General features: G+C 36.3%; 98 protein-coding genes, 10 pseudogenes and 1 other annotated feature (2 of these 109 running past the window's edge). Of the genes and pseudogenes, 92 read left to right on the top strand and 16 right to left on the bottom strand.

Features of this window, described 5'->3' with window-relative positions:
- The 5 genes in view from HBN42_RS00570 to HBN42_RS00590 are tightly spaced (at most 20 nt apart) and all read left to right on the top strand, a layout consistent with a single transcriptional unit that may run on beyond the window.
- Positions 1-443, top strand: the 3' portion of a protein-coding gene (locus HBN42_RS00570; protein ID WP_165992712.1) for a CPBP family intramembrane glutamic endopeptidase. 229 nt of this gene lie to the left of the window's left edge; 443 of the gene's 672 nt are visible here — the last part of the coding sequence; its start codon lies beyond the left edge, outside the window; its stop codon occupies positions 441-443.
- Positions 443-1,129 carry a SagF family protein gene (locus HBN42_RS00575; protein ID WP_165992714.1) on the top strand — a complete coding sequence of 229 codons (687 nt, stop codon included), beginning with the start codon at positions 443-445 and terminating at the stop codon, positions 1,127-1,129. Before HBN42_RS00570 ends, HBN42_RS00575 begins: the two co-directional genes overlap by 1 nt.
- 20 nt (positions 1,130-1,149) lie before the next feature.
- Positions 1,150-2,073: an ABC transporter ATP-binding protein gene (locus tag HBN42_RS00580; protein ID WP_165992716.1), complete on the top strand. Its 924-nt coding sequence runs from the start codon at positions 1,150-1,152 to the stop codon at positions 2,071-2,073.
- An 8-nt stretch (positions 2,074-2,081) separates the two neighbouring features.
- Positions 2,082-3,209, top strand: a complete 1,128-nt coding sequence (locus HBN42_RS00585) for a SagG family ABC transporter permease subunit (protein WP_165992718.1) — start codon at positions 2,082-2,084, stop codon at positions 3,207-3,209.
- The gene (locus HBN42_RS00590; RefSeq protein ID WP_165992719.1) at positions 3,206-4,324 is read left to right on the top strand and encodes an ABC transporter permease; all 1,119 of its coding nucleotides are present in this window, start codon (positions 3,206-3,208) and stop codon (positions 4,322-4,324) included. Before HBN42_RS00585 ends, HBN42_RS00590 begins: the two co-directional genes overlap by 4 nt.
- Positions 4,325-4,455: 131 nt before the next feature.
- On the opposite strand, the gene HBN42_RS00595 is transcribed toward HBN42_RS00590, so the two are convergent.
- Positions 4,456-5,712: an ISL3 family transposase gene (locus HBN42_RS00595; protein ID WP_165992721.1), complete on the bottom strand. Its 1,257-nt coding sequence runs from the start codon at positions 5,710-5,712 to the stop codon at positions 4,456-4,458.
- 406 nt (positions 5,713-6,118) lie between these two features.
- Between HBN42_RS00595 and pyrR the strand changes: the two genes are divergently transcribed.
- From pyrR to HBN42_RS00760, 34 genes and pseudogenes are all read left to right on the top strand, one after another.
- Positions 6,119-6,640 (top strand): bifunctional pyr operon transcriptional regulator/uracil phosphoribosyltransferase PyrR, encoded by a 522-nt coding sequence (pyrR, locus tag HBN42_RS00600; RefSeq protein ID WP_165992723.1) that lies wholly within the window; start codon positions 6,119-6,121, stop codon positions 6,638-6,640.
- A 17-nt stretch (positions 6,641-6,657) separates the two neighbouring features.
- The gene (locus HBN42_RS00605; RefSeq protein WP_165992725.1) at positions 6,658-7,920 is read left to right on the top strand and encodes a uracil-xanthine permease family protein; all 1,263 of its coding nucleotides are present in this window, start codon (positions 6,658-6,660) and stop codon (positions 7,918-7,920) included.
- 38 nt (positions 7,921-7,958) lie between these two features.
- Positions 7,959-8,081, top strand: a pseudogene (locus HBN42_RS10180) (aspartate carbamoyltransferase); the annotation flags it as partial.
- A 268-nt stretch (positions 8,082-8,349) separates the two neighbouring features.
- Positions 8,350-9,564, top strand: coding sequence for an efflux RND transporter periplasmic adaptor subunit (locus tag HBN42_RS00615; RefSeq protein WP_165992727.1), 1,215 nt, complete (start codon positions 8,350-8,352; stop codon positions 9,562-9,564).
- Positions 9,564-10,274: an ABC transporter ATP-binding protein gene (locus HBN42_RS00620; RefSeq protein WP_165992729.1), complete on the top strand. Its 711-nt coding sequence runs from the start codon at positions 9,564-9,566 to the stop codon at positions 10,272-10,274. The genes HBN42_RS00615 and HBN42_RS00620 overlap by 1 nt, the downstream gene beginning before the upstream one ends.
- A 12-nt stretch (positions 10,275-10,286) precedes the next feature.
- Positions 10,287-11,513: an ABC transporter permease gene (locus HBN42_RS00625; RefSeq protein ID WP_165992731.1), complete on the top strand. Its 1,227-nt coding sequence runs from the start codon at positions 10,287-10,289 to the stop codon at positions 11,511-11,513.
- Positions 11,506-12,123, top strand: coding sequence for a TVP38/TMEM64 family protein (locus tag HBN42_RS00630; RefSeq protein WP_165992733.1), 618 nt, complete (start codon positions 11,506-11,508; stop codon positions 12,121-12,123). The genes HBN42_RS00625 and HBN42_RS00630 overlap by 8 nt, the downstream gene beginning before the upstream one ends.
- 61 nt (positions 12,124-12,184) lie before the next feature.
- The gene (locus tag HBN42_RS00635) at positions 12,185-13,927 is read left to right on the top strand and encodes a glycerophosphoryl diester phosphodiesterase membrane domain-containing protein (RefSeq protein WP_165992735.1); all 1,743 of its coding nucleotides are present in this window, start codon (positions 12,185-12,187) and stop codon (positions 13,925-13,927) included.
- 109 nt (positions 13,928-14,036) lie between these two features.
- Positions 14,037-14,309, top strand: coding sequence for a 30S ribosomal protein S16 (rpsP, locus tag HBN42_RS00640; RefSeq protein ID WP_165992736.1), 273 nt, complete (start codon positions 14,037-14,039; stop codon positions 14,307-14,309).
- A 12-nt stretch (positions 14,310-14,321) separates the two neighbouring features.
- On the top strand, positions 14,322-14,561 hold the full coding sequence (locus HBN42_RS00645) for a KH domain-containing protein (RefSeq protein ID WP_165992738.1): 240 nt from the start codon (positions 14,322-14,324) through the stop codon (positions 14,559-14,561).
- 184 nt (positions 14,562-14,745) lie between these two features.
- Positions 14,746-14,919, top strand: a complete 174-nt coding sequence (locus tag HBN42_RS00650) for a hypothetical protein (protein ID WP_165992740.1) — start codon at positions 14,746-14,748, stop codon at positions 14,917-14,919.
- Between the two features lie 26 nt (positions 14,920-14,945).
- A complete protein-coding gene (locus tag HBN42_RS00655) occupies positions 14,946-15,098 on the top strand; it encodes a hypothetical protein (RefSeq protein ID WP_165992742.1) in 153 nt (50 codons plus the stop codon).
- 39 nt (positions 15,099-15,137) lie between these two features.
- Entirely contained in the window at positions 15,138-15,344 is a 207-nt protein-coding gene (locus tag HBN42_RS00660; RefSeq protein ID WP_165992744.1) for a hypothetical protein, read from the top strand.
- Between the two features lie 104 nt (positions 15,345-15,448).
- The gene (locus HBN42_RS00665; protein WP_165992746.1) at positions 15,449-15,619 is read left to right on the top strand and encodes a hypothetical protein; all 171 of its coding nucleotides are present in this window, start codon (positions 15,449-15,451) and stop codon (positions 15,617-15,619) included.
- Between the two features lie 431 nt (positions 15,620-16,050).
- Positions 16,051-16,569, top strand: coding sequence for a ribosome maturation factor RimM (rimM, locus tag HBN42_RS00670; RefSeq protein ID WP_165992748.1), 519 nt, complete (start codon positions 16,051-16,053; stop codon positions 16,567-16,569).
- The gene (gene trmD / locus HBN42_RS00675; RefSeq protein WP_165993747.1) at positions 16,559-17,302 is read left to right on the top strand and encodes a tRNA (guanosine(37)-N1)-methyltransferase TrmD; all 744 of its coding nucleotides are present in this window, start codon (positions 16,559-16,561) and stop codon (positions 17,300-17,302) included. The genes rimM and trmD overlap by 11 nt, the downstream gene beginning before the upstream one ends.
- The gene (locus HBN42_RS00680; protein ID WP_165992750.1) at positions 17,295-18,287 is read left to right on the top strand and encodes an NAD(P)/FAD-dependent oxidoreductase; all 993 of its coding nucleotides are present in this window, start codon (positions 17,295-17,297) and stop codon (positions 18,285-18,287) included. The genes trmD and HBN42_RS00680 overlap by 8 nt, the downstream gene beginning before the upstream one ends.
- A 234-nt stretch (positions 18,288-18,521) precedes the next feature.
- A complete protein-coding gene (locus HBN42_RS00685) occupies positions 18,522-19,583 on the top strand; it encodes a PTS sugar transporter subunit IIC (RefSeq protein ID WP_165992752.1) in 1,062 nt (353 codons plus the stop codon).
- 14 nt (positions 19,584-19,597) lie between these two features.
- Entirely contained in the window at positions 19,598-20,521 is a 924-nt protein-coding gene (locus HBN42_RS00690) for a 2-dehydropantoate 2-reductase (RefSeq protein WP_165992755.1), read from the top strand.
- Between the two features lie 164 nt (positions 20,522-20,685).
- Positions 20,686-21,402 (top strand): DeoR/GlpR family DNA-binding transcription regulator, encoded by a 717-nt coding sequence (locus HBN42_RS00695; RefSeq protein WP_328804284.1) that lies wholly within the window; start codon positions 20,686-20,688, stop codon positions 21,400-21,402.
- Positions 21,399-22,310 carry a 1-phosphofructokinase gene (gene pfkB / locus HBN42_RS00700; RefSeq protein WP_165992761.1) on the top strand — a complete coding sequence of 304 codons (912 nt, stop codon included), beginning with the start codon at positions 21,399-21,401 and terminating at the stop codon, positions 22,308-22,310. The genes HBN42_RS00695 and pfkB overlap by 4 nt, the downstream gene beginning before the upstream one ends.
- The gene (locus tag HBN42_RS00705) at positions 22,307-24,268 is read left to right on the top strand and encodes a PTS fructose transporter subunit IIABC (RefSeq protein ID WP_165992762.1); all 1,962 of its coding nucleotides are present in this window, start codon (positions 22,307-22,309) and stop codon (positions 24,266-24,268) included. The genes pfkB and HBN42_RS00705 overlap by 4 nt, the downstream gene beginning before the upstream one ends.
- An 88-nt stretch (positions 24,269-24,356) precedes the next feature.
- Positions 24,357-24,968: a glycoside hydrolase family 73 protein gene (locus tag HBN42_RS00710; RefSeq protein WP_165992764.1), complete on the top strand. Its 612-nt coding sequence runs from the start codon at positions 24,357-24,359 to the stop codon at positions 24,966-24,968.
- A 132-nt stretch (positions 24,969-25,100) separates the two neighbouring features.
- On the top strand, positions 25,101-25,847 hold the full coding sequence (locus HBN42_RS00715) for a glycoside hydrolase family 73 protein (RefSeq protein WP_165992766.1): 747 nt from the start codon (positions 25,101-25,103) through the stop codon (positions 25,845-25,847).
- A gap of 70 nt (positions 25,848-25,917) precedes the next feature.
- A complete protein-coding gene (locus HBN42_RS00720) occupies positions 25,918-26,439 on the top strand; it encodes a hypothetical protein (RefSeq protein WP_165992768.1) in 522 nt (173 codons plus the stop codon).
- A gap of 70 nt (positions 26,440-26,509) precedes the next feature.
- A complete protein-coding gene (locus HBN42_RS00725) occupies positions 26,510-26,890 on the top strand; it encodes a DUF1149 family protein (RefSeq protein ID WP_165992770.1) in 381 nt (126 codons plus the stop codon).
- Positions 26,890-27,741, top strand: coding sequence for a DegV family protein (locus HBN42_RS00730; protein ID WP_165992772.1), 852 nt, complete (start codon positions 26,890-26,892; stop codon positions 27,739-27,741). The genes HBN42_RS00725 and HBN42_RS00730 overlap by 1 nt, the downstream gene beginning before the upstream one ends.
- A 69-nt stretch (positions 27,742-27,810) precedes the next feature.
- Complete coding sequence (locus HBN42_RS00735; RefSeq protein WP_165992774.1) at positions 27,811-29,022, top strand: CCA tRNA nucleotidyltransferase; 1,212 nt, start codon at positions 27,811-27,813, stop codon at positions 29,020-29,022.
- A pseudogene (locus tag HBN42_RS00740) lies at positions 29,015-30,602 on the top strand (ABC-F family ATP-binding cassette domain-containing protein); the annotation flags it as partial. The gene HBN42_RS00735 and the pseudogene HBN42_RS00740, both read left to right, overlap by 8 nt.
- 77 nt (positions 30,603-30,679) lie before the next feature.
- Positions 30,680-30,895 (top strand): annotated as a pseudogene (locus HBN42_RS10265) (ABC transporter C-terminal domain-containing protein); the annotation flags it as partial.
- Between the two features lie 181 nt (positions 30,896-31,076).
- Positions 31,077-32,819, top strand: coding sequence for an ABC transporter ATP-binding protein (locus HBN42_RS00745; RefSeq protein WP_165992778.1), 1,743 nt, complete (start codon positions 31,077-31,079; stop codon positions 32,817-32,819).
- Entirely contained in the window at positions 32,819-34,588 is a 1,770-nt protein-coding gene (locus HBN42_RS00750; RefSeq protein ID WP_165992780.1) for an ABC transporter ATP-binding protein, read from the top strand. The genes HBN42_RS00745 and HBN42_RS00750 overlap by 1 nt, the downstream gene beginning before the upstream one ends.
- A 166-nt stretch (positions 34,589-34,754) precedes the next feature.
- On the top strand, positions 34,755-36,101 hold the full coding sequence (gdhA, locus tag HBN42_RS00755) for an NADP-specific glutamate dehydrogenase (protein WP_165992782.1): 1,347 nt from the start codon (positions 34,755-34,757) through the stop codon (positions 36,099-36,101).
- A gap of 132 nt (positions 36,102-36,233) precedes the next feature.
- On the top strand, positions 36,234-36,644 hold the full coding sequence (locus HBN42_RS00760) for a peptide deformylase (RefSeq protein WP_165992784.1): 411 nt from the start codon (positions 36,234-36,236) through the stop codon (positions 36,642-36,644).
- A gap of 87 nt (positions 36,645-36,731) precedes the next feature.
- On the opposite strand, the gene HBN42_RS00765 is transcribed toward HBN42_RS00760, so the two are convergent.
- Entirely contained in the window at positions 36,732-38,774 is a 2,043-nt protein-coding gene (locus HBN42_RS00765; RefSeq protein ID WP_165992786.1) for a surface-anchored 5'-nucleotidase, read from the bottom strand.
- Positions 38,775-39,285: 511 nt separating this feature from the next.
- On the opposite strand from HBN42_RS00765, the gene HBN42_RS00770 reads away from it, so the two are divergent.
- From HBN42_RS00770 to hupY, 7 genes are all read left to right on the top strand, one after another.
- Entirely contained in the window at positions 39,286-41,007 is a 1,722-nt protein-coding gene (locus HBN42_RS00770; protein ID WP_165992788.1) for an ABC transporter ATP-binding protein, read from the top strand.
- 1 nt (position 41,008) lies between these two features.
- Positions 41,009-42,751, top strand: coding sequence for an ABC transporter ATP-binding protein (locus tag HBN42_RS00775; RefSeq protein WP_165992790.1), 1,743 nt, complete (start codon positions 41,009-41,011; stop codon positions 42,749-42,751).
- A 170-nt stretch (positions 42,752-42,921) separates the two neighbouring features.
- Entirely contained in the window at positions 42,922-43,800 is an 879-nt protein-coding gene (gene mvk, locus HBN42_RS00780; RefSeq protein WP_165992792.1) for a mevalonate kinase, read from the top strand.
- Complete coding sequence (gene mvaD / locus HBN42_RS00785; RefSeq protein WP_165992796.1) at positions 43,782-44,726, top strand: diphosphomevalonate decarboxylase; 945 nt, start codon at positions 43,782-43,784, stop codon at positions 44,724-44,726. The genes mvk and mvaD overlap by 19 nt, the downstream gene beginning before the upstream one ends.
- Positions 44,719-45,717, top strand: a complete 999-nt coding sequence (locus HBN42_RS00790; protein ID WP_165992798.1) for a phosphomevalonate kinase — start codon at positions 44,719-44,721, stop codon at positions 45,715-45,717. Before mvaD ends, HBN42_RS00790 begins: the two co-directional genes overlap by 8 nt.
- A 2-nt stretch (positions 45,718-45,719) precedes the next feature.
- Positions 45,720-46,712: a type 2 isopentenyl-diphosphate Delta-isomerase gene (gene fni / locus HBN42_RS00795; protein ID WP_165992800.1), complete on the top strand. Its 993-nt coding sequence runs from the start codon at positions 45,720-45,722 to the stop codon at positions 46,710-46,712.
- A 237-nt stretch (positions 46,713-46,949) separates the two neighbouring features.
- Positions 46,950-50,120, top strand: coding sequence for a leucine-rich repeat adhesin HupY/LrrG (hupY, locus tag HBN42_RS00800; RefSeq protein ID WP_165992802.1), 3,171 nt, complete (start codon positions 46,950-46,952; stop codon positions 50,118-50,120).
- Positions 50,121-50,155: 35 nt separating this feature from the next.
- On the opposite strand, the gene HBN42_RS00805 is transcribed toward hupY, so the two are convergent.
- Positions 50,156-51,436 (bottom strand): hydroxymethylglutaryl-CoA reductase, degradative, encoded by a 1,281-nt coding sequence (locus HBN42_RS00805; protein ID WP_235925325.1) that lies wholly within the window; start codon positions 51,434-51,436, stop codon positions 50,156-50,158.
- The gene (locus HBN42_RS00810; RefSeq protein WP_165992806.1) at positions 51,426-52,598 is read right to left on the bottom strand and encodes a hydroxymethylglutaryl-CoA synthase; all 1,173 of its coding nucleotides are present in this window, start codon (positions 52,596-52,598) and stop codon (positions 51,426-51,428) included. Before HBN42_RS00810 ends, HBN42_RS00805 begins: the two co-directional genes overlap by 11 nt.
- A 195-nt stretch (positions 52,599-52,793) precedes the next feature.
- Here HBN42_RS00810 and HBN42_RS00815 point away from each other — a divergent pair, with 195 nt between their 5' ends.
- The 5 genes from HBN42_RS00815 (at position 52,794) to HBN42_RS00835 (ending at position 57,152) form a co-directional block, all read left to right on the top strand.
- A complete protein-coding gene (locus HBN42_RS00815; protein WP_165992808.1) occupies positions 52,794-53,633 on the top strand; it encodes a thymidylate synthase in 840 nt (279 codons plus the stop codon).
- Between the two features lie 79 nt (positions 53,634-53,712).
- Entirely contained in the window at positions 53,713-54,210 is a 498-nt protein-coding gene (locus HBN42_RS00820; protein ID WP_165992812.1) for a dihydrofolate reductase, read from the top strand.
- A 222-nt stretch (positions 54,211-54,432) separates the two neighbouring features.
- Positions 54,433-55,662: an ATP-dependent Clp protease ATP-binding subunit ClpX gene (gene clpX, locus HBN42_RS00825; RefSeq protein WP_165992814.1), complete on the top strand. Its 1,230-nt coding sequence runs from the start codon at positions 54,433-54,435 to the stop codon at positions 55,660-55,662.
- A gap of 10 nt (positions 55,663-55,672) precedes the next feature.
- The gene (yihA, locus tag HBN42_RS00830) at positions 55,673-56,272 is read left to right on the top strand and encodes a ribosome biogenesis GTP-binding protein YihA/YsxC (protein WP_165992816.1); all 600 of its coding nucleotides are present in this window, start codon (positions 55,673-55,675) and stop codon (positions 56,270-56,272) included.
- A 163-nt stretch (positions 56,273-56,435) separates the two neighbouring features.
- Positions 56,436-57,152 carry a hypothetical protein gene (locus tag HBN42_RS00835; protein ID WP_165992818.1) on the top strand — a complete coding sequence of 239 codons (717 nt, stop codon included), beginning with the start codon at positions 56,436-56,438 and terminating at the stop codon, positions 57,150-57,152.
- 117 nt (positions 57,153-57,269) lie between these two features.
- Here the strand turns inward: HBN42_RS00835 and HBN42_RS00840 are convergent, their stop codons facing one another.
- Positions 57,270-59,369, bottom strand: coding sequence for an AAA family ATPase (locus tag HBN42_RS00840; RefSeq protein ID WP_165992820.1), 2,100 nt, complete (start codon positions 59,367-59,369; stop codon positions 57,270-57,272).
- Between the two features lie 268 nt (positions 59,370-59,637).
- Positions 59,638-59,772, top strand: a sequence feature (ribosomal protein L10 leader region).
- 28 nt (positions 59,773-59,800) lie between these two features.
- On the opposite strand from HBN42_RS00840, the gene rplJ reads away from it, so the two are divergent.
- Together rplJ and rplL are read left to right on the top strand one after the other, a co-directional pair.
- Positions 59,801-60,301, top strand: coding sequence for a 50S ribosomal protein L10 (rplJ, locus tag HBN42_RS00845; protein ID WP_165992823.1), 501 nt, complete (start codon positions 59,801-59,803; stop codon positions 60,299-60,301).
- Positions 60,302-60,365: 64 nt separating this feature from the next.
- The gene (gene rplL, locus HBN42_RS00850) at positions 60,366-60,731 is read left to right on the top strand and encodes a 50S ribosomal protein L7/L12 (RefSeq protein WP_018365894.1); all 366 of its coding nucleotides are present in this window, start codon (positions 60,366-60,368) and stop codon (positions 60,729-60,731) included.
- Positions 60,732-61,058: 327 nt separating this feature from the next.
- Here rplL and HBN42_RS00855 read toward each other — a convergent pair.
- A protein-coding gene (locus HBN42_RS00855; RefSeq protein WP_165992825.1) for an IS3 family transposase occupies positions 61,059-62,203 on the bottom strand; the annotation gives its coding sequence in 2 pieces (ribosomal slippage) (positions 61,059-61,972 and positions 61,972-62,203; 1,146 coding nt in all).
- Between the two features lie 154 nt (positions 62,204-62,357).
- Here HBN42_RS00855 and HBN42_RS00860 point away from each other — a divergent pair.
- Positions 62,358-63,480 (top strand): annotated as a pseudogene (locus tag HBN42_RS00860) (IS3 family transposase).
- 105 nt (positions 63,481-63,585) lie between these two features.
- Here HBN42_RS00860 and HBN42_RS00865 read toward each other — a convergent pair.
- The 5 genes from HBN42_RS00865 to HBN42_RS00885 form a co-directional block, all read right to left on the bottom strand.
- Positions 63,586-64,212, bottom strand: coding sequence for an ABC transporter ATP-binding protein (locus HBN42_RS00865; protein WP_165992827.1), 627 nt, complete (start codon positions 64,210-64,212; stop codon positions 63,586-63,588).
- Positions 64,196-64,999 carry an ATP-binding cassette domain-containing protein gene (locus tag HBN42_RS00870; RefSeq protein ID WP_165992829.1) on the bottom strand — a complete coding sequence of 268 codons (804 nt, stop codon included), beginning with the start codon at positions 64,997-64,999 and terminating at the stop codon, positions 64,196-64,198. Before HBN42_RS00870 ends, HBN42_RS00865 begins: the two co-directional genes overlap by 17 nt.
- A gap of 11 nt (positions 65,000-65,010) precedes the next feature.
- The gene (locus HBN42_RS00875) at positions 65,011-65,832 is read right to left on the bottom strand and encodes an ABC transporter permease (RefSeq protein WP_165992831.1); all 822 of its coding nucleotides are present in this window, start codon (positions 65,830-65,832) and stop codon (positions 65,011-65,013) included.
- Entirely contained in the window at positions 65,829-66,806 is a 978-nt protein-coding gene (locus HBN42_RS00880; RefSeq protein ID WP_165992833.1) for an ABC transporter permease, read from the bottom strand. Before HBN42_RS00880 ends, HBN42_RS00875 begins: the two co-directional genes overlap by 4 nt.
- 112 nt (positions 66,807-66,918) lie before the next feature.
- Positions 66,919-68,547 (bottom strand): ABC transporter substrate-binding protein, encoded by a 1,629-nt coding sequence (locus tag HBN42_RS00885; protein ID WP_165992835.1) that lies wholly within the window; start codon positions 68,545-68,547, stop codon positions 66,919-66,921.
- 960 nt (positions 68,548-69,507) lie between these two features.
- Here HBN42_RS00885 and HBN42_RS00890 point away from each other — a divergent pair.
- From HBN42_RS00890 to HBN42_RS10020, 3 genes and pseudogenes are all read left to right on the top strand, one after another.
- On the top strand, positions 69,508-69,726 hold the full coding sequence (locus HBN42_RS00890; RefSeq protein WP_165992836.1) for a helix-turn-helix domain-containing protein: 219 nt from the start codon (positions 69,508-69,510) through the stop codon (positions 69,724-69,726).
- Between the two features lie 266 nt (positions 69,727-69,992).
- Positions 69,993-70,241, top strand: coding sequence for a DUF3173 family protein (locus HBN42_RS00895; RefSeq protein WP_165992838.1), 249 nt, complete (start codon positions 69,993-69,995; stop codon positions 70,239-70,241).
- Between the two features lie 2 nt (positions 70,242-70,243).
- Positions 70,244-70,387, top strand: a pseudogene (locus tag HBN42_RS10020) (tyrosine-type recombinase/integrase); the annotation flags it as partial.
- A gap of 182 nt (positions 70,388-70,569) precedes the next feature.
- On the opposite strand, the pseudogene HBN42_RS00905 reads toward HBN42_RS10020, so the two are convergent.
- Positions 70,570-70,920, bottom strand: a pseudogene (locus tag HBN42_RS00905) (transposase); the annotation flags it as partial.
- Between HBN42_RS00905 and HBN42_RS00910 the strand changes: the two are divergent.
- The 13 genes and pseudogenes from HBN42_RS00910 to HBN42_RS00970 all read left to right on the top strand — a co-directional run.
- A pseudogene (locus HBN42_RS00910) lies at positions 70,910-71,644 on the top strand (SspB-related isopeptide-forming adhesin); the annotation flags it as partial. The pseudogenes HBN42_RS00905 and HBN42_RS00910 sit on opposite strands and share 11 nt — an antisense overlap.
- Before the next feature lie 11 nt (positions 71,645-71,655).
- Positions 71,656-71,835 (top strand): annotated as a pseudogene (locus HBN42_RS00915) (hypothetical protein); the annotation flags it as partial.
- A 374-nt stretch (positions 71,836-72,209) separates the two neighbouring features.
- Positions 72,210-73,343 carry a lactate oxidase gene (locus tag HBN42_RS00920; RefSeq protein ID WP_165992840.1) on the top strand — a complete coding sequence of 378 codons (1,134 nt, stop codon included), beginning with the start codon at positions 72,210-72,212 and terminating at the stop codon, positions 73,341-73,343.
- 206 nt (positions 73,344-73,549) lie between these two features.
- Positions 73,550-74,164, top strand: coding sequence for a glutathione S-transferase family protein (locus tag HBN42_RS00925; RefSeq protein WP_207927381.1), 615 nt, complete (start codon positions 73,550-73,552; stop codon positions 74,162-74,164).
- Between the two features lie 1,368 nt (positions 74,165-75,532).
- Positions 75,533-76,411 (top strand): CPBP family intramembrane glutamic endopeptidase, encoded by an 879-nt coding sequence (locus tag HBN42_RS00930; RefSeq protein ID WP_165992842.1) that lies wholly within the window; start codon positions 75,533-75,535, stop codon positions 76,409-76,411.
- Between the two features lie 40 nt (positions 76,412-76,451).
- On the top strand, positions 76,452-77,117 hold the full coding sequence (locus HBN42_RS00935; protein WP_165992844.1) for a CPBP family intramembrane glutamic endopeptidase: 666 nt from the start codon (positions 76,452-76,454) through the stop codon (positions 77,115-77,117).
- A gap of 1,125 nt (positions 77,118-78,242) precedes the next feature.
- The gene (locus HBN42_RS00940) at positions 78,243-78,650 is read left to right on the top strand and encodes a hypothetical protein (RefSeq protein WP_165992846.1); all 408 of its coding nucleotides are present in this window, start codon (positions 78,243-78,245) and stop codon (positions 78,648-78,650) included.
- A gap of 575 nt (positions 78,651-79,225) precedes the next feature.
- Entirely contained in the window at positions 79,226-81,814 is a 2,589-nt protein-coding gene (locus HBN42_RS00945; protein ID WP_207927380.1) for a pneumococcal-type histidine triad protein, read from the top strand.
- Positions 81,815-82,445: 631 nt separating this feature from the next.
- Positions 82,446-83,969, top strand: coding sequence for an MSCRAMM family protein (locus HBN42_RS00950; RefSeq protein WP_165992848.1), 1,524 nt, complete (start codon positions 82,446-82,448; stop codon positions 83,967-83,969).
- 853 nt (positions 83,970-84,822) lie between these two features.
- Positions 84,823-85,557, top strand: coding sequence for a CPBP family intramembrane glutamic endopeptidase (locus HBN42_RS00955; RefSeq protein WP_165992850.1), 735 nt, complete (start codon positions 84,823-84,825; stop codon positions 85,555-85,557).
- A 147-nt stretch (positions 85,558-85,704) separates the two neighbouring features.
- Positions 85,705-86,340 carry a CPBP family intramembrane glutamic endopeptidase gene (locus tag HBN42_RS00960; RefSeq protein WP_165992852.1) on the top strand — a complete coding sequence of 212 codons (636 nt, stop codon included), beginning with the start codon at positions 85,705-85,707 and terminating at the stop codon, positions 86,338-86,340.
- Entirely contained in the window at positions 86,318-87,055 is a 738-nt protein-coding gene (locus HBN42_RS00965) for a CPBP family glutamic-type intramembrane protease (RefSeq protein ID WP_165992854.1), read from the top strand. Before HBN42_RS00960 ends, HBN42_RS00965 begins: the two co-directional genes overlap by 23 nt.
- Before the next feature lie 32 nt (positions 87,056-87,087).
- Positions 87,088-87,993, top strand: coding sequence for a CPBP family intramembrane glutamic endopeptidase (locus HBN42_RS00970; protein WP_165992855.1), 906 nt, complete (start codon positions 87,088-87,090; stop codon positions 87,991-87,993).
- Between the two features lie 1,130 nt (positions 87,994-89,123).
- On the opposite strand, the gene HBN42_RS00975 is transcribed toward HBN42_RS00970, so the two are convergent.
- Positions 89,124-90,434 (bottom strand): hypothetical protein, encoded by a 1,311-nt coding sequence (locus tag HBN42_RS00975; RefSeq protein ID WP_165992857.1) that lies wholly within the window; start codon positions 90,432-90,434, stop codon positions 89,124-89,126.
- Between the two features lie 366 nt (positions 90,435-90,800).
- Here HBN42_RS00975 and asnA point away from each other — a divergent pair, with 366 nt between their 5' ends.
- From asnA to HBN42_RS01010, 7 genes and pseudogenes are all read left to right on the top strand, one after another.
- Positions 90,801-91,793 (top strand): aspartate--ammonia ligase, encoded by a 993-nt coding sequence (asnA, locus tag HBN42_RS00980; RefSeq protein ID WP_165992859.1) that lies wholly within the window; start codon positions 90,801-90,803, stop codon positions 91,791-91,793.
- Positions 91,794-92,667: 874 nt separating this feature from the next.
- On the top strand, positions 92,668-93,069 hold the full coding sequence (locus tag HBN42_RS00985; RefSeq protein ID WP_165992860.1) for a NisI/SpaI family lantibiotic immunity lipoprotein: 402 nt from the start codon (positions 92,668-92,670) through the stop codon (positions 93,067-93,069).
- Between the two features lie 76 nt (positions 93,070-93,145).
- Positions 93,146-93,268, top strand: a pseudogene (locus HBN42_RS10270) (hypothetical protein); the annotation flags it as partial.
- Positions 93,269-93,510: 242 nt separating this feature from the next.
- The gene (locus HBN42_RS00995; protein ID WP_165992862.1) at positions 93,511-93,984 is read left to right on the top strand and encodes a ferrous iron transport protein A; all 474 of its coding nucleotides are present in this window, start codon (positions 93,511-93,513) and stop codon (positions 93,982-93,984) included.
- On the top strand, positions 93,981-96,122 hold the full coding sequence (gene feoB, locus HBN42_RS01000) for a ferrous iron transport protein B (RefSeq protein WP_165992864.1): 2,142 nt from the start codon (positions 93,981-93,983) through the stop codon (positions 96,120-96,122). Before HBN42_RS00995 ends, feoB begins: the two co-directional genes overlap by 4 nt.
- Before the next feature lie 8 nt (positions 96,123-96,130).
- Positions 96,131-96,307 carry a FeoB-associated Cys-rich membrane protein gene (locus tag HBN42_RS01005; RefSeq protein WP_165992865.1) on the top strand — a complete coding sequence of 59 codons (177 nt, stop codon included), beginning with the start codon at positions 96,131-96,133 and terminating at the stop codon, positions 96,305-96,307.
- A gap of 133 nt (positions 96,308-96,440) precedes the next feature.
- The gene (locus tag HBN42_RS01010) at positions 96,441-97,289 is read left to right on the top strand and encodes a glycosyltransferase family 8 protein (protein WP_165992867.1); all 849 of its coding nucleotides are present in this window, start codon (positions 96,441-96,443) and stop codon (positions 97,287-97,289) included.
- A gap of 13 nt (positions 97,290-97,302) precedes the next feature.
- Here the strand turns inward: HBN42_RS01010 and HBN42_RS01015 are convergent, their stop codons facing one another.
- Complete coding sequence (locus HBN42_RS01015; protein WP_235925324.1) at positions 97,303-98,250, bottom strand: polysaccharide deacetylase family protein; 948 nt, start codon at positions 98,248-98,250, stop codon at positions 97,303-97,305.
- A gap of 156 nt (positions 98,251-98,406) precedes the next feature.
- Between HBN42_RS01015 and HBN42_RS01020 the strand changes: the two are divergent.
- From HBN42_RS01020 to HBN42_RS01075, 12 genes and pseudogenes are all read left to right on the top strand, one after another.
- A pseudogene (locus HBN42_RS01020) lies at positions 98,407-99,678 on the top strand (homoserine dehydrogenase).
- Position 99,679: 1 nt separating this feature from the next.
- Entirely contained in the window at positions 99,680-100,543 is an 864-nt protein-coding gene (gene thrB, locus HBN42_RS01025) for a homoserine kinase (protein ID WP_165992869.1), read from the top strand.
- Positions 100,544-100,643: 100 nt separating this feature from the next.
- On the top strand, positions 100,644-101,906 hold the full coding sequence (locus tag HBN42_RS01030) for a bifunctional folylpolyglutamate synthase/dihydrofolate synthase (RefSeq protein WP_165992871.1): 1,263 nt from the start codon (positions 100,644-100,646) through the stop codon (positions 101,904-101,906).
- 41 nt (positions 101,907-101,947) lie between these two features.
- Positions 101,948-102,511, top strand: coding sequence for a GTP cyclohydrolase I FolE (folE, locus tag HBN42_RS01035; protein WP_235925323.1), 564 nt, complete (start codon positions 101,948-101,950; stop codon positions 102,509-102,511).
- Between the two features lie 8 nt (positions 102,512-102,519).
- The gene (folP, locus tag HBN42_RS01040) at positions 102,520-103,320 is read left to right on the top strand and encodes a dihydropteroate synthase (RefSeq protein WP_165992874.1); all 801 of its coding nucleotides are present in this window, start codon (positions 102,520-102,522) and stop codon (positions 103,318-103,320) included.
- 10 nt (positions 103,321-103,330) lie between these two features.
- Positions 103,331-103,690 carry a dihydroneopterin aldolase gene (gene folB, locus HBN42_RS01045; RefSeq protein ID WP_165992876.1) on the top strand — a complete coding sequence of 120 codons (360 nt, stop codon included), beginning with the start codon at positions 103,331-103,333 and terminating at the stop codon, positions 103,688-103,690.
- Complete coding sequence (gene folK / locus HBN42_RS01050; RefSeq protein ID WP_165992878.1) at positions 103,687-104,172, top strand: 2-amino-4-hydroxy-6-hydroxymethyldihydropteridine diphosphokinase; 486 nt, start codon at positions 103,687-103,689, stop codon at positions 104,170-104,172. The genes folB and folK overlap by 4 nt, the downstream gene beginning before the upstream one ends.
- A 115-nt stretch (positions 104,173-104,287) precedes the next feature.
- Positions 104,288-105,181, top strand: a complete 894-nt coding sequence (gene murB, locus HBN42_RS01055; protein WP_165992880.1) for a UDP-N-acetylmuramate dehydrogenase — start codon at positions 104,288-104,290, stop codon at positions 105,179-105,181.
- Between the two features lie 27 nt (positions 105,182-105,208).
- Positions 105,209-106,363, top strand: a complete 1,155-nt coding sequence (locus HBN42_RS01060; RefSeq protein WP_165992882.1) for an ABC transporter ATP-binding protein — start codon at positions 105,209-105,211, stop codon at positions 106,361-106,363.
- On the top strand, positions 106,347-107,141 hold the full coding sequence (locus HBN42_RS01065) for an ABC transporter permease (protein ID WP_165992884.1): 795 nt from the start codon (positions 106,347-106,349) through the stop codon (positions 107,139-107,141). Before HBN42_RS01060 ends, HBN42_RS01065 begins: the two co-directional genes overlap by 17 nt.
- Entirely contained in the window at positions 107,138-107,914 is a 777-nt protein-coding gene (locus tag HBN42_RS01070; RefSeq protein ID WP_165992886.1) for an ABC transporter permease, read from the top strand. The genes HBN42_RS01065 and HBN42_RS01070 overlap by 4 nt, the downstream gene beginning before the upstream one ends.
- A complete protein-coding gene (locus HBN42_RS01075) occupies positions 107,907-108,980 on the top strand; it encodes an ABC transporter substrate-binding protein (RefSeq protein WP_165992887.1) in 1,074 nt (357 codons plus the stop codon). Before HBN42_RS01070 ends, HBN42_RS01075 begins: the two co-directional genes overlap by 8 nt.
- Before the next feature lie 35 nt (positions 108,981-109,015).
- Here HBN42_RS01075 and HBN42_RS01080 read toward each other — a convergent pair whose 3' ends face one another.
- A complete protein-coding gene (locus tag HBN42_RS01080; protein WP_165992889.1) occupies positions 109,016-109,687 on the bottom strand; it encodes a response regulator in 672 nt (223 codons plus the stop codon).
- Positions 109,688-109,689: 2 nt separating this feature from the next.
- Complete coding sequence (locus HBN42_RS01085) at positions 109,690-111,207, bottom strand: Spo0B domain-containing protein (RefSeq protein WP_165992891.1); 1,518 nt, start codon at positions 111,205-111,207, stop codon at positions 109,690-109,692.
- 159 nt (positions 111,208-111,366) lie between these two features.
- Between HBN42_RS01085 and HBN42_RS01090 the strand changes: the two genes are divergently transcribed.
- The 3 genes from HBN42_RS01090 to HBN42_RS10185 form a co-directional block, all read left to right on the top strand.
- Positions 111,367-112,704 (top strand): 2-hydroxycarboxylate transporter family protein, encoded by a 1,338-nt coding sequence (locus HBN42_RS01090; protein ID WP_207927379.1) that lies wholly within the window; start codon positions 111,367-111,369, stop codon positions 112,702-112,704.
- A 22-nt stretch (positions 112,705-112,726) separates the two neighbouring features.
- A complete protein-coding gene (locus HBN42_RS01095) occupies positions 112,727-113,893 on the top strand; it encodes an NAD(P)-dependent malic enzyme (protein ID WP_165992893.1) in 1,167 nt (388 codons plus the stop codon).
- A 230-nt stretch (positions 113,894-114,123) separates the two neighbouring features.
- Positions 114,124-115,343: the 5' end (the start) of a S8 family serine peptidase gene (locus HBN42_RS10185; protein ID WP_328804274.1), read on the top strand. It continues 3,337 nt past the right edge of the window; the window shows 1,220 of its 4,557 coding nt (coding positions 1-1,220); its start codon is at positions 114,124-114,126; the stop codon falls past the right edge of the window.

Genomic DNA, 115,343 nt, shown 5'->3' on the forward strand with positions numbered 1-115,343 from the left:
TGGGGTTAGGATTGAGCATCATCGTGTTGGTGGTTGAAGTGGCTTTCCTACATGGGCTTCGCTGCTGGCAAAAGCAGCAATGGCTTCCATTGCATTTGTCCTTTGTTGGTACAACGCAAGACTGGAATAAATTGGGTTATCCCTTGCTCTTAGCTGTCTGTGAAGAGATTACTTATCGATTGTTATGGTTTCAGGTCTTGTTAGTTCAGTGGCAATTGCCTGTCATCGTGGTATTAGCTATCACTAGTTGTTGTTATGCCTTGAATCATTTATTGATGGGGAAATCTATTTTCTACGCCAAGTTGATCACGGGGGTTATTTACGGTAGTCTTTATTATCTTAGTGGAAGCCTATGGCTAGTTATAATCATCCATGTGACTAGCAATTTGTTGGTTGAATGCCTTAGTCATCTTCAAGCAGGACATAAGAAAGTGGTGGATTAATGATGGTAGTAGTCTGGCTAGTGATTTTAAGTCTCATCACTCTTTGGTTGACTAGTCATCGGAGACGTCGTTTGATGAGATGGCACTTTAAACAGATAAGGACCTTGTCCTATCAAGACTGGTTAGATGTCTTGCTGAGTATGATTCAGTTGGGGCTTGTTCTCCTAGTTTTGCAATGGCATGCTACTGAGTTTACTCTAAAGGAGTTATTGTCCTTTTTAGGAGATTTTAACTGGCAGTGGCAGTTTATATGTTACATGGTTTTATACTTGTTAGCAGTTATTGAAATGACCCTTTTAGTCTTGGTTCTCCTCTTTGATTGTGTGTTCCAAAAGGATAGTCGTTTGCTCTTTAAAAAGCTAACTTGGCTGACTTTTAAAAACGATAGACCGATGATCAGCTTACTAGTGATTGGTTGGGTCACAGTAGTAGACAGTATTTTTTACTTTGGCTTACTAGTCTTTTTAGGAAGTTATACACCAATCAGTGTCCTAGTGCTTGTCTTGGGTTATGCTTTGGTCAAGGCTTGTCGCTATTCGGGTTGGTTGAATTGGCTAATGGCTTTCTGTCTTTTCGCTGTTATTGGCTTATGGGGAGTGACTGCTACGCTATTATATGGCTGGTTAGCTAGTGTGCTGCTATTGACCTTGACTTATCTGATGATTAGTTTAAAAGAGCAACAGTAATGTTGAAAAAGGAGTAATATATGAGTTTTGTGCAATTAACAGATGTTGTCAAAGTCTATAAAGGTGGCAAAAAAGCTGTCGATAATGTCTCATTGACAATTGGAGAAGGTAATATTTATGGCTTGCTAGGACCAAATGGTGCTGGTAAATCAACCTTGATTAATCTTATTTTGGGATTGATTCCTTTGAGTTCTGGAGAGGTGACGGTTTTACAAGAGTCACAAAAATCCATCCGAAAAGTTAGTTCACAGATTGGTTATGTCCCTCAGGACATTGCTGTCTATCCTGACTTAACGGCTTATGAAAACGTAGAATTATTTGGATCCCTTTATGGTTTGAAAGGAACTCGATTAAAAGAACAAGTCCTAAAAAGTCTAGAGTTTGTCGGCTTGCAGGCTCAAGCTAAACGATTCCCAAGTCAGTTTTCAGGAGGAATGAAGCGACGTCTTAATATTGCTTGTGCACTGGTTCATTCTCCGAAGTTAATTATTTTTGATGAACCAACTGTCGGCATTGACCCGCAGTCTCGTAATCATATTCTGGAATCTATTCGCCTCTTGAATGAGGAAGGTGCTACGGTGATCTACACCACACATTATATGGAAGAAGTCGAAGCCCTCTGTGACTATATTTTTATTATGGATCACGGTCAGATTATTGAAGAAGGCAACAAGGTTGAACTTGAAAAACGCTATGCTGCGAACTTGACTAATCAGATTATGGTAACCTTGACAGACGCTCAAGATTTGGATGTGTCTGATAAACCGGGTTGGAGTTTGACAACTGTTGATGATGACCTTATTCTAGTGATTGAAAATGGTGACATTGCTACGGTGGTCCGTCAATTGACAGAGGCTAATATTGGATTTAGTGAGATTAAACATAACCACTTGAATTTAGAAGAAATCTTCTTACACTTAACGGGTAAGAAGTTAAGAGATTAGAGGTTATCATGGTTTTATTACATTTAATCAAAAAAGAGAGTTTGCAGATTTTTCGAAATCGAACTGCCTTGTTGATGATGGTGATTTTTCCAATTGTAATGATTGTGATTTTAAGCTTTGCCTTTAAATCAAGTTTCAATGCAGCAACAACCGTTCCTAAGTTAACGGTGCGTTACCATCTAGAAGGTCAAAAAACCGATTATCAGAAGAATTTTCTTGCCTTTTTAAAGGTCTTAAATAAAGAATTGAAATTAGAAGCTGAACCTAGCAAGTCACTTGAAGCGGATAAAAAGAAAGTTAGCGAAGGGGCTTTGACAGCTACTTTGGAGGTCAAGAAAAACCAAACCATTAAGGTAACCACCAATGCGATTAACCAGCAGAATGCTGATTTGATTAACATGTTGGTAACCAATTATGTTGATAATGCAAAAACTTATGACTCCATAGCCGATTTGTATCCTCAACGCTTAGGTGAGATTAAGAAGCGAAAAGTAGACTTTGTCAAGGTGAGCTCGGTTCAAACCAGTAAAGGCATGACCTCAGCTGATTACTATGCTATTTCTATGTTCACCATGATTACTTTTTATAGCATCATGTCAGCGATGAACCTTGTCTTATCCGACCGACAACAGCGCACCACCAATCGTATTCACCTCACAGGTGTCTCTCCTAGCCTTCTTGTTTTTGGCAAATTGATAGGAGCAATGTTGGTGACAACAGTCCAGCTAGGCATTCTGTATGTCTTTACCAGATTTGTACTGCGAGTTAATTGGGGAACCAATGATTGGCAAATTATTGGGGTAACGGCTTCTTTGATTTACCTATCTGTGGCTATCGGCATCGGAATGGCTACTAGTATTAGCAATGAAGCTTTCTTGATGGTGGCTTCAAATGCAGTTATTCCTATCTTTGCCTTTTTGGGAGGTAGTTATGTCCCTTTGGCAACTTTAAATAGTCCCTTTATTAATCAATTGTCCAATATTTCTCCAATCAAATGGGTTAATGATAGTTTGTTTTATCTGATTTTTGGTGGGCAATTTAATCCAATCCCTGTGACGTTGATGGTTAACATTGGCCTTGGCACAGCCTTTATCCTAATTGCTTTGATAGGGATGAGAAAGCAGGTGACCGCATGATTCGTTTTATAAAAACTTTATTTGTTAAAATCCGACGGAAAAAAACCAGTTATGTGACCTTCTTATTATTGCCTATTTTAACAACACTTTTGGCCTTATCAATGAGTTTCTCTGGAAATAATCAGGCTAAAATCGGTATTTTAGATAAGGATCAGAGTAAGATTTCGAAGCAATTTGTTGCCCAGTTGAAACTCACGAAAAAGTATGATGTTTTTACTAAAATAGAGGAAAAACATATTGACAATTACCTTCAAGATAAGTCTTTAGAGGCTGTTTTAACCATTGATAAAGGTTTTTCCAAGAAAGTATTAACAGGTGAAGCGCAAGAACTCAGCCTTCGCTCTATTGCTAAGAGCGAGATTATTGAATGGGTAAAAGCGCAAGCCAATTACCTTCTAGAGAATTACAATATCATGGGTGATGTAGCTGCCGGAAATCAAGCTATTTTTGACAAGCTTTGGCAAAAAAATAAAGGGTTAAACTATCAGGTTCAACAAGAAACTTTGGCAGACCGTTCACGCAGTAAATCCGTGTCCTCCACTACCACAGGTTTCTTGCTTATCCTTATGTTAGGTAGTACCAGTGTGATTTATGGAGGGATTTTGACTGATAAATCTAGTCAAATCTATAACCGATTAGTCTTGTCACGTTTGTCACGCTTCCAGTACATGTTAAGTTATGTCTGTGTTGGACTTGTCGCCTTTACTCTCCAAATTGTCATAATGTTTAGCCTGTTGAAGATCTTTAATGTCAGTTTTTATATTCCGACTCCAATCTTGTTGCTAATTTTCTTACTATTTAGTTTGTTGGCGATAGGTTTTGGTTTAATGATTGGTGCCGTAACGCAAAATACCCAACAAAGTAGCCAGTTGGCTAACCTAATCGTGATGCCAACTTCCATGTTAGCTGGTTGTTTATGGCCCTTGTCTATTACACCATCTTACATGCAAGCTATTGGGAAATTATTGCCACAAAACTGGGTTCTTTCAGCCATAGCTACTTTCCAAAGCGGCGGAGGAATTGCTCAGGCTTGGCCCTATCTCTTAGCTTTATTATTAACGGCAACAGTCTTTATAACCCTTTCAAGTTTCTTATTAAAACCTGTCCGTCTATAAAGGATATAAAGAATACAAGAGAGCATACTAAATAGAAAATATCATCATGAAGATAGCATTGGTTTTATTGATTCACGTTAAATGAATTGGTAAAATCAGGCTCTTTGTCAAGTGAAGTGGGTAGACAAAACCTAACATCTGGAGAGAACAACTTTTGTTCTCTCTTTTTGTATGTTTAAAGCGATGAGTAGTCTGGTTTTAAAATTTTTAAACTTTCTAAAGCCAAAAGCATTGCGCTTTATGACTTTAATAATGTTGTTAGTAGCTTCTAGTTTGGCATTAGAATAGGGTTGTTCAAGGGCATTGATAATTTTATCTTTGTCTTTTTTGAAAGTTTTGAATACCATCGTGAAGATAGGATTAACTTGCTTGATATGGTCTTCGATAATGGCAAAGAAATGTGTACTGTTCTTCTCTTGAAAGTGGTAGAGAAGTAATTGATAAAGCTCATAATAATACTTTAGTTCGTTAGAGTAACCAAGCATTCTAGTGAGTATCTCACGATTGGTTAGGTGTTCTCTAAAAGTTGGTCTGTAAAAGAGCTTTTCCTTAAGTTTTCGGCTATCTTGTTGGATTAACTTCCAAAACTGTTTGATAGTTCGGTACTCTATTGATGATCTGTTAAAAGTGTTCATAATCTTAATCCTAGTCCTGTTCATAGCATGGTTCAAGTGTTGAATGATATGAAAGCGATCAAGAACAATCTGGGCATTAGGAAAAAGCCTTCTGACTAAGTCGTAGTAAGGGGAAAACATATCCATGGTGATCCATTTGACAGTTTCTCTGATTCTTCTAGTGTGGCGGAGAAAATGATTTCGAATAATAGTTTGTGTTCTGCCATTTAAAATGGCAATGATTTTCTTAATTTCATAGTCTTGAGCCACAAAAGACATCTTGCCCTTCTTAAAGGCAAATTCATCCCAAGACATAATAGTAGGTAAGGTGTTTAAATGTGTCTTAAAAACAAAGGATTTGAGTTGACGAATAACGGTAGAAGTTGAGATAGAAAGTTCAGAAGTAATCTTGGTTAGACTTTCTTTATCCATTAATCTCTCACTAATCTTATGACGGATGACATAAGGAATCTGGTGGTTTTTCTTGACAAAGGAAGACTCAGAAACCATTAGTTTAGAGCAGTCCTTACAGCGGAAGCGACGTTTTTTAAGTAATAACCTTGTCTTATAGCCTCCCGTATCTAAATAAGGGATTTTACAGGGCTTTTGAAAGTCGTACTTGGTCATTTGTCCCCCGCAACAAGGGCAGTTTGGCGCCTTATAATCAAGCTTAGCTAGGATATCAAAATGGGTCTTCTTATCTTTAATGTCAGTAATACTGATATTCTGGTCTTTTATTTGAAGTAAAAATTTGTTATGATTGATATGTTCCATATGATGCTTTCTAATGAGTTGTTTAGTCGCTTTTCATTATAAGTCATATGGGACTTTTTTTGTAGTCACAAAAAGCCCTATAACTTCCAAAGTAGAGTTACCCACTACAGAAATTATAGAGCCAAAATTGTTCAGTCTTTTTCGTTACATCTCGGTAACAAGTTCTCCTTAATTTATACAGAATTGCCTATTCTAAAAAATTCTACCACATACCAATTTCAAAAAAGACTTGTTAAGTTTAGAGTAATATGCTATAATAGTAAAAATTTGATATTCCTTTAAAACAGTCCCGTGAGACTGGCAAGGAGACAAGACTTAAGTGTATACTTTTTAGTATGCGATTATTTTGTGAACTCTCCTTGTTATAAGGGGAGTTTTTTGTAGCAAAATCTGAAGGAGGGCTAGAATGAAAAGCAAGGAAATTATCGACGAAGTCACTATGAAAAGGGCTATGACGAGGATTACCTATGAAATTATAGAGCGTAACAAAAATATGGATAATCTTGTTTTGGCAGGAATTAAGACTCGAGGAGTCTACCTTGCAAGGAGAATCAAAGCACGGTTAGAAGTATTAGAATCGATTGATGTTCCAATAGGAGAGCTTGATATAAAACCCTTTAGAGATGATGTAAAGGTTGAAGAAGATACCACCCTGATGCCAGTTGATATTTCTGGTAAAGAAGTTATCCTTGTTGACGATGTTCTATATACAGGAAGAACAATCCGTGCAGCTATCGATAACTTAGTCAGTTTAGGTCGTCCTTCACGCGTCAGTCTAGCCGTCTTAGTAGATCGGGGACACAGGGAATTACCCATAAGACCTGATTATGTTGGGAAGAACATTCCTACCAGTGCCACAGAAGAAATTGTGGTGGAAGTTGTTGAAGTAGACGGACAAGATCGTGTTAGTATCGTTGATCCTTCCTAGAAAATAAGGAGAAGATAATGAAAGATGTTATTTACGATGTAGAAGAAATGCCAAAAAATGGTGTTTTGTTTGGCTTATCATTCCAGCATCTCTTTGCCATGTTTGGGGCAACAGTATTAGTACCAATCCTAGTAGGGATTGACCCTGCAGTTGCACTCTTATCCAGTGGCTTGGGAACCTTAGCGCATTTAACGGTTACAAAGTTTAAAATCCCTGCCTATATGGGTTCAAGCTTTGCCTATATTGCAGCCATGCAAATGTTAATGAAAACTGATGGTATTGCAGCCGTTGCACAGGGAGCCGTAACAGGAGGCTTTGTCTATCTCATAGTTGCACTGATTGTCAGAGCTATTGGAAATGATTGGATTGATAAGATTCTACCACCTATTGTTGTGGGTCCAATCGTTATGGTCATCGGATTGAGTCTAGCCTCTACAGCTGTAAGCAGTGTAATGTTAAAGGATGGGAAATACAACCTGCTCTATCTGCTCATTGGAATGGTAACCCTACTGTCTGTTATCTTCTTTAATGTTTATGGAAAAGGCATTGTGGCTATTATTCCAATCCTTTTGGGATTACTGATCGGCTACCTCTTTGCCTTAGTAATGGGGATGGTAACAGGGGAAGAAATTATCAGCTTTTCTGAGGTGGCTAAGGCTAAATGGTTTAGCGTTCCAGGTGTTCAAGTTCCCTTTTTAAGTTATAGTCTAAAATTTTACCCTAGTGCTATTCTGACAATGGCACCCATAGCATTTGTTACCATGACGGAACATTTTGGCCATGTTATGGTTTTAAACAGTCTAACAAAAAGAGATTACTTTAAGGATCCAGGCTTAGATAAGACTTTAACAGGGGACGGTTTAGCTCAGGTCATAGCTGGATTTTTAGGGGCACCTCCGGTAACCTCCTACGGTGAAAACATTGGAGTTATGGCTCTTAACAAGATTTTCTCTGTCTATGTTATTGCAGGAGCAGCTCTTATTGCAACCTTATTAAGCTTTGTCGGAAAGATATCTGCGTTGATTCAATCCATTCCTTCTCCAGTAGTTGGTGGGATTTCAATTGCTCTTTTTGGAGTGATAGCCTCTAGTGGTTTGAAAATCTTAATTGAATCAAAAACAGATATGGACAACAAGAAGAATCTTTTGATAGCAAGTGTTATCTTAGTCTCTGGTATTGGTGGTCTTATGCTTCAAATCAAAGGACTTCAAGTATCAGGAGTAGCTTTTTCAACACTCTTAGGTATTATTTTATACCAAGTCTTGCCTGAAAATCATTAAGTAAATGTCTCAATAATGTCTGAAAGGTAGGAGAAACAATGTTAACATCTAAACAAAAAGTCACTTTAAATCATTTGGTGTCAATGGAGGCACTTACAAATGAGGAGGTTATGGGACTCATCATAAGAGGCTCAGAATTTAAAGCAAAAAAAGCAAAACTGGATTATAAGTAGGAAAACTATCAAAAAACTGATAAAAAGATGGCAGAAAAAGGACTTCCCAAACAGCTACTTTCCTAGGAGAGTGGCTTTTTTCATTTGGCAAAAATCGAAGGGAAAAGGTGCTGTTTCTGTCATAACATTAAAGTAAGACAAAAATGAGAAAATTAAAGTTAAGCTCCTAAATTTACTTGACAGCCTTTCAAAAAAGTCATATACTTGTCCTATACAAGTAATACAAAAGTTAAAAGTAAGAAGGTCAGGTAGTCAAATGTCAAAGAGGAATAAGTCTAAGATGTCCAAGAAAACTAAGGGGATTATTTCAGGCGCAATTATTGTTGTTGTTTTAGTCATTGGCACAATTCTTTATTTTCAACAAGAAAATGCTTTGAAAAATAAAAAAAGAGCTCAAGGCTACTCGGCAGTAAAAGTTACTGAGGGGACGATTTCATCTTCAACCTTGTTATCAGGAACTGTCAAAGCTCTTTCTGAGGAATATGTTTACTTTAATCCTGCTAAGGGTACCAGCGCTTCTGTAAGTGTTAAGGTAGGAGATAAGGTGACTGCAGGTCAACCCTTAGTGCAATATAGTGCAACAGCGGCACAGGCTGCCTACGATACAGCTGCCAGAAATTTAAATAAAGTAGGACGCCAAATTAATTATTTAAAAACATACGGTGTTCCAATGGCCGGTGGTGAAGGAGCAGGAGCTCAAGCTTCCTCACAACAAACTGCAGGCTATAACCAGCAATTACAAGATTTAAATGATGCCTATGCTGATGCTCAAGCAGAGGTTAATAAAGCCCAGCAAGCCTTAAATGAAACGGTTGTTTCAAGTAGTGTTTCTGGAACAGTTGTTGAGGTTAATCAAGATATTGACCCTTCTTCAAAAGAAAGTCAGCCCCTTGTTCATGTGACATCTGAAGGACAATTACAGGTGAAGGGAAGCTTAACCGAGTATGATCTTGGCAATATTAAGACAGGGCAAGCAGTCAAGATTAAGTCAAAGGTTTATACTGACCAAGAGTGGACAGGTAAGATAGCTTATATTTCAAATTATCCAAAAGATGAAGGTAAGGGCCAAAGTCAAGGTATGCCAAATGGAGCCCCTGCTTCCTCAAGCACAGCAAGCTATGATTATAAGGTTGACATCACAAGTCCTCTAAGAGATTTAAAACAAGGTTTTTCTGTTTCTGTAGAAGTAGTTAATGAGGTCAAGCATGCTCTGGTTCCAGTCGAAGCTGTCTTCAAAAAAGATAAGAAAAATTATGTCTGGGTTTATGATTCTTCTTCCTCTAAGGTCAAACAGGTTGAAGTTAAACTAGGTAATGCAGATGCGAAAAAACAAGAGATTATAAGTGGACTAGAAGTTGGACAAGTTGTCATTTCAAATCCAGATAAGTCTATAAAAAATGATGAAAAAGTAGAGAACGTTCACTCTGAAGATAGGCAAAAGAAAAGCTCGAAATCTGAGGTGAAAAAATAGTGACAGACCAAAAACAAGAACTCATTAAACTACAGAATATTAGCAAGTCTTATAAAAATGGCGATCAGAAATTACATGTCCTAAAAGGCATCAACCTGACTGTATGTCAAGGCGAATTTCTGGCTATCATGGGACCTTCTGGATCTGGTAAATCAACTTTGATGAATATTATTGGTTTACTAGATAAACCTTCAACAGGAGATTATAGGCTAAATGGCAAGGAAGTAAAGAAATTAAATGATCGCAAGCTGGCCAGACTCAGAAATAAGGAAATAGGCTTTGTTTTTCAGCAATTCTTTCTATTGTCACGCTTAACTGCCCTTCAAAATGTTGAATTACCCCTCATCTACGCTGGAGTTTCTGTCTTAAAAAGAAAGGACTTGGCTCAGCAATATTTAGAGAAGGTAGAACTGTCAAAACGGATGAAGCATTTACCTTCTGAACTATCAGGGGGGCAAAAGCAGCGGGTTGCTATTGCTAGAGCCTTGGTCAATAATCCTTCTATCATACTAGCCGATGAACCAACAGGAGCTCTTGATACCCAAACTGGTCAACAAATCATGCAACTTCTGACCACTTTAAACAAGGAAGGGAAAACTATTATTATGGTTACCCATGAACCTGAAATTGCTGATTTTGCAACCCGTAAAATTGTTATCAGAGATGGTGAAATTACAAGAGATACAAGTGATAGTGTACGCATAGACTAAGGAGAAATGAAAATGGAAAATTGGAAATTTGCTCTTAGTTCTATCTGGGGGCACAAGCTCAGATCACTCTTGACAATGTTAGGTATTATCATTGGTGTTTCTGCTGTGGTCATTATCATGGGACTGGGAAATGCTATGAAAAATAGTGTGACTAACGCTTTTTCAAATAATGAAAAAGCTGTGCAATTATTTTATGCTCCAGACTCCACAGAAGATGGACCCTATAATAGTTTTAGATATATTGAAAATACAAAAGAAGTAAAAGAAGAATGGTTGGAACAAATTGTAAGAGATATTGACGGAATAGATTCTTATTACTTTACAAATTCTGCCTCTTCAACTATTTCCTATGAAAAGAAAACTGTCAAAAATGCTTCCCTAACTGGAGTCAGTCGTGATTATTTTAAAATCAAAAAATATGATATTGTTGCTGGACGAACATTAGATGAAAAAGACTATACTAACTTTTCCAGGATAATTTTATTAGATACCAAAATGGCTGATCAGTTATTTGGAGAAGGTCACTACAAAGAAGCCCTAAATAAGGTTGTTTCTTTAAATGACAAGGATTATCTTGTTGTAGGAGTTTATAAAACAGGCCAGCCTGGCGTAGTGAGGGTTGGAGGTATAAGTGAAGGAGAAGCTGTGATGGCCAACACACAAGTTGCTTCTGAGTTTCATACCAATGAAGTTGGAAACATCTATGTTCACGTCGAAGATATTAAGCAGAGCGCCTCACTTGGTGATAAAGCTGCTCACATGTTGACTAATCTGTCTCATGTAAAAGATGGAAAATACCAAACTCCAGACAACAGTCAAATTATTAAGATGGTTAACCAGCAGTTCGGTGTAATGACAACCGTAATAGGCTCAATTGCTGGTATATCATTATTGGTTGGCGGAATTGGAGTCATGAATATTATGTTAGTTTCTGTGACAGAAAGAACCCGAGAGATCGGTTTACGAAAGGCTCTAGGGGCTACTCGATTGAAAATTTTAACACAATTTTTGATTGAATCAGTCGTTTTAACAATATTAGGAGGTCTAATAGGACTAGTGTTAGCTTATATTACCGTTGGTGCTTTAGGGAGTGCTATGAAATTAAAAGAAGCTACGGTTTCACTGGACGTGGCATTTATTGCCATTGCTTTTTCTGCAATGATTGGTATCATCTTTGGATTACTACCAGCAAACAATGCAAGTAAACTTGATCCTATTGAGGCATTAAGATATGAATAAGTATAGTGTAAATCATGAACGGCTTAAAAAGATATTTAAGGTTATTGGTATCTTATCTATTGTCTTTTCTGTCTACCTTGTTTTCTACCTAGTTGGCAAGATTGATATTTTGAATAATCCTAAAGCCTTATCTCAATTAATAGGCAAACATCTTCTTATTGGAGGGATAGCATTTTTTGGTCTTCAGGTTATCCAGGTTATCATTCCCATTATTCCTGGTGGAGTGACTACAGTAGTGGGTTTTTTAGCCTTCGGACCAACCTTGGGCTTGTTTTTAAACTTCTTTGGCATTATAATAGGTTCTTGTATCCTTTTTATATTGGTACGCAGATATGGAAAGTCCTTTATTTTGTTGTTTGTAGAAGACAAGCAACTTGAAAAACATGAGAAAAGGCTCTCAACCAAAACCTTTGAAAAGTTTTTTATACTTAATATGATTTCGCCAATGGCACCAGCCGATCTGCTGATTATGATAACAGGTCTTAGTCGTATTAGTTTTAAAAGGTTTTTGCTGATTATAGTAATTTGTCGCCCTATATCAATAGCTATCTATAGTTATTTTTGGATATATGGAGGAGAAGCTATTAAACATTTTTTGATGGCTTCTTGATTCCTCGCTGAACTTGTTCAACTGGGAATTTTTTAATAATGATGAAAGGAAGAACTCCTCTATGAAATTTTTGTCTGATTTGTTATCACTAATGAAAAAAATCAGATTCGAATGGCTTCTTAAAGCCAGTATCTTTCAGCTGCTTTTTGTGACCATTACAAACTTAGTCTTATCTGAATTGTTTTATCTGATCTTAGATATTACAGGTCAGTATCATTTGGATAAGGATAATATCTTTAACTTTATTAAAAATCCTTTTGCCCTAGCCTTCTTTTTCCTTTATTTCTTTTTCTTAGTGGCCTTTATACATCTGGAATTTTTTATTCTCTATCGTATTATAGCTGATAAGAGATTGTCTCGGAAAAAATTCAAAAAAACCATTAGTTATTATGCCAAGCACCTGTGGAGATATTTTTCAGGCTGGCAGCTTTTTCCATTTTTGGCCTATGTGTTACTGACAATTCCGGTCTTAAAAATAGGTCTGTCCTCAGTGATCACAGAAAAATTATATATTCCAGACTTTATCATTTCTGAGTTATCAAAAACAGAAACGACCAAGTATGTACTGTACCTCTTGTTGGCCTTTATGTTTTACCTTAATTTGCGCTTTATTTATTTTCTGCCTTTATTATCTTTAAAGCGCATGTCCTCTAAGGATGCTCTGATAGAGAGCTGGCGTAGAACAAAGAAGACTAGCTTTAGCTTGCTACTTAAACTGCTATGTCTTAGTGCTTTTGTATTGTCTTTAACAGCAGTGCTGATTATGGGCATATTAGCCCTTGTTCTCTTCCTTGATCCTCAAGGTAATCAGTTTATTCTGCAAGCTTTGTCCTTGACCCTTATTTGGGAAATCATATTTTTTAGTACGATTTTCTTTAAACTATCAATGGCTATGCTACTGAAAAATGATATTTCTCCTAATGGGCGTCAAAAAGAAGTAAGGGTAAAAAGTAAAAAGAATATTATTTCCTTTGTTCTTTTGCTGCTAATGACTTTAGGTTTTGCTGTTGGTTCTTTTGGAAAACTTTCTCTTTTCCAAAATCCTAGCAATAAAAAGGTAATTGCTCACAGGGGACTTGTTTCAGCAGGAGTAGAAAATTCTCTGGAAGCCTTAGAAGGTGCTAGTCGGGTAAAAAGTGATGCGGTAGAACTAGATTTAATGTTAACCAAAGACAATAAGTTCGTTGTCTCTCATGATAATTCTTTAGAACGTTTAGCTGGTCTAGAGCGTTCTATCAGAGATATGACATTAAGTCAGGTGGAAGCTGTTACTATTTACCAAGGATCTTTCAAGAGCAAATTGGTTTCCTTTGAAACCTTTTATAAAAAAGCACAAGCCTTACATATGCCCTTGTTGATAGAGCTTAAGCCTACTGGTACAGAACCAGCAAACTATGTGGATCTTTTTCTTGAACTATATAAGAAGCTTGGCATTGGAAAAGAAAACAAGGTTATGTCTCTTGATTTGAAGGTGATGGAAGAGCTTGAAAAGAAAGCACCTTATATTAAAACGGGATATGTTATTCCTATCCAAGTTGGTTTTTTAGGTGAAGAGAACATAGACTTTTATGTGATTGAAGACTTTTCTTACCGTTCTAGATTATCTGCGCAAGCTCTTTTAAAGAAAAAAGAAATTTTTGTGTGGACGATCAATGAACCGGAACGTATGGAGTATTATTTGCAAAAACCTATTCAAGCTATGATCACTGATGATCCTAGTGAGGTCAAGCGATTGAGTCGAAAAATTAAGAGAGAAGATTCTTACTTTGATCGCCTAGTTCGAATAGCTTTTAGTTTATTCTAAATCCGTCAAGAAAAAAACTTGACAGACTTGAGAAAATCGGGTAGACTTATTAGAGTAAGAAATGAATAGTGTTTCTTGTGATTATTATAAAGAAAAGAGAAATAAAACAATGTCAGTAAAAATTCGTTTAACTCGTATGGGTTCTAAGAAAAAACCTTTCTACCGTATTAATGTAGCAGATTCACGCGCTCCTCGCGATGGTCGTTTCATTGAAACAGTTGGAACTTACAACCCACTTGTTACCGAAAACCAAGTAACTCTTAAAGAAGAGCGTATTTTAGATTGGATGTCAAAAGGTGCTCAACCTTCTGATACAGTACGTAATATCCTTTCAAAAGCTGGAGTTATGGCTAAATTCCACGATCAAAAATTCTCAAAATAGTAGTAGATGCCTATGGATACCATTGAAAATCTTATTATCGCCATTGTGAAACCTCTGATTTCACAACCTGATAATCTAATCATTAAAATCGAAGATACTCCAGAATTTTTAGAGTATCATCTTGACTTGGATGCACAAGACATCGGTCGTGTAATTGGGAAAAAAGGTCGTACAATTACAGCGATAAGATCGATTGTTTATTCGGTTCCAACACAAGGTAAGAAAGTGCGTCTTGTTATTGATGAAAAATAATTAGTCAGCATACGTCTATAATTATTAAAACCATCCTTTTTCTATTCTTAAGTAGAGAGTGATGGTTTTTTGCTGCAAAAATACTTAACTGATTAAGTATTTTTGTGCTAAGATAAGTGTACTGATTCAGAGAATTTTTACAAATATAAACTTAATCGGTTAATTATATTGATGAAGAGATTCAATGAAGAAACAAACTGCATTATCACATGCTTTATTAACCTTGGCTGCTCTATCAGCCATAAATCTTTCAAATCCACTTGTGGACAATGTAAAGGCTGATACTGAAAGTTGTGCAAGTTCAACCCTTTCACAAAAAGGAAGCTTTACCTTTAAGGAAAAGTTCTTCAAACCCTAAATTCAGATGCTAAAGGCCAAGCTATTTTGACAAATCTTCCAGTAGATAAAAGTATTGGTGTTAGTGTTGATGGTGTCAACCAAGGCTATACTGTTAGAACATCTCAAGCAAATTCTCGCATGTCAGCAAGCTTTACCGCAGCTGGAGTTGGTAAGGGAGAGCCTGTTTACAGCAGTTAATCAATTGATGTTTCTGTACAAAACCAAGATGCTGAGCCAATGGCAAATCAAATGGTAAGTCTTAAAGACAGTCAGGATAAGCATATTGCCAGCCAAAAAGGTAATCAAGCTGCTTTAGTTAGCTTTTCTGGTAAATTAATGGATGATACTTACTATTCTTATTACCTCGATGATAAAAAATCGGTCAAACAATGCCAGGTTTTTAAAAAACAATTTACATTGATGATACTAGACTTCCAAAAGTAGAAGAGGGCTTCACTTTTACAGTTACAACACTTGATAAGAATGATAAAGTTGTGTCAGACAAAAACATTTAACTTTATGACATCACAGATGGTAAAGAGCAACTTGTGACCAGTGGAAAAACAGATAAGGATGGAAAAATTCAATTTGACAAACTTCCTTTATCACGTAATCTTGCTGTTTATGTAGATGGTATTAGTCAAGGTTATACTGTGCGAACAAGTGAAGCAGGCTCATCTAAGGATGCGGCTTTCTTCTTGATTATGATCATGAGCTAGAAGAAGAAAAAGTCATCAGAGATTTAGCGGATGCTATTCAAAGGTATTTTCTTTTGACCCCTGAAAAAAGAAAGGCTTTCAGTCAGGCCTCCTATCAGATTGTTAGCGAGTTTACAGAGGAAAAGGTGACCCAAGCCTGGAAAAACTTACTGCATGATCTAAAGGTAGAAGAATAGATGCCTGTCTCATAGGGTGCATTTTCATGGAGAACATGATAAAATATGGAGTAGCCTGATTAAAAATGGAAAAAGTTTAAGAGAGTCCAAGCTAGAGTTTCAGCTACTGGCTAGCTTTTGAGATTTGAGGCTCAAAACTGAATTAGGGTCTGCCAAGGGTAGCCCTTGCTTTTCAAACTAAAAAGCTTGAAGACAAAGTCCTTTTTCACTTTCTTTGTGAAAAGGCATTAAAGGAAAAATACAATAGGAGTCATAATGGAATTTTATAATGTTGGAAAGATTGTTAATACGCAAGGCCTACAAGGTGAAATGCGTGTTCTATCAATCAGTGATTTTGCCGAGGAACGCTTTGCTAAGGGAACTATTTTGGCATTATTTGATGAAAAAAATCAATTTGTTGAAAATGTGGAAATAGCCAAACATCGGAAACACAAGAATTTTGACATTGTTGCCTTTAAAGGCATGAACCATATTAATGCTATTGAAAAATACAAAGGTTATACTCTTAAGGTATCAGAAGAAAATTTGACTGAGCTTGAAGATGGTGAATTTTACTATCATGAGATCATTGGACTGGATGTTTATGAAAATGATCTGTTGATTGGGCAAGTTAAAGAGATTCTGCAACCAGGTGCAAATGATGTCTGGGTGGTAAAGCGTAAGGGAAAAAAAGATTTATTGCTTCCTTATATTCCCTCAGTTGTTTTGTCAGTTGATGTCAAAGCAAGTCGTGTAGATGTTGAAGTAATGGAAGGCTTAGATGATGAAGATTGATATTTTAACATTATTTCCGGAGATGTTTTCTCCCTTAGCCTCTTCTATTGTGGGTAAGGCCTGTGATAGAGGTCTCATAGATATCCAATATCATAATTTCAGAGAAAATGCTGAAAAGGCACGTCATGTTGATGATGAACCATTTGGTGGTGGGCAGGGGATGCTCTTACGAGCACAACCAATTTTTGATACCATTGGAAAGATTAAAGCTAAAAATCCAAGGGTTATTTTACTAGATCCAGCAGGTAGGAAATTTACACAAGCTTATGCTGAGGAATTAGCTCTTGAAGAAGAGTTAATTTTTATTTGTGGACATTATGAGGGCTATGATGAACGTATCAAAACCTTAGTGACAGATGAAATCTCCATAGGGGACTTTGTTTTGACAGGGGGAGAATTGGCAGCAATGACAATGATTGATGCAACAGTTAGGCTTATTCCAAATGTTATTGGAAAAGCGGCTAGTCATGAAGATGATTCATTTTCTTCAGGTTTATTAGAGTATCCACAATATACCAGACCCTATGATTTTAGGGGGATGACTGTTCCAGACGTCCTAATGAGTGGTCATCATGAGAATATTCGTATCTGGCGATTGAAAGAAAGCCTTAAGAAAACCCTTTTGAGGCGACCAGATATGTTAGAGACTTATGTATTGTCAAAGGAAGAAGAAGGATTTCTTAAGACTATAAAAGAAGAACTAAGAGAAAGAGGAGAGCTTTTAAGTGATTGATAAAGTGTATGATATAACTATAGTTGGAGGAGGACCGGTAGGCCTCTTTGCTGCCTTTTATGCAGGCCTTAGAGGAATGACAGTCAACATTATTGAAAGTCTGTCTGAGTTAGGAGGCCAGCCTGCTATACTTTATCCAGAAAAAGTGATCTATGATATTCCAGCCTATCCTCAGTTGACAGGAGAAGAGCTCACAGATAATCTCATCAAGCAAGTCGGTCGTTTTGAAGATCGGATCACCGTTTGTTTAAGAGAAGAAGTCTTTCAATTTGAAAAACAGGATGACCACTTTCTTATTCAAACCAGCAAAGGTCACCGTCGGAGTAAGGCTATTATTATTGCTTGTGGAAATGGGGCCTTTGCTCCTAGGACACTTGGTCTTGAAAATGAAGCTGACTTTGCTGATAAAAATATCTTTTATAATGTGCATAAGTTAGATCAATTTGCAGGTAAAAATGTTGTTATCTGTGGAGGTGGTGATTCCGCAGTAGATTGGGCCTTGGCCCTATATGGTTTGGCTAAAAAGGTGACCATCGTTCATAGACGTGATGTTTTTAGAGCTCACGAACATAGTGTTGAACTGTTGAAGGCTTCGGGAGTGACTATTTTTACACCCTATATTCCCACAAAACTTCAGGGAGACGTGGATGGAGCCAAATCCATTAGCATTCAAAAAGTTAAAGGTGAAGAAGAACTTCAATTAGATCTAGATGCTCTTATTGTTAGTTTTGGTTTTTCAACTTCAAATAAGAATCTAAAATCTTGGAATCTTGACTACAAACGTTCCAGTATTAAGGTGACACCATTATTTGAAACGAGTCAAGAAGGTATTTTTGCCATCGGAGATGCTGCTGAATATGAAGGTAAGGTTGATCTCATAGCCACAGGTTTTGGAGAAGCTCCAATAGCTGTCAATCAAGCCATTAAGTATATCTATCCTGACCGTGATAATCGGATTGTCCATTCTACCTCGCTGATCAACTAGACTTAGAAGTAGCCTGTAAAGGCCTTTATAGCACTTTAGTAAAGGATCAAAACAGTTTAAAGAAAGTACTTTTAGAAAGCTAAGAATAGCTATAACTTATAGTTATTCTATTATTAGAATTTACTATAGCAAATTACTCTTGTCCTTGGGACAAGTTGCCATCTTTGTGATAGAATAAACAATATAAATGTGAGTTTTTTCACGATTTAAAAATAGATGAATCGAGGTCACACGATGACAACAACCCCTAAAGAGACATTCAGTTCTTTTATGAATAAGGTTCTGGCTGGAACAGCCATTGCTATTGTCGTTGCACTTATCCCTAATGCTATCTTGGCAACCTTTTTAAAACCCTTTTTGCCAAATGCAGCAGCTGCAGAATTTTTACATATTGTACAAGTTTTTCAATTCTTTACTCCAATCATGGCCGGTTTTTTAATTGGGCAACAATTTAAATTTACACCAATGCAGCAGTTGGCCGTTGGTGGTGCCGCTTATATTGGTTCAGGAGCTTGGATCTTTAATCCAACTATTGTAACTGCAGTAGGTAAAGGTGGTTTCCAACTCAGAGGTATTGGTGACCTTATCAACATGATGATTACAGCCAGCCTAGCAGTCTTAGCTGTTAAGTATGTGGGAAATAAATTTGGCTCTTTAACCATCATTTTACTACCTATCATTATTGGAACAGGTGTGGGTTACATCGGCTGGAAGTTGTTACCTTATGTTTCTTACGTAACTACTTTGATTGGCCAAGGAATCAATTCCTTTACAAGCTTGCAGCCTATATTAATGTCTATCTTAATTGCAATGACCTTTGCCTTGTTGATTGTTAGCCCGATTTCAACAGTTGCTATTGGTTTAGCAGTTGGCTTGAATGGCTTGGCAGCAGGGGCAGCTTCAATGGGTATTGCATCAACTACTGCAGTTCTTGTTTGGGCAACTCTAAAGGTTAATAAGTCTGGTGTTCCGCTAGCTATTGCATTGGGTGCCATGAAAATGATGATGCCAAACTTTTTGAAACACCCTATTATGGCTATTCCAATGCTTCTTACAGCAGCTATCAGCTCTTTAACTGTGCCAATCTGTAATTTGGTGGGAACTCCGGCTTCATCAGGTTTTGGCCTTGTTGGTGCTGTTGGTCCAATTGCTTCGCTGGCTGGTGGTAGTTCAATCCTTATCATTGTGCTTGCTTGGTTGATCATTCCTTTTGGAATTGGCTTTGCGGCACATAAAATCTGTAAGGATATTTTAAAACTCTATAAAGAAGACATATTTGTATTTGAAGGACAATAAAAAGGAGAATTAACATGTTAGTTTATATTGCAGGTTCAGGAGCTATGGGTTGCCGTTTTGGTTACCAAATTTCTAAAACTGATAATGATGTTATCTTGCTAGATAATTGGGATGCGCATATTGACGCTATTAAAAAAGATGGTTTGAAAATTTCTGGAGATGTGGAAGATACTGTTTTTCTTCCTATCATGAAACCAACTGAAGCAAGTCAAGAAGCTGATTTAATTATCTTATTTACAAAGGCTATGCAATTGCCTCAAATGCTTCAAGATATTAAATCAATTATTGGTAAGGAAACCAAGGTGCTCTGCTTATTAAATGGTCTTGGCCATGAAGAAGTGATCCGTCAATATATCCCTGAGCATAATATCCTTATGGGAGTAACAGTCTGGACAGCTGGTCTAAAAGGTCCTGGTCATGCGCATCTTCAGGGAGTGGGTGCTTTGAACTTACAAAGTATGGATCCCAATAATCAAGAGGCAGGTCACCAAGTTGCAGAAATGTTAACTGAAGCAAAATTATTTGCCACTTATGATGAAAATGTGGTACCAAATATCTGGAGAAAAGCTTGTGTCAACGGGACAATGAATTCCCTTTGTGCTCTTTTAGATTGTACAATTGGTGAGCTCTTTGCCAGTCAAGATGGTCTGAATATGGTTAAAGAAATCATTCATGAATTTGTCACTGTAGGTCAAGCTGAGGGAGTTACTTTGGATGAAGCAGAAATTACCAAGTACGTTATGGATACATCGGTCAAAGCTGCTCATCACTATCCTTCAATGCATCAGGATTTAGTTCAAAATCAACGTAAGACTGAAATTGACTATTTAAATGGTGCTATTAATAATAAGGGACAAAAACAAGGCGTGGCTACCCCATATTGCCGTCTGATTACTCAGTTAGTTCATACAAAAGAAGATGTTTTAAAAATTAAATAATAAGAAAAACTAGGAAGTTCAAAAATTTCCTAGTTTTTTTAAAAAAAGGAATGACAGAAAATGAAGGATAATGCTTGACTTTGAAAAAAAGGATAGTATAATTTATCTGTAACCGATTTCAGAAAGGAGGGATTAGCATTCTAAAATCCAAAAGAAAACAGGTCATTATGTCCAAAATCAGCAAGGATAATTTTGTTGCTTTAGATGATTTAATGTCTCTTCTAGATTCTTCTGAGTCCACCATACGTAGAGATTTAGACGAATTGGAAGCTGAAAATAAACTTCATCGTGTTCATGGCGGAGCTGAATTATTGCCTTCACTTCAAGAAGAATTATCCAATCAAGAAAAATCTATCAAAAACAGTCAAGTTAAGTCTGTCATTGCAAAAAAAGCAGCTAAGTACATTCTTGATAATGATGTTATTTTCCTTGATGCTGGGACAACCACTGAATTTTTGATTGAAGAGATTGATCAAAAAAATGTAACTGTAGTAACCAATTCTATCCACCATGCTGCAAAGCTGGTTGAAAAGGCTATAAAAACAATCATTATAGGTGGCTTTGTTAAACAAACTACGGACGCCAGTATTGGCAATGTGGCTGTTGAGCAAATCTCAATGATGAATTTTGATAAGGCTTTTTTAGGGATGAATGGTATTGATAAGAGTTATCTGACCACCCCTGACATGGAAGAGGCAGTTATAAAAAGAGCAGTCATTGAAAATGCAAAGACAACCTACGTTTTAGCTGATGCTTCAAAGATTGGACACATTTCATTTATAAAAGTAGCTCCTATTGATGATATTAGAATTGTTACTGAAAAAATGAACTCCCTTCTAATAGAAAAAATCAAAGAGAAAGCACAGGTGATTGAAGTATGATTTATACCGTGACTCTTAACCCCTCCATTGACTATATCGTTCGTTTGGATCAATTAGTGACTGGATCAGTCAATCGAATGTCAAGTGATGATAAGTATGCAGGTGGTAAAGGGATAAATGTTAGTCGTATCTTGCAAAGATTGTCCATAGCTAACGTAGCAACAGGTTTTTTGGGTGGCTTTACTGGAAAATTTATTGAAGATAGTTTGCAGTCAGAAAAGATAGAGACGCGCTTTGTATGGCTTGACCAAGATAGTCGCATTAATGTCAAAATTAAGTCAGAAGAAGAAACTGAGATTAATGGCCAAGGCCCTCACTTAAGTGACAATGATTTACAGAAGCTAGATAAGATTTTATCAGAGCTAGGAAAAGACGACACCGTTGTTTTTGCAGGTTCAGCCCCATCTAACGTAGGAAATGCCATATACAAGCACTTGATTCCCTTAGTGAGAGAAAAAGGAGCACAGGTTGTTTGTGATTTTGAGGGGCAAACCTTGCTAGACTCTCTAGAATATCAACCCCTACTTGTGAAACCAAATAATCATGAACTAGAAGCTATTTTTAAGGTCAGTCTAAAGGGCTTGGATGATGTTGAAAAATATGCCCGTAAGATTTTGCAAATGGGTGCCCAGAACGTTATTGTTTCAATGGCTGGCGATGGAGCCTTATTGGTGACTAAGGAAGCAAGTTACTTTGCTAAACCTCTTAAGGGTCGGGTTAAGAATTCTGTCGGAGCTGGTGATTCAATGGTAGCTGGTTTCACTGGTAGCTTTGTTGACAAAAAGGATCCCCTTGAAGCCTTGAAATGGGGAGTTGCATGTGGCACATCAACAGCTTTTTCGGATGATTTAGCCACTATGGATTTTATCAAAGAAACATATCAAAAAGTTGAGGTAGAAAAAAGATGAACATTCAAGATTTATTGAAAAAAGAACTTATGATTCTTGATTTGCAGGCAAATAGTAAAGAGTCTGCTATAGATGAGATGATTTCTCGTTTAGTAGCCAAAAATTATGTTACCGATTTTGATGTCTTTAAAGCAGGTATTCTGGCACGTGAGGCACAAACATCTACTGGACTTGGTGATGGAATTGCTATGCCACATAGTAAAAATGAAGCAGTTCGTGAAGCTAGTGTCTTGTTTGCTAAATCTTCTAGTGGAGTTGATTATCAAGCACTTGACGGTCAGCCAACAGATCTATTCTTCATGATTGCAGCACCAAAGGGTGCAAATGATACTCACTTGGCTGCCTTGGCTCAATTGTCCCGGTATTTGATGAAAGATGGCTTTGCTGATCAATTAAGAAGTGCCCAAACAGCAGAAGATGTTATTGAGATCTTCAATGATTCTCAAGTAGCAGATCAAGCAGTTGAACAAGAAAAGCCAGCCCAGACAGCAGCTGAGAGAGATTTTATTGTTGCAGTTACAGCTTGTCCAACTGGAATTGCCCACACTTATATGGCCGAAGAAGCTCTCAAAAAACAAGCGGAAAAAATGGGTGTTACTATTAAAGTAGAAACCAATGGGGCTTCAGGAGTTGGTAATCCTTTAAGTGCTGAAGATATTCGTAAGGCAAAGGGTGTCATCATTGCTGCTGATAAGGCAGTTGAAATGGATCGTTTTAATGGCAAACCCCTAGTGTCAAGACCAGTAGCTGATGGTATTAAAAAAAGCGAGGAGTTGATTTCTATTATTTTGCGTGATCAGGCTAAGGTTTATGTATCTCGTGACCTCTCTTCTGCAAAGAAAGAATCATCTGATAAAACTGGACTTGGAAGTGCCTTTTATAAACACCTAATGAGTGGTGTTTCACAAATGTTACCATTCGTTATTGGTGGTGGTATCATGATTGCACTTGCCTTCTTGTTAGATAATATGCTAGGTGTACCTAAGGATCAACTAGGAAATTTAGGTTCTTACAATGAAGTAGCAGCTATCTTTAAAAACATTGGTGGCGCAGCATTCTCATTCATGTTACCAGTCTTAGCTGGTTATATTGCTTACTCTATGGCTGAAAAACCAGGAATGGTTGCTGGTTTTGTTGCTGGAGCAATTGCTTCAAGTGGACTTGCTTTTGGAAAAGTTCCATTTGCTTCTGGCGGAGAAACTACTTTGACTCTAGCTGGAGTATCTTCGGGATTCTTAGGAGCTTTAGTAGGTGGTTTCTTAGCAGGTGGTGTTATCCTTGCTTTACGTAAATTACTTTCAAGCCTACCACGCTCATTAGAGGGGATCAAATCGATTCTCTTGTACCCACTTCTAGGAGTTTTAATAACAGGCTTCTTAATGTTATTTGTTAACATTCCAATGGCAGCAATCAACACAGCTTTGAACCATTTCTTAGAAGGTCTTTCAGGAAGTTCTGCTGTCCTAATGGGCTTACTTGTAGGTGGTATGATGGCAGTTGATATGGGTGGACCTGTTAACAAGGCAGCCTACGTCTTTGGAACAGGGACATTAGCAGCTACTGTTGCTGATGGTGGTTCAGTGGTAATGGCAGCTGTTATGGCCGGTGGAATGGTTCCACCTTTGGCAGTATTCGTTGCAACCCTACTCTTTAAAGATAAATTTACTAATGAAGAACGTGAATCAGGTTTAACTAACATCGTTATGGGACTATCCTTCATTACAGAAGGAGCTATTCCTTTTGGAGCTGCTGACCCAGCGCGTGCTATTCCAAGTTTTATTGCAGGCTCTGCTTTAACTGGTGCCTTAGTAGGACTAGCAGGCATCAAATTGCTAGCACCTCATGGGGGAATCTTTGTTATTGCTTTAACTAGCAATCCTTTCTTATACCTCTTATTTGTTGCAATAGGAGCTGTTGTGTCAGGTATCCTTTTTGGAGCCTTACGTAAAAAAGCCTAAAAATGAGGTCAAGGTATTAACTAGAGTCTGTTACGATTCTAGTTTTTTGTTATACTAAATGTAAACAATAAATAGCGAAAGAATCCCTATGAAAAGAAATAAAACAGTCAAAAGAAAGTCTCAGAAGCAAAGAATAAAGCTTTTTAAGCTGACAGTTCTTGGCTTAGTATTGATTAATCTTTTTCTTAGTATTTTAAGTCTAAACTATGACAAGGATAGTTTGAAAGAGCTTGCTGCCAGTGAAACAACTCATTTTATAGCCAAGGTGGCCAAGTCTGCCCATGTCATAGCAAGAGAAAAAGATCTCTATCCCTCTGTGATGTTAGCTCAAGCCATTTTAGAATCTAACAATGGGAAGTCCACTCTCAGTCAAGAGCCCTATTATAACTTTTTTGGTATCAAAGGAGACTACCAAGGAAAATCCGTTATCTTTCCCACTCTAGAGGATGATGGCCAGGGTAATTTGCATAAAATTGATGCTAAATTCAGATCTTATGGGAAAGCAGAAGCTTCCTTTAGAGATTATGCCAGGGTCCTAGAAGATCCTCTATATATCAAGACCCATGTCTCTAAAAGCAAATCTTACCAAGAGTCAACAGAAACACTGCGTGGCACCTATGCAACAGATAGTTCTTATAACCAGAAACTTAATGAGCTTATAGAAAGTTTTAAGCTCTATAACTTTGATTATCGGGTCTAATCTGCAAGCTAATATTTCAATTAGACTACAAAGTAATACAAGCTAGTTAAAAAAGTAAGTTTGTAGTGAAATACTAAATTCTTGTGTTATAATATTATTCAACATTAAAAGTGAAAGTAAAGGAATAATCTTATGACAATCCAGAAAGGCAAAAAAGGAATCATCGTACTTGCAGCTATCCTTGCTCTAGTAGCTACTTATTTTGTGACAACGCAAATAAATAAAGAGTCACGAGTATCTGCTGAGACTGTATCAAGTGCACCAACACAAGCATTTATTAATGAAATCGCCGGAACAGCAAGTCAAATTGCTCAAGAAAGAGATTTGTATGCTTCTGTAATGATTGCACAAGCTATTTTGGAATCAGCTAGTGGTCAGTCTGGCCTTAGCCAAGCTCCATATTATAATTTCTTTGGAATTAAAGGTGCTTATAATGGTTCTTCTGTGACCATGAAAACTTGGGAAGACGACGGTAAGGGTAACCCCTATGAAATTGATCAACCTTTTAGATCTTATCCAGGTATTGCTGAGTCGCTCTCTGATTATGCTAATTTACTTAGCACAAATACTTACGCAGGTGTAAGACGCTCAAATACTTTGTCTTATCAGGATGCCACAGCAGCCCTAACAGGCCTATATGCTACTGATACCTCTTATAATGTAAAACTTAATCATATTATTCAGACTTATGGCTTAACAGCCTATGATGTTGCAAGTCCAAGCAATCAAGCAGCTGGCACAAGTGCTCAAGCAGGTAATGGAAATGGCCTAGCGGCACAAAACACAAATAGTGTTTGGAACAAATATCGTCGTTCTTATACAGATACTGAGACTTTAGCTCTAGACGATGCTTGGTCTTTAAGAATAAATGGCTATTAAGTTATCAGTTGACTAAAATTTAAAAACCCCAATCATCCTGAAAAGGATGATTTTTTGTTATAATAACCTTATGAAAACGATAAAAGAAGTTTATTCCAATCATTCAGAAATGCCCTTTGTTTCCGACAAGTACAAAGAGGAACTTATACAAAAACCGATCCCAAAAAGAAATATGATAAGAACTGCAGAAGGCCTTTTGCCAGGACACATTATCATGCTGTGGCGGATTAATTTTGGTAGCTACACAACAGAAAATCCCCATCACAAATATTTCTATACTACTTATGGAATTGATGCTGAAAAAGAATTGGACTGGTTAATCCATCATTCTTTTGTAACAATTGATTCTGCTTTTGACTCCCTTAGGCATTTATCAGCTTTAAAACTAAAAGAGTTTTTAAGTCAAAAAGGTATCAAAGGCCTGTCCAAAATGAAAAGAAAAGATTTGGATCAGGCTATGGCTCAATGCTATAGTGAAGAAGAACTAGGAAAACTTTTTAGCTTAAGGTCTTATGCCTTAAGTACAAAAGGAAAAAAAGTTTTAGAAAAGCATGCAGAAATCGTTGAAAAGCATCCTCAAAAGAAATTCTAATTGAAAGCTCACTTTTCCAATGGCCAAAACTATGCTATAATGGTTCATATCGTGCTCAAGGAGAAGAAAAATGAAATTAGTTCGTGAAAAAGAATTTGTAAACCAATACCATTATGACGCTAGAAATCTTGAATGGGAAAAAGAAAATGGCTCACCTGAGACTAATTTTGAAGTAACCTTTCAATTAATCAATAAGGATACGGCAAAAACCGAAACCGTCATTGTCGCTGTTTTACAATTTATGATCGTTAAAGAAGAGTTTGTGATCAGTGGTGTTGTTTCACAAATGGTTTCTATTGTTGGTCGCTTGATTGACAAACCAAGTGAGTTTACACAAAGTGAAGTGGAAAACTTGGCCGAACCTTTGTTAGACATGGTTCAAAGATTGACGTATGAAGTGACCGAGATCGCACTTGATCGTCCTGGTATCAATTTGGAGTTTAAAAATTAATGAAATTAGCAGTAATCACAGATAATACAACAGATGTTCCTCCAGAACTGGTAGACAATAGTGACCTGTACATTCTGGATATTCCAATAATCATTGGGGATCAAACTTTTTATGAAGGTAAAAATATTGATCTAGATGAATTCTATCAAAAAATGGCCGCTTCTACGGAGCTACCAAAAACCAGCCAGCCATCCCTATCTGCTTTGGATGATTTATTAAGTGAACTCCCTGCTAAGGGCTATACCCATGTTATTGGTTTGTTCTTAGCTGGTGGGATTTCAGGATTCTGGCAAAATATCCAATTTTTAGTGGACGAACATCCTGATTTAAACATTGCTTTTCCAGATAGTAAAATAGCCTCAGTTCCAGTTGGACTTATGTTAAGAAATGTCTTAGAGTGGAATGCAGCAGGTTATAGCTTTGAAGAAGTGATTGAACGCTTACAGATTCAGATAGATGGAACCTCTGCCTTTGTTTTAGTAGATGATTTGAACCATCTGGTGAAAGGTGGGCGCCTGTCAAATGGCTCAGCGATTTTAGGAAATCTCCTCAGTATCAAGCCGATACTATATTTTAATGACGAGGGTAAGATTGTCGTCTATGAAAAGGTAAGAACGGAGAAAAAAGCCTTAAAACGTTTAGTTGAATTACTCAATGATCAAAATGATAAGGCTGATTATGAATTTTCCATTATCCATGCTGATGGTGAGGAAAAAGCCAATTTGTTAAAAGACATGTTGATAGAAAGTGGTTTACCAGATAAGTTCACAGAAGCAAAATTTAGTGCTGTGGTTGGTACCCATTTAGGCTCAAATGCTGTAGCTCTTGGATTTACTCCCATAATGAAATAAAGTTCAAAAAGAAGGAATGACTATTCTTGTTGGCAGTGATCAACTTGTCTATGATTTAGAGAAATTTATATGAAATTAATAACACTGCCTTCTGAATTTCAGAAGGCTTTACCAATATTAAAAAAAATAAAAGAAGCTGGTTATCAGGCTTATTTTGTGGGTGGTGGTGTTCGAGATATCTTGCTTGAACGCCCCATACATGATGTTGATATTGCGACAAGCTCTTATCCAGAAGAAACTAAGACCATATTCCCTCGGACAGTGGATATCGGTATAGAACATGGCACTGTTTTAGTGCTTGAAAATGGTGAAGAGTATGAAATTACAACCTTTAGGACAGAAGACATCTATGTTGATTACCGTAGGCCTAGTCAGGTTTCCTTTGTCCGATCTCTGGAAGAGGATTTGAAAAGAAGGGACTTTACAGTCAATGCTCTAGCTCTTGATGAAGAAGGACAGATTATTGATAAATTCAATGGTCTAGAAGATCTAAAGAATAAAAAGTTGCGTGCTGTTGGTAGAGCAAAAGAAAGATTTGAAGAAGATGCTTTGCGTATCATGCGAGGCTTTCGCTTTGCAGCTAGCCTCAATTTTGAAATTGAGGAGGCAACATTTGCTGCCATGTGTTCTCATGCACCGCTCTTGGAAAAAATATCCATTGAACGCTCTTTCATTGAATTTGACAAATTGTTGAGCTCTCCTTTTTGGCGTAATGGTTTAGAAAAGTTAATTGAAGCCAAGGCTTATAATTATTTGCCTGGTTTACTTAATAAAAAACAAGAATTAAGAGCCTTGATTAGTCAGCTAAAAAGTGATTTTCAATTTCATAGTAGTGAGCAGGCGTGGGCTAATTTAATTCTTGATCTAAAAATTACTAATGTCAAGCATTTCCTGAAAGTCTGGAAAACATCCAAGGATTTCCAGAAAAAAGTTCTTTCTATTGTTGATCTCTATCATATTCGTCTTAAAAGAAGCTATAGTCGCCTAGATATCTATCAGTTTGGAAAAGAAGTGGCAGACTTGACAGAACTCTTGAGACAAGCAAAAGCTTTAGAAACAGACTTCACTGCTATTGAAAAACTTGATAAAGAACTGGTCATTCATGATAAACATGAAATAGTTGTCAATGGTAGTTACTTGATTAAAGAGCTTCACTTGCAACCGGGGCCAAAACTTGGCTTACTCTTGAAAAAAATTGAAGCAGCCATCGTTGAGGGGAGCCTCTTGAATCAGATGGAAGCGATCAAAGCATTTACTATCAAGGAGTTAGAAAATGAGTGATTTTTTAGTTGAAAAACTAAGTAAAACCGTTGGTGATAAAACGGTTTTTGAGGCCATTTCTTTTATCATTCACAGCTATGATCGGATTGGAATAATTGGAGTAAACGGAACAGGAAAAACAACCCTCTTAGATGTCATCTACGGAAAATTAGGTTTCGATGGAGACAAGTCGCCTTTTTCAATGTCTAAGGATTATAAAATATCTTATTTGACACAGGATCCAGATTTTGATGACCAAAAAACTGTACTGGATACTGTTTTGTCTTCAGATCTAGCAGAAATGCGTCTTATCAGAGAATACCAATTACTCTTGTCACATTATTCAGATGCTGACCAGGAGCGTCTAGAAAAAATAATGTCTGAGATGGATCGTTTAGATGCCTGGGCAATTGAAAGTGAAGTAAAAACAGTTCTATCAAAACTGGGCATCAGTCAGCTAGAGCAAAAAGTTAGTAGCTTGTCTGGTGGTATGAGAAGACGGGTTCAATTAGCACAAGTTTTACTGAGAGATTCTGATCTCCTACTTTTAGATGAGCCAACCAACCATCTTGATATTGAAACGATTGCTTGGCTATCTCATTATTTGCAGACTTCTAAAAAAACAGTTCTTTTCATCACCCATGATCGTTATTTTCTGGATAAGATTGCCACTCGGATCTTTGAATTAGATCAGTCTAGTCTAAAAGAATACCAGGGGAACTATCAGGATTATGTCCGACTAAAGGCAGAACAAGATGAACGTGATGCAGCCAACCTGCATAAGAAAAAGCAATTGTACAAGCAAGAATTGGCTTGGATGAGGACTCAGCCGCAGGCTCGTGCAACAAAGCAACAAGCTAGGATTAATCGTTTTCATGATTTGAAAAGTCAAGTCCAGACTGAAACTAACAAAGAAGAGCTGGATATTAACTTTGAAACCAGCCGCATTGGAAAAAAGGTCATCCATTTTGAAGAGCTTTCCTTTTCTTACCAAGAAGACAAGCCTCTGATTAGCAATTTTAACCTCATTATCCAAAATAAGGATCGCATAGGCATAATAGGTGATAATGGTGTTGGAAAATCCACACTTTTGCAGCTGATTAATGGTGAATTAGCAGCTAGTTCTGGAAAAGTGATTATTGGCGAAACCATCAGAGTAGGCTATTTTTCACAACAAATTAAGGATATGGATCCTAATAAAAGGGTTATTAGCTATTTGCAAGAAGTTGCAGATGAAGTAGATACAAAAGTTGGGACCACCAGTGTCAGTGAGCTTTTAGAACAATTCTTATTTCCAAGATCTAGCCATGGTACCCTCATTTCAAAGTTATCTGGTGGTGAGAAAAAAAGACTTTACCTTTTGAAAATTTTAATTGAAAAGCCAAATGTCCTCTTACTAGACGAACCTACTAACGATCTTGATATAGCAACCTTAACTGTTTTAGAAAATTTCTTGACTCATTTTGCAGGACCGGTCATTACAGTTAGCCATGATCGTTATTTTTTGGATAAGGTAGCAAGTAAGATCATATCCTTTGAAGAGGGGCAACTCACTGTTTTTCATGGTAATTATAGTGATTACATTGACGAAGTTGATTTTAAGAAGAGCCTGAGTTCTAAAAAAACAGAGAGTGAACCTAATAACCTTTCTAAAGCGTCCAAGGAAAATAGAGACAAAAAGAAAATGTCTTACCTTGAAAAACAAGAGTGGGCTAACATTGAAGGTGATATAAGTGCCATTGAAGAAGAGATTCAAAAGATCGAATTGCAGATGCAAGATGTGGCTAGTGATTATGATCAGCTAGCTGATTTGCAAGCTAGTTTAGATCAGGCAAACTTAGAACTACTTGAAAAGTATGAAAGGTATGACTATCTCAGTGACCTTGCTCAATAAGTGGATCATACACCTTTTAATCTTAAAAAAGCTGTCAGCTCAGCTATTGATTAAAGCCTTAATCAATGATAAAATGTCATAAACTTTGTCATAAAGTTCACATGATATGATAGACTAGATATAAAACAAAGAGGTGCCTAGGCACTTCTTTTACTATCAAAAGATCAAAAGGAGATGAGATATGGGATTAATATGGTCTTATTTAAGGACGAAGAAGTGGTGGTTATTTCTTGATATCTTGGGTGCTCTGTTTTTTGTATTTGTCAACTTAGGTCTTCCGACCATGCTGGCCAGAATGATAGATCAAGGAGTTGCTCAAAAAGACCTTGCTGCCTTATATTTTTGGACAATCATGATGTTTCTTCTTGTCATTTTAGGGGTGATTGGGCGTCTTATTTTATCTTACGCTTCCAGTAAGCTCACAACTACCATGATTAAAGAGCTAAGAAATGATATGTACAGTTGCTTACAAGATTATTCCCATACAGAATATGAAAAAATTGGGGTTTCTTCTTTAGTGACCAGAATGACTAATGATGCCTTTGTCTTAATGCAGTTTGCAGAAATGGCCTTGAGGCTAGGAGTGATTACACCCTTGATGATGGTTTTTTCTGTCATTATGATCCTCATTACCAGTCCATCCCTAGCTTGGATTGTAGCTGTCTCCATACCATTTTTGACCTCTGTAGTGGTCTATGTTGCTATCAAAACAAAACCACTTTCTGAAAAGCAACAAAAGAATTTAGATAAGATTAACCAATTAGTTAGGGAAAATCTTACTGGTCTACGGGTTATCAGGGCCTTTGCTAGGGAAGATTTTCAGGAAAAACGATTTAATGAGAAAAACGATGACTATGCTCAAACTTCTAAGCGCCTATTCACCTTAACCGGACTGACAGAACCCTTATTTGCCCAAATTATTATAGCAATGATTGTGGCCATTGTCTGGTTTGCCTTGGATCCCTTACAAAAGGGACAATTTAAGATAGGGGATCTGGTAGCCTTTATTGAGTACAGCTTTCATGCCCTCTTTTCCTTTTTATTATTTGCCAATATCTTTACCATGTATCCAAGGATGACTGTTTCTAGCAAGCGGATTAGTGAAGTTTTAGATATGCCCCTGTCTATTTCTAAAAATGAAGATGGTATCAAAGAAAGTCAGACTAAGGGTTATCTTGAGTTTGATAATGTTAGCTTTGCCTATCCTGGTGAAACCGAAAATCCAGTATTAAATAATATTTCTTTTAAAACGAAACCTGGTGAAACAATTGCTTTTATAGGATCAACAGGGTCAGGTAAGTCCTCACTAGTTAATCTTATTCCACGTTTTTTTGATGTGACCTTTGGCAAGATCCTAGTGGATGGAATTGATGTCAGAGACTACCAATTGAAGGCCTTACGAGCAAAGATTGGCTTTATCCCACAAAGGGCTCTCTTATTTACAGGAACCATTGAAGAAAATTTAAAATACGGAAAAGAAGATGCTAGTTTTCCTGAGCTGGATCAAGCAACTGAAGTATCTCAGGCCAGAGAATTTATTGAAAGTCGAATGGAAGGCTATCAGACGCATCTTGCTGAAGGCGGCAGCAATTTATCAGGGGGACAAAAACAACGGCTCTCTATTGCGCGTGCTCTTGTCAAAAAACCAGATATTTATATCTTTGATGATTCTTTTTCTGCACTTGATTATAAAACTGATGCTATTTTGAGAAAAGGCTTAAAAAAGGTTACCAAAGATGCTACTGTCTTAATTGTTGCTCAGCGCGTGGGCACCATTATGGATGCTGACCAAATTATTGTCCTTGATGAGGGGGAAATTGTTGGTCGGGGGACCCATGAAGAACTACTTAAAACAAATGAGATTTATGCTGAAATTGCCAACTCACAATTAAATAGTAAAAGCACTGAAAAGGAGGATGACTAATGAAAAAAGAGACGCTTTTTAAAGGTCTTTGGCCTTATCTCAGACCTTATCAATTGTCACTGCTCACAGCAATTCTCCTTAAAATTATGAGTGTTGTCATGAGTGTCCTTGAGCCCTTTGTCCTTGGTTTGGCCATCACAGAGATTTCTAGTAATCTCATCGATATGGCAAAAGGAGTAGAGGGTGCTAAACTCAACATTCCCTATATCAGCCTAATCCTTCTTCTGTACTTTATCAGAGTTATCTTCTTTGAACTGGGTGCTTTTGGCTCAAATTATTTTATGACTAGGGTCGTCCAGTCTAGTATTAGAGACTTAAGAAGTGACCTCAGTCAGAAGATTAATAGGATCTCCGTTTCTTATTTTGATCAACATCAATTTGGTGATATGCTGGGCAGGTTTACTTCTGATGTTGAAACAGTTTCAAATGCCTTACAACAGTCCTTTTTACAGATTATTAATGCTTTTTTGACTATTATACTAGCTATAGCAATGACTTTATATATCTATGCTCCTTTGGCTTCTATATTAATTGTCTCAGTGCCTTTAATCTATTTTTCAAGTCAATTTGTTGTAAAGAAATCACAGCCTTACTTTAAGGAGCAGGCCAAGGTTTTAGGAGATATGAATGGCTTTGTACAAGAACGATTAAGTGGTTTTAATATCTTAAAACTTTACGGACGAGAGCAAGCTTCAGAAGAGGAATTTCATAGGATTACAGATCGTTTGCAAGAAGCCGGATTTAAGGCTAGTTTTATTTCTGCAATGATGATGCCAGTTTTACATTTTATTTCAGATTCGGTCTATATGATCATTGCTCTGGTTTCAGGGCTGCAGGTCCTAGCCGGTAAACTGAGTTTGGGTAATATGCAAGCCTTTGTTCAGTACACTTGGCAAATCAGTCAACCTATTCAAACTATCACGCAGTTAGCACCAGCCCTACAAAGTGCCAAATCTTCTTTAGAACGGATCTTTGCTGTTTTAGATGAGGCTGATGATTTATCTAAAGCCAAATACCACTTAGAAAAGCCATTAAGTGGTCAGGTTTCCTTTAATCAGGTAACTTTTTCCTACGATCAGGATAAGAAGCTTATCCAAGATTTTACATTGGATGTTCAAGCAGGAGAAATGGTTGCTATTGTTGGACCGACAGGTGCTGGTAAAACTACTTTAATCAATCTTTTAATGCGTTTTTACGATGTCAACCAGGGTTCAATCACTGTGGATGGCTATAATATTAAAGATTTATCACGAAAAGAATACCGTAGTCAATTTGGTATGGTCTTACAGGATGCTTGGCTATTTGAAGGATCAATCAAAGACAACTTACAGTTTGGAAATCTTACTGCCAGTGAAGAAGATATTATTGAAGCAGCTAAAACAGCCAATGTTGATCATTTCATTAGGACTCTTCCCGGTGGTTATGAAATGTTGATGAATCAGGAATCAAGTAACATCTCCTTGGGGCAAAAGCAGTTATTAACCATAGCCAGAGCTCTTCTTGCAGATCCTAAGATCCTTATTTTAGACGAAGCGACTTCCTCTGTTGATACCCGACTAGAACTCTTAATTCAAAAGGCGATGAAAGAACTGATGAAGGGTCGAACTAGTTTTGTGATTGCCCATAGATTATCAACCATTCAAGAAGCAGATAAGATTCTTGTCTTAAAGGACGGACAGATTATCGAACAAGGCAAGCATCAAACTCTCTTAGATGCCAAAGGTTTTTATTTCGACCTTTATAATAGCCAGTTTAAAGAGGCAAACTAAGGGATTTTTTGAAACTTATCTAGAAGGTCTGGGCCTATTTCTGAGCTTTAGAAATAGATCTTCTTTCTTAATCTTAACTAATAAGGAGACCTTGACAGGGATATCCAGTCACTTTATAATATCTAGTAACTTGAGAATTAAAGCATTCATGAAAGGTGAGAATAAGATGACCGGAAAAGAATATGTTGCAAAAGTCTTTGAAAAAGTCAAAAATGACAATCCCAATGAAAGTGAATTTTTACAAGCTGTGGGTGAAGTTTTTGAGTCATTAGTGCCAGTATTTGATAAGTATCCAAGATATATAGAAGAAAACATTTTAGAACGCCTGGTTGAACCAGAACGTCTGATTTCCTTTAGGGTTCCCTGGCTTGATGATCAGGGAAAGGTTCAAGTTAACCGTGGCTACCGTGTGCAGTTTTCTTCAGCAATTGGTCCTTATAAGGGTGGCCTGAGATTTCATCCTTCTGTTAATCAATCCATCATTAAATTCTTAGGTTTTGAACAAATCTTTAAAAATTCCTTGACCGGACAGCCAATTGGCGGAGGAAAGGGTGGGTCAAATTTTGATCCTAAAGGCAAGTCAGATAATGAAGTGATGCGCTTTACTCAGAGTTTTATGACTGAACTTCAAAAATATATTGGTCCAGATAGTGATGTTCCAGCCGGAGATATTGGCGTTGGTGCCCGTGAAATTGCTTATATGTATGGTCAATATAAAAGACTCAATGGTTTTCAAAATGGTGTTTTAACTGGGAAAGGTCTGAGTTTTGGTGGATCACTAGCTCGCACACAAGCAACTGGTTATGGTCTGGTCTACTTTACAGAACAAATGCTTAAGGCCAAGTCTATCACATTAAAAGGCAAGACTGCCATCGTTTCAGGCTCTGGTAATGTAGCCATTTATGCTAGCGAAAAACTGCAAGAATTGGGTGTTAAGGTTATCGCTATGTCAGATTCATCTGGTTTTATCCATGATCCTAAGGGGATTGATTTAGAAACCGTAAAAGACATCAAAGAAGTGAGACGAGAACGTCTCTATAGATACTTGGAATTTCATCCTCATGCCAGCTACACAGAAGCCAAGCAAGCGACCATTTGGCAGATTAAAGCTGACCTGGCCTTTCCTTGTGCTACCCAAAATGAATTAGATGAATCTGATGCTAGGACTTTAGTTGAAAATGGCATTCTTGCAGTAGCCGAAGGAGCTAACATGCCTTCAACTTTACCAGCTATCTCTATTTTCCAAGAAGCAGGCATTTTATTTGCTCCTGCTAAGGCAGCCAATGCAGGAGGAGTAGCTGTATCAGCCCTTGAAATGGCTCAAAATAGTTCACGCTTGGCCTGGTCATTTGAAGAGGTTGATCAAAAATTACAAGATATTATGAAATCAATCTACTTGAATGCTTCCCAGGCAGCCAAGGAATTTGGCCAAGAGGGGAATTTGATTCAAGGAGCTAATATTGCTGGATTCCTAAAGGTTGCTCAAGCAATGTCAGCTCAAGGTATAGTTTAAATCAGAACCTAACAGCTGATGAGCTCTTTTTTATCAGTATTGTAAAAAATAATGAAGAATCCAAATGTCTATCTGGGTTCCTTTTTTGTTATAATAATAAAATGATAATGTATGAGAAGAGAGGCAAGAAATATGATTCGAAAAATAATGAAAGATCCCTTATTTTTACAGGAAAAATCATCTGAAGCTAGTAAGGATGATCTATGGATAGGAAAGGATTTACAAGATACTCTAGAAGAGCATCGGGAACAATGTCTTGGGATGGCTGCCAACATGATTGGTTATAAAAAACGTGTCATCATTGTTAGTCTTGGCTTTGTTGATTTAGTCATGTTTAATCCACAAATAATGGAAAAAAGTAGGGAATTTGAAAGTGAAGAATCTTGCCTATCTTTAGTTGGGGCCAAAAGAGCAAAACGTTATAAAGAAATCAGGGTAGAATATCTTGATCTCAATTGGCGTAAAAAATCTCTAAGGTTAAAAGATTTACCTGCTCAAATTTGTCAGCACGAACTGGATCATCTGGAAGGTATTCTAATATAAAAGGCCTCACACTGTTGCCTTGTCATTTTCTTAAGTAAACTTGGGGTCTGCTTAAGAAAGACATGCTTTAGTGATGAGGCTTATTTTTTAATTCTGGTCTTTTTTCTTTACTAGTTTAGCAAAGGATAGGCTTACCATACCAAATAAAGAAAGTAAAATTGAACTATTGTGATTACTTCCTGCATGTGGTAATTCTTGGTTTTTAACAGCAATTTTACCAGAAGCATGAGCTTGCAGACTAGTACTTGCTAGCCTAGCACTTTCTTTTATCTGTTGATCAGATTTTTGACTAGGTGAGAATAAGTCAGAAACAAGTTCAGTGGCAATGATCTTTCCATTACGGTCACGATAAACACGATTGACAAGTTCATGTGTTCCTTTTTCATCACTTGTTTTTGAAGTTTCCATTTTAACAGTGACATAGGTTTTAACACCGTTAATGCCAGCAGTAACAGGTTTTCCAGCTGCTTCTAAGTCTTTGATGTATTCAATAAAGACCTCAGTATCTGGGTTGATGGCACCAAGTAATTTAGCATTTTTAAAGACTGAGAAACCATCTCCACCACCGTAGAGGAAGTCGTTGACCACAAGACTATAGTTGGCAGCTAAATCAATTTCCTCGCCGTTGTCTTTGTAGACTTTAACCACTTTGAATGGCACAGCAGGCTCATTTGAACCATTGTCAGTGTAAGTGTATTTCAAACCAGACATTTGAAGGAAGTACTTTTGACCATCGCCATATTGTTGGTTCAAGACATCATAGATTTGTTGACCGGTCATTTGGATAATTTGAAGAATATTACCAAAAGGTTGAACGGCCTGAGCAGCTCCCCAAGTAATGTCTTTGTTATCTTTGACAAGTAAATCAGCACGGATACCACCGTTATTGGTCATGGCAAAATCAATATTAGGGAATGTCTTTTTAGCAATTGCTAGCTGAGCGCTAGTGACCAGATTACCTACTGGTGATTCTTTGTCTTCGTTTTCTGTTTTAGTAATGGTTGAAGCTGTTGCAGCAGTTCCGATTTTCTTTTCAGTGACGGTTTTGACAATTTCGTTGGCCTGATCCACGATGGCTTGAATATCGGCACTTCCGGTTTTGCGTCCTGGAGCTACCGCAATCACTTCAGCCTCAGGTACTGCTACGAAATCTTGTGTATCAGTGTCTAGTTTACCACGGACATCTGCGTAAGCTTTACCTTGTGATACGGCTTGAACCACGCGGGTTTTGCCGATAACACCATTGGTATATTTGTGATTGTGTCCAGCAAAGACCACATCAACACTGTGCTCTGGGTAAAGCTTGCTCACTTTTTCCATAACAGTTGCTATTTCATCATTAACGACACCGTCTTTGGTGCTTGTTGCAGGGATATGGGCTAAAACAACGATAGCATTAACATTTTTTTCATGCAATTCTTTGGCATATTTAGCAATCGTTTCTGCAGCGTCAAGGAATTCATATTGTTCATAATTTTGTTTTAAGACAAGGTTTGGAATTTCAGTTGTAACAATTCCAATAAAACCAACTTTGACAGACTTATTATTGACTGGAATTTCTTTGATAGCATAAGGTTCCCAGTTGTATGGAATTTTTTTACTTTCTTTATCAATGACGTTACCAATAACAATGGTTTGTTCAGAAGCTTGATGATTGTAATTTTTAGTAATATCATTGATTTTTGAATCAGCAGCAGGTGCTTGACCGGTCATGATACGGTTAAATTCAGCTAAACCTTCATCAAACTCATGATTACCTAAGGTACCATATTCAAATCCCATTTTATTAAAGACTTGAACAGTTGGCTCATCTTGTAACAATCCTGAGTTAGCAGGGCTGGCCCCAACCATGTCCCCAGCCTGAACACGGATGCTTGTACCATCTGAATTTGCTTGCTTGAAATCAGCTTGAGCATCATCTAGATAGGCATCTAATTGAGCAGCAGTACCAGCATCAGCCACTTTACCATCAGGCATATAAGCTGATCCTTTTGCATCTAAAGCGCCATGGAAATCATTAACGCCTAAAAGTTGAACATCGACTTGCTCAGCCTGAACTGATGTCACCAAGAGAGAAACACCAGCCATAACACTTAAAATACTGCTTTTTAGAACAATATGCTTTTTCATAAATACTCCTAATGTATTAGATAATCTTATGTTTCATATTTTACAATGTTTTTACAGTAATTACAATATCAAAAAGAGTAAAATGCGAAAAACAAATGAATTTATTTTTAAAAACACCTATTATTATCATAAAAAACGAACGAATTAATTTAATAAAAAACAATAGTTCGCAAAATAGCAGTTATAAAAATTAAACTTCATCTTAAAAAAGAATAGTCTTTAGGAGCCAAATAAGAGAAAAAAGTTTTAAAAAAAGCCTTTACAAAGGGATTTAACTATGTTAGAATTTGTTTTAACTTAATGAAAGGAGAATTTAATAATGTTACTTACAGTTTCGAATGCAAATACCTATTCTATTTTTCTCCTTTCCAACCAAGATAATTAGTTATTTTTGTGACTAAATAACTCAATATATGAGAGCCCGTGGTAGGAAGGAGACTTTTATCACGGGCTTTTTGTGTACAAAAATGTATTTTTTGACCTATAGTTGTTTTTAAAAAAGGAGGATAAGATGTTATCCTTAATGACACAGTATATTAAAGAAAAAAAGTGGGTTTACATTCTGATAGCCCTAACACTTACTATCTATGACGCTTCTTTGATTGTTCCTACAAAGGTTATTCAAGGTCTGATTGATCAAATGACCAAAAAGCAGTTAACAGTTCAGTCCCTATCCTTAGGGTTATTGATTCTTATTTTGGCTACCCTTTTGTCGTATTTGACAAGCTATATCTGGCATTTAAAACTATTTCAAGAATCTGTTCACTTTAAATGTGATTTACAGCAGCGTGCCTTTAAAAAGCTGGTTTTTATGAGAACCCCCTTTTACGAGAAATTTCGTTCTGGAGATATGATGACACGTTTTTCTACGGATGTGGAAGCACTCATGGAGCTTATCGGCTATGGATTGATGATTATCCTTTATGCTGGTGGAATGTTTATCTTTATCATCCCAACCATGTTTTTAATCTCTTGGAAGTTGAGCCTAGTAGGTATGATTCCTATCTTCTTTATGATAGGAATTATTTATTTTCTCATTAAGCGTCAAGAGCTTTTAGTGGAGGAGGCACGTGAAGCAATCTCTCACTTAAGTGATGAGGTTCTAGAGACAGTAGAAGGTATCAAGGTCATGCGGGCCTATAGTAAAAAGGAGCACTTGGAAGCAAAGTTTAGGCAGAAAACAAAGGATCTAGCAGATCGTTGGAATAAAGTTGGGACTTACCGTGGGCTCTTCTTTCCTACTTACTATCTTATGATAGCTATCAGTACTATCTTGATCTTATTTGTTGGAGTAGAATTTGTTGCCAAGCAGCAGATATCTTTAGGTCAGATTATTGCTTTGCAGCTTTATCTGGTTTCCCTAGTGGAACCTTTTGCCATGCTGTCAGATTTTATCTTAATTTACCAAACTGGAAACAATTCTTTTGATAAAATTAATGAATTAATTTTAACAGGGGATGATCTTGAAAATGATGGTGACAGGGAATTAGAAAGTTTTGAAAAGATTAGCTTTTCCCACTATTATTTTTCCTATGCCAATGCTAAAAAAGCCAGCTTGATTGATCTTAATTTAGCTTTAGAAAAAGGTCAGACCCTAGGTATTGTTGGAAAAACAGGATCTGGAAAGACGACCTTAGTCAGGCAACTTCTGAGGCAATACCCAGTTGGTAGAGGACAATTTAATCTTAATGATAGGAATATTTTGAGCTATCAGCGCCAATCCATTGAAAGTCACATCGGCTATGTGCCCCAAGAGCATATTCTCTTTTCTAAGTCTGTCTTGGAAAATATTGCCATGGGTAAAAAGTCAGCAAGCTCAGAGGAAATCCAGACTGCCATTGAAACAGCGGCTTTTTCAGATGACGTTAACGATATGATCAAGGGACTTGAAACCAAGATTGGTGAACGCGGCTTATCTATTTCAGGTGGGCAAAAACAAAGGATTTCAATTGCTCGAGCTTTTCTGGCCAATCCTGACCTATTAATATTGGATGATTCCTTGTCAGCAGTAGATGCTAGAACAGAGATGAAAATCATTGAGAATATTCAAAGAGAAAGACAGGATAAAACAACCATTATTGTTAGTCATCGGCTTTCAGCTGTTCACCATGCTGATTTGATTATTGTTTTAGATCAGGGAAAAATTATTGAAAAAGGAAGCCCAGAAGAACTTATAAAAGAAAAAGGTTGGTATTTTGAACAGTACCAACGACAACAAGCGCAGGAGGACTAAAATGTCCCTTTATATCAAACTTATTAAAGAGATTAAGACGGTTAGCTTGCCTTTTTGCTCTGGCATAGTCTTATTACTTGTTGCTACTGCTGGTAGTCAGTTTTCACCTCTTCTCTTGCAAGATATGATAGACAAGTACTTAACACCTTTGTCCATAGGAAAAAAAGTCGGTTTGCTAGCCTTTCAAAAATTACTGTTATTATACTTAGCATTAATCATTATAACAGCTGTCTTACGTTATATTTCCTTTAGAACCTTGGTCTATACATCTAATAAAATCGTTACAAATTTAAGGAATCGAGCTTTTGATATTATGCAAAAGCTGCCCATTTCCTATTTTGATCATCAGCCGGCTGGCAAGATTGCGACCAGGATTGTTAATGATACCGAGACCTTAAGAAGTCAGTTTTACGATAATCTTTTATCACAGATTATTATTAGTCTTGTCCAAATTATCTTTATCTATTTCTTCCTATTTTATTTGGATCTTAGAAGCGGCTTTTTCCTACTCTTGGTGATTCCCTTATTTTATAGCCTGCAAATTATCTATAAAAAACTAACGGACCAACCTATGAAAGACTTTTACCATGCTAGAAGTAAGGTCAATACTCAGGTTAACGAAATGATGAATGGTATCTCTATTGTGCAGCTATACCATCAGGAGGATCACGTTTTAAGAGAATTTGAAGATCAGGTTGAGCACATGAAAAAAGCCGACGAACAGATCGTTTTTGCTGACTCTGTGGCCTCTTGGTCTGTAACGGAATTTGTCAAATACTCCATTGTTGCCCTTATCTTGGCCTTTATTGGTTTTCAATTTTTACAAGATAAGCCAGGTGTGACTGTCGGAAAACTCTTTATCTATATTAACTACTTAACCAAGCTTTTTGATTTGTTAGGAAACCTGGTTAGGCAGTTGTCTAATTTGCAAAGGTCATCTGTCACAGGACATCGCTTGATGGTACTCTTAGAGGAAAAGGTAGAAGATGAGAAGACACAAGAAATTCACATTTCTGATGGGATAGTTGATTTTGAAACTATTTATTTTGCCTATGAAAAGGATAAAATGGTTCTATCAGATATTTGTATTCATGCTGATAAGGGGCAAACAGTCGCCTTGGTCGGACATACGGGTTCTGGTAAATCTTCCATCATGAATTTGCTTTATCGTTTTTACGAACCCAATTCTGGAAGGATTAGCATTGATGGACAAGCTATTAATAACTTCTCTAGGGAAAGTTTAAGATCTCAGATGGGAATTGTTCTGCAGGATCCTTATCTCTTTACAGGGACAATTGCCTCAAATGTGACTATGGGAAATACGGCCTACAGCGATCAGGAGATTGTAGATGCTCTAGAAAAGGTAGGGGCTAAGCAAATGCTTTCTCGCTATGAGAAGGGAATCTACCAAGCTGTCTATGAAAGAGGATCTTCATTTTCTAGTGGCGAAAGACAATTAATTGCCTTTGCAAGAACACTGATCAGCAATCCCAAAATTCTTATTCTAGATGAAGCTACCTCACATATTGATACAGAGACTGAAGAAATCATACAAAGAGCCATGGAAGTCTTAAAAGAAGGGCGAACAACCTTTATCATTGCCCACAGACTGTCAACCATACAGACTGCTGATCAAATTTTGGTACTTGACAAAGGGAGAATTGTTGAACGAGGCAGACACCAAGACTTGATTGCACAAGACGGCATCTATGCTAAGATGGCCAAACTACAAGAAAAAGTCTGATTTGTACAGATTTTTCAGAATACAAACAAAGTGATGATTTTCGTGATCATCACTTTTTATAGCATTATAAGAAAAAGTTTTTATAAAAAGGTTAGTTATCGCATTTTATGAGCAATTAGTGTAAAATAGTAAGGTAAAAGAATTATTAAGTTTTGTGAAAAGATAAGGTTATGAGTGAAAAAATAGGAATTGGTAAAGCACATAGTAAGATTATTTTAATGGGAGAGCATTCTGTTGTTTATGGCTATCCCGCTATTGCACTTCCCTTAAAAGACATCGAAGTTGTTTGTCGCATTCGTGAGGCAAAAGAAAAGCTAAAGTTTGATTTTTATGATACCTTGTCAACGGCTATTTATGCAGCACTTGATTATTTACAAATCAAAGAAAAACCAATTGCTTATGAGATCATCTCTCAAGTTCCTCAAAAAAGAGGTATGGGGTCTTCAGCAGCAGTTTCCATAGCAGCCATAAGAGCTGTCTTTTCCTACTTTGAAAAAGACCTGTCTAATGATCTTTTAGAGATTTTGGTCAACAAAGCAGAAATAATAGCTCATACAAACCCAAGTGGCTTGGATGCTAAAACTTGTCTGAGCGACCATGCCATTAAGTTTATCAGAAATATTGGCTTTGAAAGTTTGTCCATTGATCTGGATGCCTATCTGGTTATTGCGGATACGGGTATTCATGGTCATACTAGAGAAGCAGTTGCCAAAGTTGCTAAATATGAAGAAGGTAATCTACCCTATCTAGCAAAACTTGGAGATCTAACAGAGGCTGTTGTAGCAGCTATCCAAATAAAAAATAAAAAATTTATAGGTCAAGCAATGACCGAGGCTCACTACAATTTGAAGGCTATTGGTGTTAGTATCGAAAAAGCAAATCAACTGGTTGAGGTTGCTTTAGCTTCTGAGGCTCTAGGAGCCAAAATGTCTGGTGGTGGATTAGGCGGTTGTATCATTGCTTTAGCTGACAATAAAACAATTGCTGACAAGATTTGTCAGAATTTAGTAAATGAAGGGGCAGTAAATACGTGGATCCAAAAACTGTAACAGTTAAATCATATGCAAATATAGCAATCATCAAATATTGGGGAAAGGAAAATCAAGAATTGATGATTCCTTCAACAAGCAGTATTTCGTTGACACTGGAAAACATGTATACGCAAACAAGGTTAACAGAGCTACCAGAAACTGCAACAAAGGATACTTTTTACATTGATGGCCTTTTGCAAGACCAAAAAGAACACCAAAAGATAAGTACTATTATTGACCAATTTCGAAGGGATTCTAAAACCTTTGTTCAAGTTGATACCTTTAATAATATGCCAACAGCAGCAGGGCTGTCCTCTAGTTCCAGTGGACTTTCGGCCTTAGTTAAAGCCTGTAATATATTTTTCAAAGGGGGGCTTAGACAATCAGACTTAGCTCAAAAGGCCAAGTTTGCTTCTGGATCAGCTTCCCGCTCTTTTTTTGGGCCAATTGCAGCCTGGGATAAGGACAGTGGTGATATCTATCAAGTAGAAACAGACTTACAGCTGGCTATGATTATGCTAATTGTCAAAGAAACGAAAAAATCTGTTTCAAGCCGAGATGGTATGAAATTGTGTCGTGAAACCTCAACAAACTTTGACCAATGGGTAGAAGAGTCTGCCGTTGATTATAAGAATATGCTCAGCTATCTTAAAGAAAATGACTTTGAGAAAGTAGGGCTTTTAACAGAAAAAAATGCTTTAGCCATGCACCAGACAACCCACAAGGCAAATCCTGCTTTTTCTTATCTCATTGAAGATTCCTATGAGGCTATGGAAAGGGTAAGGGAACTTAGAAAAGAGGGCTATCACTGTTATTTTACAATGGATGCTGGTCCCAATGTGAAGGTTCTCTGTTTGGAGAAGGATCTAGAGGCTTTGGCTGCTATTTTTGAAAAAGATTACAAGATTATTGTGTCAAAAACTAGGAAAATACAAAATGACTAAGTACAAAGTAGAGACTGGTGGTAAATTGTACCTTGCTGGGGAGTATGCCATCCTAAAAGCTGGGCAGACTGCTATTATTAAGAATATTCCAATTAAAATGACAGCAGAAATAAAGGCTTGCAAAGAAATAAGCCTATATTCTGATAAGTATGATTATGTTGCTGGTTTGAAAGCAGATGAGAATTATCAGCTCATCCAGACTGCCATTGAAACAATGTCTCAATTGTTAGGTAAAAAAATCGAAGATCTTCCAGCTTTTTCCTTATCCATCAAAGGAAAAATGGAGGAAAATGGCAAAAAGTATGGTATCGGTTCAAGTGGAAGTGTTACTGTTCTAACCCTAAAAGCACTGGCTAAGTTTTATCAGATTGAACTCTCAAAGGATCTGCTTTTTAAGCTTGCTGCCTATAGCTTATTGAAGTTAGGAGATAATGGTTCAATGGGTGATATTGCTTGTATTGCTTTTGAAGATCTGATTGCTTATAGATCATTTGATCGACAATTAATAAGTCAACGGATCAAGGAGGAATCTTTTGAAGACCTTCTCAAAAGTGATTGGGGTTATCAAATTGAAGTGATAAGACCTAAGTTAGCCACTCATTTTTTAGTGGGTTGGACTAAGATTCCCTCCATATCAAAAGACATGATTAACTTATTGAAAGCAAAAATTGACGATTCTTTTTTAAGGGAAAGTCAACTTGGCGTTCTATCCTGTAAAAAAGCCCTCTTAGAAAATGATCAAGAGCTTTTTATGGCTTCTATTGAAAGATTAAGTAAGTTGCTAATGGATCTAGATCCTGCTGTTTATCATCCAAAATTAAGAGAACTCAAGGAATCCTGTCAAGGTATTGATGCAGTAGCTAAGTCATCTGGTTCAGGCGGTGGAGACTGCGGAGTTGCTTTTGCCTTTTCTCAGGCAGCTAAAGATACTCTCATCAAAGACTGGGAACAAAGAGGTATTCAGACAATCTACCAAGAAAGTTGGGAGTGACCATGGAAAATCGGAAAAATGATCACATTAAATACGCTTTAAGCTATAAATCAGACTACAATTCTTTTGATGATATTGAACTTATTCATCATTCCTTACCTAGTTATGATTTAAAGGATATTGACCTATCAACCCATTTTGCAGGGCAGGATTTTGAGTTTCCATTTTACATTAATGCAATGACTGGTGGAAGCAAAAAAGGAAAGGCTGTTAATGAAAAGTTGGCAGCAGTGGCTCAGGCTACTGGAATAGTCATGGTTACAGGCTCTTATAGTGCTGCCCTCAAAGATCCTAATGATCAATCTTACCAATTAAGGAAACATGCCCCAGATCTTAAATTAGCAACTAATATTGGGCTTGATAAGGATATTTCTTTAGGCCTAAGAACCGTTGAAGAGATGAAGCCTATTTTTCTTCAAGTCCATATCAATCTCATGCAAGAACTTTTAATGCCTGAGGGCGAAAGAGAATTTAAAGAATGGAAGAGTCATTTAAAAGATTACGCAGAACAAATTCCTGTTCCCGTCATCCTAAAAGAAGTTGGCTTTGGTATGGATCGCAAAACAATTTGTCAAGCGCGTGACTTAGGTATTAAAAGCTTTGATATTTCAGGCAGGGGTGGAACTTCTTTTGCCTATATCGAAAATCGAAGGGGAGGGAATCGCCCCTATCTAGATCAGTGGGGGCAAAGTACAGCTCAGTGTTTGTTAAACTGTAAGGACCTTATCAATGAAGTGGAAATTCTTGCTTCAGGAGGCGTCCGGCATCCCCTAGACATGATTAAATGTTTGGTGCTAGGGGCAAGATCAGTAGGCCTTTCACGTATGGTACTAGAACTGGTTGAGAAGTATCAAGTTGAAGAAGTGATTGCCATAATTGAAGGCTGGAAAAAGGATTTAAGGCTTATCATGTGTGCTTTAGATTGTAAAGAGATAAAGGATTTAAAAAAGGTTGATTATCTTCTCTATGGCAGATTAAAAGAAGCCAACCAATAAGATATAAAAATGAGCAAGAAGATCTTGTTCATTTTTTATATGACTTAAATTTAGGTAAGCTTAAAAAAATAATTAAGTTGTTGTAATTATCTGTTTTTTGTGCTATTATCAAAAGACATGTGACCTTTTTAAGGAAAGGAAAAAGTTTTTTAAAAACTAAAAAAAAGAAAACATAAGAAGAGAAATTGAGCTTAGGAGGCTTTTTTCTCAAAACTTATTATTAAGAAAGGAAAATTAATGAAATCAAAATCCAAGGTAATCACACTGTCACTCCTTGCGGTGACAAGTCTCGTGTGTAGTCAGGAGGTTTATGCCAAAGAAGAACAGAATCAAAGAAGTCCAATTAGCAGAGAGCATGTAGAAAAAGCCAATAATGATGATGACTGGTTTGAAGAAGATGATAATCCAAAAGACAATCTATCCCTAAGTGACAATAAGGATCAGGTTGATGGAGATGTTGCAGACTTGTTTTCCGATCAGTCTTCCACTACAAAAGAGCAGCTAATAAAACAGACAGAAGACGAAAAGAAGAGCTCTCCTCAGTATAAAAAAGAAGAAAGTGAACTAAAAGATACTAGTCAAGAAAGTGAACAGATTGAGAAGAAAGAAGAGAGTAAGGGAACTTCTCTTCTTTTAGATAAAGATACAAATGAGCATAAAGACTTGACTAAGCTTAAGAAGAATCAAAAGGAAGAGACTGTACTTTCAGTAAAGCGGGAAGAAGAAGTCAACAAGAGTATTTGGGATATCTCTGATTTTATCATTCAAGATAAGCAAATTATTGGATTTTCTAAGGCTGGAGTGAAAAAATTACGGCAGACAGGCCAACTGGTACTTCCTGCCAGAGATCAAGAGGGTAGAAGGATAGAAAGGGTTGCTAGCTTTGCTTTTGTTCCTAATAAAAGGACGGCTATACCAGATTATATTAGTCGACCGGGAGAAAATGGCAAAGTAGACAATCTGGATGTTGATAAGAGGGAAATTATTAATCAAGGTGAAGAGTTTAATGCCTATGCCATAAAATCACTGATTATTCCAGAAGGCTATCTCTACATTGGCTCAGATGCCTTTACAGAAAATAAAAATCTTTCTGAGATTAGGCTCCCTCAAAGCCTAAAAGGGATTTCAGATTATGCCTTTGCTCATACCAATCTTAGCCAGGTAGACCTTCCTGATTCCTTAGAAAAAATTGGAGATAATGCCTTTTTTGATAATCGTCTTAGCAAGGAACTTATCTTACCAAAGTCCTTAAAAGAACTTGGTGAAAGAGCCTTTAAATCTAATAGAATCACAACTCTACTTATAAAGAGTCCCTATCTAAAGGTTATTAAAGAAGCAGCCTTTGAAGATAATTCTATTTCACACCTTACTATTGAAAGCCCCATCGAAAAAATTGAAGAAAATGCCTTTGCAGCCAATCCAGGTGACGCTCACTATGGAAATTTTGTTGTGATCAAAACGTCAAGAAAAGCTACAAGCATTGGACTGATAGACAAGCATGTCTATGTCAATCCTGGGGAAGATAAAAAAACGACTTTACCAGCAATTGATTACAGCCGGTGGACAGTCAAAGATTTCACTTATCAGGGGACTGTTCTTACAGGATTTTCAGAAAGTGGCCTTTTAAAAATTCGTCAGAACAAGAAATTAGAAATTCCAAAAGTGAATGCTCAGAATCTTCCTATCACAGAAATTGCAGCCAATGCTTTTAGAAATGTTGATTTCAACAATAAAAGTCTGAGAAAATATGATATTGAAGAGCTAATCCTGCCATCAACCATTAGAAAAATCGGTGACTTTGCCTTTCAGTCAAATAATCTGACAAGTTTTGAAGCTAATGATGATTTGGAAGAGATTGGTCAGGGCAGCTTTATGAATAATCAAATTGATATTTTAAGTTTAAATGATCAATTGAAAATAATTGGAGATGCAGCCTTTCATATTAATCGTATTTATGCCATTATCATTCCTGAAAATGTGGAAAAAATTGGTATTTCTGCCTTCCGCCAAAATGGGGCTACTAACCTGCTCTTTATGGGAAATAAGCTTAGGGAAATTGGTGAAATGGCCTTCTTGTCAAATGCCTTATCAGACCTTGATCTTAGCCAATTAGAAGCTTTGAAAACAATTTCTGTCCAAGCCTTTGCTGATAATCTCTTAACTAAGCTTAGCTTACCCAAATCCTTAGAAAGCATTTCTGCCCAAGCCTTTAAGACAAACCTTTTAAAGGAGGTCTCTGTTCCTAAGGACTTACAAACTATTGCCTTTAATGCCTTTGATCACAATACAGGCCACCCCAAATATCAGAAAGTCCTTGTCAAAACTAAGAGTAAATTACAGCCAAGCTTGGCAGATGGTGATTTTTTCAGAGTAAATCCTGAAGAAATCAGTAAGGACAAGTCTCCGATTACTAAACTTTTGAAGACCATTAAAGATCTAGACATAGAAGAACTGCGTGATAGTACGAGAAAGCAGTATGTGAACTTGGAGAAAAAAGCTCAATCTTTATTAGAGGATCAAAGCTTATCGCAAGGCGCACAAAACAAGTTTGTCAATGAGACAAGTTTCTTCTTGGGCAGGATTGATTTGGACAAGGCCCTAGAAAAAGCTATCAGGGTGCAAAAAGGTCATCCACACTTTAAAGATAGCTCCTTACTGGAGGCTAAGATTACTGAAGCAAGCAGAGCCTATAATAATAGTGCCCTAACAGATCAAAGGATCAAGCGACTAATGAAAGAGCTTGAATTTTTATCCCAGTTAGCAAGAAACAATGGGCAACTAGCGAATACCCATATGGCAGAGGGACTTTACCATTTAGAGTCTTCCTTGCCAATCCCAGATTACTATATCTTTTTGAATCTTTACTTTGATGACAAGGGGAAAATCATCTTTGTTTTAGATAGAAGTGCTGAAGTGGGCCAGGGACAAATAGATGAGTATGGAAATACAATCCTTAATATTGATGAAGATAATGAGGGTTATCACAGCCTAGCCATTGCGACCTTGGCTGATTATGAAGGGTTTTCCATTTATGATATACTGGCTAAGAATATAGGAGAATTTCCTACAATAAGAGTTGTTGAGAAAGCCAATGCACACAGACAAGGCATCTTCCAGGCAATCAAGAATGCTTGTCAGGATGCAGCGACTTACTTGGAAAAACTCAAAAAAGAAGAATCTATTAAGCAAAAAACTCAACTTTCTGCTAGAAGAGAGAGAATAAAAAATCAGAGAAAGCTGAATTTATTACAGGGACAAAATGCTGATAAGGATAGTTTTAGTAACTCTAGAACAAAACTTCCTCAAACCAGTGAAGAAAGTACAAGACATCCTTTCAAGGCTTTAGTCATGATAGTGCTGTCTCTTTTGATCTCATTAATAGCTAGGAAAGAAAAGAAGAGCTTGTAAGCATATTAAAAATAGGTTTGACAATATTGTCAAACCTATTTACTGTCCTCAAGTTTCTTTAAGAGTTTTTGTGCTGTCTCTAGATTCATATGTTTTTCTTTCAATAGAAGTGGAAGGAGTTTTGTAAGATTAGCTTCACTTGCACCAGCTAAGAGAGCTAATGATTTGGCTTGCAATTTCATATGCCCAGCTTGAATACCAGTATTGGTTAGAGCCTTTAGGGCTGCGAAATTCTGAGCTAGGCCAACAGAAACAATGATCTGTGCAAGTTCTTTTGCCTCAGGATACTTTAACAGATCGTGAGCAATGGAAACACTAGGGTTTAAACCAATGGAACCACCTTTGGTAGCTATGGGCATGGGCATTATCAGTGTGCCTCTGACCAGCTTGTTTTCAAGATCACAGGTCCACTCTGTTAACCCCTTGTATGAGCCATCTTTAGAAGCAAAGGCATGTCCAGCAGCTTCAATTGCCCGCCAGTCATTGCCTGTGGCAAGTACTATGGCATCAATCCCATTAAAAATACCCTTGTTGTGGGTAGCGGCACGGTAAGAGTCAATCTGTGCTAGACGACTAGCTAATTCCATTTTCTGGGCTAGGATAAGAGCCTGTTTAGGATCACGACTTAGGTAGCGAAAATCAATACTGCATTCTGAACTAACCAGTGATTCAGTAGCATAGTTTGAGAGGATAGCCATAAGGCTTTTTCCCTTTGTTTCTTCTTCTAAGCTTGGGACGAGGGCTTCCATCATTGTATTAACCATGTTAGCGCCCATAGCTTCTTGGGTGTCAACTGTAAGGTAGACTATAAGAAATTGGTCCTTGATTTCGACCCTTATTTCTCTAGCTCCACCACCACGTTTAACAATAGAAGGATAGGAATCATTTGCCAGTTTAATGAGACTTTCTTGATTTTCTAGGATTCTTTTCTTTGCAATCTCTTTGTTTTCAAGATCATACAAGGCGACCTGCCCAATCATTTGGCGTCCAATAACCTTGGTCTTAAAGCCACCAGAGCTTTTCACAATCTTTGCTGCATAAGAAGCAGCAGCTACAACTGATGGTTCTTCTGTTACAAATGGCAATTGATAGACTCTATCATTAACTTCAAAGTCAGGGACTATACTGAAGGGAAGAGCAAAGCGGCCAATGGTATTTTCAACCATCTGGTTGGCAGTATCAGCAGTTAGCAAATCTTGATTTTGCAAGCTCTTAAGTTTGTCTTCATTTAGCAGGTTAAAATCACGAATCATTTCCAGTCTCTGCTCAAGGGACTTCTTATAAAAGCCAGACCAGTTAAGCTTATTATTTGTCATTTCTTTGGTAAATCCTTTGGTGTTCATTAATTTCTTTAAGTGAAAAACCACTGGTTAAATAGGATTCAAATTGGGCATTACCTTCTGAATCAAGCTTACTTTCTTCATAAAAGATGTTTTCATAGTCTTCTACAGTGAGTTTTTGACGTTTATTCAGAATTTGTTGGCGGTCTGTTTTAAGCATGTTTTGGTAACCGTCAACCAATTCAAGGCTGAAAATCTCACTAACGGCTCCTGACCCATAGCTGAACATGCCGATATGGTCTCCTGCCTTTAAAGCTTTGCTATTTTCCAAAAGAGCTAAGAGTGACATATATAAAGATCCGGTATAAATATTTCCGACTTGTCTGCTATAAAGAATGGAAGTTTCAAAGGCTTCTCTTAATTTTTGGGCCTTGGTTGCTGCTAGAGTTTTGTCAATAATGTTATTAAGCCCTTTGAGGGCAAGTTTAGGGAAGGGAATATGAAAACAGAAAGCTGCAAAGTTATCCAAGGTCTTCTTATTTTTCTCTTGGTAGGCTTTCCAAGTGGTTTCTAAGGAGTCTAGATATTGTTTGGTTGAATAAATCCCATTAACATAGGGTGTTGCTGAGTAATTAGGACGCCAGAAATCCATAATGTCTCGTGTTTGTGCGACATTGTCGTTATTTAAAATAGCAATGCGGGGATTGCTTTTCACTAAGATTGCTAAACTTCCTGATCCTTGTGTTGGTTCGCCAGATGAATCAATGCCGTATTTAGCAATATCACTAGCAATAACTAAAACCCGTGATTGGGGATGCATATTAACATGTGCTTTAGCGTAGTCAAGAGCAGCAGTGGCACTATAACATGCTTCTTTCATTTCAATTGATCTGGCAAAAGGCTGGATTTCTAGTAAGCTGTGGATGTAGATGCTGGCTGCCTTAGATTGGTCGATAGAGCTTTCAGTGGTAAAGATGATCATATCAATCTTATCTTTATCTTCTTCATCTAGAATTTCTTGACTAGCACTGGCTGCTAAGGTAACAATATCTTCTGTGATTGGCGAAATACTGATGGCATCAAGCATCAAACCTTTGGTAAATTTATCGGGATCTGTTTGGCGTGCCTGGGCTAGATCCTCCATTTTTAATACGTATTGACTGGTAACAAAGCCAATCTTATCAATTCCTATAGTCATATTTTTCCTTCTTTTCTACTATAATACCGTTAATATTTTATCATACTTTGTTGCAAAAGAGGGTTTTAATCGTACTGTTAATTTTAATCTTTTAAATTGACTGCCTAAAGTCACTTAATAAAATGGTTTTCTTCTAGCTATTTTTTAAAATTTTGGTAAAATATATAACAGTATACTAGGTGGAAGGGTTTTGTGATGACAAAAGCAGACAGTATTTTTAAAGCTAATATTAAGAAAATTTTAGGTGAGGGTGTTTACAGCGAACAGGCAAGACCAAAATACAAAAATGGTCAAAGTGCCAATTCTAAATACCTAACTGGTTCCTTTGCTGAATATGATCTGTCAAAAGGTGAATTCCCCATAACTACTCTGAGACCTATTCCTATTAAAGCAGCTATCAAAGAGCTTTTGTGGATCTATCAAGATCAGTCTAATAGTTTAGATATTCTAGAGGAAAAGTATAATGTTCACTATTGGAGTGATTGGGAGGTCGGTAATAGCAGAACCATTGGTCAACGTTATGGCGCTGTTGTCAAAAAACATGATATTATGACTAAAATCCTCAAACAATTGGAAGAGAATCCTTGGAATCGTCGCAATGTTATCTCTCTCTGGGATTATGAAGCCTTTGAAGAAACAGAAGGTTTATTACCTTGTGCCTTTCAAACCATGTTTGATGTGCGTCGAGTAGATGGAGACATATACTTAGATGCGACCTTGGTTCAAAGGTCCAATGATATGCTGGTGGCTCATCATATTAATGCCATGCAGTATGTAGCCTTCCAAATGATGATTGCTAAACACTTTGGCTGGAAAATTGGAAAATTCTTCTATTTTGTCAATAATTTACATATTTATGATAATCAATTTGAACAGGCAGAGGAACTTCTAAGGCGAGAACCAGCAGATTGTCAGCCAAAACTTCTATTAAATGTTCCTGATGGAACTAACTTTTTTGATATCAAGGCTGAAGATTTTGAGCTTATTGATTATCAACCTGTTAAACCACAACTGAGGTTTGACCTTGCTATCTAGGTTCTTCTTCAATTTTTTTGTGAGCAAGTTTCCGTGAAATTTGGTAGAATAAGGAAAGTATAAAAGAGGAAAGTTCAAAATGACTAAGGAAATCATTGGTATTTGGGCAGAAGATGAGAATGGTCTTATCGGTGCAAATGATAAATTACCATGGCATCTGCCAAAAGAATTACAACATTTTAAAAATACGACCCTTAATCAGGCTGTATTAATGGGTAGGGTGACATTTGAAGGTATGAAGCGTCGCTTATTGCCAGATCGTCAAACTCTTGTTTTGACAAGTAATGCCTTCTATGAGATTCCCGGTGTTTTAACAATGACTAGCCTTGAAAAAGTACTTGAGTGGTATCATGCCCAGGACAAAAATCTGTATGTCATCGGCGGAGCAAAAGTCTTAGAAAGCTTTGATGGTCACTTTAATAAAATAATTAAAACCGTTGTCCATCATCACTTCCAAGGTGACACTTATTGTCCAAAATTAGATATGTCTGGATTTGAGGAAGAAGATCACTTCTTTTATGAAAAAGATGATAAAAACCCTTATGATTTTACAGTGCATGTTTTAAGTAAAAAGTAAGTCTAAGGGAGAAATAATCATGCAACGTAGTCTTTTTGGAATATTTACGGCTTTTTTGTGCGCTATTTGTGTGCTTTGTGCCTTACCAGCATTTCACAAAAAGCGTTATGGTTTAGGTGTTCTTTTTTTATTGAATGCCTTCAGTAATTTAGTAAATACCATACATGCCTTCTATGGCACACTGTTTTAAGAGAGATTTAGAAAAAGAAAGTTTGAGGAATTATGGCGGCAAATAGGAGTACTGACATTAAGGTTCACTGTTCATTCTGTGGCAAAAGCCAAGATGAAGTTAAAAAAATTATAGCCGGTAATAATGTTTTTATTTGTAATGAGTGTGTGGCTTTATCACAAGAAATTATTAAGGAAGAGCTTGCTGAAGAAGTACTAGCTGACTTAGCTGAAGTTCCAAAGCCCAAGGAATTACTGGACACATTAAATCAATATGTTGTTGGTCAAGATCGGGCAAAACGCGCTTTAGCAGTTGCTGTTTACAATCATTATAAACGTGTTTCATATACTGAAAGCCGTGAAGAAGACGAGGTAGAACTTCAGAAATCAAATATTTTGATGATTGGTCCTACAGGTTCTGGAAAAACCTTTTTGGCTCAAACATTAGCAAAGAGTTTAAATGTACCTTTTGCCATAGCTGACGCAACCTCCTTAACGGAAGCTGGTTACGTTGGAGAAGATGTTGAAAATATTCTTTTAAAGCTTATTCAGGCAGCAGATTATAATGTAGAACGAGCTGAACGAGGCATTATTTACGTTGATGAGATTGATAAGATTGCCAAAAAAGGTGAAAATGTTTCAATCACGCGAGACGTATCAGGTGAAGGTGTCCAACAGGCTCTATTGAAAATTATTGAAGGTACTGAAGCCAGTGTTCCACCACAAGGTGGACGTAAACATCCCAACCAAGAAATGATTCAAATAGATACCAAAAATATCTTGTTTATCGTTGGTGGTGCTTTTGATGGAATCGAAGAAATTGTTAAGCAACGCTTAGGAGAAAAGATCATCGGCTTTGGACAAAACAATCGTAAAATAGATGAGGGAGCTTCTTATATGCAAGAGATTATTTCTGATGATATTCAAAAGTTTGGTCTCATCCCTGAATTTATTGGACGTTTACCAGTTGTCGCAGCCTTGGAACAATTAAGTAGAGATGATTTGATTCAAATCTTAACAGAGCCTAAGAATGCCTTAGTCAGACAATACCAGGCCCTTTTGTCATACGATGGTGTGGATCTTGAGTTTGAAAAAGAAGCCTTAGAAGCTATTGCTAGTAAGGCAATAGAACGTAAGACAGGGGCGCGTGGATTGCGCTCAATCATTGAAGAAACAATGCTTGATATCATGTTTGATATCCCAAGTCAAGAAGAAGTAACCAAAGTAAAAATAACAAAATCTGCTGTTGAAGGCTATGAAAAACCAATTTTAGAAACAGCATAAAGGAGACCAGATGGCTGAAGAACAAGTGTTAAACACTCATAATGCCTCAATTTTACTAAGTGCGGCCAATAAAAGCCATTATCCTCAAGATGATATCCCGGAAATAGCACTTGCTGGTCGCTCAAATGTGGGGAAATCTAGTTTTATTAATACTATTCTTGGCAGGAAAAATTTAGCTAGAACTTCTAGCAGGCCAGGAAAAACACAATTATTAAATTTTTTCAACATTGATGATAAAATTCGTTTTGTAGACGTTCCAGGCTACGGTTATGCTAAGGTCTCTAAAACAGAACGAGCTAAATGGGGAAAAATGATTGAGGACTATTTAACCAGCAGAGATAATTTAAGAGCAGTTGTCTCCTTGGTTGATCTTCGTCATGAACCTTCAAAGGAAGATGTACAGATGTATGATTTTCTAAAATATTATGAAATCCCTGTTATTGTAGTAGCGACCAAAGCAGATAAGATTCCGCGTGGAAAGTGGAATAAGCACGAATCTATGGTTAAAAAGAAATTATCATTTGATGCTCAAGATCACTTCATTATTTTTTCATCTGTTGACAAAATAGGTATTGATCAAGCCTGGGATACCATCTTAGATATGGTTTGAACACGCCAAAGTACTTTTAAATAAGTACTTTTTTCTTACTTTTCTAAGCCTCTAAGTAGCCTGATCTTTATAGGATCAAGGATGATGACCAGCCTAATTTAAGAAAAAAGGAGAATTGACTGAAAAATTAGAAAATGATACTATCTGCTTGGAGGAGACTAAGATGTTATCAAAAAAATCGAAAACTTTGGAGGGTGAATCAAGAAAATCACCTTCTCGAGTTAAAAAAATACTACTGGCACTCTTATCTATATTATTGCTAGTCGGTGCAGTCTGTTTTTACCGTTACCAAACAGATTCATTGGAAGGCGATTGGACATCTCAGTCCGCAGCAAAGAAATTAAAAAAGGCGTTTACCAAGGAAGTTGCTAATGTCGATGAAAGTTTTGGTATAAAGACGGAAGATATTATTGCAAATCCCAAACTGACAATGTCAGTTAAAAATGATAAGGCTATTCTAACAGTTAAGATACCAATTAAGAAAAAGAAATTTAGTCAAAAAATGCTTGAATTTGTCAAGAAACAGCTTGAACAATCATTGAAAGAACAGCACATGTCTTTAGATCAATTAGATCCTGAGATAAAAGAAATGATGGAAAAGACAATTCCTAGTCTCAAAGATATAGAAGATCGGGTTGATCTTGAGATGGAGAAAACGGCCCATGAAATGGACGGAACTTATCATAAAGCCACTAGCCTTATGTCCATGGAAGTTGCTGAGGGCAATGTTAATCGCTTGATGCGTAAAATAGATATCAAATCTATCAATGAGAAAAATAGGCTACTAAGCAAGAAAGATTTAAAAGGCTATTTTGACTATAGCATTCAAGGAAAGAAAGTAAGCTTAAAGGGGAAGGAGAAATTGGTTTTTATCAAGTAAAAACTGTGTCCCTAAAATAGAAAAATCCCTCAAAATCCTAAGAAAGGATTTGAGGGATTTCTTTGTCTTTTTCAAATCTAATAGTGGAAGGAGCAGCTAGTGCATTTTCTAGTCTTCTTACTGATTTGCGGCTTCTTTGATACTGATATGTCCATTTTCCATTTCTGCAAGTAAGTCTTTAGTTTCTGGATGTTCAAGATAGAAGTCGGTTATGCGATCACGAATTTCTTGTTCAATAACGCGACGAAGCGGACGGACTCCCATGGCTTCATCATAACCAAGTTCTATTAGGTGTTTCTTAACATCCTCACTGACTGTTAGGCTAAGACCTTTTTTAGCAATTGTTTGATCAACTTCAGATAGCATTAAATCTACAATTTCCTTCAAATCTTCTTTTTGAAGATGGAGGAATTCAATGACACCATTGAAGCGGTTCAAAAATTCAGGTCTGAAGTAAGGAGCGATGCGATCCATAATTTTAACTGGGTTTTCAGAATCATCATGCCCGAAACCAGCATTTGAAGTTGCGATGATCACTGTATTTTTGAAATTGATGGTATTACCTTGTCCATCAGTCAGGCGCCCATCATCCAATACTTGGAGTAGAAGGGTGATGACTTGAGAATCAGCTTTTTCAATTTCATCCAAGAGGATAATAGAATAAGGGTTTCGACGGACTCTTTCTGTTAGGGTATTTTGATTGTCATCATAACCAACATAACCAGCAGTAGTTCCAATCAGTTTTGAAACTGCTGTACGATCACTGTATTCTGACATGTCTAGCCTGATAATAGAATCTTTTGAACCAAACATGTCCATAGCTAATTGCTTGGCTAATTCTGTTTTACCAACGCCAGTTGGTCCTACAAATAAGAATGAACCGATAGGTCGGTTACCATCATCAAAACCAGCTCTATTACGACGAATAGCCTTGGCAACCATTTCAACAGCCTTGTCTTGTCCAATGACGTGTCCCTTCAAGCGGCTGTCAATTTCTTTGAGGCGTTCTAGGTCATTAGCTCCCATTTTTGAAACGGGAATGCCAGTCAAACGTTCTACGGATTGCGCGATATCGTTTGTATTAGCAGTAACCTTTTGATCTTCAGTATGATTATCAATTTGTTTTTGCAATTCTTCAATACGTGTTTTTGCTTTCAAAGCTGTTTCGAAATCTTCATTTTCAACAGCTTTTTCTTGTTTTGTCTTTTCTTGTGCAATAGCTTTTTCAATGCTTTTGACGTCAGTTGCAGGATGTTGGGCAGCTAAGTGAGCTGCGGTCATATCAACTAAGTCGATAGCCTTATCTGGAAGACTTCTTTGTGGGATGTATTGAACAGAATAATCAATAGCAGCCTTAAGTACAGGGTCAGGAAGGATGACATTATGGTGTTGTTCATAAAGATTTCGAATGCCCATGAGGATGTGGAAGGTATCCTCTGCAGAAGGGGCATTAACCTTAACTTCATTGAAACGACGCGCTAGTGCAGCGTTTTTCAGGATGGTATTACGATATTCATCCTGGGTTGTTGCCCCAATCACGGTTATTTCTCCACGTGATAATGCTGGTTTGATAATATCGGCTAAACCTTTAGAGCCACTGTCTCCACCTGTGGAACCGGCACCCAAAATTTGATGGATTTCATCAAAGAATAAAATAATATTTCCAGAAGCTTTGACTTCTTTAATCAGATTTTGGATATTTTCTTCGAAAGAACCACGGTACTGGGTTCCAGCTTCAAGACCTGATATATCAATGGAAATAATTTCCTTGTTTTTGATTGCTGCAGGAACATCACCATTGACAATAGCTTGAGCTAAGCCTTCAACAACAGCGGTTTTACCGACTCCGGCATCACCTACAAGTACGGGATTGTTTTTAATACGTCTTGCTAAAATTTCAGCAGTATCTTGGATTTCCTTGTTTCGTCCAATAACAGGATCTAGCTTTCCTTGCCTTGCACTTTCTGTTAGGTTTGTTCCTAATTTTGATAAGATACCGTCATCTTGGATGTGACTGTTTGTTCTTTTGGTTTCTTCTTGATTTTCTGCAGAAGCAGCAGCCTTTTTCCGGAATTGATTAAATTCCTCTGCCGTCATTTCACGTCCATTGACCAAGTACCGACGATTTTCAGTATTCAAACCACCTAAATTTCCCATTAATTGGTTGAAAATATCATCCATATTACCGAATGGTTCTTTTCCATAATAATTTGCCATAAAAAACACCTCTTTTTTCTTTGTCTACTAAAGTTATAAACTAATACAATTGTACGGAAGGATTAATAGTTTCTTCTCAAATAGTAAAGCAAGAGTTCTTATTTAAACTATTAATGTTTTGGCTTAGTAACCACCTTCTGATACTATTATAATACTTTGGTCAGAAAAGGTCAATAAAAAGTTTGACTATTTTTGACCTTTATAAAAAATTAAAGGAGAAAGAAAATTTTAGTTGACATTATCTGAACTTTAATATATACTAATAAAGGTTTTTAAATGAAACTGACCTAAGACAGTAGGGGAGCTCAGCTCGTAAGATTCCTACCGAGGCACAAAACGTCATTATTATATAACGTATTTGTACTTTCGTGTCTAGGTTTAGGTGCGATTTTTTTGTACCTAAGCACAAAATAAAAACGGAGGTAAAACTAATGAGTGAAGCAATTATTGCTAAAAAAGCTGAACACGTTGATCTTATTGCTGAAAAAATGAAAAATGCAGTAAGTATCGTTGTTGTCGATTCACGTGGTCTTACAGTTGAACAAGATACTGTTTTACGTCGTTCACTTCGTGAAGCAGACGTTGAATTTAAAGTTATCAAAAATTCAATTTTGTCACGTGCCGCAGAAAAAGCTGGACTTGAAGATATGAAAGATATCTTTGTAGGACCATCTGCAGTAGCATTTTCAAATGAAGATGTTGTTGCACCTGCTAAAATCATCAACGATTTTGCTAAAACTGCTGATGCACTTGAAATCAAAGGTGGAGCAATCGAAGGCGCTACTTCTTCAAAAGAAGAAATCCAAGCACTTGCTGCATTGCCAAACCGCGAAGGTATGCTATCTATGCTCCTTTCAGTACTTCAAGCGCCAGTTCGCAACGTTGCATATGCTGTCAAAGCAGTTGCAGAAAGCAAAGAAGACGCTGCTTAATGTGTCAACAAGTAGCCTAAGGCTACACAATAACTTTTAACTTAAATATTTGGAGGAAATTACAATGGCATTGAACATTGAAAACATTATTGCTGAAATTAAAGAAGCTTCAATCCTTGAGCTTAACGATCTTGTAAAAGCTATCGAAGAAGAATTTGGTGTAACTGCAGCTGCTCCTGTAGCTGCTGCAGCTGCTGGTGGTGCTGAAGAAGCAACTAAAGATTCATTCGACGTAGAATTAACTTCTGCTGGCGACAAAAAAGTTGGCGTTATCAAAGCTGTACGTGAAATCACTGGACTTGGTCTTAAAGAAGCTAAAGGTCTTGTTGATGGCGCACCTGCTAACGTTAAAGAAGGCGTTGCAGCAGCAGAAGCTGAAGAAATCAAAGCTAAACTTGAAGAAGCTGGCGCTTCAGTTACACTTAAATAAGAAGCACATAGCAATTTGAGAGCGGAATCCCAATTTACCAATCTTTTATAGCTTATAGCGATTTAAAGAAACTGATAAATTGATTTGGTTTCCTGCCAAAAATCCTGCCAAAAAAATCTTTGGCAGGATTTTTGTTTTATATAGGTTTATTACCTATTTTGGTCAAAGGAGTTCATTTATAAACTTTGGGCGAGAACATTTTAAGAAGTGTTCTCGCTTTTTTATTTTCAGGAGGAAATGATGCAAAAGAAAGAATAGTTATCACGACAAATTGTGATGTGCCATCTCATACTGGACTAATGTCAAATAAGTAGACAGAAAACCGAGTTATTTCATTGCATTAAAATAATTTTCTTCTTTCTGATTAGGAGTTAGTCCTAGATTAGCCGTATGTGGGTTGTAATTGTTATAAAAATTCTCAATGTATTCAAAGCAATCTAATTGAACCTGTTTGATATTTTGATAATTTTTTCGGTTGATTTGTCTATGCTTCAAATACTTGAAAAATGCTTCAGTTACGGCATTATCATAAGGATATCCAGGTTTAGAAAAAGACTGCATGATATTGTTGTCATCAATTATTTTTCTAAATTCCATGGCCTTAAATTGTGACCCTTGGTCGAAATGAAAGAGAAGTGTTCCTTCCATCTTTCTTTTATTAAGAGCTAATTCTAGAGTATCACATGCTAACTTTGCATCCATACGATGACTTAGTTTCCAAGCAATACATTTTCTAGAATAGAGATCAAGTATTGCGCAGAGATAAACGTGTTTCTTATATCCGATAGAGATATAGGTGAAGTCAGTTGTCCATACTTGATTTGGTTGATTAGGATTAAATTTTTGGTTGAGTAAGTTCTGAGGGTAAGTTTTTTGAGCTTTTTTAAGAGCTCGTTTTGGCTTAACAGTTGCCATTTTAGGGAGCGCCATATTCTTCATAAGACGGTAAATTCTTCCTTCAGAGCTTATTGTGTCATAGTCTCTTTGAAGAATGACCTTGATAGACTTCACACCAAGTCTTTTGTTTGCTTTGGTATAAATCTCAAGTATTTGTTTTCTATAAAATTGATTATCCAATTCTCTTTTTGAGGGCTTATGTTTTAGAAATTTATAGTAAGTGGAGCGATTGATACGTAAAACACGACACAAGGTTGTTGTGGCGTGTTCGAAGCGCAACCGATAGACAGCGAGGAGTCTTACTTTAAGTTTTGCATGAATATGGCACTTGCTTTTTTTAAGATGAGGTTCTCCTCTTCAAGTTGGGCATTACGTTTTTGTAGCTCTTGTATTTGCTTTGCAGTAAGTACAGAATTATCTTCGAGTTTGACTTGAGAATACTGTTTGATCCATTTTGCAAGCGCAGAAGCGGATACACCATAGTCTTTACAGAGTTCAGACTGAGTTTTTCCAGTTTGATAAAGGTTGACAAGAGATTGTTTAAATTCTTCATCGTAGCGTTTAAATGTTGACATAGGATGTCCTTTCGTTTTGGTGTCTTTTAAAACAGATTATAGCACACAATGTTCTGTCTACTTTTATAGTATACATCCAATTGGCACTGCACCGAGTAAGTGGGACAGAAGAAAAACACTCCTAATTCTAGTAAAATAGAATTAGGAGTGTTTTATTATGGTCAAAAAAGCTTATTCATTAGAAACAAAATTATCCTGTATTGAAATGAAGAAATCAGGTAAAACTGAAAAAGTTATTATGGATACACTTGGTATTAAAAATAAAAGCCAAATATACGCTTGGTGGCGCTGGTATCAAAAAGGAGAAACGTATCGCTTTTATCAACCTGTAGGTAAGCAATATACTTACGGTCAAGGAATGGAACAATTATCTGAAGTTGAACAATTAAAACTTCAAGTTGAACTCCTAAAAAAGTATCAAAGCTTGATAAGGAAATCGATAAAGTAAGTCTTATCAAGCTTGTGGAAGACTATAAAAACAACTACCCGATAGCTGTCATTCTAGACTGTTTTAAGGTCAAACGGTCGACCTATTTACCGTTGGAAAAAGGAGTATGAGAAGCCGCAAAAAAAGATGACGTCATTGAATTAATTGAACAACTCTGCATGGAGAATCACTTTATTTATGGCTATCGTACCATTACACGATTGCTCAAAAAGATTCACGGATTGACTGTTAATGCAAAGAAAGTCTATCGTATCATGAAAAATAATGGCTGGCTTTGTCGGACACGTACCAAGAAAGTTCCCAATTTGGGTAAAGCTTATTATTTAACAGATAACAAATTGAGTAGGGATTTCCATGCAGATAAGCCTATGGAAAAGCTTGTAACAGAGATTACCTACCTATATTTCGGTAACTGTAAATTGTATCTCTCATCAATTATGGATCTCTATAACCGAGAAATTATAGCTTACACTATCTCAGATTGTCAGGACACGGATTTTGTACTAGACACCCTTAATCAGTTAAAATTGCCTAAAGGAGTAATCTTACACAGTCAGTGTATACTTCTATGCCTTACTACCAGGCTTGCACAGAAAAAGGCATTATCCGCTCAATGTCTCGAAAAGGGACACCGGCAGATAACGCCTGTATTGAATGGTTTCACTCCGCTCTAAAGACTGAAACCTTTTATCTCCAAAATAGGAGAAAATACAACAAAGATAGTATTACAAATATTGTTAAAAATTACATTACATTTTATAATGAAACTAGAATTCAACGTCATTTTAAAAACCAATCTCCTGTTCAATTCAGGAAATTGGTTTCATAAGAGTGTTTTTCTTCTGTCCCATTATTGGGGTGCAGTGCCTTTTCCTGGTTTTTTTAATGGTGTGATTTTGTTAGAAAAAGACTCAATAGGTAATAACCGTAGGTGTTAAGTATGCTTGAACAGTTGAGTACGATTCTCTTCAATCATATAGCACGCGTCACAGAGTTTTTCTAACATAGCAAAATCATGACTAATAATGATGAGACCTAAATTTCTATCCTTTACAATCTCCAACAGGCTTTTCCATACACTAGCTTGTGTAATGCTATCCAACATAGTAGTCATTTCATCTGCAATAAGGTATTTCGTCTCTGGATGTAATGAACGCACAATCGAAAAGCGTTGCAATTCCCCTCCCGAGAGTTCACTAGGACGACGCTTTAGCCATTTTTCTTGAATGCCAAAAGCATCTCGCAAATCTTGACTTGGATAGTAGGCTTCTTCCAAACTTTTTTTCATAGGCCATAAAGGATTCATGGTTTGTTCAGGATGTTGTTGGATAAGTTGTACAGGTCTAAATGCTTTGTTAGGCAAATGACTGCCATCAACTAATACTTCACCAGATTTAGGCTGCAAAAAACCGGCAAGCACTCTGGATAAACTCGTTTTTCCACACCCACTTTGTCCAAATATACCTAAAACTTGACCAGGTGCTACCTCTAAATTAATCTCCTTAAAAAGCCATTGATCTTTTTTATGATAAAAGCCAAGCTTTTTAGCCTCTAAGGTCATGAGTAACTCCTTTCAAAAATTCTTGCTGAGGGAGTGTGCGCCATAAACTTCTCGCAAATTCTGTTTGTAATTGCTCCCCACCTCCGCTAAAAAAGCTAGCTGGGGCTGTTTCAATAGTTTTTCCCTCTTTAAAAATAGTTATACGATCCGCAATTTGACTAGCTGCTACAATATCATGAGTGATAAAGATAACGCTTATTCCATTATCTGCAAAGGAGCGTAGTTGATCTAAAACCATTTGCAGAGCATCTGGATGTAATCCAGGGGTGGGCTCATCCGCAATAATCAAAGAAACCGTATCACTAATACACGTTGTAAACAAAACACGTCGGAGCATTCCGCCAGAAAGTTGGAAAGGATATAAGTCACCATCACTTTCTTTTAAACCAAACTGTTGAAACAATCCTTCTTGAGTAGCCTTAGCATTTTCTGAGATACCCAAGCGCACCTGATGCTTGACTTTCATAGATGGATCTAAATAATTAACGGATTGTGGAATCAACGTCATTTCTTTTCCTCGCAACTGTTTGATGAGTTTAGAAGTTAGTGATTGACCCCGATAAATCATATCTCCTGTTACAGCTGCATTTTTAGGAAGAATATCCATAATAGCATGTGCTAATAAACTCTTGCCTGAACCACTAGCACCTATAATAGCTAATAACTCACCTTTTTTAACTTCTAAATTCAGCGCTTGTATCGGTGTTGATTGAAATGGTTTTAAAAATCTTCCGTATTGAGTGAAGGTGATGGAGAGGTCTTTAATGCTTAATAATGTTTCTGTCATATCTCTACCTCCTAAAAATGATCCGTTTGAGGGTAAAAGAGTTTCTTTAAGGATTCTCCGATAGTGTCAAAGGCATTGACAACCAAAATAAGATAAAGTCCTGGAAAAATCACCAACCACCAATTTCCAAGAGAGATATGCTTAGCTGCCTCTGACAGAATGATACCAACCGAAGGTTGTTCGGCAGAAAGGCCAAATCCTAAGAAAGTCATGGATGCTTCATGCAGGATGACGTGCGGAAATAAGAGGATAAACCCAATGAAAATTTGAGAAGCAATCAAAGGCAGGATATGATGCCTCACAATATAATAAGGCGTTTTTCCCATGCTTTTAGAGAGCTGGACAAAGGCTTTATTCTTTAAATCATAGACTTCATTGCGGATAAGCCTTGCTAGAGAGGGCCAATGGGTAACAGCTGTTGCAACGATAACCCCTTGAGCCCCTTTCCCAACAACAAAAGAAATGAGAATCATAAAAATCAAATGAGGCATACCAATAAACAAATCAACCAACCAGGCTATTATTTTATCAATAAGACTATTTCCTAGACCTGCAAGCGCTCCAAAAACGGTCGCAAGAAAGACTCCCATAAGGGCACCTAATAAGCCGACTTGTAAAGAGAAATAAAGGCCTTTAATCGTTCTGACAAACATATCCCTACCTAAACCATCTGTCCCAAAAAGATGGTTTAATGAAGGAGCGAGGTTGCGTAAAGCTACATTGGTTTCCAAAGGCGTCCTATAGAAATAAAGGTTTAAGGCTAGAATACTAAGAATGAGAGAAATGGCGATACCTAGTTGCCATAAAACTATCGTTTGACGTCTCAATATCATACTTTTCTCCTTAACTGTGGATTGATGATGCTATTTAAAATATCCGCAATAAGATTGCCCGCAAAAACAAATAATGTTCCTATCATCACAATAGCTAGAAGTAGCGGTGTATCACTTTTAAGTCCTGCTTCAGTGAGGGTAGACCCTAAGCCAGGATATGAGAAAACTTGCTCAGCAAGAACAGATCCTCCAAACAATTCTCCAAAATAGGAAAAATGTAGTGTAATAGCTGGTACGATAGCATTTCTAAGGCAATGATTTTTAAAGATTTGCCACTGTTTTTCCCCACGCGCTCTGGCAAATAAAACATATTCACTAGAAAGCACCGACATCATTTTAGTTCTCGTATGAAGAGTGACATTGGCAATACCTAAAATGCTTAGCGTGAAAACAGGTAACATAAGGTGCTTAATCCGATCAGCTAACGTAATATCTTGACTCAAAGTTCCTATCGGGGAAGAAATACCAATCGGGAACCACCCCAGCTGGACAGAAAAGATTAATAAAAAAATGAGTCCAATCCAAAACGTTGGTACTGATATCTGAAGGTATGAAAACCACCTGACAATCCGATCAAGCAATTTCCCTTGATGGAAAGCTGATAACGTTCCTAAGATAAATCCAATAAGACCCGATAAGATCCAAGAGAGTCCCATAAGTATGAAAGAAGCACCTGCCCGTGATCTAATAATATCACTAACAGGTTGCCGATAAACAAGTGAAGTCCCTAAATGTCCCTGTATCACATTTTTCAACCAAATAAAATATTGGACTAGAGCTGGCTTATCCAAGCCATAGTGGTGAGCAATCGCTTTGTACTGAGCAGGGGTTAGTGATGTGTCATAATTGACACTTGCCATGACAGGATCTACTGGAGATTGTTTTAACAAAACGAAGGTCAAAACAGATACCCCAAAAATAAGTGTGATACATCTGATGATTTTCAAGATGATAATAATGGTAGTACGTTTCACAATGAAATCTCCTTAATCAATAAGAAAAGGAGCCGAGGAAACGATCAGCACAGTTTTGTGTATCTTGTTTTCTCAGACTCCAGACTTAAAGTCGCTGTATTAACTAAACGCGTTACTTAGTTGATTCATCCCAAGTCCACTCGGCAATGTTAGCCAATAATGACCAATCATGACCATGACTGTGGACGCCTTGTTTACCTACATTGATACGTTTATCACCAATATAAGTATGGTTAAGGCTCACCAACCATACATTTGGCAAATCTCCAAGAGTAGAAGCACCTGTTTTGCCATCCCACTGCGCTAACTTCCAATATTCGTTAGCTTTGTCAAGGTCAGAAGATGTCATTGCTTTGTCAAGGTACTTAGTCACGGTAGGATTGTTATAAAACGTAATATTGGTCCAACCTTTACCTGCTAGGTTTGGATGATGTGATTCATAAAATTGCTGCGCGTGATGACGTCCTCCGGCATAAAGTAAGGCTGAGTCATGTGACTTAGTTGCCATTTCATCCCAGTTACTAGCCTTGAGTTTAATAGTAATCCCTAGGGCTTTGGCTTGCTCTGCTACTTCAACGGCTAAGTTCGCTCGCAATTGATCATTAGTAGGGTAGTACAGATCAAACGCTGCATCAAGGTCACCTTTTTTACGGCTACCGTCTGCTTGTTCTTTCCATCCAGCTTTTGTCAACAATTGTTTAGCTTTAGCTACTTTATTATCTTTAATGGCTGTTTTTGGATTCCAAAATGGTGTTTTATCAATAATTGAATAAGCTGGTTTACCATAACCATTTAAAACCGTATCGAGAACTTTTTGTCTATTTAAACCAATAGTCAAGGCTTTTCGGATTGCTGGATCACTAGTGACATCATTTCCTACAGGGTAACCGTCAGGAGAATCAGTGATGACGCCTTTTTTCACATAAGGTAATGATAAGCCGCGCACATCATTTGATGGAATGTCAAGGAGGCGAGTGCCTTTGACTTTTTTATCAGCAAGTTCTGGCGTCGCGTAGATCATATCAACATCACCAGATTCTAAAGCAGCTAGTGCTGTGTTTTCATCAAGTAAGACCCAAGTCCACTTTTTAAAGTATGGTTTTTTCCCATGCCAGTAAGGGTTACGAACAAAAATAGCTTGTTCTCCAGCCTTATATTCTTTTACCATGTAAGGTCCTGAACCGATAGGATTGCTCTTATACTTATCATTGTAATGTTTTTTAGGGACGATTGGGATTTCAGTCAACTGTGCTGTAAATGTCGAATGCGCCTCAGTCAAATGGATATTGACCTGATTTTTCCCAACTACTTCAACGTTCTTAATAAAGGTTAGATCCCAAGCCTTTCCATCTGCTTTCAACATATCATAAGTAAACTTGACATCATCAGCAGTAACAGACTCACCATTGGAAAATTTAAAATCATCATTTAAGTCGAACGACCACGTTAAGCCATCCTTAGAGATTTTATATTTTTTAGCAAGCTCTCCTTTTATGTCTAGGTCAGGAGAACGTTTCAATAGGGTGCTATGGGTAATATTACCTTCATTATGGATTCCATAACGGTCCTTTGGATCGAATTCATGAGGGAGCTTTCCCCCCATAGAAACAACCAATTCATCTTTTGGTCGTTGCTTCCGGCTACGATCTTTTGGTTGAGGATTTTGTTGATGACATGCAGCTAAAACAAAACTAGTCAGAACCAACGAAACAACAGAGAAGTATTTTAGGTATTTTGACATTATAAAATCTCCTTATTTCTAATTGATAAATAATATTTTGTAAAAATTTACTTCATTATAACAAGAAAGGAAAGAGAAAGCAATTATTTAACTGGTTAATTAAAGTTTTCCTTGATTGATTTTCAGTCTTAAATAGGCTTTAAAATACGGAGAGTAAATAGCAATCTGTATTAGGCAATACTATTGAATAAGAAGAATCTTGCTTAACCATATGAGCTAAACTATCCTTTTGTCCTGATTGGTAAGTAGCAGAATCTAAATCTGCAAAGGTTTATATTTGATTTGGATTATTAAAATTATGGATAGTCTTAATTTCAGCTATAATAATAGCACAAAGGCGAGTTCAAGTTGATCATTAAGAGATTAATCTCATCTTGAACTTGGTTAATCTGTTTATCGTAGTGTTTAATACTTTCGATTAATTGCATTAGTTCTACGGATAAAGCAGATGAATTATTACCAACAGTCTGTTTATTTATTGTATCTTGCTTACCTTATCAGCGGTCAGTCAGTTAATTTTAAATAATGATGAGAACAGAGCATGAGTTATCTTTTGAGAGGAAGGATATTTTATTAGTAACTCATAAATAAATTAGCTATGAAGTTTACTGACGATTCCGTGGAGTTCAAGGAAGATGATCTCAAGCAATCTGATATATACTTCTTGAATTTAGACCGTGCTGAATTAAGCGGTTTTGATAGTGTGTTAGTTCTTTTAACTCATGCATTAATTTATTAGGAGTGTGATCAAACCGTAGTTTACGAGCAATTAAAAGAGCGTCTTAATTTTTCTAAGAGATTGTGATTTGACAAACCCTTTGATAATAAAAGGGGCTATACTAGCGGCAGCTACCCGCTAATATAAATATAAGAATTCTAGCATTGACTTTTTTATGCCGATTTAGAATAAAAACTAAAATTCGTTTAGATTTTAACTATAATTTTCTTAGGAACAAACGAATGTGTAGGCGTGTTAAAAACCTGAGAGAAGATTGTGATTTAACTCAAGAATATCTTGCAAAGTATCTATCATGCAGTCAATCGTCCTATTCAAAAATTGAGACTGGGAAACGGCATTTACCTGTTGATTATCTTATTAAGCTTTCAGAACTTTACCATGTTAGTACAGATTATATTTTAGGGTTGACAGACTATCCTTGTCGCCTAAAAAATAAATAGTCGTCTCTCCTTAGTTGTTCATTGATAACTTAATAAATCAAAGTGGGACTTTCTTATTTGTTGAGCAATTTAGTATGACACGCAATGATATGAGCGGTGATTGTTGACTATAAAATAGAGTGGTTCTCTATCTGCCACGACCACATATAAGGATAATGATACATCTGTACGTTCAGGCTGCCAGCGTAAAAGGACAGCGGGTGAAATGCCCATGAGTGATTTAACCATTCATACTCACTAAGGATAATTTTAAAAAGGAGAGAGGCATGAAGACTGTAACATATAAAAACTTAATGCAAATTGGCTTCCCTGAACATACTGCAAGAAACATTATCAAGGAAGCAAAAAGAATAGCTATAAAAAAGTTTGAAGAAGCTCGCGAACTTGACCAAAATGCGGTACAATTAAGTAAATCGCCCTTTGATAATAGAAGACTTGGTATTGCTCCTAAAGATATTGTAGAAGAGTTAATAGGTATTCCACTCTCTGAAGAAAGTTTAGAAAGTGAGAATTAAAGATGACTATAAAAAATCAAAAAAAGTACAAAGGTGTTTATTGTGATAAGAATGGGAAGATATTTTATCAAGCTGATCTTGGTGTAGACCCAGTAACAGGTAAACGAGTTCAAAAGAAAGCCAGAAAGAATCAGTATGGAAAGCCATTATACTACCCACAGAGTAACATATGCTGTTGTTACACTTAAATAAGAAGCACATAGCAATTTGAGAGCGGAATCCCAATTTACCAATCTTTTATAGCTTATAGCGATTTAAAGAAACTGATAAATTGATTTGGTTTCCTGTCAAAAATGGCTCTTTGTCAAGTGAAGTGGGTAGACAAAACCTAACATCTGGAGAGAACAACTTTTGTTCTCTCTTTTTGTATGTTTAAAGCGATGAGTAATCTGGTTTTAAAATTTTTAAAATTTCTAAAGCCAAAAGCATTACGCTTTATGACTTTAATAATGTTGTTAGTAGCTTCTAGTTTGGCATTAGAATAGGGTTGTTCAAGGGTATTGATAATTTTATCTTTGTCTTTTTTGAAAGTTTTGAATACCGTCTTGAAGATAGGATTGACTTGCTTGATATGGTCTTCGATAATGGCAAAGAAATGTGTACTGTTCTTCTCTTGAAAGTGGTAGAAAAGTAATTGATAAAGCTCATAATAATACTTTAGTTCGTCAGAGTATGTCAAAGATAACTCAGGCAAATTTGTCCCAATCAATGGCTCAATCATTAAAGTGACAGATGAAGGGTTGGCTTGTTCAGGGTCAAACCGTGCCAGTGATTTAAATTTCTCAGAAGAATGGGACACGTCTTACAGTAAGTATGCCTATAAGGGAGCTATTGTATCTACAGTAACTTCAGGGAATACTTATATGGTAACTTTTGGCCAATGGGATATGTCACAACAAGTTGGGCTCTCTTACTAGTTTGCCTTAAATACTCTTCCAGTTACACGAACAGTTAAATCCTACAGTCTGAAACCTTATGTCACACCAAAACTGGATCCAGTTCCTGACCCTATCAAGGTGACTCCTAAAACCTTCAATCCAAAAAACTTCACACCAGAGCCACCTGTTACCTTTAAGGAAAAACCGCTAGAGAAAGTCTCTCAACCGAGCTTAACCTTGACCAAGGTAACCTTGCCTAAAGCGCCTACCCCAGAACCCTTACCAAAGGCTCCAGATGTGCCAACGGTTCATTATCATGATTACCATTTAACCACAACTCCAGAAATTATGAAAGAACTGGTCAATTCCGACAAGGTTAACCTTCACGACAAAACAGTCACTAAGGCCTCAACAGTTATTTACCCATTAACCCGTTGATGCGCTATCACTTAATCGTCCGAAAACTAGTCAACCGAGCTTTGAAGAACCTCCCAGCAGGTTACGCTTTTAACCTAGCGACAACTCGATCAGACAATAGTGATAAGAAATTGTACGATGTTCAATTTTTTAACCGTTATTTTGAAGATAAAGAGGCTAGAGATATTCAAGCATTAGAAAATCTTCAGGAAGATTATCAGACTTTTCGAGAGGAGCAGCATAAGGAGAAAGTCTCCGTAGAAGAAATCGAAAAAGCATTCAAAAAATACAAGAAAAAATGAGATGCCATCCATGAGTTTAAAGTTGAACTTACGGAAAATCAGATTGAGAAGTTATTTAAAGAGCTGTTACCAATTTTGGAGAAAACTCCATAATGACTATTAATATTTACTATGTTCATTCCCGATCATTACATATATCAATTAGTAAAAAACTGTCTGAGTTAGCTCGAACAACTTAGGAACTATTCGTTTTGTATCAAAAAGGGAATAATTTGTTTCACTTGATTTCATAATTGAAGAATAATTCTAAAAAAGTATTATATCTAATTGTTTTTGTAACAAGTTTGAGATACCTAAAGAGACAATAGCTTGACAAAATTACTATGTGGTGATAAATTTTAGATACAAATATTTTAAGAGAGGTATTGACTATGACTAAAGTTAATGGTTACGAACAATCAGATCGTGAAGAAAAAATTTCTATTCTGAATTTACCAAGCTTAGAAAAACGTGCTGAAGAAATCATTCCTAAAGGCGGTTTCGGTTACATTACAGAAGGTTCCGAGTACGAATGGACTCTTCAAGAAAATACAAAAGCCTTCGATCATGTTCAAATTGTTCCCAGAGTATTGACAACTGTAGAAAATCCATCAACTAAAACTAGCCTTCTTGGTATCCCTGTTTCTATGCCGATTATAGCAGCTCCCATGGCAGCGCAAGGTCTCGCTCATTTTAGAGGGGAGTTAGCGACTGCTGAGGGGATGGCAGCAGCTGGTACGATTATGAGCCAGAGTACATATGGTAATTCTACTATTGAGGAAACAGCGAAAGCTGGGAACGGTGCTCCGCAATTCTTCCAACTTTACATGAGTAACGATTGGAGTATTAACAAAGCTTGGCTAGATGAAGCCGTTTCTTACGGATACAAAGCTATTGTTATGACTGTGGATTCGATGCTAGGTGGATACCGCGAAGCAGATATAATCAACGACTTCAAGTTTCCAATTCCTATGGGAAATCTTGAAAAATTGTCCGCAGGAGATAGTCAGGGTAAAGGAATTACGGATATTTATGCGGCAGCAGCCCGAGTGATTACAGCGGATGATGTCAAAAAAGTTATCGAGTACACTAATTTACCAGTCATTGTTAAAGGAATTCAAAATCCTGAAGACGCTGAGCGTGCTATTGAAGCAGGCGCTGCAGCAGTTTGGGTGTCAAATCATGGAGGACGGCAATTGAATGGAGGACCTGCAGCATTTGATGTCCTACGGGCAATTAGTCAGCGCGTTAATAAGCGAGTTCCTGTGATTTTTGATAGTGGTGTTCGCAGAGGTTCGCATGTCTTTAAGGCTCTAGCGAACGGTGCAGATATGGTTGCACTTGGTCGTCCAATCTTGTACGGACTCGCACTCGGTGGTTCCCAAGGGGCTCGAAGTGTGGTAGAACATCTCAATAAAGAATTAAAAATTGTTATGCAGTTAGCTGGTACACAAACGATTGAAGATATTAAAAAAGCAAATCTAATTCGTAAATATCCTATTAACGATTCATTAAAAAGTATTTAAATTATTAGGGTATCTTGCCTTGCTGGTGTAGAGGCAAAAGTTCTAGAATAGTTAATTGTCATGATGATATTATGATCATTATATTCAGTTGTAAATTGTTACAGTTTTAAAAATTAGGAATCTACGCGGGTAAGGTTTGAAACAATTAATTGGTTACGTCACTGAGCATAGTGGCGAATGATAACTAGTACAAGGAGAAAATAATTATGTTGACACTTTATTATGCGCCAGGAACCTGTGCTTTAGCTTGTTGGATCGCCCTTGAGTGGACAAAAGCTGACTATCGTGTTGAGAAGGTAAATCCAAGATCGGAAGAATATAAAGCAATTAATCCACTTGCTATGGTACCTGCACTTGATATTGGAATGTCACGTCCAATGACACAGGCGGACGCTATTTTGCAGTATATTTCGGAAAAATATCCTGAGTCTGACTTGGGTAGTAATGAGGGATTAGAAAATCACTTTGAATTCAATGAAACCATGGCATTCTTGACAGGAGATTTTCATCCTGCTTTTTGGCCTATGTTTGGTCCATTTCGTTACACAGTGTCAAAATCTAATAAAGATTTTGAACTTATTAAGGAAGCGTCTTATAAGCAAATTGACCGAGTTATGACCCATTTGGATAACCTTATTGGAGAGAGTGAGCATGTTTATCAAGATAAGCGTACCATAGCAGATGCTTATGCTTTCATCATGGCATTGTGGTCTGAAAAGACTCCTAAATCTTGGCAAGAATATTTGCATTTATCTCGTTTTATGAGAAAAATGATGGAGGATCCAATTGTGCAGCTTGTTTTAAAACAAGCTAATCAATAACTTTGCCTGATTTTAACAATCTTTGAATTTCTCTTGTTGTGCTGTAATTTATGATTAGCCATTTAAACACTGCTTTAGTTAATAGGGGTTCAAGATGGCAGATTAGTTTTTGCCTAGTTAGATGCCGTTAGATATAAATTTATCCAAATTAATAAACCTGTAAAAAATTTGAAAATCTAGGTATTTAAATTTATGTAGCTTAAGGATGCTTTTTAATTAGTATATGACTTTTGCATGGAGGTAGCAAAAACTATATACAGAATAAAAAGAGAGACTTGACTCATGGTGTTAGTTGATCTGAAAGTATAATAAAGAAGCTAAAAGAACGATACTGTGGGTGCTTCACTGGAGCGAATCTTCTGTTTGTCTTGTCACTTGTAGTATAGCGTGGATATGTCAAGAAAAAGTAGACAAAAAGTTAAGTGAAAACGACAAAAATAATCATTCCAAGAAAAAAACATTTGATAAGGCGTTTATATTAGCTGTTATTAAGCTATTGTTTAAGAAGGTCAGTCTGTAAAAATCGTTGGAGAAACTTTAGGAGTTTATTCTAATAGCTTATATCACTGAGCTCAAGAATACGAAAAATATGGTGAAAGTGCATTTCCAGATCATGGGAGTGCACTTTGTTATGATTAATTTGCGATAAAGAAGTTAGAAGAAAACAGTTTGTTAAAGAGGAAGTCGACCTTCTAAAAAAGTCTCAGTTTCTAAAGGAGAATAGTGCTAACCTAATCATTCATCATGTTTGTCAAACACTCCAATTGTCCTGTTCAGGTTTCTGTGTTTATTTAAAGGAGTGCCGATCACCAAGACAGATGGAGAATGGCTTAAACGATGTAGGATTAAGGTGATGAAGGAAATGCGTTTATTACTCTAATTATTTTTATGAAAACTATCTTTTTTAATATAGTAAATGCGATTACATTATAAAATTATTGAAAATAGATTGTTACAAAAAGAACTTTCTGCTATAATTAACTAGTTAATTTATGGGATAATGGTATGAAAAAGAAAAATTAGGTATTATCTGGCTGATGATTAATCAGTCAGCTTTAGATTGACAGCTTGTCAATCTAAAGCAAAACAATCAAGTAAGAAAGTAGGTACATAGAGATTTAAAACAGAAAAAATGGTAACGGTACCAAAAATCTCATAAATGACTTGCTGGTGTAAACCTTCCGAGGCGTTGATTTTAGGGAGTCATGCAATAGCATCTGATTTTATTGGATGCCTTTTGTAAAGGTGGTTGGATTCATATAGCACTTTCAGTATGTCTTTGCTAGAAGTTTAAGCAATCAGATTTTGGCGGCTTAAACTCGCGACTAGACTAATAAGTAAACATATCTGTTATGATTGGAGGTCTTTATGACAGAAGAAACTTTTATTATTGCCAAATCTGGCTCAAAATATAACTTCAGCTGGTGGCAGGCACCTATTATCGGTTTTTTCCTGCTATTATTAGGAGAAGTTCTTGGTGCTCTCATTTTTGTGACTCCTTTGATAGTACTGGGAATTGAATTTGGTCCTTGGGGAACTCTTTTGCTAGAGCTTACTTTATTTGCTCTCATTGCAGTTATAGTTATCTTTTGGGCACGAAAGGTTGAAAAAGCGCCATGGCTTGGTCTTGGGTTTACTAAAAGGTATGCTCTTAGAGATTTTCTCATTGGTTGGGGACTTGGTGCAAGTATGCTTAGCTTTTGTGTCTTTTTGATGGTCATCGTTAAAGGAGTGAATGTAGAAGGTGTTCAATTTTCCTTTGATTTATTTTGGCATTTTATTCCCCTTACACTTGCTTGGTCTATTCAAGGAACGACAGAAGAAATTCTTTGCCGGGGATGGTTATTCAGCAGTATTGCCGTAAAAAACAAAGTTCCTCTTGCTATTTTGGTCTCTTCACTCTTTTTTGCTGCTATCCATTTGGGTAATGATGGCATCAATCTCATCCCACTACTGGATCTCTTTTTATTTGGAGTATTAGCAGCTTTGGTCATGCTTAAGACAAAGAATATCTGGGTTATCAGTGGACTACATGCCGCTTGGAATTGTTTTCAAGGTAATGTTTTTGCTTTTAAGGTGAGCGGTTCTGATACAGGAGCGGCTTTTATCAAGGTCAGTCAACAAGGGCCAGATTGGTTGTCCGGCGGCTCTTTCGGTGTAGAAGGTAGTGTCATCAGTCTCTTGGTACAAGGAATCATTATCGGATGGCTTGTCTATGAATTATTTATCAAAAAATGTCTAACTTAAAAAATAATACTTAAATTAGAATCATTGGAGGATTAAGATAATGGAAACTCTTAAAAAATATCGCACTTGGATCGTCTTAGCATTTTATCTATTCATAGTTTACTTTAATAAGGAATTTCTAAACTTGTTGCATATTGAGGGGAAAGCGAAGCACTATGGGTTTTATCTGACACATATTGTCATGTTTTTCCTTGGCATCGTTTTTCTCTATGGTGATGACTACAAAAAAGATTTTAAGAAATTTTCAAAAAAGCTCTTTCCTAATATAGGGCTGTCTGTTATCGCCTATTTTGCCACTTTAGTACTGCTTTTTATTGTTAACCTCTTTATCAAAGACGTAAGTAGTAATGTGGCTGAATCAGTCGAAGCACTCACACAAACCGGGTTCTTACAGTTTTTAGGTGTTGTCATTGCCAGTATAATCGGTCCCATGAATGAAGAACTTGTTTTCCGTAAAATTCTGATTGGAGATATGAAGAGGTACTGCTCTTCTAAAGCAATTCGCCTAGTGATTTCTAGCGTACTATTTGCCTTGATTCATATATTTTCTTGGAGTGAATTAGTGGCGGCTATACCTTATTTAGTTCCAGGATTTGTCTTGGGAGGTCTCTATCTTTTAAAAGAGGAAAATATCGCTTTTTCATGCTTGACACACATTTTTAATAATAGCGTTGGCTCCATCTTAAAAATGATTTTAAAAGCATAATGGAATAACTTGTATAAAAGATAATCACAGTACCTTAATTAACTTAGTGATTATTAGTATTGGTTTATGGAGTACACCAGCGCTACTCTTAAAGAAAGCTGATATTGAAACAGTGCATAGAAAAAACGATGACAGACGTAAACACGTTTATAAAGTGTGACTTGGAAGGATAGTGTATTCATATTAAAGAACCAGAGAAACAACTCAATCTTCTTAACTAGATTGAGTTGTTTCTTAGTATGGTATCACTAGTAAGTCTTTAAACAATAATAATCAAAGCAACCTTTTGAAAGAGATTTTGAAAAGAGCAGATCCTAGCTTGATCGAACTGGAGTTGGGTGAAACTGATATTCCGTCACTAGTTGTTATAAATCAAGGGTTTCGAGGAATTGCTGATTTTCCAAAAATATAATCTTCCTTGTAAAGATGTTGAACCCATGATAATCAACAACGATGGTGCAGATAGAAGGGCTAAATTTGGACATCATCTTATTGAATCAGCCAATGGCACTTTAGCTCCCCAAATGAGTCAAAGAATAAATAGTTATAACCAGGTGTCACCTGAATAAGTTGAAAAATGATAAGCAACTGGCGGCTCTCATCTCCTCTGATGCAATACTTATTCTCGAGGAAGAGTAACTTGTAAAAATAGTTAGTTAACTTAAAAAGTCCATCTACTAGTTTATGCTCCCAGGTTTACAAGCTTGAAAAAAGATGGAGAATACATGTTAGCAGACAGGAACGCTTACCATTTACCCAGTTAGAAATTAAACGATTTTAAGGGATTATTTACCAATTTTGCATAAGTCAAGTAACGTATTGTCGACTATATGTACGTTTTTACCGGTAATTTAGCTAATGAGTTTAATGGTTTGGGTACAGTATTGCAACATTCAGAAAAAAATAATTGATTAGAGGTGGCAACCAAATCAGAGGATAATAAAATTAAGATAGAGGAAAATAGATATGGTATTAAATAGAAAAAAATGAACGGAATTAGCTTGGTATGATATTGGTATTCTACATTTGATTATGTTTGGTCAGGCAATTTAGACCTCGCAATTTCAATTTTTCCAACTTCAAAATAGTTAATTGGGTTTGGAAGATACCCTAAGCTTTTCTTCTATGCAAAATATTCAAGCTATAGGTAGTCAAGGGTTACTTTTTATTTTAGCATTCTTCTATCTGCTAATCAGAAATGTGGACTTTAGAATTTTTACAGACCGAATCAAGTGGACCAAGCGGGTACCATTACAGATTATTGGTTTCTTTTTGGTTTCAACTCTTTTGATGGATGTTTATACTTATGTTTCTTATTACATACCTTATATGATGACCCCAAGTGTGTCGAGTGTTTTTTCTGAACTTGATATCACCCTAGTTCTTTATTTTTTACTGAATGGCTTTTTTTTAGGTATCTGCTTAGCTGTTAAACCAAAGCATATTTATTGGGGCTGTCTCTTTTCACTCCTCGTTCGTATCAGTTTCCATACTTATCAAGGCTTGGGAGGTGTTATTGCTCTGTTGTTGTGAACTGGCTAGCAAGGAGGCAAGAAAATCTGTCTATAAGCGCGATGACATGGGGAGGAATTTGCTTGTTCATAGTTTGTTGGATGAGTTGGAATAGCTAAATTAGGTGTTTTGAACGTCGATTAAAGCGCCCTCTCTCAAGTATTTGGATACATGGAAATAGTTGGCAAATTTGGTAGAAGTGGCTCATTGGGACTTACTCCTGTTGGTTTCGTCACTTACAGTATAGCCCCCAGGGGCTTTTTGTGTACTTTGAGTTGAACTAGCATAATGAGTATGGTATGTACTTTCTCAAATAGATATAGCAAGGCAGAAATCTAGAATTTTTTATACTTAATCTTCCAAAATTCTGTTGTGGGTAAGGGCAAAGTTATCATGGCTGTCTATTCTCGTTTTTTATTTACTTGTCGAAGGGACAGTGTAGTGGTATAATTAACCAGTTAAGCATTAACCTATTGATTATATTCAAAATGATTATCTACTCAATGCTTTTAAAATAGTTTTTTACAACTGCTCTTGCAACAATAACGTTTTGACAATAATTAATGGAACGAAATAGAAGGAGAATCATATCAATCATGAAACAACACAAACGTCTTTTGTATTTGGCTGGGACACTTTTAATATGCAGCCTCACTTTAGCAGCTTATCAATCATCCACCCAAAAACAGTCACAAGAACCGAAAAAACATCAAAAAGTTTCTAAAGCTTCCAAAGTCTCTAAAGCAAAACATCAAAAAGCTGATTCTAAGGAAATTGCTGGGATAGACAAACCAACAAATGACGGTTTTTTGTTGACTGACGAGTCACAAATTGAGGATAAAACTGATGCTGGAATAATTGTTAAACATGGTGACCACAAACACTTTTTTTTCTATGCAGATTTAAAAGGAACCAAGTGGGCATACTTAATTCCAAAAAGCTATCATGAAGGTGTTAATCCTACCCAATCTCAAAGTACTCATACAAACTCACCTTCCGGTCAAACGGAAGATGGGTATGTTTTTAATCCCCGAGACATTGTGGCAGAAGATCTCAATGGTTATACTGTTCGCCACGGAGATCATTATCATTATATTCTCAAATCAAGTTTAGCACATTCGACCGTTCGTCAACTCACTTCAAGCAATGTTACTAGGCCAACTATTGCTCCAATAATCCATCGCCGAGGTGGTAATCCAGGGATTGATTTTCAAACAAGTGATGGCTTTTTATTTGATGGAACAAATATCAGTGGCACAACAGACACTGGAATCTTAGTAAAGCACGGCAAGCATTTGCACCCAATCAGTTTTGAAGATTTAAAAAATAGTAAGTGGCATTATCTAATTAAACAGTATAAACCAAATGCTAAGCCAAAGAGTCAGTTACCAGCAAAACCAACTGCCAAACCATCAATAACAGAGGATACAGAATATCAGAGTAAGTTGGCTTATCTGGCCAAGGGGCTCAATGTAGACCCTTCACGGATTAAGAAAATCATCGTTGATGGTCAAGTTGGATTAGAATACCCTCACGAAGATCATACCCATGTTATTCTGTTGAAAGAAATAGATCTTACCAAACCATTTGAAAAACCAGAAGATCGTATTCTTAAGCAGAGAGACGATGAGAATTTTGAGCAGAGAAAAGAAAGACTCATCAAAGAGTTTATGAATCGTTACAAGGTTAAACGTGAAGATATCACAATTGATGGCAACTACATGAGCATTCGCCACGGTGACCATGCGCATGTTTACAAAATTGACCCCAATTTACCAGATGATCCTGAGCGAAATGTCAAAACAGAATCTACTAATCTTGAGGTAGAAAAACAATTGGTCTATGGCCCTTTCTTCACAGAAGGCGCAAGAGAGAATTTAACACGCAACGGGGTCTATCAAAAATACAATCCAAGTGGTATTCAAAATATCAAGAATTTCATCTTACTGACTTTCAGTACAAACAGCGAGTACGGTGATTTAGAAATTGATGGTAAAAAAACCAAGAGAGTCTACTACTTGGTTCGTAAAGATCTGAATTGGGAAGACTTACAGATTCAACGCCCAGATGCCGTAAAAAAAGAAGGTCGCATCTTTAAAGGTTGGAGTGCTGAACTACCAACATCTGGAAAGATGTCCAGAGAACATAAAGGCTTCTATGCTGATTTTAACAGGATTAAAAACCAGCCTACGAAAAACATATACACTCCAAGCGATGACATCACCGACATTGATTTATCAAATTATGTTTCGGTTAAATATACGACTATATCAAATGGTCGTCTTCAGTTAAACAACCTTGTTCAGGGAGGTTTTACTTATTTTGTGAAATCTGGCTTGACATGGAAGGAGGCTAAAGAGCAAGGACTCGTAGAACCTACACCTGTGCCAAATGACAACTATGAATTTATTGAATTTAGAGGCGTTAGTATTGGTGGTGTGAATGAGAATGATCCAGTTAGCACCACAATCAATTTAGCAGCATTTGGGACTACTGCACCTCACATAGGCCCATATACTGCAGCAAACCCTGATAATCCAACAGATATCAATGATCCAAGCAGACATCCTAATTATTATTGGCACAATCCTAAAAACTATGTTGCTGTAGCTTTTAGGGCTGAAGAAGGTGGTCGACTACAAACTCGTTTAGGTACCAGTAAAACTGTTGTATATCTTGTTAGAAAAGGATTGACACTCAATGAGTCAGGGATTTTCCCACCAGTATTAAGGAACGATCCTGGCTACAGGAGAGATTATACAAAACCTATTATTCCGAATGCTGCATGGGAAACTCCAATTTTAGAGGATACTGTTTTTAATATTGATTTTGATAAAATTACAAGTGGAAACACGGGAAAGAATAACAATTTGAATAACAGTTCATGGCTTGATGACCTTTTACCGAAGAGGTCTAATGGTTCAAATACTCCAAATAATGATTGGTTGCCGGGTGATCCCCTACCTAGCACTCCTGGAATACCAACTCATATTGAAAAGTCAAACGACAAATCAGATGATACATTGAACCACGCTCCTAAGGGTACAGAGACTGATGACACCCATTTAAGCACAAAAACAAACGAAAACGACACATCTGAATCTGGGAAAATTTCTGAAACGAAACCAAATCAAAATATTGTTGACAATTCTTTGGTAAATCTCAATAAGCCAACAGAAGATTAAATCTGAAATGGTAAAAACCAATCGTTTAAAAATATAATAGGTCTCTAATTAATGTTTCATCAAAGTTGTCAGCTTTTTTATGGATAATGATTTAGGGATTGTATCAACCTTAATGGATAGATGAGGTTCATCTGTATAAAGTCCTGAACTCATTTATTTTTATTGAGAGGGCAGTTGGACTGTAAGCGCCCAATAACAAGGTATATTATAAAAGGTTCCAGAGTCACGTCAGACTCTGGAGTCTTTTTCTACTTACAATTTGAGGTATTTTGAGTTAAACTAGCACCACGGGTATATTCTATATAAAATAAAGCTCAAGAAAAACGATAAAAACACCCTTACTCAGCTAAAATTGGTCATCAAATAAGATAATTGTATGGAGAACATATTTGTAAAATTTTGAGGTTTCACTTCGTTAGTTTAAGGTCATAAAACTATCAGAGAACATGAAGAAGGATTAGAAAAGGATAACAATATGAAGTCAAGTGAAGCTTTCCACTCTATTATGGTAATACATAAAGTGGAGATTTTTGCTTGACTCCACTCTTAAAGAGTGTTATATTTAAAAAGTTAACCAGTTAAGTAATTTGCTGGATTAATCAATATATATACATAAAATTAAGGAGTTATTATGAAACGCAGTTCTTTGATAAGTTTGGTAACAGTAGCTACTTTGGGCTCAAGCTTTTTATTAGTTCCTATGGATTCTGTGAAAGCAGAGGAAACGTCCCCTAAACTGATTTCACAACCCCAACAGGGATTTAGTTTTACGGTAACCGTTTTAGGGGGTAATGGAAAGACCTTATCTAATCAAGAAGTGACTCTTTTTGATGTAACGAGTGGGCGAGTAGAACATGCAAGAGGGCTAACAGATAAATCTGGCAGAGTGGTCTTTACTAATCTGCCATTGAGTCATAATTTTTCTGTAAGCATCAATGGTATTATTCAAGGATATACAGTCCGTACAGATCAAACAAATCGTCAAATGGCGACCAGCTTTACTATTCCAGGAGAAGGTGTAGGCCTTCCTACTTACTCAGTAAGTCCTATCACCATTACTGTTCGAGATCAAAATGGTGAAGTACTCTCTGGTCGAGAAGTGAGTTTAAAAGATACTAAAGGAAATCTCATTTCAAATCAATTCAGTGATGCATCTGGTAATGCAACTTTTTCAGATAAGCTCATGGAGGGAACCTTCTATGATTATTATATTGGTGATTCAAAAATTGGTCAAGCGATGCCTGGACAAGCACGTAATGCCTATGTTGACACAAGTGTTGAAGAAGCATCAGCAACAAAACAAGGTTTCAGCTTCACAGCAACAGTCTTAGGTGAAGATGGTTTGACATTATCAGGTAAAGAAGTTACCCTGACAGATATTACTGATGGGCCAAATGGTCAGAAGATTTCGGTTAAAACAAATGCTGAAGGTCAAGCGATTTTCAAAGATCTCACTCTATCTCGCAACTATGGTGTTTCAGTCGAGGGGTCTGATCAAGCCTATACTGTTCGTACGGACCAAGCAGGTGCTAAAATGAGTGCTAGTTTCTTTTCAAAAGGGAAGGGTGAGAAACAACCTGTATATAGTTCGGAAGCACTAGTTGTAGTTGTTCGAAATGCTGATGCCGAAGGGCTTGCTGGACAAAGAGTTCGGTTGAAGGATTACCGCGGACAAGAAGTGGCTAGCGGTATAACTGATAAAGATGGTAAGGTTACAATTACGAAAGGATTGTTAGATGGTACCTATTATGATATTTCAGTCAATAGTTTGGAAAGCATAGCAAAAGCTATGCCAGGCCAAGAACGATCTGTTTACTTGAAAGACAACCAAATCTTTAAAAAAGGTGATAACCCTTCGAAAGAGATATCTAAAGTGAAGGATGAAGTAAGTGATATTCACGAGGCAGACGCAGGACGCTCATCTAGTAATCAGAGAGAGTTAGATAAAAAGATTTCTCAAAACATTGATGATCAGAAGACAGTTAAAAAACCTTCTTTTCTATCTCAATCTGGTGCTAAGCAAGTTAATCAAAAATCTCTTTTGCCTAATACAGGTGAAAAACACCATACTTTATTGGCTTGGTTAAGCTCAGTTTATCTATCAGTTGCAGCTATTATATTTTTGATAAAAAAAAGAACAAAAAATAAGTCGTGAAAAATCAGTACAAATTACAAAATTTAAATGTCAACCCATCTCAAGATTAAAAAAGATATAACGTATGATAGCCATCATTATTGTCTCCTATTGCTTTCCATGTATTTTTTATCTTAATACAAAGGGGATAGTCAGATTCAGGGAAACCGAAATAACTATCAAAACTAAAAATAAATAAGGAATCTACCCTAACTATCTATCCTCCAGCTTACAGTAGTAAAAAATGTAACTGGGGGATATACTTTGATATACATTTAATTTTCTATTAGGATACCATAATTTCGATTTTATAAGAAAAAATATACCTTTCTGATAAGTTTACGTCTTAGGAGCTTTTGATGGGATGTTCCAATGCCTTATAATCAGATATTTATGCCTGAAGATAATGGAGGAAATTGACACACTAGTATATTTTATTAAGAGTATATTTGAATGTGCTGACTTCAAATAGCTGGATAATATACTTAAAGTCGAGTTGAAAATGTCAAGAAAACATATCCAAAGATAAAACAGGCTATTTATATTTTTTGATATTGGAGATATTTCAGAATTTAATGCGGACTATATGATAATGGATGAAGATGTCGTAAAAAAAGGAAGTCGTTGAAAATTTTCATATAGCAAATAAAAGGTGTTAGTGTGGACTATTAACTATCAATAGTCGATTGCTACACTACTTGATACCAAGAATGATGGGATAATCACAGATAACATTAAGTGAATTCATGGTGTATTTGAAGCAATAAAAAATAAAAAAAGATATTGATGCTATCGTTGAAAAGATATAAATATGTTAAAATAAAATGTAAAAGAAAGGAGGGCATGATTATTAGTTTAGAATCATGCAGATTTTATGAAAAAGAATAATACGATTTTAATATGGCCTGTGCTATATATAATATCAATGGGGATTGTTAACTATATATGTAGTAGAATGCACAACACAACATATTCAGATCCTAATTATATAGTATTAGTAACGCCATTTATAGCAGTTATGGCAGCATTGACTATAATTTGTTTTATTTGTCAAAAGGATAAATTAAAACTTCCGTGGAATGAGAAAGGGAGTCTTGCCTTATTTTTGATAATTTTTATTCCGATAGTAGGTATGACCTTGTTCTCTCTATTTGTACAAGGAGCTATGTCAAAAGCTGTTTTGATGTCCATTATAGGCACTTTATGTGTAGGAATTGCAGAGGAGTTTATGTTTAGACGCATTCTGTTTATCGGGGTGCTTAATAAAGGAAATCTTAAACGTGCCGTGCTTATTTCGGCAATCTTTTTCAGTCTTTTACACTCGGTTAATGTTTTATCGGGTGTACCGATTAAGAATATGTTCATGCAGTTAATAATGACTTTTATCGCCGGTTTGTATTATGCATTTATGTATTTGTATACAAAAAATATTTACTTACTTGTGGCTGAACATTGGCTTTGGGACTATCTTACAGTGAGTGTTGCAAAGAGGATTCCTTGGATTGGTGGTGTTATGGTATTTCTTACTCTAGCACAAATCATTATGATAGTGATTATTGCACGAAGATCTAGAACGATGCTTTTAACAAAAAATAAACGGAACATTTAACTGAAGAATAAAATTTATAACATGGAGAATATATCAATAGATATATGATATAAAAGTATGCAAAGAAGTAGATTAGTTTACATATGGACGTTGTTGTATATAGGAATTATTACTATCGGAAACCAAATATCCGAGAAAATTCTTAGGTTGCAACGTGATTCACTTGAAGATGAGGTATTTATAACGGTTGTTACTGCATTTTTGTGTGCAGGAATGGCATTATTTTTAATGTGGAAGAAAGAAGACTTTAAACCGAAGTGGGAAGAAAAGGGAAAAGTTTTATTATATTTAGTTTTTTGTGCACCGTTAGTTGCCATAACTTTGTTTTGCTGGATAAGTTATGGAAGTTTTTCTAAAGAATTTATAATTCCTATAATTGTAGCCATTTTTGTAGGTTTTGGGGAAGAACTCTTATACAGGAGAATTGTCTTCATAGGACTTTATAACGATAGAAGTTTAAAGCAGGCGGTCATAATTTCAACCGCTATATTCAGCTTGTCTCACGCTTTTAATATTATCGGAGCCAATGAAGTAAAACCTGTGATAATGCAAGTCATAATGACCTTTATGTCAGGTCTCTTTTATGCACTCATATATAAATATACAAAAAATATTTTTTTACTAATCATAGAACATGCTATGTGGGATTATATCCTTATAAATTTTGCAGAAAAAGTAGAGTTCATAGCCGTAATAATGGTTACACTAACTGTCGTTCGATTTTTGTTAACAATATTTTTAATTTGGAAGGAAAAAGCAAATGCTTACAAAATGGAAAGCTAAGGAAAAAATAGACACATTAAGATGGTTTGATATTTTAATATTAACATTTATTTTGTGGGGCATTGCTATAAAAGATTCTACCTTAGGCTATTTGGGGCTTTTAAGTCAGAGCATCACAGCAGAACAGGCGGTAACTTTTGGAACTAGTGAAAACTACCAAATTCTCGCTAAACAGTTTATTTTATTTGCAGTAGCTATTTTTTATTTGGTGATACGAAAATTTAATTTTAGGAAATTAAACATTCATTTTAGTATAAAAGCTGTAGTGATGGGATCTTTAATATTTTTAGGTGCGGCAATAACTCAAGATATTTATTATAAAATAGTAGATCCATTAGCAAATTTCTTACCTTTTCCTCAAATGATAGGAACTTTTTTTAACAATGAAACGATATCATTGCTAATATATTCTTTGTTTAATGGAATGTATGAGGAAATTTATTTTCTAGGATTTTGTTTTGCGGTTTCACCTAAATATTTTAAATATGTCATCCCATTTTCCATTTTAATACGCATAAGTTTTCATACTTATCAGGGAATGGCATCGGCTATAGGGATAGGTACAATATTTGGTTTATATATGTTGTTTGTGCGTTATAAATCAAAGGACAAAAATCTTTTTCCTTTTTTCATAGGTCATGCGTGGGCTGATATTTTTGGTCTTAGTCTTATTCCTGTAATAAATTATTATTATAAATTTTTTAGTGGGTATTAAGAATTAAACTTTATGTATATGGAGGAATATGAATGATGAGAATTGAACAACTTCCAAAAGACGGAGAAGCATATATACATTGCTTAAGCAAAGGGAGTGTGAAAAAAACTGCCGTTGTAAAGTCAATAGTACTAACTGTATTTTTTATGTGGTTATTTTTGGTATTAAGTTTATTTATATACACTGGTGCGTTGCAAATTTTGGGTTATCAGGCTGAAGTTGAAAAATTCTCCACTTCTTTTGACTTTTTATCTCTTCCAAATGGAGAAAGATTTATAGATTGGGTGCTCTTTCTTTTCTTTCCATCAGCTTATGTGGCAAATAGAATAGTATTTAAGGAAAAATTGGGAGAAATGTTCTCTTTGACAGGTAAGTTTCGTGTCAAATGGGCACTTAAGTGCTTACTTTTTTTGACACCTGTTATGCTTATTACAACTGTAGGCCAAAATTGTATTGATGGTATACCTGAGTTGACCTTACCTGAATCTTTTCTTGTATCTGTAACTTTAACAATAGTTTTTACAACTATACAGTGTCTTGGAGAAGAAATGCTATTTAGAGCATGGGCAATCCAAACATTTGGTATTTTGTTTAAGCATAGAAAAACAGCTTGGATAGTTTTAAGTATTGTGTTTGCCTTTATTTTTTCTATTATACATACCCCCGGAAATTTCTGGATAGGTTTAGATTTATTTCTTTTTGCGATTTTAATGTGCTTATTAGTTTATCATACAGGAGGAATGGAGGCAGCTATTATATTTCATACATTAAATAATTTGATACTAAACTTAACTGAATTATTTACGGTTGAACATATTGATTTTAGTGCTGAACAACAGATTGTAGCAGGAGATTGGCAGGGTTCAGTGCTATCTATAGCGTTAGAAATATTGTGCTATGTGCTTTTAGTATGGTATTGGAAAAGAACAAGGGAATAAATCTAAATCAGATGATGTGACCTATATAAATGGGAAAGAATTTGTTGATCATATGATGAACAAATAAGGATCTGCTTATAATTTATATACATGATAATGTAAACATAGCTATAATCTATTAGGATATATAAGTATTTCATCAATAACTTTATAGGTAAATTTGAGATAGAAAAAAGATAGTTTTGAGGAAGTGGATATTGAAACTATTGACGATAAAAATATATTCATTAAAGCAGTAGACTTCTACAAACAAGAGAAACGAGAAGTTAGATAGATTTTGAAACTGATGAAGAACTTGTAAAAATGAAACTTTGTAAATTTACAAGAATATATCAAGTTATTGGTATGTAAGTGAAGATAAAACAATGTGAAATTTCATATACAGTTCAGGATATAAAAAAGAAACGATAAGGCTTATAAATTATGATAGATTAAGAAATACAGAGAGTGTAGAATAGATGGTTACTGGTAAATAGTAGCCATCTATTTTTAAATAATAGTCAAAACTGTATATATTTATTATAGAAAAAATAATGAGTAATATAGTAAATTTAATAAATGTTATGATTCTGTCAAGCAAAAAACTTCTGAGTATAACAAGCAATTAGTTGAATTTCCAACAAAACAATTTTATGAGAGATAAATGTTGATTAAATTGGTATAATAAGTACCAAGAGAAAATATTAAGAAAACTCAAGTACAGATACTATATACGTTTTGATGGTTATTTATTCAAATATTATTGAACGTACAAAAGGATATCATTGATTAAGCACATCATCCTGATAAAGGATATAGAATTGATATAAAGCATTCTTAATAAGGTTAACTCGGCATTTTATGGCGATAAGGATGTCCGAACATGTGTTAAGATGTTTTAGATACCTGAGTTAAAGTCTCTTGAGAATAAAAAATAAATTCAAATGATAAATTATTGAATTTATGTAATAATTTTATGCCATAATAAAAAAGGGAGCCTGTCAAAGTCGCAATTCGCAACTATTGAGCAAGCTCATTTTAATATTATTTATAGTTTTAAAAATATATATTTTGATTTAAAATTTGGTAAGTAAGATAACTAAAAATAGTCACTAATTTAAATAACCTTATACTTGGATTAATCAATTCTACTATGAATTGCTAGATTTTTCAAAAGGTTCCATTGCTAGATTGCTTTCAAAGGCTTCTGATTGATATCCGTTTGCTAATATTTGGCCTTTATGTGTGACTTTTTTGAGGATACCCCCTTTCTCCATAGCTATAGTCGTCACCTTATCACCATTTGTAATGATATCCCCTTTTATAGTAAGTAAATCAACTTGACCTCCATCTTTGATTGAAAGAGCATAGGCTGGAAGTTCTACATTAACGCCTTTGACAAGTGATAAGCCACGACCGCCATTAGTCATGATGTCACCATCGATAAGAATTTTTCCAACTTTTTTAGAAATTTGGATGCCAACTGCACCATCATTATAAGTTCTAATATCATGGAAGTGTCCATTGTTTAATGTACCGTCGTATTGGTTATAGGCACGTGCGCCAAGACCATGAGTGGCGATGCTTTTTTCTGCTGTAAATTTATCAACTGTTCCAAAGTTCACAAAACCAACACCCGAAGGACCATAGGAAATAACTTCATCATTGACACGCCATTCATGGACCGTTCCCCATGCATCAAGGACCATATCGTTTACGCCATAAGTAATTGCTTTGCCATTTTGTTCTAAATAATCAACTGTTGCACCGTAAACAACAAATACAGCACCAGTGATAAAGTCAGAGACACCTTGTGGGATTAGTCCTGTTGAGTGAACAGATCCAATCTCCATATTCCGAACATGAACTTGTCCTCCCTCATCATTGAATCCAGAAATAAAGACTCCCGATCCAATAACAGGATGACCTTGAGAACCGATCGTTAGGCCGGAAATACTTGCTGTAATTAAACTATCTCGATCGGGATTAAAATTGTATAGAGTGAATGCGCCTTGAAGAACATTTACCCCATATTTTTGGGGTTGTTCCAAATAAGTTCGGGTATCCGAACTATTAATATGAATATTTTCAACTGTTACATCAGCTGTGAGGGTTGGGTTTCTAAAAATTAGAGAGACCTGTCCGTCAACTTCAAGATTACTCAAAGAAATTTTTCCCCAATTGGATTCAAGCTGTTGAGGTGAAATCATAATGCCTTTTTTATCTTGCATAGCCACAATTGATAAATTTCTAATTGTGTTCTGACCTTGGAGAATTATACCATCGGAGTGAGAGAAGAAGAGTGAGGGAATTGTACCATCTTCCTGAGGTATTCCTTCTATGGAAGTGCCTTTTGGGAGAGAAATAGGGGATGCCAAAGTCATATTTCGGCTAATTTGAATCAATTCAACATTTTCAGAGAGAGCTTTAATCAATTCATTTGTACTTCCAACATTAATCATTGCTTTACCTCGCTTTATATTTAGTATGTTAACAACACTATTGTATTACTATGTAGTGATTCAGTCAATGGAAATGATTGAGTTAAACTATCAGGATGGTAAATATATAACTGATATTCATGTCACAGTATACTTTATAATAATTACGCCTAAGAAAAATACAATTATTATACAAATAGTCTTATCAAATCAATAAAAAATGTAAAATATTTTTATGCTAAATAAATTTGATGAGTCTATTTTTGTTGAAGAAATACAGAGAAGTGTGGTCTTTTCACATTATTTGATAAAAATTTAATAAAATAGTTTACATCAAATAAGAAAACTGTATAATAAGACTATTAATGATTTATAAGGAGAGTTAATTTGAAGAAAAGTTTCATTCATCAACAAGAGGAGATTTCTTTTGTTAAAAATACATTTACTCAGTATTTGAAAGATAAATTGGGCATTGTAGAAGTGCAAGGACCGATTTTGAGTCGCGTCGGAGATGGTATGCAAGATAATTTATCTGGTGTTGAGCATGCAGTATCTGTTAATGTCAAGTTGATTCCAGACAATACCTATGAAGTTGTCCACTCTCTTGCTAAGTGGAAGCGTCATACATTAGCTCGTTTCGGCTTCAACGAGGGTGAAGGGCTTTTTGTTCATATGAAAGCTCTTCGCCCAGATGAAGATTCTCTAGATTCTATTCATTCTGTTTATGTGGATCAATGGGACTGGGAGAAAGTTATTCCAGATGGTCGTCGCAATATTGCATATTTGAAAGAGACGGTTGAGCAGATTTATAAAGCTATTCGTTTGACGGAATTGGCTGTAGAAGCTCGTTACGATATTGAGTCAGTATTACCTAAAAAAATTACCTTTATCCACACAGAAGACTTAGTCAAAAAATTTCCAGATTTAACACCAAAAGAACGTGAAAATGTAGTGACCAAGGAATACGGAGCAGTATTTCTTATCGGTATAGGTGGCGAATTATCAGATGGCAAGCCCCATGATGGTCGTGCACCGGACTATGACGACTGGACAAGTCCAACGGAAGCAGGCTACAAGGGACTCAATGGAGATATCTTGGTTTGGAACGAAGAACTTGGTTCAGCCTTTGAGATTTCATCTATGGGAATTCGTGTTGACGATGAAGCTCTCAAGCGTCAGGTAGCAATTACTGGTGATGAGGAGCGTTTAAACTATGACTGGCATCATGCTCTATTGAATGGCCTCTTCCCATTGACCATTGGAGGAGGTATTGGACAGTCACGGTTGACTATGTTTTTACTTCGCAAAAAACACATTGGTGAAGTCCAATCAAGTGTATGGCCTCAAGCGGTTAGTGATAGTTTTGAGAACATTTTATAAAATCCCAACTGTTAAATCAGGTGCAATAAATTGCTTATCTTCTAATGTCAATATTTCTTAAACTGTTCGAGCTAGCTCGGACAGTTTTTTAGACGGGTGATAGTTGGAAAGATTTTTAGCATTAATTAATGTTAGTGATACAAATTATCAAATCATTTGAACTGATTGTCTTGAGTGACACTTCTTTAAACACAAACTCTCGCAAAAGTCGTTAGCTTGACCATTGTCATATGAAATGGATTTGATAGGAAGAGTCATCATCAAATAGATAATTGCATGATTCACAGTTCTTGATTTCGGGTAACCTGATGATCAAGGCAAAGCGTGGGCTTATTACTTTACTGAGTTATTATTGTGATTTCTTGATTTATTTTCAACCTAAAACCTCCATCAATCTCCTAGTGAGTAAAGTTCGAGCTGTCATTGATATCATTTGATCGTCCTCAGAAAGTAAATCTTAATAAACGTATTTAGAGCGTTTTAGTACTAAGAAGTACAATATGAAGATTTCCATGTTTGATAGCTTGAACAAAGGTATTAATGCTATGAACCTGAGAAAGTCTCGTGAAACTTTAGTGAGTTTGGGATAATGTAGCATCAAAGTAAGACTTTTGAGCTATCTCAACCAAGTATTTCACATACTAAGATTTCTTGGCATTGATTCGTTTGATTTGCATGACTTAGCTTAATTTTTCGAAAGTAGTAGACTAATGTTTATTTCAATGTTGAGTATTTCAGAGAGTTCTCTCTGATAGGTAGTAATATGATTGTCTTTTTGATACTGTGTTTTGTAATTTTAGTATAGATTCAATAAAGAGTATGAAGATATTCTATTTGAAAATTTTACTTGCTATAAAGGAGACTCTAATTTCAGGTGCAGAAAACTGTTGCCTTTCCAGAAAGTCGGATTAGGTCTCTAAAAAAGAAGGTTTTTAAAGTCTTAATTGTAGATAAAAGTAAGGATATAGTAGTAGAAGGAAGCGATCATAATACTGTTTCGCTTGCATTTAGTGGTATTTATAAACTTGATGATAATAGCTTAGCAATAGCCATAAATGATTCCTATTTCAAAATTATTTTAAGTAACAAAATAGCTTCTCATAAAAAATTATTGGATCTAACTAATTTTGGAAATGCAACCAAGGGTGATACTTTATCTGTTAATAAAAGTGATAGCAGAGTAATCAATTTTGATCATAAGTTATATCAGATATCCTCTCATAAAGTTTCAAAAGAGGAACTAAATGGTTTTTTTAGGTGTCATAGCAGACTTTAAAACTTTTGATGTTAATACAGGCAGACCATTGTCTAAATAAGAGCTTAATAAAATAGACTGATCTGGAAAAACTTCGAAAGAAAAACGAGAAGCTTGGGACTATGGGGAGGTCTATTCACTAAAGAACCATCCTCTTGATAAAGTTATTGCAGTTCAGATAAATGAGATTTTCCGCATAGCTTATAGTAAAGAAAATTGAAAGTTTAAAAGTTTATCTCTGGAAGAAGCCAGCTAAACAAGTGAATGATAAAAACACTCTGAGCTGAGGAACGGGGTGTTTTTGTTATTTGTTACTCCCTACGAAGGGATTTAATTGTCTTAGTTAGTATTGTAATATTGTCAAAATTTATAACGAAGCTTTAATATTATATAAATGAGTTTGTGTTATACTAATATAAGTCTAAACTGAAACGTTATTATAATAATGTTTGGAGTAAAAAATTGAATTTAAAAAGTGTAAAAATTGATTTTTCCTATACTATTGTCAGCATTGACCTGCCTAATGACAGCCTTCGACATTTGTCCCATTTAGGGTTAAAAGTTGGTTCAAAGTTTAAGATTATTTCCAAGACAAAAAACAGTGCCATAATCATGCTAAAGGCTAGCCGCTTAGCTCTTGATGATTCTATTTTGAAGCATATTGCGATTACTGAAGAGGTGACCCCTTTAAAGTCAGTTCCTCTGTCATCACTTAAAGCAGGGGATTTCGCTTATATCGAAGCGATTTTTGCTGTAAATGAAGCCAAACGTCGCCTTATGGATATGGGCTTAACACGTCATACAAAAATACTCTTACGTAAGGTTGCTCCTCTAGGTGATCCTATAGAAATCAGCCTTCGTGGTTATGAATTAACACTGAGAAAATCAGAGGCTCAATTGATTAGTGTTGTTAAAGTTGGAAAGGATCAAGGATGACAGAAATTGCTTTAATTGGAAATCCTAACAGCGGAAAGACCAGTCTCTTTAATCTCTTAACAGGAACAAATCAACGTGTTGGTAATTGGCCTGGTGTCACAGTAGAGCGAAAGTCAGGCCTAGTCAAGAAGAATAAAGACTGGCGCTTGCAAGACCTACCAGGAATTTATTCTATGTCGCCCTACAGTCCTGAAGAAAAGGTTGCCCGTGATTACCTTTTGAGTAACTATGCCGATAGTATTTTAAATGTCCTGGATGCAACAAATCTAGAACGTAATCTCTATCTCACAACCCAATTGATTGAGACGGGTATACCAGTAACAGTGGCGCTCAATATGAGTGATATTTTGAAAAAACAAGGAAAGACTATCTCTTGTGACAAATTATCTTACCAGTTGGGAGTACCAGTGTTTGCTACTAGTGCCCTTAAAAATACAGGTGTAGATAGGGTTCTCAAAAAAACTTCCCAACGAACCAAGGCTACAGTTGAACAAGTTCAATACCCTCTTTATGATCCTAAGTTTGAAACGGCCATCTCTCAAATTACGGAGGTTCTGGGGAATTCGGTTCCAAAGAGAGCTCTTCGCTTTTATGCTATCAAGCTTTTTGAGCGTGATCAATTGGTTGAAGAAGAGCTTTCCTTATCTGAATTTCAAAGGAAGGATATTGAGGACATTATCAGAATTACTGAAGAGATCTTTACAGATGATGCCGAAACTATCGTTGTCAATGAACGTTATTATTTCATCGAAAATGTCGTCAAAATGGCACAGGTTGAGCGCAATCAATTTCATTTAAGTTTTTCTGATAAATTAGATAAGGTCATTACTAATCGTATCTTGGCGCTTCCCATTTTTGCCCTAGTCATGTTTTTAGTTTATTATTTATCTATTCAAACAGTGGGAGCTATGGGGTCAGATTGGGTCAATGATAAATTGTTTGGAGAAGTAGTTCCCAACTGGGTCGGGAATGGTTTGAATTATCTTCATGTTAGTAGTTGGCTAAAGGCTTTGATTATTGATGGTATTGTAGCAGGAGTGGGGACTGTTTTAGGCTTTCTACCTCAAATCTTTGTCCTTTTTCTTTGCCTAGGTTTTTTAGAAGACCTTGGTTATATGAGTCGAATTGCCTTTGTCATGGATCGGATTTTTAGGCGTTTTGGCTTGTCTGGTAAATCTTTCATACCTATGCTTATAGCAACTGGTTGTGGGGTTCCGGCAATCATGTCTAGCCGAACAATTGAAAATGAACGTGATCGGCGGATAACTATCATGACATCAACTTTTATGCCTTGTTCAGCTAAACTTGGTATTATTGCCTTAATTGCAGGGGCATTTTTCCCAGACAATGCCTACGTCGCCCCTTCTACCTATTTTACAGGTTTCCTAGCTATTATTTTATCAGGTATTGCACTTAAAAAGACACGATTTTTAGGTGGATATGTCTCTCCTTTTATCATGGAATTACCAGCCTATCATTGGCCTAATCTTATGACTGTATTGCGCTACGCCCTTGCTAAGGCTATCAGTTTTTTCAAACGAGCAGGAACAATCATATTTAGTTTAACGGTCATTATCTGGTTTCTATCAACCTTTAATCTAGCCTTTCAGGCTGTAGATCCTAAAGATTCTATTCTAGCGGGACTGGGCAAAACAAGTGCTTGGATTTTTAAACCCTTAGGCTTTGGGAATTGGAAGGCGACAGTGGCAACAGTGACAGGACTTGCTGCTAAAGAAACAGTAGTTGCGACCTTTGGTGTGCTCTATAAGAATGATTCCACTTTGAACCTGTGGCAAAGTTTGCGCTTAGACTATAGTCCATTAGCTGCCTACTCCTTTTTAACCTTTAATTTACTTTGTGCCCCATGCTTTGCGGCCATTGGAGCTATCAGGCGTGAAATGAATGATCTGAAATGGACGATCGGAGCAATCCTTTTTCAAACAGGTCTTGCTTATCTGATTAGTCTAATGATTTACCAGTTTGGTCTCATTTTCTTTTATGGCTTGGCTATCAATCTATGGACTCTTATAGCGTTTTTTATCTTAGCAATGATGATTTATTTTATATTTAAAAAACCAAGTCAGTTAAATGAAGAAGAGATCATTACCTTAGATAATTTAGCTAAGGTTAAAGAATAGGAGAAGAAATGGCAACACTCATTATTGCAAGTCTCATTGGTCTTGCTGTTATTTTAGGCCTTCGTTCATTTATAAGTAAGAAAGGCTCATGTGGTGACTGTGATTGTCAATGTCCTGTTAAAGAAGAGATGAAAGGGTCTCATTCTTTAGGGCAAAAGGCTTCAAAAAGCTTTAAAAAATTTTAGGGGAATTTTAAATTGCTCCAATCAATCCTTAGATAAAACTAAGAACTGATAAGTGGGGCATTTTTCCATGATTTTTTAGCTTTATCAATTGGCTATGACATAGGTAGATATTGCGGCCGACAAGGAGGACATTATGGATCAGGTCAATTTATTATTTTCTATCGACGATGCTTATCTTAATCAATTTTTAGTGACCCTCTACTCAGTTGTCAAGCAAAATAGGAACCTGTCCTTTAAAGTCTATGTTTTGCAAAAGCAAGAGTTAGAGGAGAACCAGCTAATAGATATCTATTGTAGGCAACTTGGCGTTGACTATCTTCCGCTTATAATTGGTGAGAAAACATTTGAAAAGGTTCCAACCACTAGCCGTTATCCAGAGACCATCTATTACCGTTTATTAGCTCATCACTATTTGCCTGAAAATATGGATAGAATCTTATACCTAGATGCTGACGTCTTATGTTTGAACCCGATCATTGATCTTTATCAGATGGATATGACCCACTATTTATATGCTGCTGCAAGTCATACCAGTGGGAAAAATGTTACTGAACTCATTAATAAATTTCGTTTAGGAAATTTTGAAACCTCTAATTATGTCAATTCTGGCGTGCTCTTAATGAATTTGGAGCTCATTCGAAAAGAAGTAAAAGTTGAACCTATTTTAGAATTTATTAAAAACAAGGGCCACCTCTTATTTCTCCCAGATCAAGATATCTTAAATGCCCTCTATGGTCATAAGATTAAATTAATTCCAGATCACATATACAACTACGATACTAGAATGAGTAAACTCTACTATTTAAAAAGCTCAGGCCTCTGGAATGATGACTGGTTGGTTGAAAATACTGTTTTTCTTCATTTCTGTGGTCGTGATAAACCTTGGCTAAAGTACCATAGGCAACACTTTGGTATCTTATATAAACATTACCAAGCTTTAAGTAGGAGACTAGTAAAAGTCATAAAAAAAACATCTGAATAAAACTCAGATGTTTTTAATTTGTAGCAATTTGGGAAAGTAAGGTTTCAGCAGAAGTGCTAGGTAAAATCCTTACCCTGTTAAGAGATAATAAACCGTCAGCGGCGCTAGCAAGTCCTTCATTTGTTGTCAGACCCAATTTATAATGCAAGTCTTTGGCAATAGACAAGGTTGTATCACTGTAACGTCCTGACGGATAAGCGATAGCAATGGTTTCTTGATTCAATTCCTGGTTTAAATAAAGCATAGAATCTTTCATTTCCCTCAACTGAGCTTCCGGATCACTTTGAGATAAATCAGGATGGTTGACTGTATGGTCTTGGAAAGACATGCCGAACTTTTTCATTTCTTTCATTTGATCAACAGAAAGATTAGCAGTGCTATGATTTTCTGTTAAACCGGTTATGACGTTATTAGTAGCCTTAGCCTGGTATTTTTTTAAGATTGGAAAAGCAATTTTGTAAAAATCAATCATGCTATCATCAAATGTTAGCCAGACACTTTTCTCAGCGGGCACCTCATTTGAACTTAGAAGGCGGTAGGCTTCTTCTGGGCTAAGAAAATAATAGCCAGCCTCTTTTAAAGCTTTGATTTGTTGTTCAAAGAGGGTAGGGTCAACAATTAAATTAGCGTTAGCGGCTTCTTCTGGAGCCATCTTGTGTACAGCATGGTACATCAGTATTGGTAATTTAACAGGCTGGTCTTTTTTGATCCATTGCACTTCTTTACCTGTTTTGCTCTGGGGCTTTGATTCTTTTAACACAACCTTTTGCTTTTTCTGATTTTTTTGAGTAACTGTTTTGTTAATTTTATCAAAAATTGCAAAGCCTGTTTTTTGAGACTGGTTCATGTATAGAAAAAGAATGGACAAGCAACAAACAATGCATAGAAAAATAAGGATAGAATTGATAAGTGTTAGTTTCTTTCTTTTTTTCATCATAAACTCCGATTGTTTTTCTACCATTATATCACTTTTTGGTCTGACATATTTAATCTCTTTTTAAAATTTTCTTTGCTTTTTTGCCCTTCCTGTAAAAAGCTCTTAAATTTTGTTATAATATTCGAGGAAAGTGTTTTACTCAAATCACAACAGAAGTTAAAAAGGTGAGGAGTTGAAGTAATGACAGTTAATATAGCCTTGCTAGGTTTTGGAACTGTAGCAATTGGTATTCCCTTTTTATTAAAAGAAAATGGTAAGAAAATTGTTGAGTCAGCTGGTAGCAACTTAGTCATTTCAAAAGTGTTGGTCAGAAGCCAAAAAGAGGTGGACAAACTCAATCAGGAAGGCTACATCTACCATTTGTAACTGAAATTGACGACATTGTTAAAGACCCAGAAATTGATATGGTCGTTGAGTTAATGGGGCGCATTCAACCAGCCAAAGACTATCTTCTTAAAGCTTTGGATAATGGCAAGCATATTGTTACAGTTAGCAAGGACTTGGTCGCTTTACATGGAACTGAGATTCAAAAAAAGCAAGTGACAAGAACCTTCTTTTCTATTATGAAGCAGCTGTTGCTGGTGGCATTCCAATATTGCGAACCTTAGCACATTCCTTTAGCTCAGATAAATTACTAAAGTCTTAGGGATTTTAAATGGAACCTCTAACTTCATGTTGACCAAAATGGTTGAAAAATCTTGGTCATATGAGAAGACTCTGAGTAAAGCCCAAGAATTAGGTTATGCCGAAAGTGATTCTTCAAATGATGTCCTAGGAATTGATGCAGCCTATAAAACTGCTATTCTCAGTCAATTTGCTTTTGGTATTTAAAGATGTTACACATCAGGGGATTACTGCTATTAGTAGTGACGATGTTAAGGCCGCCCAGGAACTGAGCTATATGATCAAACTATTAGTCATACTGGAGAAAAGGAAGTCTGGCATTTTTGCCGAGGATTCACCGACCCTTATTCCTAAAGATTACCCCTTCTCAAGAGTAAACAATACTATGAACGCTTTCTTTGTTGAATCTATTGGCTTAGGTCAGTCAATGTTCTATGGACCTGGTGCCGGTCAAAACCAACAGCCAGCTCTGTGATGACTGATATTATTCATATTGCTCAGCAAATTAAAGATAAAAGTCCTCTTAGAGCCTTTATGACATTTAAGAGAGACTGTAAGCTTGCTGATAAGGAAGATGTTTTGAATTCTTACTATTTTGCTATTGATTGTCCTGAGAAGGAAGGGCAAGTAGAAGTTTTAAAAGATATTTTTAAGGATCACAGGATTTCGTGTGAGAAGATTTTCTAGCAAAGTGCTAATAAGCAAAGAGCGCGTCTTGTAATCATAAGCCAGCAAATGAATCTCAAGCAATTAGATGCACTTAAAGAACAGCTTAGCTTAGAAGATGATTTAAACTTGTTAGCTAGCTTTAAGATTCTAGGAGAATAAGATGAAAATAAAAGTTCCGGCTACCTCAGCAAACCTGGGACCAGGTTTTGATTCTGTAGGGATTGCACTTAACTCTTACTTAGAAATTTCAGTTTTAAAAGAGTCAAAGGAGTGGTTTATTGAGCATGATTTAGAAGGTCTTCCTCATGACCAGACTAACTTGTTGATACAAATTGCTTTAAAGATCGCTCCTAATATTCAAGCACATCATATAAAAATGACTTCAGATATTCCTCTAGCCAGGGGCTTAGGATTATCTTCATCAGTTATTGTAGCAGGGATTGAACTAGCTAATCAACTGGCTAAATTGGACTTGGATGCTGAGAGAAAATTTACTATTGCGACCCAAATTGAAGGGCATCCTGACAATGTAGCTCCGGCTATTTTTGGTGGCTTAGTCATTGCCTCTCAACTTGATAACCAGTTAGATTATGTTAAAGCAGATTTTCCAGATGCTGGACTTTTAGCTTTTATTCCCGATTATCAATTGAAAACCAGTCATTCTAGGGAGGCTTTACCAAAGCACCTCTCTTATAAACAAGCTGTTTCAGCCTCATCTATAGCAAACTTGGCCATTGCTGCATTACTGACAGGGGATTTGAAAAAGGCAGGCCGTGCCATTGAAAATGACCAGTTTCATGAAGTTTACCGTCAGCGCTTAGTTAAGGAATTTCAACAAATTAAACAAATGGCTAAAATATCAGGAGCCTATGCTACCTATCTTTCTGGTGCAGGTCCTACAGTCATGATGATTTGTCCCAAAGAAGGACTTGATCTGCTCCATGAAAATTTGGAAAACTTGCAGATGCAAGGAAGCCTTAGGGTCTTTGAGATTGACAATCAGGGCATGCAGGTGCTTGCTTAAGGGATAGAAACATAGCTTAATAAAGTAGAAAGTTCATGAAAACGCTTCTACTTTTTTTGATCTATGCTATACTATACTTATTGTTATATTGAGGTGAAAAATGACTTACGAAGAAGTAATCGAATGGATTCACAGGCAGTCTAAATTTGGTATTAAGCCTGGTTTAGAAAGAATATTGTGGGTCCTTGAAAAACTAGGGAATCCACAAAAAAAGATCACAGGAATCCACCTTGTAGGAACCAATGGAAAAGGTTCTACAGTTAATAATTTACAGCGCATTTTAAGCTCCTCAGGTTATCGGGTGGGTACCTTTACCTCTCCCTACATTATGGATTTTAGGGAACGGATCTGTATTGATGGCCAAATGATTTCAAAAGAAGATCTGCTAGCTTGTGCTCAGAGAATTAAACCTTGGATAGAAAAAATTGATAAAGAAACGGATTATGGACAGGTCACAGAATTTGAAATTATCACTCTACTCATGTTTCTTTATTTTGGAGAAGTTAAAACCATTGATATTGCTGTTATTGAAGCTGGACTTGGTGGTCTCTATGATTCCACAAATGTTTTTCACGCCCTTGCAGTTGTCTGTCCATCTATTGGCCTAGACCACCAGAATATTCTTGGCCAAAGCTACCGAGAAATTGCCCAACAAAAGGCTGGCGTTATAAAGGGTGGAGAAAAGGTCATCCTGGCTATTGAAGATGAGGCTGCTAAGCAGGTTTTTTATCAAAAAGCACAAGCTTCTTCGGCAGAAGTATTTGAATACCAAAAAGATTTTACACTATCAGAAGATACTCAAGGTCTTACATTTGAATCGAAAGAAGCTTGCCTTGGAAATATCCACATAGCTATGCCAGGTCAACACCAAGTTTCTAATGCAGCTCTGGCTATTATGACAAGTCTACTGATTAAAAATGATTTTCCAAATATAAATGAAAAGAGCATCAAAGAAGCCTTATCTCAAAACTATTGGCTGGGTAGAACAGAACTTTTAGCAGAGAATCTCATGATTGATGGTGCTCATAATCTTGAAAGCGTCAAGGCTTTAATTCAAGTTTTACAAGAGCACTATGCTGATAAAACTATTCATTTTCTATTTGCTGCTATTGATACCAAGCCTATTGATCAAATGCTTGAATGCTTAAGTGAACTAGGAGAATTAGAGGTGACCAGTTTTCATTATCCTAATGCTTACCCCTTGGTCAAGTATCCAGATCACTTAAAAAAAGTCAATCAATTCACAGATTGGCTACAAAAATTAGAAGGGGCCAAAGCCAGTGATTTTTTTGTGATCACAGGTTCCCTCTATTTTATTGCAGAGGTGAGACAGTACTGGAAGGCAAAAGAAAACACTAATTAAAAATCATTTTAAAATGTAGAAAGAAAATGAGGAAATATTTTTTGATTAATCTAAAAAAAGCAGAAGATGCTATCTATCAGCTCCTTGAAGCTGTTGGGGAAGACCCAGAACGTGAAGGCCTACTTGATACCCCAAAACGTGTGGCTAAGATGTATCAGGAAATGTTTGCAGGACTTGAAAGCAGTCCTAAAGATCAGTTTACAGCTGTTTTTACAGAAAACCATGAAGACCCCGTTATTGTGAAGGACATTAACTTTTATTCCATGTGTGAACACCATCTGGTTCCCTTTTATGGCAAAGCTCATATTGCTTATTTACCCCGAGATGGACGTGTGACAGGTCTTAGTAAATTGGCAAGAGCTGTCGAAATAGCCAGTAAAAGACCGCAATTACAAGAACGCTTAACAGCACAAGTTGCGGACGCCTTAGATGAGGCTATGAAGCCAGCGGGTATTTTTGTAATGGTAGAAGCAGAGCATATGTGTATGACCATGCGAGGCATTAAAAAACCGGGAAGTAAAACAGTTACAACAACTGCTCGTGGCCTTTATAAGGATGATTTTAGAGCACGTCAAGAAATTTTAGCTTTAATTCAAGAAAAGTAGGTGACGAAATGAAAGTAGGTAAACATACAATTGAAGGCAATGCACTAATTATGGGAATCTTAAATGTTACTCCAGATTCTTTTTCTGATGGTGGCTCCTATACCACAATAGAAAAGGCTTTGGAGCAGACAAAAGAGATGATTAATGACGGTGCTAAAATCATTGATATCGGTGGAGAATCAACCAGACCAGGCTGTAGCTTTGTTTCTGTCGACGAAGAGATAGCACGTATTGTTCCCGTAATTAAAGCTATTAAAGCCAAATATGATGTTCTAATAAGCGTTGATACCTATAAAACAGAGACTGCTAGAGCTGCCTTAGAAGCAGGAGCTGATATTTTAAATGATGTATGGGCTGGACTCTATGATGGTAAAATGATTGATTTAGCAGTCGAATATCAGGTTCCACTCATTTTAATGCATAATCAAAAAGAAGAAGGCTATGAAAATATCACCAAAGAGGTTTGTGATTTCCTAAGTGAACGCGCGCAGCTGGCCCTTGACAAAGGTTTAAATAGAGAGAACATTTGGATTGATCCTGGCTTTGGTTTTTCCAAGAATAGCCAAGATAACATAAGCTTGTTAAAGGGACTAGACCAGGTCTGCCAATTAGGATACCCAGTTCTTTTTGGAATTTCCAGAAAGCGGACTATTGATTTTATGATGGGTGGCAATACAAAGGTAACCGACAGAGATGAGGCAACAGCTGCGCTTTCAGCTTATGCTATTAGTAAAGGTTGTCAGATTGTCAGAGTACATAATGTCAAGGCCAATCGAGAGATTGTCTCAATTATCAGCCAGTTAATGTGAGGATGACTAAATGGATAAAATTTATTTAAATGATTGCCGTTTCTATGCTTATCACGGTGCTCTTAAAGAAGAGCAGGTCTTAGGACAAATTTTTGTTGTTGATTTAATCTTATCAGTTGACCTGTCCAAGGCTGGACAAACGGATAAGGTAGAAGACACCGTTCATTATGGCCTTGTTTTTGAAGCTGTAAAAGAAGAAGTTGAAGGAACAAAACATGCCTTGATTGAACATTTGGCAGAAACTATTTGTCATAAGTTATTCAATGGTTTTCCTTTGATAAATGCTATTACCATAAAGATTAGTAAAGAGAACCCACCTATTAATGGGCACTACCATTCTGTATCTGTTGAATTGGAGAGAGTTAGATGACAAAAGTTTATATTAGTTTAGGAAGTAACCAGGGTGACCGTGAGGCTTATTTACAAGGAGCCATTAGGGCATTGCAGGACTTAGAGAGAACAAAAGTTCAATCCCTTTCATCCATTTATGAAACGGCTGCTTGGGGAAAAGAAGATCAGGACCAATTTTTAAATATGGTTATAGGCTTGGATACAGAGCTATCTGCTCAGGATCTGTTGTTGTCTTGCCAAGCCATTGAAGAGGCATTGGGCAGAGTCAGACATGAAAAATGGGGTCCTAGAACCATTGATATTGACATCCTCCTCTATGGTAACCAACAGTTTTGCACGGATACTTTAAAGGTGCCACATCCCTATATGACACAAAGAGCCTTTGTCTTGGTTCCACTACTTGAAATTGCACCTGATATAAGGATAGTTGGGGAAAGTAAAACTGCAAAAGAATATCTGGCGGAATTAGACCAAACCACGGTCAAAAAGTTCAGAGATTAAAGAAATTCTTTTATTAAAAAATGATCGTTATTTTTCATAAAATTTGATATAATAAACTCGGCTCTTTGCCGATTTTTTTTGATCAAAAGTTATTAGTAAAGAAAGAAGAAAAAGAATGAAGGAACTAGAAGGAATTGATATTCGTATTAATGAACCTTTAAAGAAATACACCTATACGAAGGTAGGTGGACCTGCAGATTATTTAGCCTTTCCCCGTAATCGTTATGAATTATCCCGCATTGTCAAATATGTCAGGCAAAAAAATATCCCTTGGTTGGTCTTAGGCAATGCCAGTAACCTTATTGTCAGAGATAGTGGCATTCGTGGCTTTGTCATTATGTTCGACAAATTAAATACTGTTAAGGTTAATGGCTATAGCATCGAAGCAGAAGCCGGTGCTAATCTAATAGAAACAACAAAGGTTGCTAAGTTTCATAGCCTTTCAGGTTTTGAGTTTGCCTGTGGTATACCAGGAAGTGTTGGCGGTGCCATATTCATGAATGCAGGAGCCTATGGTGGAGAAATTTCCCATATTTTTCTCTCGGCCAAGGTTCTGACGCCAGAAGGCGAAATAAAGACAATCAGTGCCGAAGATATGGCCTTTGGTTATCGACACTCTGCTATTCAAGAAAGTGGTGATATTGTTATCTCAGCGAAATTCGGTCTGAAGCCTGGAAATTATGATCAAATTAAAGCTGAAATGGATCGTCTCAACCATTTGCGCCAGCTCAAGCAACCCTTGGAGTATCCTTCTTGTGGCTCTGTTTTCAAACGTCCCCTTGGCTATTTTGCAGGGCAACTGATCATGGAAGCAGGTCTCAAAGGCCATCGTATTGGTGGTGTGGAAGTATCTGACAAGCATGCAGGCTTTATGATCAATGTTGACAATGGAACTTCTAAAGATTATGAAGACTTGATTGCACATGTTATCAGTAGTGTTAAAGAAAATTCAGGAATCACCTTAGAACCTGAAGTACGTATCATTGGGGAGCATCCCTCATCATCGTAAGAAAGTGTCATGGAGGTTTTATGACAATTGACTAATCCAATTATTAGCTTTAACAATGTTTCAAAAGTTTTTGAAGATAGTGGTACTAAAGTTTTAAACAATATTAATTTCGAACTTGAAGAAGGTAAATTTTATACCTTGCTAGGAGCATCAGGATCTGGTAAATCAACCATTTTAAATCTCATTGCTGGACTATTAGATGTTAGTAGTGGCGATATTTATTTAGATGGAAAGCGGATCAATGATGTTCCAATCAGTAAGCGGGATGTTCATACTGTTTTCCAAAATTATGCTCTTTTTCCACATATGTCCGTTTTTGATAATGTTGCTTTTTCCTTAAAGATCAAAAAAGTGCCTAAAAAGGAAATTGAAGAAAAGGTTAAAGAAACCCTAAAGATGGTACAGCTTGAAGGCTATGACAAACGGCCTATCCACAAGCTTTCAGGGGGACAACGCCAACGTGTGGCCATAGCAAGAGCTATTATTAATCAGCCACGAGTTGTTTTGCTGGATGAACCCTTATCTGCCTTAGATTTAAAATTAAGAACAGAAATGCAGTACGAGTTGCGAGAATTGCAACAAAGACTAGGCATTACCTTTGTTTTTGTTACTCATGATCAAGAAGAAGCTCTGGCTATGAGCGACTGGATTTTTGTGATGAATGAAGGTGAAATTGTTCAATCAGGTACACCAGTAGATATCTATGATGAACCTATTAATCATTTTGTAGCTAATTTTATTGGTGAGTCAAATATTATCAATGGCACCATGATCGAAGATTATCTGGTTTCTTTTAATGGCAAAACCTTTGAGTCAGTAGATGGTGGGATGCGTCCTAACGAACCTGTTGAGATTGTTATTCGTCCAGAAGACTTACAAATTACCCTACCTGAAGAAGGTAAATTGCAAGTAAAAGTTGATACACAGCTCTTTCGTGGGGTTCACTATGAAATCATTGCTTATGATGAATTAGGTAATGAGTGGATGATTCATTCTACTCGTAAAGCCATTGAAGGCGAAATTATCGGACTAGACTTTACACCAGAGGATATTCATGTTATGAGGCTTAATGAAACAGAAGAAGAGTTTGATGCCCGAATTGATGAGTACGTTGAATCTGAGGAACAAGAAGATGGTTTGATTAATGCCATTGAGGAGGAGAGAAATGAAGAAAACCTCTAAGCTCTATTCAATACCATATTTTTTATGGGTAGTGCTTTTTGTTCTTGCACCCGTTGCTCTTCTTATCTACAGATCTTTCTTTGATATTGAAGGTCATGTGACTTTTGTCAATTATCAGACTTTCTTTTCATCTTGGACTTATCTCAGAATGAGTTTTAATTCAATTCTTTATGCTGGAATTATCACATTATTGACTTTGTTAATTGCTTATCCAGCTGCTTATTGTTTAACTAAGTTGAAACATAAACAGTTGTGGTTAATGCTAATTATTCTGCCAACCTGGGTTAATTTACTCTTAAAAGCCTATGCTTTTATGGGTATTTTTGGTCAGCAAGGGTCATTAAATGACTTCCTGACCTTTATTGGGATTGGTCCAAAACAAATTTTATTTACAGATTTTTCATTTATTTTTGTTGCGGCATATATTGAAATACCCTTTATGATTTTGCCGATTTTCAATGCCTTAGATGATATAGATGATAATGTGATTAATGCTAGCCGTGACTTAGGTGCATCAGAAGTCCAAACTTTTTCTAAAGTTACTTTCCCTTTATCAATGAATGGCGTCCGAGCAGGAGTGCAATCTGTCTTTATTCCTAGTTTGAGTCTTTTTATGTTGACCCGCCTGATTGGTGGGAATCGGGTTATTACACTCGGTACAGCAATTGAGCAACATTTCTTAACAACGCAAAACTGGGGGATGGGTTCAACTATTGGGGTTATCTTAATCTTGACCATGTTGGCTATTATGTATCTAACAAAGGAGAGAAGTAAATGAAAAAATTTGCATCATTTTATTTAGCATTCACTTTTGTCCTCTTATATGTTCCAATCTTTTATTTAATTGGTTATTCATTTAATAAAGGTGGTGACATGAATGGGTTCACAGGATTTACTTGGAAACATTATCAAACCATGTTTGCGGATAGTCGACTCATGTCAATCTTACTGCAAACTTTTGTTTTGGCATTCTCAAGTGCTCTATTAGCTACAATCATTGGTACATTTGGTGCCATTTACATTCATCATGCCCGGAAGAAATATCAAAACGCACTCTTATCAACTAATAATGTCTTATTGGTATCACCAGATGTTATGATTGGTGCCTCCTTCTTAATTCTTTTTACAACACTTAAGTTTCAATTGGGAAGCATGTCCGTTTTGTTCAGTCATATAGCTTTTTCGATTCCAATTGTCGTTTTAATGGTTTTACCACGACTTAAAGAAATGAATCAGGACATGATAAATGCAGCTTATGATCTAGGTGCCAGTCAATTCCAAATGATGAAGGAAGTTATGTTACCTTATCTAACTCCAGGGATAATAGCGGGTTATTTTATGGCTTTTACTTATTCACTTGATGATTTTGCGGTGACCTTTTTCTTAACGGGGAACGGCTTTACGACCTTGTCTGTCGAGATTTACTCAAGGGCGCGTCGAGGTATCTCCCTTGATATTAATGCACTTTCGACAATTGTTTTCCTTTTCTCAATTTTATTGGTAATGGGTTATTATTACATTTCCCAAGATAAGGAGGACAAGCATGCGTAAACTCTATTCATTTATCGGAGGCATCCTGGGTATTGTCCTCATCTTAGTTGGCTTGAATGTCATTTTGCAAAAGCAATCAGGCACAGCCAATCAATCCGATAAACTAGTCATCTACAACTGGGGAGATTACATTAACCCAGCTTTGCTGAAAAAATTCACTAAAGAAACAGGTATTCAGGTTCAGTACGAAACCTTTGATTCAAATGAAGCCATGTATACCAAAATTAAGCAAGGTGGCACAACTTATGATATAGCTGTTCCAAGTGATTACATGATTGATAAGATGGTCAAAGAAGACCTACTGGTGAAACTAGACAAATCTAAATTAACTGGTATAAAAAATATCGGAAGTGATTTTTTGGGAAAAAGTTTTGATCCCAAAAATGATTATTCTATTCCTTATTTCTGGGGTACAGTTGGGATTGTCTACAATGACAAACTGATTAAAAATCCACCCAAGCATTGGATTGATTTATGGCGTCCAGAATATAAAAATCAAATCATGTTAGTTGACGGTGCGCGTGAGACCATGGGATTTGGTCTCAATACGTATGGTTATAGTCTCAATACTAAAAATAAAAAACAACTGAGTCAAGTTGAAAATCGTCTTCAAGAATTGACCCCAAATATTAAGGCAATTGTCGCTGATGAGATGAAGGGTTACATGATTCAAGGAGATGCTGGTATTGGGGTAACTTTCTCTGGAGAAGCAAGTGAAATGCTTGATAGTAATGAGCATTTACATTATCTTGTTCCATCTGAGGGGTCAAATCTTTGGTTTGATAATTTGGTTCTTCCAAAAACAATGAAACATAAAAAAGAAGCCTATGCCTTCTTAAATTTCATTAACGAGCCCCAAAATGCAGCTCAGAATGCGGAGTATATTGGCTATGCAACGCCAAATAACAAAGCTAAAGAATTACTACCTGCTGATGTCAAAAATGATAAAGCATTTTATCCAAGTCAAGAAACAATCAAAAAATTGGAAGTTTATGATAATCTTGGTAATAAATGGTTGGGAATTTACAACGATTTATACCTTCAATTTAAGATGTATCGGAAATAATGAAAAGGTTTGACACTTACCTTGTCAAACCTTTTTTAAATACTCCGATAAACCTTATAAGGTCGACCGACCTTAGTATAGATTTGCTTTGCTTGAATGAGTTCATTTTCTTCCATAAAGGCAATATATTTGCGTACAGAAACGTGTGATAGTTGGCAAGCATCAGCCAATTCTTGAATAGTGAATGCTTTAGTAAACATTGTAATAGTTGAGGAAATCAACTGATATGTGCTGTCAGATAGTCCTTTTTCTAACAGTATATGTCTTTGGCTTTGTTTATTTGCTAGTCCATTCTTTAGTTGATCAATTTGATTTTGGTTAATTTTATGTTGATTCAGTTGTTCTTTTCTGTCCAAAAAACTTGTTATGCCTGATTCAAATCTTTCGAAAGTAAAAGGTTTAATGAGATAATCAACTATTCCAAAATGAAATCCTGACTGAACAATTTTTCCATCATTAACAGCTGAAATGATAATGACTTCACTGTTATGGTGATTAAGCCTTAGACTTTCCAAAAATTGGATACCATTTCCTTCTTTGATATGAATATCAAGTAGAATAAGATCAATAGTGTAATGTGCTAACTTGTCTAATGCATCACTCACTGAATTACTTGATAGTATTATCTGAAATAGATTGGTTTTTTCTAAATAATTCCTATGGATAAAGTCAACCATGGGGTCGTCTTCAATAATTAATACATTCATTTTTATCCCTTTCTATATGGTGTTGTCATTGAAAAGGTTAGCTCTTCTTGGCTATTGTGATTAGAATAAGTTGAATTTGTATCACTTAATAAGTGTCTAAAGTATTGACTGTTTAATATTTCTAAAATACTTTGGTTAGAAATACTTTTATCAAAAAGTTGATAAGTTGAGATGAGGTAACTGTTACAGTAATCAATGGTTAATATTACTTTTTCAGGTTTTAGGGAGCTAATGATATTAGTATGGATAAATTGGTAAAGCATTAGTGCTTTATGGATTTGATTACTTGATAAGGCATTTGGGATATCGCTAATAGCTTCCACAACAAAATCGGTATTTAATTCTTTATATTTTTCTTGTTCGCCAATAAAGAAACTTGCAAGTAAGGGCTCTTTGACTAGAACGGATAAGGAGTGAACAATCCCATCTTCAGACTCTAGAATACTATCTAAATAAATCTTTAGTTGATCATAATAGTGGATGTCGACTAAGCCATAGATGACATGTAATTGATTCATAAAGGTATGTGTTTGAGCTTGTAATGCAGAAGCATAAGTAGTTGTGTACATTAATTGATCTAAGGTATAGATAGCTTCGGAAGCTTCTCTGATAAAAATTAAATAACCACGTAAGTCGTTATTGACTTGAATTGGTGATACTTTCAATAATAAATCAGTATCATTAACATGTAGTAACTGCTCATGTGTTATATCGTACTTGATATGTGAAAACTCTGGAAAAATATCCTCAATTTTCTTGTGATTAATAGTTTTGATATCATAACCTTTGATAAGTTCTTTTCCAGATTGATTAGTTAATTGAATAATACGATTTTTATTAATTACAAAAACCGCATCATCAATTTGGTCGAGCATAGCATTTCTTTCTTCAAGTAACTGGTAAATTTCACTTGGTTCAAGATTATGTAATTGTTTTTTTAACTTAAAAGAAATAGCACTTGCCAATGCTAGACTGATTAGTATACAAAATAGCAAAGCAGTAGTGTAATTTTTTTTGGATTGAAAGACAACTTGATTTAAGGTTGTTAGTTTTATTCCAACAGCAAGTGCACCAATCTGTTTATTGTCCTCATAAACAGGAATGAGGTATCTTAGGGACTTTCCAAGACTACCCTTAGCAGTTGAGATAACTTCCTTGCCTTGTAAAGCTTGATCCTCATCTCCTCCTTGGAATGGTTTTCCTATTTTCTGTTCGTTGGGATGTGTTAAACGAATTCCATCCATATTCATAACTACCACGTAGTCTAGTTTATAGGTGTTCGAAATATCTTTTGTAAATTGATTGATTTCCTTTTGGGGCTTATTATCAATTAACATATGCTTTATGTCCTTATTCTTGACTAACATTCTTGCGGTTGCAGTTAATAAATGTGTTTCTTGATGTTTGATAGATTGGTAGGTTTCGCCAATCATAATACTATAAAAAATGACAGTTGTCATAGCAATCATAGAAATAAAAATTAATGAAATACTTGCCCATAATGATAGTCTTGGTCTCATGATATCTCCTATTTATAAAGTATATCACATAAATAGTATGGCTATTTGATTAAATTAGTTAAATAAATTGAAAAATTTTAACTAGTTAAAGTAATTAAATAATCTTTTGTGAAAAGGAAATAGTGATTATACTAAAGCTATCACTAAAGGAGGAGTCAAATGGACACAAATGAAAAGATAATCAAGTCAGTAAATGGCATTGACAATCGAAAGCAAGTCACTTTAACATCAATAAGGATTGGTTCAGTACCTTTACCGGTTTATGTTGTTTTAGCTATTTTAATCTTGATAACTGGCTATTTACAACAGCTACCGGTTAACATGTTGGGAGGCTTCGCCGTTATTTTAACCATGGGATGGTTACTTGGTACAATCGGAGCTAGTATTCCGGGATTGAAAAATTTTGGTGGACCAGCTATCCTTTCATTACTCGTTCCTTCTATTTTGGTATTTTTTAATCTCTTAAATCCCAATGTTCTAGCAGCAACGAATATTTTAATGAAAGAAGCCAATTTCCTTTATTTTTACATTGCTTGCTTAGTCTGTGGAAGTATTCTAGGAATGAACCGCAAAATTCTTATTCAGGGATTATTTAGAATGATTGTTCCAATGTTACTTGGAATGGTTACGGCTATGGCAGTTGGTACATTAGTCGGAGTGATTTTAGGACTAGAGTGGCAAAAGACATTGTTTTACATTGTAACTCCTGTTCTAGCGGGGGGAATTGGTGAAGGTATCTTACCTTTATCTCTAGGCTATAGTTCTATTACAGGTGTTGGGAGTGAACAATTAGTTGCACAATTAATTCCAGCAACTATTATTGGTAATTTCTTTGCGATTTTGTGTACTGCCTTGTTGAACCGTTTTGGTGAAAAACACCCAGAATATTCAGGTCAAGGCCAATTAGTAAAAATTGGTAAAAGTGAAGACATGTCTGATGCCCTTAAAGATAATTCAGGTCAATTAGATGTTAAGTTAATGGGAGCTGGTGTATTAACAGCTTGTTCACTCTTTATTGCAGGCGGGTTATTGCAACACCTCACAGGATTTCCTGGGCCAGTTTTAATGATTATTTTAGCTGCTTTGTTAAAATATTTGAATGTCATTCCTCAAGAAACTCAAAATGGAGCAAAACAACTTTACAAATTTATTTCCAGCAACTTCACTTTCCCTTTGATGGCAGGTTTAGGATTACTTTATATTCCACTCAAAGATGTTGTGGCTACCTTAAGTTGGCAATATTTTGTTGTCGTAATCTCAGTAGTCTTTACAGTCATTTTGGTTGGTTTCTTTGTTTCTCGCTTTTTAAATATGAATCCAGTTGAAGCAGGTATTATCTCAGCTTGTCAAAGTGGTATGGGTGGAACTGGAGACGTTGCAATCTTATCAACTGCAGATCGCATGAATTTAATGCCCTTTGCTCAAGTTGCCACACGTTTAGGTGGTGCCATTACAGTTATTACCATGACTGCACTATTACGAATTATTTTTAAATAAACAATAAGAAAGAGGTACTAATATGTCAAAAAATTTAGGGCAATTAGCTTTAGCACAAGCCAGAGAATTTGGTGGTAAACTTGAAATCAAATCAAAAGTGACAGTTGAAAATAAAGAGGACTTAAGTATTGCCTATACCCCTGGTGTAGCTACTGTTTCTTCTGAAATAGCAAAAGATGCAAAACTAGGTTATGAACTAACAAGTAAAAAAAATACAGTGGCTGTTATCAGTGATGGGACCGCAGTTCTTGGACTTGGTGACATTGGGCCAGTCGCTGCAATGCCTGTAATGGAAGGAAAAGCAGTGCTATTTAAAGAATTTGCAGATGTTGATGCCATTCCAATTGTACTGGATACCAAAGATACAGAAGAAATTATTTCCATTGTAAAAGCAATCTCACCAACATTTGGGGGCATTAATTTAGAAGATATCAGTGCTCCGCGTTGTTTTGAAATTGAACAACGACTCATTGAAGAATGTGATATTCCAGTTTTCCATGATGACCAACATGGAACAGCTATAGTAGTATTAGCTGCAGTATTTAACAGTTTAAAACTGATTCATAAGTCAATTGAAGCAGTGAAAATTGTCGTTAATGGTGGTGGATCTGCTGGTCTTTCAATCACTAGAAAACTGTTGGCTGCTGGGGCAAAAAATATTTCTGTAGTAGATAAATTTGGCATTATCAACGAAAAAGATGGTGAAAAATTAGAGCCTCATCATTTTGAAATTGCCAAACTTACTAATAGAGATTTTGAATCAGGAACGTTAGAAAATGCACTAGAAAATGCTGACATTTTCATTGGAGTTTCTGCTCCGGGCGTTTTGAAATCAGAATGGATTTCCAAGATGGCTGAGAAACCAGTTATCTTTGCAATGGCTAATCCCGTTCCTGAAATTTATCCCGATGAAGCTATTGCTGCCGGAGCATATATTGTAGGTACAGGTAGAAGTGATTTTCCAAATCAAATTAACAATGTTTTAGCTTTCCCTGGAATATTTCGTGGAGCATTGGATGCGCGTGCTAAGAGCATTACAATTGAGATGCAAATTGCTGCTGCAAAAGGAATTGCTAGCTTAATCCCAGATGACCAAATTAGCCCAACTAATATTATTCCAAACGCATTTCAGAAAGGTGTTGCAGAAATAGTTGCGAAAAGCGTTCGACAATCCATTATAAGTGACTAGATAAATCTATTTTGTATCAAAAACTCTATGTTAATTTACATAGAGTTTTTTGATAATCTTTGAAATTAGTAATTTATTAAAAAACAAACAAAAAAATGCCAAAAAAATAAAAATTGAATTGAAAAATTCAAGATAAAGAGTATAATAAAAATTAAGTATACTTAATCAATATATGAAGTTAACTAAAATATCAATAATAACTATCATTCTATAGAAATTAGGAGGTCAATGTGACAAAAAATATTAAAAATTCATATCCTACAAAGTTAATACTTCGCTCAACCATGACTTTACTTTGCGCTTGTCTAGCGAGTAATGGTTACAGTGTTGCAGCGGAAACTAATGAAAGTGGATTACAAACTGAACTAGAGAATGCTACAGCAAGTAACAATATTACTGAAAAGCAGCCAAAAGAATTACAAGCTGCAGTCGAATCAGAGTCATCAAGTATAGCTGACCTAACTGAACCAGTTGATAAAAAAGACAACAAAGTCGAGGACACTTTAAGTAGTCTACCATTACTTGAACAAGCAAAGATTATTCATAATCAGGATGATATGATTAAGGATCATCCTAAATTAGATGGACGAGGTGTTCTTATAGCTTCTATCGATTCTGGAATAGATCTTGAACATGAAGCACTTTCTATGGATGACAATATTGACAAAAATAATATAAAAGAGAAAAACATAGGTTCAGGTGGAAATATAAAAGTTCCCTATATTTTTGATGCAATGAGTGGAGATGATAGTATCAAAGATGATCAAACTGAACATGGAATGCACATTGCAGGAATTCTTGTCGGCAATAGTAAAAAAACTGACTTTAAAGGAGTAGCGAAAAATGCCCAACTTTTAGCCTATCGTACTTGGAGTAAAAGTGATGCTGAGAGTTATCAAGGTTCTAATCAATTCTTTGCTATGGAAGATGCAATGAATCGTAAAGCAGATGTCATTAGTCTAAGTATTGGTGAGGTAGGAACAGGTCAAAAAGATGACATTTGGGCTAAGGTTCTGGAAAGAGCAAGAAAAGAAGATGTTATTATTGCAGCTGCTATGGGTAACTATGGGACATCATCTATGACAAATTCTTTCGATACATTAGTTGATGAAAAGTTTCCACAAAAAGATGCATCAACATTGTTATCAGTATCATCAAATGAAAATGTAATAGGGGTTGGAGCCTACTATGATACCCACATGTTTTTACCGCATTTACAAATAAATGGTTTAGATATACCTTATGAAAATATTAACTGGCAAAATTATTTTCATTTCAACCAAGAAAAAAAAGAGCAGATTAGTTTTGAAAATACAATTATTGATTGTGACCAAGATAAGGATACATCAAAATATCATGGAAAAATTCTTTTAGTAAAAAGAGTAAGTGAGCAAGTTTATGATCAATTAGCTACTCTTATGAAATACAAACCCCAAGGGATAATATTAAT

Origin of the sequence: Streptococcus catagoni (assembly GCF_011421425.1) — a bacterium.
In the GTDB taxonomy this organism is placed as follows: Bacteria; Bacillota; Bacilli; order Lactobacillales; family Streptococcaceae; genus Streptococcus; species Streptococcus catagoni.

Bases quoted from the DNA above. Each gene is read 5' to 3' on its own strand.
- HBN42_RS00575 (WP_165992714.1), top strand. From the start codon at position 443: ATGATGGTAGTAGTCTGGCTAGTGATTTTAAGTCTCATCACTCTTTGG.
- HBN42_RS00580 (WP_165992716.1), top strand. From the start codon at position 1,150: ATGAGTTTTGTGCAATTAACAGATGTTGTCAAAGTCTATAAAGGTGGC.
- HBN42_RS00585 (WP_165992718.1), top strand. From the start codon at position 2,082: ATGGTTTTATTACATTTAATCAAAAAAGAGAGTTTGCAGATTTTTCGA.
- HBN42_RS00590 (WP_165992719.1), top strand. From the start codon at position 3,206: ATGATTCGTTTTATAAAAACTTTATTTGTTAAAATCCGACGGAAAAAA.
- HBN42_RS00595 (WP_165992721.1), bottom strand. From the start codon at position 5,712: ATGGAACATATCAATCATAACAAATTTTTACTTCAAATAAAAGACCAG.
- pyrR (WP_165992723.1), top strand. From the start codon at position 6,119: ATGAAAAGCAAGGAAATTATCGACGAAGTCACTATGAAAAGGGCTATG.
- HBN42_RS00605 (WP_165992725.1), top strand. From the start codon at position 6,658: ATGAAAGATGTTATTTACGATGTAGAAGAAATGCCAAAAAATGGTGTT.
- HBN42_RS00615 (WP_165992727.1), top strand. From the start codon at position 8,350: ATGTCAAAGAGGAATAAGTCTAAGATGTCCAAGAAAACTAAGGGGATT.
- HBN42_RS00625 (WP_165992731.1), top strand. From the start codon at position 10,287: ATGGAAAATTGGAAATTTGCTCTTAGTTCTATCTGGGGGCACAAGCTC.
- HBN42_RS00630 (WP_165992733.1), top strand. From the start codon at position 11,506: ATGAATAAGTATAGTGTAAATCATGAACGGCTTAAAAAGATATTTAAG.
- HBN42_RS00635 (WP_165992735.1), top strand. From the start codon at position 12,185: ATGAAATTTTTGTCTGATTTGTTATCACTAATGAAAAAAATCAGATTC.
- rpsP (WP_165992736.1), top strand. From the start codon at position 14,037: ATGTCAGTAAAAATTCGTTTAACTCGTATGGGTTCTAAGAAAAAACCT.
- HBN42_RS00645 (WP_165992738.1), top strand. From the start codon at position 14,322: ATGGATACCATTGAAAATCTTATTATCGCCATTGTGAAACCTCTGATT.
- HBN42_RS00650 (WP_165992740.1), top strand. From the start codon at position 14,746: ATGAAGAAACAAACTGCATTATCACATGCTTTATTAACCTTGGCTGCT.
- HBN42_RS00660 (WP_165992744.1), top strand. From the start codon at position 15,138: ATGGCAAATCAAATGGTAAGTCTTAAAGACAGTCAGGATAAGCATATT.
- rimM (WP_165992748.1), top strand. From the start codon at position 16,051: ATGGAATTTTATAATGTTGGAAAGATTGTTAATACGCAAGGCCTACAA.
- trmD (WP_165993747.1), top strand. From the start codon at position 16,559: ATGAAGATTGATATTTTAACATTATTTCCGGAGATGTTTTCTCCCTTA.
- HBN42_RS00685 (WP_165992752.1), top strand. From the start codon at position 18,522: ATGACAACAACCCCTAAAGAGACATTCAGTTCTTTTATGAATAAGGTT.
- HBN42_RS00690 (WP_165992755.1), top strand. From the start codon at position 19,598: ATGTTAGTTTATATTGCAGGTTCAGGAGCTATGGGTTGCCGTTTTGGT.
- pfkB (WP_165992761.1), top strand. From the start codon at position 21,399: ATGATTTATACCGTGACTCTTAACCCCTCCATTGACTATATCGTTCGT.
- HBN42_RS00705 (WP_165992762.1), top strand. From the start codon at position 22,307: ATGAACATTCAAGATTTATTGAAAAAAGAACTTATGATTCTTGATTTG.
- HBN42_RS00710 (WP_165992764.1), top strand. From the start codon at position 24,357: ATGAAAAGAAATAAAACAGTCAAAAGAAAGTCTCAGAAGCAAAGAATA.
- HBN42_RS00715 (WP_165992766.1), top strand. From the start codon at position 25,101: ATGACAATCCAGAAAGGCAAAAAAGGAATCATCGTACTTGCAGCTATC.
- HBN42_RS00720 (WP_165992768.1), top strand. From the start codon at position 25,918: ATGAAAACGATAAAAGAAGTTTATTCCAATCATTCAGAAATGCCCTTT.
- HBN42_RS00725 (WP_165992770.1), top strand. From the start codon at position 26,510: ATGAAATTAGTTCGTGAAAAAGAATTTGTAAACCAATACCATTATGAC.
- HBN42_RS00730 (WP_165992772.1), top strand. From the start codon at position 26,890: ATGAAATTAGCAGTAATCACAGATAATACAACAGATGTTCCTCCAGAA.
- HBN42_RS00735 (WP_165992774.1), top strand. From the start codon at position 27,811: ATGAAATTAATAACACTGCCTTCTGAATTTCAGAAGGCTTTACCAATA.
- HBN42_RS00745 (WP_165992778.1), top strand. From the start codon at position 31,077: ATGGGATTAATATGGTCTTATTTAAGGACGAAGAAGTGGTGGTTATTT.
- HBN42_RS00750 (WP_165992780.1), top strand. From the start codon at position 32,819: ATGAAAAAAGAGACGCTTTTTAAAGGTCTTTGGCCTTATCTCAGACCT.
- gdhA (WP_165992782.1), top strand. From the start codon at position 34,755: ATGACCGGAAAAGAATATGTTGCAAAAGTCTTTGAAAAAGTCAAAAAT.
- HBN42_RS00760 (WP_165992784.1), top strand. From the start codon at position 36,234: ATGATTCGAAAAATAATGAAAGATCCCTTATTTTTACAGGAAAAATCA.
- HBN42_RS00765 (WP_165992786.1), bottom strand. From the start codon at position 38,774: ATGAAAAAGCATATTGTTCTAAAAAGCAGTATTTTAAGTGTTATGGCT.
- HBN42_RS00770 (WP_165992788.1), top strand. From the start codon at position 39,286: ATGTTATCCTTAATGACACAGTATATTAAAGAAAAAAAGTGGGTTTAC.
- HBN42_RS00775 (WP_165992790.1), top strand. From the start codon at position 41,009: ATGTCCCTTTATATCAAACTTATTAAAGAGATTAAGACGGTTAGCTTG.
- mvk (WP_165992792.1), top strand. From the start codon at position 42,922: ATGAGTGAAAAAATAGGAATTGGTAAAGCACATAGTAAGATTATTTTA.
- HBN42_RS00790 (WP_165992798.1), top strand. From the start codon at position 44,719: ATGACTAAGTACAAAGTAGAGACTGGTGGTAAATTGTACCTTGCTGGG.
- fni (WP_165992800.1), top strand. From the start codon at position 45,720: ATGGAAAATCGGAAAAATGATCACATTAAATACGCTTTAAGCTATAAA.
- hupY (WP_165992802.1), top strand. From the start codon at position 46,950: ATGAAATCAAAATCCAAGGTAATCACACTGTCACTCCTTGCGGTGACA.
- HBN42_RS00805 (WP_235925325.1), bottom strand. From the start codon at position 51,436: ATGACAAATAATAAGCTTAACTGGTCTGGCTTTTATAAGAAGTCCCTT.
- HBN42_RS00810 (WP_165992806.1), bottom strand. From the start codon at position 52,598: ATGACTATAGGAATTGATAAGATTGGCTTTGTTACCAGTCAATACGTA.
- HBN42_RS00815 (WP_165992808.1), top strand. From the start codon at position 52,794: ATGACAAAAGCAGACAGTATTTTTAAAGCTAATATTAAGAAAATTTTA.
- HBN42_RS00820 (WP_165992812.1), top strand. From the start codon at position 53,713: ATGACTAAGGAAATCATTGGTATTTGGGCAGAAGATGAGAATGGTCTT.
- clpX (WP_165992814.1), top strand. From the start codon at position 54,433: ATGGCGGCAAATAGGAGTACTGACATTAAGGTTCACTGTTCATTCTGT.
- yihA (WP_165992816.1), top strand. From the start codon at position 55,673: ATGGCTGAAGAACAAGTGTTAAACACTCATAATGCCTCAATTTTACTA.
- HBN42_RS00835 (WP_165992818.1), top strand. From the start codon at position 56,436: ATGTTATCAAAAAAATCGAAAACTTTGGAGGGTGAATCAAGAAAATCA.
- HBN42_RS00840 (WP_165992820.1), bottom strand. From the start codon at position 59,369: ATGGCAAATTATTATGGAAAAGAACCATTCGGTAATATGGATGATATT.
- rplJ (WP_165992823.1), top strand. From the start codon at position 59,801: ATGAGTGAAGCAATTATTGCTAAAAAAGCTGAACACGTTGATCTTATT.
- rplL (WP_018365894.1), top strand. From the start codon at position 60,366: ATGGCATTGAACATTGAAAACATTATTGCTGAAATTAAAGAAGCTTCA.
- HBN42_RS00865 (WP_165992827.1), bottom strand. From the start codon at position 64,212: ATGACCTTAGAGGCTAAAAAGCTTGGCTTTTATCATAAAAAAGATCAA.
- HBN42_RS00870 (WP_165992829.1), bottom strand. From the start codon at position 64,999: ATGACAGAAACATTATTAAGCATTAAAGACCTCTCCATCACCTTCACT.
- HBN42_RS00875 (WP_165992831.1), bottom strand. From the start codon at position 65,832: ATGATATTGAGACGTCAAACGATAGTTTTATGGCAACTAGGTATCGCC.
- HBN42_RS00885 (WP_165992835.1), bottom strand. From the start codon at position 68,547: ATGTCAAAATACCTAAAATACTTCTCTGTTGTTTCGTTGGTTCTGACT.
- HBN42_RS00890 (WP_165992836.1), top strand. From the start codon at position 69,508: ATGTGTAGGCGTGTTAAAAACCTGAGAGAAGATTGTGATTTAACTCAA.
- HBN42_RS00895 (WP_165992838.1), top strand. From the start codon at position 69,993: ATGAAGACTGTAACATATAAAAACTTAATGCAAATTGGCTTCCCTGAA.
- HBN42_RS00920 (WP_165992840.1), top strand. From the start codon at position 72,210: ATGACTAAAGTTAATGGTTACGAACAATCAGATCGTGAAGAAAAAATT.
- HBN42_RS00925 (WP_207927381.1), top strand. From the start codon at position 73,550: ATGTTGACACTTTATTATGCGCCAGGAACCTGTGCTTTAGCTTGTTGG.
- HBN42_RS00930 (WP_165992842.1), top strand. From the start codon at position 75,533: ATGACAGAAGAAACTTTTATTATTGCCAAATCTGGCTCAAAATATAAC.
- HBN42_RS00935 (WP_165992844.1), top strand. From the start codon at position 76,452: ATGGAAACTCTTAAAAAATATCGCACTTGGATCGTCTTAGCATTTTAT.
- HBN42_RS00940 (WP_165992846.1), top strand. From the start codon at position 78,243: ATGCAAAATATTCAAGCTATAGGTAGTCAAGGGTTACTTTTTATTTTA.
- HBN42_RS00945 (WP_207927380.1), top strand. From the start codon at position 79,226: ATGAAACAACACAAACGTCTTTTGTATTTGGCTGGGACACTTTTAATA.
- HBN42_RS00950 (WP_165992848.1), top strand. From the start codon at position 82,446: ATGAAACGCAGTTCTTTGATAAGTTTGGTAACAGTAGCTACTTTGGGC.
- HBN42_RS00955 (WP_165992850.1), top strand. From the start codon at position 84,823: ATGAAAAAGAATAATACGATTTTAATATGGCCTGTGCTATATATAATA.
- HBN42_RS00965 (WP_165992854.1), top strand. From the start codon at position 86,318: ATGCTTACAAAATGGAAAGCTAAGGAAAAAATAGACACATTAAGATGG.
- HBN42_RS00970 (WP_165992855.1), top strand. From the start codon at position 87,088: ATGATGAGAATTGAACAACTTCCAAAAGACGGAGAAGCATATATACAT.
- HBN42_RS00975 (WP_165992857.1), bottom strand. From the start codon at position 90,434: ATGATTAATGTTGGAAGTACAAATGAATTGATTAAAGCTCTCTCTGAA.
- feoB (WP_165992864.1), top strand. From the start codon at position 93,981: ATGACAGAAATTGCTTTAATTGGAAATCCTAACAGCGGAAAGACCAGT.
- HBN42_RS01005 (WP_165992865.1), top strand. From the start codon at position 96,131: ATGGCAACACTCATTATTGCAAGTCTCATTGGTCTTGCTGTTATTTTA.
- HBN42_RS01010 (WP_165992867.1), top strand. From the start codon at position 96,441: ATGGATCAGGTCAATTTATTATTTTCTATCGACGATGCTTATCTTAAT.
- HBN42_RS01015 (WP_235925324.1), bottom strand. From the start codon at position 98,250: ATGGTAGAAAAACAATCGGAGTTTATGATGAAAAAAAGAAAGAAACTA.
- thrB (WP_165992869.1), top strand. From the start codon at position 99,680: ATGAAAATAAAAGTTCCGGCTACCTCAGCAAACCTGGGACCAGGTTTT.
- HBN42_RS01030 (WP_165992871.1), top strand. From the start codon at position 100,644: ATGACTTACGAAGAAGTAATCGAATGGATTCACAGGCAGTCTAAATTT.
- folP (WP_165992874.1), top strand. From the start codon at position 102,520: ATGAAAGTAGGTAAACATACAATTGAAGGCAATGCACTAATTATGGGA.
- folB (WP_165992876.1), top strand. From the start codon at position 103,331: ATGGATAAAATTTATTTAAATGATTGCCGTTTCTATGCTTATCACGGT.
- folK (WP_165992878.1), top strand. From the start codon at position 103,687: ATGACAAAAGTTTATATTAGTTTAGGAAGTAACCAGGGTGACCGTGAG.
- murB (WP_165992880.1), top strand. From the start codon at position 104,288: ATGAAGGAACTAGAAGGAATTGATATTCGTATTAATGAACCTTTAAAG.
- HBN42_RS01065 (WP_165992884.1), top strand. From the start codon at position 106,347: ATGAAGAAAACCTCTAAGCTCTATTCAATACCATATTTTTTATGGGTA.
- HBN42_RS01070 (WP_165992886.1), top strand. From the start codon at position 107,138: ATGAAAAAATTTGCATCATTTTATTTAGCATTCACTTTTGTCCTCTTA.
- HBN42_RS01075 (WP_165992887.1), top strand. From the start codon at position 107,907: ATGCGTAAACTCTATTCATTTATCGGAGGCATCCTGGGTATTGTCCTC.
- HBN42_RS01080 (WP_165992889.1), bottom strand. From the start codon at position 109,687: ATGAATGTATTAATTATTGAAGACGACCCCATGGTTGACTTTATCCAT.
- HBN42_RS01085 (WP_165992891.1), bottom strand. From the start codon at position 111,207: ATGAGACCAAGACTATCATTATGGGCAAGTATTTCATTAATTTTTATT.
- HBN42_RS01090 (WP_207927379.1), top strand. From the start codon at position 111,367: ATGGACACAAATGAAAAGATAATCAAGTCAGTAAATGGCATTGACAAT.
- HBN42_RS01095 (WP_165992893.1), top strand. From the start codon at position 112,727: ATGTCAAAAAATTTAGGGCAATTAGCTTTAGCACAAGCCAGAGAATTT.